The sequence below is a fragment of the Streptomyces sp. TLI_55 genome (assembly GCF_900206255.1).
In the GTDB taxonomy this organism is placed as follows: Bacteria; Actinomycetota; Actinomycetes; order Streptomycetales; family Streptomycetaceae; genus Streptomyces; species Streptomyces aquilus.
In genome coordinates this window covers 6,492,571-6,607,434 of sequence record NZ_OAOJ01000001.1, presented here as the reverse complement: position 1 = coordinate 6,607,434, position 114,864 = coordinate 6,492,571, and the positions used below count along the sequence as shown (strand labels likewise).

Sequence of the window (114,864 nt, the reverse complement as noted above, 5' to 3'; positions counted from 1 at the left end):
GCTTCTTCTGCACGTCCACCTGTGCTCGCCACTCTCTACAGCTGTGTTGGAGACGGACGGGACGACTGTAGCCCCATCAGTCCTTGCGCAGGCGCTCGTTGAGGGCCTCCAGGACGACCGGCGGCACCAGGTGGGCGATGTCGCCGCCCCAGGTGGCGACCTCCTTGACGAGCGAGGAGGACAGGAAGCTGTAGGTGGGGTTGGTGGGGACGAACAGGGTCTCCACGCCGGACAGCCCGTTGTTCATCTGGGCCATCTGGAGTTCGTAGTCGAAGTCGCTGACCGCGCGCAGGCCCTTGACGATCGCGGGGATGTCGCGCTGCTTGCAGTAGTCGACGAGGAGGCCGTGGAAGGACTCGACCTTCACGTTCCCGTACTCGGCGGTGACCTCGCGGATCAGCTCGATCCGCTCCTCGACCTCGAACAGGCCCTTCTTGGACTTGTTGATCATGACCGCGACATAGACCTCGTCGTACAGACGGGAGGCGCGGGAAATGATGTCGAGATGTCCGTTGGTGATGGGGTCGAACGACCCGGGACAGACGGCGCGGCGCACTTGAGATCCCTCGCTCTCCGGTCCGGTCATCGTGCGTCTTCGCACGTAGAGGCGGCGCGACCGTACCAAAACGTTCCCTCGCCGTAACGACGGGACCGGAGTGCTTCAAAACCCTCCGGCCACCCGAATTCACCGCCTCTGGTGCTGCGCTCCACGGTGACGAGCGCCTCCGCCGCGAGCCAGCCCCCCGAACGGAGTGTGAGGAGAATCTCCCGAAGATCGTGATCCGTGACTCGGTACGGCGGGTCCAGGAAGACGATGTCGTACGGCTCGGCCGGCGCCGGCTGCTGGATGATCTGCTCCGCCTTGCCCGCCCGGACCTCGGCGCCGGGGAGACCGAGGCTCTTGACGTTCTCGCGGATGGTGCGGGCGGCGCGGGCGTCGGCCTCGACGAGGAGGGTGTGGCTCGCGCCGCGGGAGAGGGCTTCGAGGCCGACGGCGCCTGAGCCGGCGTAGAGGTCGAGGACGCGCTCGCCGTCCAGAGGGCCGCCCAGGAGGGACTGCCAGGTGGAGAGGAGACCTTCGCGTGCGCGGTCGGAGGTGGGGCGGGTGCCGTTGCCTGGCGGCACGGCCAGTCGACGTCCGCCGGCTGCGCCGGCGATCACGCGGGTCATCTTCGGTCCTTGGTTGTGGGCGGCTTCAGGTTCAGTGTGGCTGGTCGCGCAGTTCCCCGCGCCCCTAGGGGGTCTTCCTCAGCCCTTTTCCAAGTACTGCTCTCTTTCCTCGTCCAGAAGGGCGTCGAGTGCTGTCCGCAGTCCAGGAAGCGCCGACAGGTCCGGATCCGCCTCCACCACCGCCACCGCCTCCTCCCGCGCCTCCGCGATGACCTCCTCGTCCTCGATGACGGCGAGGACCTTCAGGGAGGTGCGGGCGCCCGACTGGGCCTGGCCCAGGACGTCGCCCTCGCGGCGCTGCTCCAGGTCGATGCGGGAGAGCTCGAAGCCGTCCAGTGTCGACGCGACCGCGTTCAGCCGCTGGCGGGCGGCGCTGGCCTCCGGCATCTCCGTGACCAGGAGGCAGAGGCCCGCCGCGGAGCCTCGGCCCACCCGGCCGCGGAGCTGGTGGAGCTGGGAGACGCCGAACCGGTCGGCGTCCATGATCACCATCGCGGTGGCGTTGGGGACGTTGACACCGACCTCGATGACCGTGGTGGCGACCAGGACATGGGTCTCGCCGGCGGCGAAGCGGCGCATGACCGCGTCCTTGTCGTCGGGATGCATGCGGCCGTGCAGCACCTCGACCCGCAGGCCCTTCAGCGGGCCCTTGGTGAGCTGGTCGGCGACGTCCAGGACGGCCAGCGGCGGGCGCTTCTCGGCCTCGTCCTCGGCGGACTTGCGGGCCTTCTTCGCGTCAGCGGGTTCGTCGATGGCGTCCCCGATGCGGGGGCAGACGACGTACCCCTGATGGCCGTTCTCCACCTCCTCGCGCACGCGTTCCCAGGCGCGGGCCAGGAAGTGGGGCTTGTCGGCGGCCGGGACGACATGGCTGGCGATCGGGGAGCGGCCGGCCGGGAGCTGGTCGAGGACCGAGGTCTCCAGGTCGCCGAAGACCGTCATCGCGACCGTGCGCGGGATGGGCGTGGCCGTCATCACGAGGAGGTGCGGGGGCTGTTTGCCCTTGCCGCGCAGGGCGTCGCGCTGCTCGACGCCGAAGCGGTGCTGTTCGTCGACGACGACCAGGCCGAGGTCGTGGAACTGGACCTTGTCCTCGATCAGCGCGTGCGTGCCGATGACGATGCCGGCCTCGCCGGTGATGAGGTCGAGCAGGGCCTGTTTCCGGGCGGCCGCTCCCATGGAGCCGGTCAGCAGCACCACCTTGGTGGCGTGCTCGGCCCCGCCCAGCATCCCGCCCTCGGCGAGTTCGCCCATCATCTCGACGACCGAGCGGTGGTGCTGCTGGGCGAGGACCTCGGTGGGCGCGAGCATGGCGGCCTGACCGCCCGCGTCGACGGTGGCGAGCATGGCGCGCAGGGCCACCATGGTCTTCCCGCTGCCCACCTCTCCTTGCAGCAGCCGGTGCATCGGATGCTCCGTCGCCAGGTCGTCGAAGATCTCCTTCGAGACCTTCTGCTGGCCCTCCGTGAGGGTGAACGGGAGGCGGTCGTCGAAGGCCGACAGGAGGCCGTCCGGCTTGGGGCGGCGGGCCACCGCCGGGAGCTGGGCGTCGGCGTGGCGGCGGCGGGCGAGGGCGACCTGGAGGACGAAGGCCTCGTCCCACTTGAGGCGGGAGCGGGCGTCGTCGATGTCGGCCTTGGTGTGCGGGCGGTGGATCTTGAGGAGGGCCTCGGGGAGGGAGACCAGGCCGCGGCCTTCTCGCAGGGAGTCCGGGAGGGGGTCGACCGCCTCCTGGGCGCTGGGCAGGACCGTCTGGATGGCCTTGCCGATCTTCCAGGACTCCAGCTTGGCCGTGGCGGGGTAGATCGGGATGAGGGCGCCGGCCCAGGTCACGACGGCTTCTTCCGAGTCGCCGCGCAGCAACTCGTACGCCGGATGCGCCAGTTGGAGCCGGCGGTTGAAGACGGAGACCTTGCCCGCGAACAGCGCGCGGGTGCCCGGCAGGAGCTCCTTGTGGGGCTTGTGGACGCCGTTGCCGAAGAAGACCAGTTGGAGGCGGCCGTTGCCGTCCGTGATGGTCACTTCGAGGCGCTGGCCCTTGCCTCGCGGGGCCTTGGCGGAGGCGAAGGTGTGCAGGCGGGCGTCGGCGACCATCGCCACCACCGTGACGTGCTCGTCCATGGGGAGGTCGGCCAGGTGCGTGAGCTGGCCCCGCTCCTCGTATCTGCGCGGGTAGTGGTGCAGGAGGTCGCCGACGGTGTGCAGGCCGAGGTGCTCGGCCATCACCTTCGCGGTGGGTGGGCCGAGCACCTTTTTCAGTGGTTCCTCGAGTGCGGGCACGAGATCCATTGCACACCACGTCACTGACAATGCCGTATACGTCTTGCGAAACACCTGGTCAGGCGGGCTGTTCCGGCTTTAGGATGGCGCGCCTCCGGCCATCCCTTCCGCGGTCACCGCCCCACCGGGACCGCCCGACCCCGCGCCGTAGACCGTCCCCCGCCCACGGCGCCGTTGCGATGGACTCCCAGACCTCACCGTCATCCCAGGCTTCTCCGTCCCACACCTTCCAGGTCGACCTGCGTGGTCTGGTGGACCTGCTCTCCCATCACCTCTACTCCAGTCCGAAGGTCTATCTGCGCGAGCTGCTGCAGAACGCCGTGGACGCCGTCACCGCGCGCCGGGCCGAACAGCCGGGCGCCCCGGCGGAAGTGCGGCTGTACACGGCGGGCGGCACCCTGCGGGTCGAGGACTCCGGCGTGGGGCTCACCGAGACCGACGTGCACGAACTGCTGGCCACCATCGGCCGCAGCTCGAAGCGGGCCGAGGGCATCCAGGAGGCGCGGTCCGAGTTCCTCGGGCAGTTCGGCATCGGGCTGCTCGCCTGTTTCGTGGTGGCCGAGCGGATCCGGGTGGTCAGCCGCAGCGCCCGTACGCCGGACGCGGCGCCGGTGGAGTGGACGGCCAGTGATGACGGTTCGTACACCGTGCGGACGCTGGCGCCCGAGGCCCGGCCCGAGCCCGGCACCACCGTGCACCTGACGGCCCGGGCGGGGGCCGGGGAGTGGCTGGCGCCCGAGCGGGTGCTGGCGCTGGCGCGGGACTTCGGCGCGCTGCTGCCGTACGACGTGCGGGTGGACGGCGAGGCAGTCACCGAGCTGCCGGCGCCCTGGGACCGGTCGTACCCCTCCCCCACCGGCCGGAGGGCGGCCCTGGCGCGGCACTGCCATGACCTGTTCGGGTTCACCCCGCTGGACTCGATCGAGCTGAACGTGCCGCTGGCGGGTGTCCGCGGGGTGGCGTACGTCCTGCCCTCGGCCGTCAGTCCGGCGCAGCGGGCCACGCATCGCGTCCACCTGAAGGGGATGCTGCTGACCGAGCGGGCCGAACAGCTGCTGCCGGACTGGGCGTTCTTCGTGCGGTGCGTGCTCGACACGGACAGTCTGCGGCCCACCGCGTCGCGGGAGGCGCTGTACGAGGACGAGACGCTGGCCGCCGTACGGGAGGCGCTGGGGGAAAGAATTCGGTCCTGGCTGACGGGGCTCGCCGCGGGCGATCCGGAACGGCTGGCGGCGTTCTTGTCGGTGCACCACCTGGGCGTGAAGTCGCTGGCGCGGCACGACCCGGAGATGCTGCGCACGATGCTGCCGTGGCTGCCCTTCGAGACGACCGACGGGCAGCTGTCCCTGGAGGAGTTCGCGCGCCGGCACCGGGTCGTGCACTTCACGCGGACCGTCGAGGAGTTCCGGCAGGTCGCGCCGATCGCGTCCGCGCAGGGCATCGGGGTGGTCAACGGCGGTTACACGTACGACAGCGACCTGGTCCAGGCGCTGCCGTCGGTGCGGCCGGGGACGGTGGTGGCGGAGCTGGACGCGGACACCGTGACCGCGCATCTGGACGCCGTCGACCCGGCGGAGGAGCTGGCGCTGGCCGACTTCCTGGCCGCCGCGCGGGCCACGCTCGACCCGCTGGGCTGTGACGTCGTCCTGCGCGCCTTCCACCCGCTCACCGTGCCCGCCCTGCACCTGGACGACCGCGCCGCCCGCCATGAGCAGGCCCGCGCCGACGCCGAGGCGCAGGCGGACGACCTGTGGGCGGGCATCCTCGGCTCGCTGCGCGGCACCGCGCCCCGCGCGCGTCTGGTGCTCAACCACCTCAACCCGCTGATCCGGCGGATCAGTTCGCTGCGCGAGCCGGAACTGATCGGCACCGCCACGGAGTCCCTGTACGGGCAGGCGCTGCTGATGGCGCAGCGGCCGCTCAGGCCCGCGGACTCGGCGTTGCTGAACCGGGCCTTCATCGGACTGCTGGAGTGGGCGACGAACGGCGAGGAGGGGCACTGATGGGGGAGATCGCGGACTTCGACGCACTGCGCCGGGCGATGGCGGAGAACGGCGAGCAGCCGGAGGGCCCCGCCCGCAACGCGCGCGCGGAGCAGCTGCTGGCCGAGGCCGAGAGGCTGAACATCCCGCTCGCGGTGATCGAGGCGCTCGGACACCAGCTGAAGGTCTACAACTACAGCTCCGAGAAGGACAAGATGTTCGTCCCCTTCGCGCGTCTGCTGCGCATGTGGGACGAGCGGCCCGAGGACTTCGACGAGTACGAGACCCATTCACTGCACTGGGTCTTCAAATGGATGTCGTCCGGGATGCTCGACCAGCCGCACATCCCGCTCGCCTCCATAGAGAAGTGGCTCGGCGAGATGGAGCACCGCTACCGGCTCGCCGGGCACTCCGAACGGGCGGTGCGCAGCGTCGAGTTCACCGTGGCCGCGCATGTCGGGGACACCGCGCGCGCGGAGCGTGCGTTCACGGCGTGGCTGGCCGCCGACCGGGACGCCATGGCCGACTGCCACGCGTGCGAGCTGGACGCGCAGGGCTGGTGGCGGGCGGAGCAGGGCCGGGACGCGGAGGCGCTGCGGCTGTGGGCGCCGGTCCTGGAGGGCGAGTTCACCTGCGCGCACGAGCCGCACACGGTCCTCGCCTCCTCCCTGGTCCCGCTGCTGAGGCTGGGCCGCCTGGACGAGGCGCGGGCCAACCATCTGCGGGGCTTCCGGCTGGTGCGGGCCATGGAGAGCATGCGCTCCGCGTACGCCGACCATGTGGAGTTCTGCGCGCTGACCGGCAACGAGGCCCGCGGTCTGGAGCTGCTCGCGGAGCGCCCGGCGTACTTCACGGACACCGGGCATCCGCGCGGCAAGCTGGAGTTCCTGAGCGTGGTCACGCTGCTCATGGACCGGCTGACCGGCCTCGGCCTGGGCGACCGCCAGGTGCCGGGACCGGCCGGCCGGACGTGGACGGCCCGCGAACTCGCGGCACACGCGCGTGCGGAGGCCCTGGACCTGGCCGGCCAGTTCGACCGGCGCAACGGCACGACGTACGTCAGCGACCGGGCACGCGCGCGGATGGCGCAGGAACCGCTGGTCGAACGGCTGCCGTTGGGCGTGCGCGCCGCCCGCCAGGCCACCGCGCCGGCCGCTGCGCCTCCGCCCGCCACACCGGAAAACGACCTCACCGCCCTGATCGCCGAGGCGCGCCGCCTCTCCGACGGCCTCCAGCCGAACGCCGTGGAGGCGTGGGCGGCGGTCGCGCGGGCCGCGGAGGGCGTCGAGCTCGACCCACGCGACCAGGCGGAGGTCGTCGACCACCGGGCGATGGACCTGGGCCCCGCGGGCCTCGACCTGTTCGAGCAGGCCGCGGAGCTCTACGCGGCGGCGGGCGATCCAGGAGAGGCGCTGGCGGCACGCACGCGTGGGGCGTTCATGCGGGCCCTCGCCGGTGACGTGGAGGGCGCGCTGGCCGCGGTCGCGGGGCCGTACGACGAGGCCCTCGCCCTGTACGCCGAGGACGGCACCGGCGTACGGCAGACGGCGTCGGTGCTGATGGGGCGGGCGCGGATCCTGCTGCGGCGGGTGCAGGCGGCCGAGGAGGAGGGCGCCGTGCCGGCGTCGGTGCTGGCCGAGGCGGAGGCCGCCGTCCGGGAGGTGCTCGCGCTCGTCGACGGGCGGGCCGGCGAGGACGTCCGGCTCGGCGCGCGGGACGCCGAGGCGCGGGCCATGCTCGCGGAGCTGGCGGCGTACGCCGGGGACCTGCCGAGGGCCGCCGGGCTGTTCGCGCGGGCCGCGGAGGGGTTCGTGGCGGCGGGGCTGCCGTGGTTCGCGGTGGAGTACCAGGCCAGGCTGGCCGGGCTCGCGCACCATCTCGGCGACATCGGGCAGGCCGAGTGGGCGCTGCGGGCGGCCCTGACGCACGGCGAGCCGTATCTGGAGGCCACCGGACGGGCCCAGCTGCACCTCCAGCTCGCCGAGGTGCTCGGCGGCACCGGACAGCCGGAGGAGGCCGCCGAGCAGGCCCTGGAGGCGGCGCACTGGGCCGACGAGGCGGGTGCAGGACCCACGCTCGGCGCCTGGGCGCGGCATCTGCTCGGCGGGTTCCTGCTGCGGCAGGGCCGGTGGGCCGAGGCGGCGGCGGTGCTGGAGTCGGCGCTGCCCGACCTGAGCGTCGACACCCACGGCGACGCCGCGGTCGTCCAGGCGCAGTGGTGGCTCGGCGACTGTCTGAGCGAGCTCGGCGAGCACCGGGAGGCCGCCGAGCACCGCCTCCGGGCCGCCGAGCTGGCCCGGCAGTGGCCCGAACAGCAGGACCACGCGACGCTGGCCCACCTCGCCGGCGAGTCCCTCGGCGAGGCCGGGCTGCCCGACGAGGCCGACCGGGCGTACACACGCGCGGGCGAGCTGTGGCGCGAGGTCGGTGACGTGCACGGCCTGGTCCGCTCGCTGCGCGCCCGCGCGTGGCTGGCGCTGCGCGCGGAGGGCGGGCAGGACGAGGCCCGGGAGCTGATGGCGGAGGCGGTGCGGGAGTGCGGGGAGGCGCTGGGCGCGGACTCCGTGGCCGACGAGGCCCGCCAGCGGCTCGTCGCCGAACTCGGGCACACCCATCGGCAGTACGGCGACCTGCTCGCCCGTTCGGCCGCCGAGGACGCCGAGGACGAGACGATCCAGGCCGCCCTGGAGGACGCTCTCGCCCAGATGACCGAGGCCATCGTGGTGTTCGCGTCGCTCGGCGACGACGCCCTGCACAGCCGCACCGGCGCCGAGCTCGCCGCGGGCTGGCTGGAGGCCGACCTCAGCCGCCCCGACCGCGCGGCGGCACGCGCGCGTGCGGTGCTGGCGGCGTACGAGGACTACGAGCCGTACGAGGCCCGTGGGGCGTACGACGAGGGCGAGGACGACGAGACGGCGCAGGCGCGCTGCGCGGAGGCCCAGCAGATGCTCCAGGTGCTGGACGACTGACAGGTGCTGGACGACCAGGGCGTCCCCGAACAACCCCCGACACCCGCCGGCGACCCGCTACTCGACCCCGATGAGGAGCAGCGCCCCCTGTCGCCCGCCCCGGTACACCACCGTGTCGACGGCGAGGTACGCCTCACGCACGCGTGCTTCGAGGTGGTCGGCGATGGAGTCGGGGGCGTCGTCGCCGAGGACGAGGGTCACGAGTTCGCCGCCCGCCGACAGCATGCGGTCCAGGACGGTCTCGGCGGCGGAGGTGATGTCGGAGCCGATCACGGCCACGTCGCCGTCGATGAGGCCGAGGACGTCGCCCGCCTCACAGATGCCGGCCAGGGTCCAGGACTGGCGTTCGGCGACGGCGATCTCGGCGTAGCGGGTGGCGCCGGCGGCCGAGGTCATCGAGACGACGTCCTCGTCGAAGCGGCGGCCGGGTTCGTGCACGGCGAGCGCGGCGATGCCCTGGACCGCGGAGCGGGTCGGGATCAGGGCGACCCGGATGCCCTCGGTGCGGGCCTGCTCGGCCGCGGCGGCCGCGGTGTGGCGCAGGTCGGCGTCGTTGGGCAGCAGCACGACCTCGCGCGCGTGGGCCCGTCGTACGGCCTCGACGATCTCTCCGCTCGCGGGCGGCTCCCCGGGGCGCGCGAGCACGGTGGTGGCGCCCGCCTCCGTGTAGAGCCCGGCCAGCCCCTCGCCGGGCACGACGGCGACGACCGCCCGCTGCACCCGCTCCCGGGGCGGCCGCTCGCCCCCGCGCGTGTGGACGTCATCGAGCGCGAAGTGCGTGATCCGGATCCGGTACGGCCGCCCGGCCTCGACGCCCGCCTCCACGGCCGCGCCCGCGTCGTCGACATGCACATGGACGTTCCACAGCCCGTCGCCCCCGACGACGACGAGCGAGTCCCCCAGGGCGTCGAGGCGGGTCCGCAGCCGGTCCACGGCCGCGTCCTCGGCCTCCAGGAGGTAGATCACCTCGAACGCGGGTCCGCCGGCTTCCGCAGGCACGTCCGCGCACTCGTCCACGGCGACCATGGCCGCCGTGTCGGAAACGGCGTCCACGCGCGTGTGCCCGGCGGAAGCAGCCGCCACCATCCTGGGCGCCTCCCCGGTGAACGTCTCCACCAGCGCCCCGAGCACCGCCACCAGCCCCCGGCCACCCGCGTCGACCACCCCGGCCCGCTCCAGGACCGCCAGCTGCCCCGGGGTCGCCACGAGCGCCGCCCGAGCCCCTTCGTAGGCGGCCCGCGCGACCGCCCCGCAGTCGCCCTCGCTCCCCTCGGCGGCGTCGGCCGCGGCCGAGGCGACGGACAGGACCGTGCCTTCCACCGGGTGGGCCACGGCCTCGCGCGCGGAGTCGGCCGCGCGCCGCAGGGCGAGGCGGAGACCGGTCCCGTCGGTGTGAGACGCCTCACTGTCGTCGGCGAGGACCTGGGCCATGCCACGCAACAGCTGGGCGAGGATCGTCCCGGAGTTCCCGCGGGCCCCTATGAGGGCGCCGTGCGCCATCGCGCGGACCGCGTCGGCCAGCGAGGGCCGGCCGTTCTCGTCGTAGGCGGTGAAGACGGCCTCCACGGCCGCCGCCGCGGACTCCGCCGTCAGATACAGGTTGGTGCCGGTGTCGCCGTCGGCCACCGGGTAGACATTGATCGCGTCGATCTCCTCGCGCGCCCGCCCGAGCGCCTGCAGCGCGAGACCGCACCAGGTGCGCACCGCGAGAGCATCGAAGAATGTCTGCGGCACCTGCGCCACCTGCGCCTCCTTGGACTGCTGGACGTGGACGCAGCGTAGACCCCGGGGAGGTGTTCACCGGAAGAGGGCCGGGAGCAGGGCCCTGAGCAGCCATGGTAGTTTCGTTCTACTGGCGCAGTCGTTGTATGCTGCTCCGGTTGCCCGATCCGATCGGGCCATTCCCCTGGCAGCGCCACTCAGATCTCTGATCCTACGATCTCGATCCCGGCTTGCCGGGATCCAACCGTAAGTGCATCTGAAGTCTTTGGAGTGACCCGTGGCTGCCAACTGCGACGTCTGCGGCAAGGGGCCGGGCTTCGGCAACAACATCTCGCACTCGCACCGCCGTACGTCCCGTCGCTGGAACCCGAACATCCAGCGCGTCCGTACTGTGGTCGGCGGGACGCCGAAGCGCGTGAACGCTTGCACCTCGTGCATCAAGGCCGGCAAGGTCTCGCGCTGACGCACAGCTAAGCGCGCGGCCACTGCTGGTTCGCTGCACTGAGCCGGTCCACCGAGAGGTGGGCCGGCTTTTTGCCGTGCCCGCGCGCTATCGGAAGCGCCACCCATGGTCGACGGGGCCGATCCCGCCCCCCAGCGCGAACCCGCCCTTGATCGCCCCGGTGACGTACTCCTTGGCCGCCGCGACCGCCTCCGGCACGGACCGCCCCTTCGCCAGCTCCGACGCGATCGCCGAAGCCAGCGTGCAGCCCGTCCCGTGCGTGTGCCGGTTGTCGTGGCGCGGTGCCCGCAGCCAGTGCTCCTCGGCCCCGTCGGTCAGCAGATCGACGGCGTCCCCGGTCAGGTGACCGCCCTTGATGAGCACCCACTTCGGACCGTACGCCAGCACGGCCTCGGCGGCCCGCCGCAGGTCCCCCTCGGACTCGACCCGCACCCCGGTCAGCTGGGCCACCTCGTCGAGGTTCGGGGTCGCCACGGTCGCTGCCGGGAGCAGTCGGGTGCGCACCGACTCCAGCGCGGAGGCGGCCAGCAGCGAGTCGCCGTGCTTCGACACCCCGACCGGGTCGACGACCGCCGGGGCGTCCGTCCCGGCGAGCAACTCGGCCACCGCCTCGACGAGTTCGGCCGAGGCCAGCATGCCGGTCTTCACGGCCTGTACGCCGATGTCGTCGACGACACTGCGGTACTGGGCCCGCACGACGTCCACGGGCAGCGGCCAAGCCCCTTGCACACCCAGGGAGTTCTGCGCGGTGACGGCGGTGACGACGCTCATGCCGTGCACGCCGAGCGCGAGCATCGTCTTCAAGTCGGCCTGGATTCCGGCCCCTCCGCCGGAGTCGGAGCCCGCGACCGTCAGCACGCGGGGCGGCTTCACGACTCGATGTCCCCGAAGTGGTCCCAGCCGCCCTTGCTCGTCCACGGCGCCCCGTCGACCGTCACCTGGGGCAGCGCCGAGGGGTTGAGGACCTCGCCGATGACCTTCCAGCGGGCGGGCAGCTTCACGTCCGGCGGGAAGGTGGCCACGATCGCGTGGTCCTCTCCCCCGGTCAGCACCCACTGCATGGGGTCGACGCCGACGGCCTGACCGATGTCGTTCATCTGGGACGGGATGTCGATCGCGCCGGAACGGATGTCGATGCGGACCTTGCTGGCCTCGGCGATGTGGCCGAGGTCGGCGATCAGCCCGTCGCTGACGTCGCACATGGCGGTCGCGCCGAGGCCCGCCGCCGCCGGTCCCGCGTGATACGGCGGCTCGGGGCGCCGGTGCGCCTCCACGAAGGCCCGCGGCGAGCGGAAACCGCGCGACAGCACCGCGTACCCGGCCGCGGACCAGCCCAGCCAGCCCGTCACGGCCACGAGGTCGCCGGGCTGCGCGCCGGCCCGCGTGACGGGCTCCTGGTTGCGCAGATCGCCGAGCGCGGTGATCGACACCATGATCGAGTCGCCCCGTACGACATCTCCGCCGACCACCGAGGCGCCCGCGACCTGGCACTCGTCGCGCAGGCCGTCCATGAGCTCGCTCGGCCAGGTCACCGGGAGTTCTGCCGGGACGACCAGGCCGAGCAGCAGGGCCGTCGGCACGGCGCCCATGGCGGCGATGTCCGCGAGGTTCTGTGCGGCGGCCTTGCGGCCCACGTCGTAGGCCGTGGACCAGTCCCGGCGGAAGTGCCGCCCCTCCAGGAGGATGTCGGTGCTGGCCACGACCCGGCGGTCGGGAGCGGCCACCACCGCGGCGTCGTCGCCGGGGCCGACCCGGACCGCCGGGGTCGTGGTGAGACGGGAGGTGAGCTCCCTGATGAGCCCGAACTCCCCGAGCTCACCAACAGTGCCCTTCATTGCCCTTTCGCCCCTTCTGTGCCTTGCCGTGCCCGGTCGCGCGTGACCAGTGTCCTCGATACGGTCGAAGTGACCGTCAACTTCTGCCATGTCTGCACCCCGGCGCGGGCGTCCGCGCCCCCACAGGTCTCCCCGCGGCGAGCGGCGACGCGATACCGTGGCGTTCCTTTTCCCCACATGATCCTCGTGGCCGCCCTGGAGGTTCCGTGGTACAGGCGTACATCCTGATCCAGACGGAGGTCGGCAAAGCGTCGACCGTCGCCGAGACGATCAGCAAGATTCCTGGGGTGATCCAGGCCGAGGACGTGACAGGACCTTATGACGTGATCGTGCGGGCCCAAGCGGACACCGTCGACGACCTCGGCCGGATGGTGGTCGCGAAGGTCCAGCAAGTGGACGGCATCACGCGCACCCTGACCTGCCCGGTCGTCCATCTGTAGCCCCCGTCTACCCTTGGCCGGTGAACTCTCTCCGTCACCGGCTCATCGGCCTGCCCGCGCTCACCCTGTTGATCACCGCCGCGGGCTGCTCATCTGCAGACGACAGCGCGTCGGCGGCGGTTCCCTCGCCGGGCACGAAGGTCGCGAAGCTCTGCGAGGATCTGGACCGGGAGCTGCCGTCGAAGGTCGACGGCCAGGACCGCCGTGACCCCGAGCCCGCTTCCGAGCTGACGGCGGGCTGGGGCGACCCGGCGATCATACTGCGGTGCGGTGTCACCAAGCCCGCGAAGATGACCGATCCGGAGGCCGACGGGGCCGAGGTCAACGGGGTCGGGTGGCTGCTGGAGAAGCAGGGCGACGGGGCGTTCCGGTTCACCACGACGCTGCGCACGGCGTACGTCGAGGTGACGATCCCGAAGAACCGCACCGCCGACGGCGCCGCGGCCCTCGTGGACCTGGCCGCCCCCATCAAGAAGGCGATCCCCGAAGGGATCGCCGACTAGAGGAGCGCGAGCCGGGAGCTCAGCGCAGGCCCGTCGACCTGCGCAGGGCCGCCTGGATCAGCCGGTCCACCAGCTCCGGGTAGCCGATCCCGGTCGCCTGCCACATCTGCGGGTACATCGAGATCGGCGTGAAGCCCGGCATCGTGTTGATCTCGTTGATCACGAACTCGCCGTCCTCGGTGAGGAAGAAGTCCGCTCGGACCAGCCCCTCGCAGGAGGCCGCGTCGAAGGCGTCCACCGCGAGCCGCTGCACCTCGGCGGTCTCCTCCGGCGTCAGCGGCGCCGGTACGAGGCCCGGGGTGGAGTCGATGTACTTGGCCTCGAAGTCGTAGTACGCGTGCGCGTCCGGCGGCGGGATCTCCGCGGGCACCGAGGCACGCGGGCCGTCCTCGAACTCCAGGACGCCGCACTCGATCTCCCGGCCGCGCAGCGCCGCCTCGACGAGGATCTTCGGGTCGTGCCGCTGGGCCTCGGCGATCGCCTCGTCGAGCCCGGACAGGTCGTCGACCTTGGTGATGCCGATCGAGGAACCCGCGCGCGCGGGCTTCACGAACAGCGGCCAGCCGTGCTCGCCGGCGAAGTCGACGATCTTCTTGCGGGCGGCCGGCTCGTCCTGCTCCCACTCACGGGGCCGGATCACCACGTACGGACCGACGTTGAGCCCGAAGGAGGTGAACACCCGCTTCATGTACTCCTTGTCCTGGCCGACGGCCGAGGCGAGCACGCCCGAGCCGACGTACGGGACACCGGAGAGCTCCAGCAGACCCTGAAGGGTGCCGTCCTCGCCGTAGGGGCCGTGCAGGACGGGGAAGACGACGTCGACCTCACCGAGCGCCTTGGGCACCGATCCCGGTTCGCTGTACACGACTTCGCGGTTCGCGGGGTCGACGGGGAGCACCACGCCGCCCTCGTGCGACTCGGCCAGCTCGTCGACGTTGGGCGTACGGCGGTCGGAGATCGCCATGCGGTCCGGTTCGTCGGCGGTGAGCGCCCAACGGCCGTCCTGGGTGATGCCGATCGGCAGGACGTCGTACTTGGTCCGGTCGATGGCCTTCAGTACGGCGCCGGCGGTGACCACGGAGATCCCGTGTTCGGAGCTGCGCCCGCCGAACACGACGGCCACGCGCGGCTTGCGAGACGGCTGCTCAGGGCTCTGGGGGAGGTTCTCGGTGCTCATATCGCGTTGAGAGTACCCGTTGGTAGAGCCCCGATACAGCGTGGCCGGAGTGGCGTCGTGTCAGCGTCGCTCAGCGTCGTTCGGGCTTCGCGCTGCGCGACATCAGCTCCTTGACGGCGACCACCGGAGGCTTGCCCTCGTGCACGATGGCGACGACCGTCTCGGTGATCGGCATGTCGACGCCGTGCCTGCGGGCCAGATCCAGCACGGACTCACAGGACTTGACGCCCTCGGCGGTCTGCTTGGTGACCGCGATGGTCTCCTGGAGGGTCATGCCCTTGCCGAGGTTGGTGCCGAAGGTGTGGTTGCGCGAGAGCGGCGAGGAGCAGGTCGCCACCAGGTCGCCGAGACCGGCGAGCCCGGCGAAGGTGAGCGGGTCGGCGCCGAGCGCGACACCGAGCCGCGCGGTCTCCGCGAGGCCGCGCGTGATGAGCGAGCCCTTGGCGTTGTCGCCGAGCCCCATGCCGTCCGCGATGCCGACGGCGAGCCCGATGACGTTCTTCACCGCGCCGCCGAGCTCACAACCGACCACGTCCGTCTCGGTGTACGGCCTGAAGTAGGGCGTGTGGCAAGCGGACTGGAGTTTCTGCGCGACCGCCTCGTCGGTGCACGCGACCACCGCGGCGGCCGGCATCCGGGCGGCGATCTCGCGCGCCAGGTTGGGTCCGGTGACCACGGCGACGCGGTCCTGCCCCACCTTCGCGACGTCCTCGATCACCTCGCTCATCCGCATGGCGGAGCCGAGCTCGACGCCCTTCATCAGCGACACGAGGACGGTGTCCGGCGCGAGCACCGGCACCCACTCGGCGAGGTTGCCGCGCAACGTCTGCGAGGGGACGGCGAGAACGGTGAAGTCGGCATCGCGCGCGGCCTCGGCGGCGTCCGTCGTCGCCCGCAGGTTCACCGGGAGTTCGACGCCGGGAAGGTAGTCCGGGTTCGTACGCGTGGAGTTGACCGCTTCCGCGAGTTCGGCGCGGCGGCCCCACAGGGTGACCTCGCAGCCCGCGTCGGCGAGGACCATGCCGAAGGCGGTGCCCCACGATCCGGTACCGAAGACAGCCGCCTTGACGGTCGTGCTCACTTGGCGCTCTCCTCCTCGCGGCCGGCCTCGGCCTGACTCCGCCGGCGCTGCTCGATCCGCTCCTTGCGCGGGTCGTAGGGCGTGGCGGGCGCCTTCTCGCCGCGGATCTCCTCCAGCTGGCGGGTGACGGCGGCCATGATGACCTCGGTGGCGTCCTTCAGGAGGTCCGGGGTCATCTCCTTGTCGTAGAACGGCGTCAGGTCCACCGGCGGCCCCGCGAGGACCCGCGAGGTCTTGCGCGGAAGGAGGTTGAGCTTTTTGGCGTACGGGGGCAGCAGTTCGTTGGCGCCCCACTGCGCGACCGGGATCACCGGGCACTTGGTCTGCAGGGCCACCCGCGCGGCACCGGTCTTGCCGGTCATCGGCCACTGCGCGGGGTCCCGGGTGATGGTGCCCTCGGGATAGAACGCGACGCACTCACCGCGCTCCACGGCGTCGATCGCGGCGCGGAAGGCGCTCAGCGCGTCCGTGGTCTCGCGGTAGACGGGGATCTGTCCGGTGCCGCGCATGAAGGCACCGACGAATCCCTTCTTGAAAAGTCCGCTCTTCGCGAGGAATCGCGGAACGCGGCCGGTGTTGTACTGAAAGTGTGCGTACGCGAAGGGATCGATGTGCGAATTGTGGTTCACCGCGGTGATAAATCCGCCATCAGCCGGAATGTTCTCCATTCCACGCCAGTCCCGCTTGATCAGAACCACCAGCGGCGGTTTGGCGATCACCGCTGCCAAGCGGTACCAGAAGCCGATTCTGCGGCGGGGCACGCGGACACCTTCCTCTAGGGGCCTTCAGGGCCGGACAAGTGTCGCCCCAGGCCGCCGGTCTGTCGAGAACACCGTACGCCTCGCCGCGACGACCGCCAGATGGCCCAGGTGACGGCTGAGTGACAATGGCCGCGACAAGAGAGGGACGGAACGCTCGTGCAGTGGACCTTGGTCATACCCCTGAAGCCCCTGGAGCGCGCCAAGAGCAGGCTCTCGGACACCGCCGGGGACGGGCTGCGCCCGGGCCTCGCCCTCGCCTTCGCCCAGGACACGGTGGCAGCGGCGCTGGCCTCCCCGGCGGTCGGGGATGTGGCAGTAGTCACGGACGACCCGCTGGCCGGCCGCGAGCTGTCCGCTCTGGGCGCCCGAATCGTCCCCGACGAGCCCCGGGGCGGCCTGAACGCGGCGCTGGCGTACGGGGCGGGTGTCGTACGGGCCGCACAGCCCCGAAGTGCCGTAGCGGCCCTCAACGCCGATCTGCCGGCCCTGCGCCCCGTGGAATTGGCCCGGGTCCTGGACGCGGCGGCGGAATTCCCGCGCGCATTCCTCCCGGACGCGGCGGCAATAGGCACGACGCTCCTGGCGGTCCGCGAGGGCCAGGAATTGCGCCCGGCTTTCGGAACGGATTCCCGGGCCCGCCATCGCGCGTCGGGGGCGGTGGAGCTGACTCTCCCGGGCGTCGACTCGGTACGCCAGGACGTGGACACCGGCGAGGACCTGCGGGCGGCCCTGGCACTGGGAGTGGGGCCGCGGACGGCGGCCGTCTCGGCGGGCCTGCTGATTCCGGGTCTCTGAGGACTAGGCTGACGTCCATGCAGGCCACCGCTTACACGTACGACGCCGCATCCCGAACCGGCAGCGTGCTACTCGACGACGGCACCCCCGTCCCCTTCGACGCCCCGGCGTTCGACGCCGGCGGCCTGCGGCTGCTCCGCCCCGGCCAACGGGTCCGCATCGAACTGGACGGCGACAAGGTCACCCTCGTAACCCTCCAGACGTTCTGAACGCGCCGCGGGCCGGACTCCCACCACGGAGTCCGGCCCGGCGCGTGAGTACCGCTCGCCTTACCTCTTGCGGGCGGTGGCCTTCTTGGCGGTGGTCTTGCGGGCCGTCGACTTCGCGGCAGGGGCCTTCTTGGCGGTCGCCTTCTTCGCCGGGGCCTTCTTGGCCGTCGCCTTCTTGGCGGTGGTCTTCTTCGCGGCGGTGGTCTTGGCGGCGCCCGTGGTCTTCTTGGCCGTCGTCTTCTTCGCCGTGGTCTTCTTGGCGGCCGCCGTGGTCTTCTTGGCGGTCGTCTTCTTCGCCGTGGTCTTCTTCGCGGCGGCGGTCTTCGTGGTGGCCTTCTTCGCGGCCGCCTTCTTGACCGTGGCGGAAGCCCCACCGGTCAGGCTGCCCTTGGGGGCCTTCTTGACCGCGACGTCGTTCTTCGGGAGCTTCTTCGTGCCGCTCACCAGGTCCTTGAAGCCCTGGCCCGCACGGAAGCGGGGAACGGAGGTCTTCTTGACCCGAACCCGCTCGCCCGTCTGGGGGTTGCGGGCGTACCGGGCCGGGCGGTCGACCTTCTCGAACGAACCGAAGCCGGTGACCGAGACCCGGTCCCCCGCCACGGTCGCGCGGACGATGGCGTCCAGGACCGCGTCGACCGCGTCGGCGGCCTGCTGACGGCCACCGACCTTGTCGGCAATCGCTTCTACGAGCTGCGCCTTGTTCACGTCTTCCCCTTCGGAGACATCGCCCGAACGAAACTGTTCAGGCTTTTTCGCACGTTAGGCAGATATATACCGCAAATCAAACACGAAACGGGCTTATCACCCTTGTGCCGCAACGGGTTCGGCTGTCTCGGACTTGTTCAGCGTTCCTCTTCGGGGAATCGACCCGCGTCGAGGTCCGCCGTGAAGGCCTCCAGACGCCTTGCCGCATCGGCGAGATCGTGCTTGGCCGCGGCCGTAATGACCAGCAGCTTCCGGGTCAGCGCCATCCGTACGCCCTCCGGGACTTGCAGTGCGCGCACCCTTGTGTGCGCTTCCTTGAGTTGGTCCGCGACCGCCGCATAGAGCTCGAGTTGGCCGTCGTGTTCCATGCACAGATTGTGCCATCTGGGGCGAGTTGTCGCCCGCTCAGGGTGCAACTGCCGCCTCAAACGGCCTTCCGGGCGCGTGCCGAAGCCGCGGCCACAACAGTCGCGTACCCCTGCAACACCCCTTCTAACGTGGGAAGTTGAGAAGCGTTTCGGGCGGGCGCAGGGCCGTTCGGGTGCAGACACGGCTGTACCCCCGATCGGGCTGATCGGGGGTACAGCGGGGGGTGTTCGGTGGCCGAAACTCGACCTGTTCGGTTGTGCCGCGCGAGGGGCGCGGTTCGCGCCGCGAGAAGGGCGCGGTCAGACCTCGAGCGTCCGCGGCTTGAACGAGGGCCGCTTGGCCTCGTACGCGGCGATGTCGGGCTCGTTCTGGAGGGTGATGGAGATGTCGTCCAGCCCGTTCAGCAGCCGCCAGCGGGAGTTCTCGTCCAGCTCGAAGCTCGCCGTGATGCCCTCGGCGCGCACCTCGCGGGCCTCCAGGTCGACGGTGATCTCGGCCTCGGGGTCGTTCTCGCTCAGCTCCTGGAGCGACTCCACGATCTTCTGGTCCAGAACGACCGTGAGCAGGCCGTTCTTGAGCGAGTTGCCGCGGAAGATGTCGGCGAAGCGGGAGGAGATGACGGCCTTGAAGCCGTAGTTCTGCAGCGCCCACACGGCGTGCTCACGGGAGGAGCCCGTGCCGAAGTCGGGGCCGGCGACCAGGACGGTCGCGCCCTTGCGCTCGGGCTGGTTGAGGATGAACGTCTCGTCCTTGCGCCAGGCCTCGAACAGACCGTCCTCGAACCCGTCCCGGGTGACCTTCTTGAGCCAGTGAGCAGGGATGATCTGGTCGGTGTCGACGTTGCTGCGGCGCAGCGGGACGGCCCGGCCGGTGTGCGTGGTGAATGCTTCCATGACTGATCAGACTCCAGCGGCGACAGGGGCGTCGGACAGGTCGGCGGGCGAGGCCAGGTGGCCCAGCACGGCGGTCGCGGCGGCGACCTGCGGCGAGACCAGGTGCGTACGGCCGCCCTTGCCCTGCCGTCCCTCGAAGTTGCGGTTGGAGGTGGACGCGGAGCGCTCACCCGGGGCCAGCTGGTCGGGGTTCATGCCCAGACACATCGAGCAGCCCGCGTGCCGCCATTCGGCGCCGGCGTCCTTGAAGACGACGTCCAGGCCCTCGGAGACGGCCTGCAGACCGACCCGCGCGGAGCCGGGAACGACCAGCATCCGTACGCCGTCGGCGACTTTGCGGCCCTTGAGGAGCTCGGCGGCGGCGCGCAGGTCCTCGATGCGGCCGTTGGTGCAGGAACCTACGAAGACGGTGTCCACCTTGATGGAGCGCAGCGGCTGTCCGGCCTCCAACCCCATGTATTCCAGGGCCTTTTCGGCGGCGAGGCGCTCCGAAGCGTCTTCGTACGAAGCAGGATCGGGGACGTGAGCCGAAAGGGGCGCGCCCTGACCGGGGTTGGTGCCCCAGGTGACGAACGGCGACAGTTCGGCGGCCTCGATGACGACCTCGGCGTCGAACTCGGCGTCCTCGTCCGTCTTCAGGGTCTTCCAGTACGCGACGGCCGCGTCCCAGTCCTCGCCCTTGGGGGCGTGCGGGCGGCCCTCCAGGTAGTCGAACGTGGTCTGGTCGGGGGCGATCATGCCCGCGCGGGCACCGGCCTCGATCGACATGTTGCAGATGGTCATGCGGGCTTCCATCGACAGCTTCTCGATGGCGGAGCCGCGGTACTCCAGGACGTAGCCCTGGCCGCCGCCGGTGCCGATGCGGGCGATGATCGCGAGGATCAGGTCCTTGGCGGTGACGCCGTCGGGCAGTTCGCCGTTGACCGTGATGGCCATGGTCTTCGGGCGGACCAGCGGCAGCGTCTGGGTGGCCAGCACGTGCTCGACCTGGGAGGTGCCGATGCCGAACGCCAGACCGCCGAAGGCGCCGTGCGTGGAGGTGTGGGAGTCGCCGCAGACGACCGTCATGCCGGGCTGGGTCAGACCCAGCTGCGGGCCGACGACGTGCACGACGCCCTGCTCGACGTCGCCCAGCGGGTGCAGGCGCACACCGAACTCGGCGGCGTTCTTGCGCAGCGTCTCCAGCTGGACCCGGGAGACCGGGTCGGCGATGGGCTTGTCGATGTCGAGGGTCGGGGTGTTGTGGTCCTCGGTCGCGATGGTGAGGTCGAGGCGGCGCACCTGGCGACCGCTCTTGCGGAGGCCGTCGAAGGCCTGCGGGCTGGTCACCTCGTGCAGCAGATGCAGATCGATGAAGAGGAGGTCGGGCTCGCCCTCGGCGCGCCGGACGACGTGGTCGTCCCAGACCTTCTCCGCGAGTGTCCTACCCATCGCTTTCCCTCCGGCCGGCAAGAGGTGCGCCGGCCCAACTAGAGATCTTCCGGAAGCGGCGCCCGCACCCCTGGATTCCCGGGCAGCCGCCGCCAGGCCCGTTTGGTCCGCGGGCCGCTGTGCATCCAAGGGTTGCGCGTCTCACGAAAAAAGGAACTTGCGTTTCACAGAGTGAGACGTGAGTATCGTTGCATGGACAACAGTAGCGGCGTCGGCGTTCTGGACAAGGCAGCCCTTGTCCTCAGCGCCCTGGAGTCCGGTCCGGCCACCCTCGCAGGGCTTGTGGCGGCCACCGGACTGGCAAGACCCACGGCCCACCGGCTGGCCGTGGCGTTGGAACACCACCGTATGGTGGCGCGCGACATGCAGGGCCGTTTCATTCTCGGCCCGCGTCTCGCGGAACTGGCCGCGGCGGCCGGCGAGGACCGCCTCCTCGCCACGGCGGGCCCGGTCCTGACACATCTCCGTGACGTCACCGGCGAGAGTGCCCAGCTCTATCGCCGCCAGGGCGACATGCGCATCTGCGTCGCCGCGGCGGAGCGCCTGTCCGGTCTGCGGGACACCGTCCCGGTCGGCTCGACGCTCACGATGAAGGCCGGTTCCTCGGCCCAGATCCTGATGGCCTGGGAAGAGCCGGAGCGCCTGCACCGCGGCCTCCAGGGCGCCCGCTTCACGGCGACGGCCCTGTCGGGCGTCAGGCGCCGCGGCTGGGCCCAGTCGATCGGTGAGCGCGAGCCGGGCGTCGCGTCCGTCTCAGCGCCCGTACGCGGGCCTTCCAACCGGGTGGTGGCCGCCGTGTCCGTCTCCGGCCCCATCGAGCGTCTGACGCGCCACCCGGGCCGGATGCACGCCCAGGCGGTCATCGACGCCGCGGCCCGCCTCTCCGAGGCCCTGCGCCGCACCGGCTGACCCCCGGGACCGGGACATCGACGGAGGGGCCTGCCCCAACGCCGCGGCAGGCCCCTCCGTTCCCCCGATCCCCCGTGTCAGCCGGTCTTCCCGGCCGCCTTCGCCGACCGGTGCGCGAACCGGTCCTTGGCGTAGCGCCCCCGCCGCTCCAGCGGCACCTGCCCGTGCGCCGCGGCGAGCCCGAACGCGGGCATGTCCGCGTAGATCGCCTCGTACGACCCCTCGGGCACCACATAGGCCTCGTGCCAGATCCCCACGTGGCCCTTGACCTTGCCCTCCCGCTCCTTGCGGTTGAGGAGCGCCCAGACCGGGTGGTGGCGCATCTCCGGCGCGTGGGCGTAGGCGTAGAGCTTCTCCTTGGACTCCCAGTACTGGACGACGTAGTAGGTCCGCGGCGACGCCGTCAGCATCACCTTGCCCAGCAGCCCCCGGCCCGGGTCCTTGGCGAGTTCCGCCAGCATGCGGAACATCGACAGCATCACCAGCCCCCACTGGTGCACCGCCCAGAAGTGGTTGATGCGCATCCCGATGAGCAGGACCACCACGTCCCCCTCGGCTTCGGCGGTCGTCCGACCCGGCACCGGCTTCGCGAACACGGCTCCCCCACGGCTCCCTCGTCGGATAGCGGCACTATCCTTCTGGACGATGCTTGGATAGTGACACTCCCCAATGAAGGGCGCAAGACATGCGGCTGGCCGAACTGAGCGAGCGCAGTGGGGTGTCCACGGCGACGATCAAGTACTACCTGCGCGAAGGGCTGTTGACCCCGGGCCGCCAGATCAACACGACCACCGCCGAGTACGACGAGGAGCATCTGCGCCGGCTGCGGCTGATCCGCGCGATGATCCAGGTCGGCCGGGTGCCGGTGGCGACGGTCAAGGAGGTGCTGGGGCACGTCGACGACGACTCCCTGCCCCGCTCGATGCGCCTGGGCGCGGCGGTCTGGGCCCTGCCGCAGGTGCCGGAGCCGGACGCGGACGACGAGTTCGTGCAGGCCGCGCGGGTCGCGATGGAGGAGCTGCTCAGAACGCTGGGGTGGTCCAACGCCCAGGCCATGACGACGATCTCGCCGTCGTTCCGTTCCCTCGTGGTGGCGACGGCCGCGCTGCGCCGGCTCGGCTACGACTGGAGTCCCGCGACGCTCGTGCCGTACGCCCGGCTGATGCGCCAAGTCGCCGAGCTGGACATGGAGTTCATGGAGTCGCACGTCTCGGAGGCGGAGAAGGTGGAGGTCGCCGTGCTCGGCGCGGTGCTGGTCGAGCCGATGCTCCAGGCGCTGCACCGGCTGGCGCAGGAGGAGGAGTCGACGCGGCGGTACGGCTTCGAGTGAGACGGCCGGAACGGCGAAGGCCCCCCACCGAAGTGGAGGGCCTTCCTCTACGTACCCCCGACCGGATTCGAACCGGCGCTACCGCCTTGAGAGGGCGGCGTGCTAGGCCGCTACACAACGGGGGCGTGGAGCCTGTCGGCGTTGAGTACTTTCATCGCCGCAGGTCCGAGCTGGTCTACCTGGACTCGAACCAAGACTAACTGAACCAGAATCAGTCGTGCTGCCAATTACACCATAGACCAATATGGTTTAGACCAGTCAGTACCCCCGACCGGATTCGAACCGGCGCTACCGCCTTGAGAGGGCGGCGTGCTAGGCCGCTACACAACGGGGGCCCTAGCGATCCTGCATCGAGAGTGGTGGGAGCTACCCGAGCCACCTTCGCGGGAAGGATCTGTACCCCCGACCGGATTCGAACCGGCGCTACTGCCTTGAGAGGGCAGCGTGCTAGGCCGCTACACAACGGGGGCTTTGCAGATGAGCTCTGCGAGCTGGCCTACCTGGACTCGAACCAAGACTAACTGAACCAGAATCAGTCGTGCTGCCAATTACACCATAGGCCACTGGAACGCAAGCCCCGGAGGGGATCTTGTTCTAGTTTCGCGCTGTGGGTTTCCGGCCTCTCGGCCCGCTCCCCTCGGCGCAGGAAGAACATTACCTGAAGGTGGACGGGGCTCCAAAACGGGTATCCGCGCCGAGGAGCGCGGGGAGTTCGGCGAGGGTGGCGATGCGGTGCGGGCCGACAGGTGGGTCGACGTCGGCGTACCCGCCGTCGCGGTTGATCCACACCGACAGCAGCCCGGCGTCGGCCGCGCCCCGGCCGTCGATCTCCGGGTGGTCCCCGACGTACGCCACCTCGTGCGGGGCGAGGTCCAGGGCGTCGCAGGCGGCGAGGAAGGCGGCGGCCTCCGGCTTGGAGACGCCGAGTTCGGCGGCGCACAGGATCGCCTCGAAGCGGTCGTGGACGCCGAGGACGCGCAGCTTGTGGTCCTGGACGTGGATGCTGGAGTTGGAGAGCACGGCGTGCCGGTGGCTGGCGGCGAGGGCGTCCAGGGTCGGCAGGACGTCCGGGAACAGGGCCCACACGGTCTCGTAGTGAGCCAGATAACGCCGGAACCAGGCGTCGGCTTCGTCGTCGGTCAGCGGCTCGCCCAGGAACACCCGTACGCGGTCGCGGCGCTGGCCCTCGAAGGTCACCTCGCCGGCCGAGAAACGCGCCCACTGGGCGTCGGTGATCGTCCGCCAACGCACGAGGGCCTGCTCCGGAGTCTCGTCTCCGGTGAGCAGGCCCTCGGCCGTCAGATGCAGGCGCATGCCCTCGCGGTCCGCCGTGGTGTAGTCGAAGAGAGTGTCGTCCACATCCCAGATCACGGCGTGAATGCTCATGATCCGACGGTAACCCGGGCCGCGCGGGCGCGTCCGGCGATTGGGGTCACGCGATGGGGGTCACGCCGCGAGCTTCGCCAGGGCCGCGTCGATGCGGGCCAGCGTCGTCTCCTTGCCCAGGATCTCCAGGGACTCGAAGAGCGGCAGGCCGACGGTGCGGCCGGTGACGGCGACGCGGACGGGGGCCTGGGCCTTGCCGAGCTTGAGGCCGTGGGCCTCGCCGGCGGCCAGGACGGCCTCCTTCAGCGACTCCGCGGAGGTCCAGTCGGCCGCGTCGAGCTTCTCGCGGGCCGTGGCCAGGAGCGCGTCGCTGCCCTCCTTCATCGCCTTCGTCCAGGACGGCTCGTCGAAGACCGGCTCCGCCAGGAAGAGGAAGTCGACGTTGTCGGTGATCTCCGACAGGACCTTCAGACGGGTCTGCGCGTGCGGGGCGATCGCCTGCCACTTCGCCTCGTCGAACTGCTCCGGCGACCAGGGCGCGAAGGGCGCCTGGAGCCAGGGGGCGCAGCGCTCGGTGAAGTCCTTCACGTCCAGCAGGCGGATGTGGTCGGCGTTGATCGCCTCGCACTTCTTCAGGTCGAAGCGCGCCGGGTTGGGGTTCACGTCCGCGATGTCGAAGGCCGCGATCAGCTCGTCGGTGGTGAAGATGTCCTGGTCCGCCGAGAGCGACCAGCCCAGCAGGGACAGGTAGTTGAGCAGGCCCTCGGGGAGGAAGCCGCGCTCGCGGTAGAGGTTGAGCGAGGCCTGCGGGTCGCGCTTGGAGAGCTTCTTGTTGCCCTCGCCCATGACGTACGGCAGGTGGCCGAACTGCGGGATGCCCTTGGCGACGCCCAGCTCGATCAGCGCCTTGTAGAGGGCGATCTGGCGGGGGGTGGAGGAGAGCAGGTCCTCGCCGCGCAGGACGTGGGTGATCTCCATCAGGGCGTCGTCGACCGGGTTGACGAGGGTGTAGAGCGGGGCGCCGTTCGCGCGGACGATGCCGTAGTCCGGAACGTTCTCCGGGGTGAAGGTCAGCTCGCCGCGGACCAGGTCCGTGAAGGTGATCGTCTCGTCGGGCATGCGGAAGCGGACGATCGGCTCGCGGCCCTCGGCGCGGTAGGCCTCGACCTGCTCGGCGCTCAGGTCGCGGCAGTGGCCGTCGTAGCCGGAGGGCTTGCCGGCGGCGCGGGCGGCCTCGCGGCGCTCGTCCAGCTCGGCCTGGGAGCAGTAGCAGTGATAGGCGTGGCCGGCGTCCAGGAGCTTGGCGGCCACGTCCTTGTAGAGGTCCATGCGCTGCGACTGGCGGTAGGGCGCGTGCGGGCCGCCGATCTCGGGGCCCTCGTCCCAGTCGAAGCCCAGCCAGCGCATCGAGTCGAGCAGCTGGTTGTACGACTCCTCGGAGTCGCGGGCCGCGTCGGTGTCCTCGATGCGGAAGACCAGGGTGCCCTGGTGGTGCCGGGCGAAGGCCCAGTTGAACAGGGCGGTGCGGACCAGGCCCACGTGGGGGTTACCGGTGGGCGAGGGGCAGAAACGTACGCGGACGGGTGCGCTAGCCACGCTTGACAACCTTGTTGGTGAGAGTGCCGATGCCTTCGATGGTGACGGCGACCTCGTCGCCGACGGTGAGCGGTCCGACGCCTGCCGGGGTGCCCGTGAGGATCACGTCGCCGGGGAGCAGCGTCATGGCCTCGGTGATGTTGACGATCAGATCCTCGATCGAGTGGATCATCTCGCTGGTGCGGCCGAGCTGGCGCTGCTGGCCGTTGACCGTGAGCTGGATGGTGAGGTCGCTCGGGTCGAGGTCGGTCTCCACCCAGGGGCCGAGCGGGCAGGAGGTGTCGAAGCCCTTGGCCCTGGCCCACTGCTTCTCGCGCTTCTGCACGTCACGCGCGGTGACGTCGATCGCGCAGGTGTAGCCGAGGATGACGTCCTTGACGCGCTCGCGCGGGACCTCGCGGCACATGCGGCCGATGACCACGGCCAGCTCGGCCTCGTGGTGGAGCTCCTCGGAGAAGGACGGGTACTGGATCTCGTCGCCGGGGCCGATCACCGAGGTGGACGGCTTGAAGAAGGCGAACGGGACGTCCGGGACGTCGTTGCCGAGTTCGCGGGCGTGCTCCGCGTAGTTGCGGCCGTAGGCCACGACCTTGTTGGGGAGCACCGGCGGCAGCAGCCGGACCTTGCTCAGCGGGACCTTCGTGCCGGAGAGCTCGAAGTCGGCGAACGGGATGCCCTTGATGATGTCGAGGACGAGCTCGTCCGGCTTGTCGCCCTCGACCGCGCCGAAGGCGACGTTCCCGTCGATGGAGAATCTGGCGATGCGCACGGGATCCTTGCGCCCCTTAACTGAGCTGGCTGGAGTCTGACGCTCCAGGCTAACGCGGGGAGGGGCGGGTGCCGTGCGCATTACCGAGGGCGCCCCGCGGATGGAGCGTGGGCGCCCTGGTGGTCGTACGGCTGTGATCTACTCGGCGGCAGCGGGGACCGGGATCTCCATCAGGACCGTGCGGCGCGGGTTGGCCGTCTGGGTCGGGAGGTCGACGGGGTGCTCCGGGAGCTCCGGGGTCTGCAGGTCGTCGGCGTCCTCGAGATGCGCCAGCGTCGTGCGCCGCGGGTTGGCTATGTTGCGGAACATCATCGTCGTCTTCACGGTTGTAGTGGACCTTGTCGTCCTCGGGCGTCGGCGGAGTCCTGAAGGACCCTCGCACGGACGCGGGTTGTCAAAGTGTTACGTCATGTAAAGCGTCAGGCTAAACATGCAATTCCCCTCCGAACCGCGGAAGACCCCATGATCCGCGTGTGAGTTTGCTCACGACCCCCGGGGCAAAGCGGACAATTCCGAGCCACAACTCACCCCAACGAAACGGACATTGACCCCCTGAAGCCACCATTCCGCTCCTGATCATGGCGACTGGGACACCCCTGCCACGTCAACGATCCGTAGGGATACGTCCGTTATCGTCCGGATCGCTTTCTACGACCGGTAACTCCGCCCTCACGTGGTGTCACGTAGGTCACGGCCTGACCCACTGCCCTTGTTGGAGATCCGGCACTGTGCTGGAATCTCACGGACCGCCGCAGGATCGAGCCGGCGCACAGGGGGCGCATCGAGCGCCGAGCGGCGGCGAGAGGGGGAACCAGCGCCGGTCACTCACGACCATCGGGGGGCGTAATTCAGGACGCCCCTCAGTACGCCGACACCGTGCCGTCCGTTCACGCGGAGGGTGCCTGGTCCAGAGGTTGCGACGCTAGTGCAGGGACGTTTCAAGAGGGATGGCAGTGCTTCGGCCAAGCCGGAGCCGCAGGGCGGGACTGCCCCCAGCAATGGCAGCTCCTCGCCCCAGCACGCCCAGAACCCGGGCCAGGTGGCATCCGGCGACGGAGGCGCGCGCCACGGCGCGTCGCCCTCCGGGGCCCCGAACCCCACCGCTCCGACGGTCAAGCCGCCGAAGGGCCCGAGTGGCCCCGGCTCGCGAATAGCGCTGCGCAACTGGCGTATCTCCACGCGCCTGGTGTCACTGCTCGCGCTGCCCGTGGTCGCGGCCACCTCGCTGGGCGCCCTGCGCATCAGCGACAACGTCAACGACATCCAGCAGCTCGAGAACATGAAGCTGCTGACGGACATGACCAAGCAGGCCACGGCCCTGGCCGAGGCGCTGCAGAACGAGCGTGACCAGTCGGCCGGCCCGCTGGCGCACGGCTCCAGCGCGAGCGACTACACGATCAAGGGTCTGCGGGACAAGACCGACCGCGCCATCGAGGACTTCGTCGACTCCTCCGAGGAGATCGGCGACCAGGGCAGCGGCCTTCAGGGCGTCCGCGACAACGTGGTGCTCCTGGTCGGCAGCCTGCGCTCGATCGAGAAGGTCCGCAACAACGCCTACGAGGCCAAGGACAACTCCACGCAGACCGTGGAGGCATACCACCGCCTCATCACGCAGTTGCTGGACCTCTCGCAGGACATGGCGCAGGCCACCAGCAACCCGGACATGATCCAGCGGACGCGTTCCCTGGCGGCCTTCTCCGCCGCCAAGGAGTACGCCTCCATCCAGCGCGCCGTCCTCGCCGCGGCCCTGCCCGCGAACAAGACGTCCTTCGGCGACCTCTCGGAGAACGACCGGCTGTACGCCCAGTCGGCCCTCACGAGCGAGGAGTCCGAGCTCAAGAGCTTCCAGTCCATCTACGGCAAGACCAGCGCCGTGGAGCTGCTGGAGCCCATCGGCGACAACAACACGACGATCCAGTCCGCCGACACCTACGCCAGCCGCGCCCTGGACTCCACGAACGGCCTGGAGAACCTGGACAAGCGGTCGTACAAGGACTGGCTGGACGACAGCTCCACCAAGATCGACCAGATGGGCAAGATCGAGAGCACCCTGCTCGAGCAGATGGAGCAGAAGGCCCGCGAGCTGCGCAACGAGTCGGAGAGCGAAGCGATCGTCTCCGGTGCGCTGATCCTGCTCGTGCTCGGTATCTCGCTCGTCGGCGCCTTCGTCGTGGCCCGCTCCATGATCCGCTCGCTGCGCCGGCTGGAGGAGACCGCCACCAAGGTCGCCACCGACCGTCTGCCCGAGCTGGTCAAGCAGCTGTCCGAGTCCGACCCGCAGGACGTCGACACGTCCGTGGAGTCGGTCGGTGTGCACTCGCGCGACGAGATCGGCAAGGTGGCCGCGGCCTTCGACGACGTGCACCGCGAGGCGGTCCGCCTCGCCGCCGAGCAGGCCCTCCTGCGGGGCAACGTCAACGCGATGTTCACCAACCTCTCGCGCCGCTCCCAGGGTCTTATCCAGCGCCAGCTCTCGCTCATCTCCGAGCTGGAGTCGCGCGAGGCCGACCCCGATCAGCTGTCCTCGCTCTTCAAGCTCGACCACCTCGCGACCCGCATGCGCCGTAACGGTGAGAACCTGCTGGTCCTCGCGGGTGAAGAGCCCGGCCGCCGCTGGACCCGTCCGGTCCCGCTGGTCGACGTGCTCCGTGCCGCCGCCTCCGAGGTGGAGCAGTACGAGCGCATCGAACTGGCCGCCGTGCCGACCACCGAAGTGGCCGGCCGGGTCGTCAACGACCTCGTGCACCTGCTCGCCGAGCTGCTCGAGAACGCGACCTCCTTCTCCTCGCCGCAGACCAAGGTCAAGGTCACCGGTCACGCGCTGCCCGACGGCCGGGTGCTCATCGAGATCCACGACACCGGCATCGGCCTCTCCCCCGAGGACCTCGCCGCGATCAACGAGCGGCTCGCCTCGCCGCCCACCGTGGACGTCTCGGTCTCCCGCCGCATGGGTCTGTTCGTGGTCGGCCGGCTGTCCCAGCGCCACGGCATCCGCATCCAGCTCCGGCCGTCCGACTCCGGTGGTACGACCGCGCTGGTCATGCTGCCCGTCGACGTCGCCCAGGGCGGCAAGAAGCCGCAGCCCAAGCCCGGCCAGGGTGCCGGTGGCGGTGCCCCGTCCGCCGCGCAGGCTGCCGCCGGTGTGGCAGCCGCCCGCGGTGGCTCCGGCCGGCCGGGCGGCGGTTCGCTCGGCGCCGGTGCGCCCGGCGGCGGCGCCCTCGGCGCCGGTGCTCAGGGCGGTGGCCGGCTCGGTACCGGTCAGGGACCGCGCGCCGCGCTGCCGGGCACCGGAAACTCCGGTCGTCCCGGTGCGCCCGGTGGCGCGCGGGGGCCGCAGTCGCCGTCGGCTCCGTCGCAGGGCCGGCCCGCTCCGGCCGGTGCGGGCGCGGGCTTCGGCGGTCAGGCTCCGGGTGCTCCGCAGGGTCTGCAGGCCGCCGGTACCGGTGCGCCGCAGGACGCCTTCGGTGGCGGCCGGCCGCCGCAGCAGCCCGCCCCGTCGGCGGGCGAGCAGGGCGGTCGTCGCAGCCGTCTGCTGCCGGGTCGCGGTGGTCCGCGGGCCGAGCTGCCGGGCGGCAACACGCAGCAGTCGCGGCCCAGTTGGAGCGACGAGAACGCCCAGCCGCAGATCTCGCACGCCTCGCTCGACGCCCCGCGCGGCCATGACGAGCAGGACCCCTCGCAGACCTCGCGCATGCCGCGGATCGACGACCGGCAGGGCCCGGGCTCCACGTCCGAGTTCCCCCGCCCGGACTTCGACGCCCCGATGCCGGGGACCGGCCCGCAGCACACCGGCCAGTTCCCCCGGCCGAACGCGGTGCCCGGCCCCCAGGACTCCGGGCAGTTCGCGCCCGCGGACTTCGGCGGACCGCAGAGCACGGGTCAGTTCCCGCGGCCGGACTTCGACGCCCCGCAGAACACCGGGCAGTTCGCCCAGCCGGGCGCGGGCGCCCCGCAGGACGGCTCGGGTTCCTTCGTCCGCTCGGACGTCTTCGGCACCCCGGCCCCGAATGGCCCGTCCGCGACCGGCCAGTTCCCGGTCCCGCAGGGCTACGACAACGGCTCCACCGGCCAGTTCCCGGCGCCGAACCACGACAGCAGCTCCACCGGTCAGCACGCGCTGCCGGGCCGCCCGTCCCCCGCCGGACCGGTGAACCCGCAGCAGACCGGCCAGTTCGAGCGGCCGCAGCAGGGCGCCGGACGCGGCCCCGCCGACTTCGGCGCCCCGCAGCCCCCGGCCCCGCAGCGTCCGCAGCGGCCGGTACGTCAAGAGCCCGAGGCGCTGCCGCCGGCATCGAACCCCGGCGACGGACGTACCCCGCTGTACGACACCCTGGAAACCAACTGGTTCCACGGTACGCAGGGCGGTCAGGGCCAGAGCCAGAGCCAGGGTCAGCCGGCGAACGGCAACGGGGCGGCCCCGGCCGCTCCCCCGGCCCAGGCTCCTCAGCAGCCGCAGGCTCCGGCCGCTCCGCAGCGACCCGGTTCGGCCGCCTGGCGCAGCTCGCCGAACGACGACCTCGTCCGGCAGGCCGAGCGCGTCCGGCAGCCCGCCGCGGGCGGCGTCACCACCTCCGGTCTGCCGCGCCGGGTGCCCCGGGCGAACCTCGTCCCGGGCACGGCTCAGCAGCAACAGCACCAAGCCGGTCCGGCGGTCTCCCGTGCGCCTGATGACGTGCGCGGCCGTCTGACCAATCTCCGTCGGGGTATCGCACAAGGTCGTCAGGTCGGCGGTAACGGCCAGACGGGCAGCTTCCCGAACCCCACTCACCAGCAGGAGCGTTAGTTGAGCCCGATGAGCCAGGCGGCACAGAACCTCAACTGGTTGATCACCAACTTCGTGGACAACACCCCCGGGGTGTCCCACACCGTCGTCGTGTCCGCCGACGGCCTTCTGCTGGCGATGTCCGAGGGTTTCCCGCGTGACCGTGCCGACCAGCTGGCGGCCGTCGCGTCGGGTCTGACCTCGCTGACGGCCGGGGCCTCCCGGATCTTCGAGGGCGGCAACGTGGCACAGACGGTCGTCGAGATGGAACGGGGCTTCCTGTTCCTGATGTCCGTCTCTGACGGCTCGTCGCTGGCCGTGCTCGCACACCCCGAGTGCGACATCGGCCTCGTCGGCTACGAGATGGCGCTGCTCGTCGATCGCGCGGGCGCGGTGCTCACGCCCGATCTCCGCGCGGAACTACAAGGCAGTCTGCTTCACTGAACCGCCCCGATCCACCCGCCTCACGAAATCACCGTCGGCCGCCACAATCCCCCCACCGGCCTCACCAAGACGGCACGACTGACCGGAAGTTTGCTGTCCCGCCCGGAGGATCAATGACCCCGCCCACCGCCTCTCATGATCCGTACGCGGAGCCGTACGAGGATGAGGGCGACCAGCCGCTGGTACGTCCGTACGCGATGACCGGCGGCCGGACCCGGCCGCGCTACCAGCTCGCCATAGAGGCCCTGATCAGCACCACGGCCGACCCGGCAGCGCTCATGGGCCTGCTCCCGGAGCACCAGCGCATCTGTCATCTGTGCCGCGAGGTGAAGTCGGTCGCGGAGGTGTCGGCGCTCCTGGCCATGCCGCTCGGCGTGGCCCGCATCCTCGTCGCGGACCTCGCCGAGGCGGGTCTCGTCGCCATTCACCAGCCGGGCGGCGACGAGAGCACCGGCGCTCCGGACGTGACACTGCTCGAAAGGGTGCTCAGTGGACTTCGCAAGCTCTGACGGAGGCCGGGCGACCACCTCCGCGAAGATCGTGGTCGCCGGCGGCTTCGGCGTCGGCAAGACCACGTTCGTGGGCGCCGTCTCCGAGATCAACCCGCTGCGCACCGAGGCCGTCATGACGTCCGCGTCCGCGGGCATCGACGACCTCACCCACACCGGGGACAAGACCACCACCACGGTGGCCATGGACTTCGGCCGTATCACCCTGGACCAGGACCTGATCCTGTACCTGTTCGGTACGCCGGGCCAGGACCGCTTCTGGTTCATGTGGGACGACCTGGTGCGCGGCGCGATCGGCGCGGTGGTCCTGGTGGACACCCGTCGCCTGGCCGACTGCTTCCCCGCCGTCGACTACTTCGAGAACAGCGGTCTGCCGTTCGTCGTGGCCCTCAACGGCTTCGACGGACACCAGCCCTACGCACCCGAGGAGGTGCGCGAGGCACTCCAGATCGGTCCGGACACCCCGATCATCACGACGGACGCCCGGCACCGCTCGGATGCGAAGAGTGCCCTGATCACACTGGTCGAGCACGCCCTCATGGCACGTCTGCGATAACACTCAAATCGGCAACGCCCTACGGCAGTTGTCGTAGATGCCCCGGAGCCGGCTGTGTCCTTTGACACGGTCGGCCCCGGTGTTCATAACGTTTCGGCAGAGGAATCGGGTGGTATGGCCACGCGTCGCGGTCAACCGGTGTCGCTGCGCGCACGAAGGCCCCGTCTTTTGACGGGGCTCGCTCTTTATGACCGTTTTATCTAGGGCTTACATCACTCGGTATCCCCGCACTCCCATGTTTGGACGAGCGCAGGACCACGTGCTGGAATGCCTGAACTGCCCAATAGTCAAAGACGTACTCATCAGTCGAAGGCGAACTGGGCTCTGAGAGACTGCGGCACAACGTAGGTGCCGACCCCTCCGAGAGGTTGTTGGTCGAGTGAGGCGAAGCAAGAACGGTCCCGAGCCGTCGGCCCGGGGCAACTTCACCCCGCCGCCGCGCGGAGCGGCGCCCGCCCCTGTGCCCGGTTCCGAACCAACGGCTGCTCCGGCGCCGAGCGGTGGCCGGCTGTCCCCCCGCAACTGGCGGGTGCCGACCAGGCTGAACGCGATCCTGCTCATACCCGTGCTGGTCGGCCTCGTCATGGGCGGCTTCCAGGTGAAGAGCTCGATCGACACCTGGCAGCAGGCCGAGGACGCCGAGAAGACCGCGCGCCTGGTCCGTGCCGCCCTGACCTACGGCGACGCCCTCTACAACGAGCGCGACAACACCGCCCTCCCCCTCCTGGAGGGCAAGGGCAAGAACGACAAGACGGTCGTCGCCGCCCGCAAGGCCACCGACGACGCGGCCGACGCCTTCGACGAGGCCGCGCAGAACATGCCGAAGAAGGCCGGTCTCGAGCGCCGCCTCCAGCTGTTCCGCGAGGCTGAGGGCGACCTCACGAAGCTGCGCGCCGCCGCGTACACGGACGCCCTCCCCGGTGTGCAGACCGAAGAGGGCTACGTCCAGGTCGCGCACCCCCTGATGGAGTTCGCCAACGAGCTCGGTCTGGGCACCGGAAACATCACCAGCTACGGCCGTACCGTCTACGCCATCGCGCTGACCAAGGCCTCGCTGTCGCTGGAGCGCTCCATCGGCATGCACCTGCTGATCGCGCCGGGCCCCAAGCCCGAGAGCCTCGCCGCCCAGCGCACCGCGCTCACCTCGTACGCCTACCTCGAGGGCATCGCCGTCGAGGAGTACATCGGTGGTGGCACCGAGGCCGACGCCCAGAAGCTCGACACCCTGCAGAAGCAGGCGCAGGCGGACGGCAAGGCACTGGCCGAGCAGGCCGCGAAGAAGAACCCCAGGTACGTGCCGTCGCCGACCGACACGGCCACCTTCGTCAAGTACGTGGGCTCGCTGACCTCCACCGACAAGTCGGAGCGGGAGGCGCTCGCCACCAAGGGCGTCACCGTGGAGAACTGGTGGGCGTTCAACACCCTCAAGTACAAGACCTACCGGACCATCGAGTCCGACATGAGCGACACCGCGGTGAACGAGGCCGCGAGCATCGCCGACAACGCCAAGCGTGACGCCTTCATCACCGGTGCCGCCGTCGTGGTCGCCCTGCTCGCCGCGTTCATCCTGGCCGGCATGGTGGCCCGCCAGATGTCCCGCGCGATGCGCCAGCTGCGCAACGCCGCCTTCGGCATCGCCGAGCAGCGGCTGCCGATGCTGGTCGACCAGCTCTCCCGCACCGACCCGGGCCGCGTCGACACCCGCGTCCAGGCCATCCCGATCACCACGACGGACGAGATCGGCGAAGTCGCCCGCGCCTTCGACCAGGTCCACCGCGAGGCCGTCCGGCTCGCCGCCGAGCAGGCCCTCCTGCGGGGCAACATCAACGCGATCTTCACCAACCTGTCGCGCCGCAACCAGTCGCTGATCGAGGGCCAGCTGACCCTCATCACCGACCTGGAGAACAACGAGGCCGACCCGGACCAGCTGGAGAACCTCTTCCGCCTGGACCACCTCGCGACCCGTATGCGCCGCAACGGCGAGAACCTCCTGGTCCTCGCCGGCGAGGAGCCCGGCCGCCGCTGGGACCAGCCGGTCCCGCTGGTCGACGTGCTGCGCGCCGCCTCCTCCGAGGTGGAGCAGTACGAGCGCATCGAGCTCTCCGGCGTCCCGGAGGCCGAGATCCACGGCCGTGCCGTGACCGACCTCGTGCACCTGCTCGCCGAGCTGCTGGAGAACGCCACCACGTTCTCCTCCCCGCAGACCAAGGTCCGCGTCACCGCGACCCGGCTGCCCGACGGCCGCGTGATGATCGAGATCCACGACAAGGGCATCGGCCTCACCGCCGAGGACTTCGCGGACATCAACCACAAGCTGGCCAACCCGCCGACCGTGGACGCCGCGATCTCGCAGCGCATGGGCCTGTTCGTGGTCGGCCGGCTGTCCGACCGGCACGGCATCCGCGTCCAGCTCCGTCCCTCCGGCGAGCAGGCCGGCACCACCTCGCTGGTCATGCTGCCGGACGCGATCACCCACGGTGGCGGTGGCGAACAGCAGGCGCCGGTCGACGAGTTCACCGTCTCGCAGATCATCCCGGAGCAGCAGCAGTACCAGGGCGAGGACTTCAACAACGGTCTGCCGATGCGGACGGCCGCCGAGCTCGGCTTCGACGACAGCCGCTACAGCACCGAGGTCCCCGACGACATCCGTGAGCTGGACCCCGTGGGCCGCTCCCTGATGCGCGAGGAGCGCCGCGCGGCCCTGGAGGCCCAGGCGCACCCCCAGCAGCCCGGCCAGGAAGCGCCCGGGGCCCCGTCGTACGGCGACGAGTTCGACGCCCGCCCGGCCGGCTACGACAACGGCCAGGGCGGCTACCAGGAGCCCGCGTACGAGGAGCAGCAGGCGGCGTACACCGAGCCGCAGCACGCCACGTACGAGGAGCCCCGGCAGCCGTCGTACGACGAGCAGTACTACGCGCCGAACGGCCACCTGCCGCAGCACGACGCCTTCTCGTCGAACGGCGGCGGCTACCCCGAGCCCGCGTATGCGGAGCCGGCCCAGGAGGAGTCCGCGCCCGTCCAGGCCTCCGCCCCCGAGACCTTCCCGGCCTTCGAGGAGCGGCGCTACCAGGACGACTGGCCGCAGCAGGACACCTTCCAGAACGGCTACCAGGACCAGTACGCTCCCGAAGCGGAATCCGTGCAGGCCGCTGACGCGGGTGAGCGGGACCACGTAGGCTTCGACCGCCCGGGACCTGCACCGTCGTCCGTCCACGAGCTGACCGACGCCGGACTTCCCCGCCGCGGATCCACCGGTGGCGGAGCGAACGGTACGAGCAGCGCGAACGGCGCGAACGGCACGGGCAGCGGCTCGACCGACCTGTTCGGCGCGCGGCCCGTGCGCCAGGAGCCGGCGTCCTCCGCACCGGAGAGCACCGGCAACGGCGACTGGCGCTCGGCCAACGACGAGCGCTGGCAGCAGGCATCGGCGCTCCGTAAGCCCAAGGCGGGCGGGGTCACCTCCTCCGGTCTGCCGCGGCGGGTGCCCAAGGCCAACCTGGTCGAGGGTGCCGCCGAAACCACCCCCCAGGGGGGCCCACAGGTCTCCCGCGCTCCGGAGGACGTCCGGGGCAGGCTGAGCAACCTGCGTCGCGGTGTCCAGCGGGGTCGCAGCGCAGGCAGTGAAACGAACGGCCAGGCCACCAGGAATCAGCACGGTGGTCCTGACAGCACCTACAACCAGGAGCGTTAGTGTGAGCCCGATGAGCCAGGCGGCACAGAACCTGAACTGGTTGATCACCAACTTCGTGGACAACACCCCCGGGGTGTCTCACACGGTGGTGGTCTCCGCCGACGGACTCCTTCTGGCGATGTCCGAAGGGTTTCCGCGCGACCGCGCCGACCAGCTTGCGGCCGTCGCCTCCGGTCTGACCTCGCTGACCGCGGGTGCCTCGCGCATCTTCGAGGGCGGCAGCGTGAACCAGACGGTTGTGGAGATGGAGCGGGGATTCCTGTTCATCATGTCCATCTCCGACGGTTCCTCGCTCGCGGTGCTGGCCCACCCCGAAGCGGACATCGGCCTCATCGGGTACGAGATGGCCCTTCTGGTCGACCGTGCCGGCACGGTCCTGACGCCCGATCTGCGTGCGGAGCTCCAAGGGAGCCTGCTCAACTAGCTCAACTAACAGACAGACGGTGCGTTTTGGCGTCCCGGGGCCGTAAGGTTTCGGGACGCGGCTCCACAGTGATGCGGTGCCCGGCACAGTCGGAGGAGGAGAGAAAGTGGCAACACCCCCAGGCGGTTCATCGTCGGGCAATTGGTCGTACGGCCCCGGACAGGGCCAGAACGACGGTGCCCACAACCCGAACCGTTACAACTTCCCCTCCGCACCCAGCCAGCGGCAGCCGTACGCGCCCCAGAACCCCCAGGGTCCCGGGCCGTCCCCGTATGACCAGCCGCCCGCGCCGCGCATCCAGCCGGTGCAGCCGCAGCGACGCGCCCCTGAGCCGGCGCCCGCGGGGGCGTCGCACAACCCCTTGGTGCGCCCGTACGCCATGACCGGCGGCCGGACGCGCCCCCGCTACCAGCTCGCCATCGAGGCACTGGTGCACACCACCGCGCAGCCGCACCAGATGCAGGGCCAGTTGCCCGAGCATCAGCGGATCTGCAACCTCTGCCGGGAGATCAAGTCGGTCGCCGAGGTCTCGGCGTTGCTGACCATCCCTCTCGGCGTGGCCAGGATCCTCGTCGCCGACTTGGCGGAGGCGGGACTGGTCGCCATTCATCAGCCCGGCGGCGACGAGAACGCCGGCGGCCAGCCAGACGTGACACTGCTCGAAAGGGTGCTCAGTGGACTTCGCAAGCTCTAGCGGCGGTCCTTCCCGCTCCACCACCTCGGCGAAGATCGTGGTGGCGGGTGGCTTCGGCGTGGGCAAGACCACGTTCGTCGGGGCCGTTTCGGAGATCAACCCGCTGCGCACAGAGGCCGTGATGACATCCGCGTCGGCGGGCATCGACGACCTCACCCACACCGGAGACAAGACGACCACGACGGTCGCGATGGACTTCGGCCGTATCACGCTCGACCAGGACCTGATCCTGTACCTGTTCGGTACGCCGGGCCAGGACCGCTTCTGGTTCATGTGGGACGACCTGGTGCGCGGCGCGATCGGCGCGATCGTCCTCGTTGACACGAGGCGCCTTGCCGACTGTTTCCCCGCGGTCGACTACTTCGAGAACTCCGGGCTTCCTTTTGTGATCGCCCTGAACGGCTTCGACGGGAATCAGCCGTACAACCCGGACGAGGTCCGGGAGGCGCTCCAGATCGGTCCGGACACGCCGATCATCACGACGGACGCGCGGCATCGGGCCGATGCGAAGTCTGCTCTCATCACGCTGGTCGAGCACGCCCTGATGGCTCGCCTGCGGTAGTCGGACTTGGTCAGCGGCTACTGGGCTGCCTTGGACGGTTGTTCGCCGTCTGCGGCAGCCCAGTGGTTTCTCGCGCAGTTCCCCGCGCCCCTTTGGGGCGCGAGAAGGGCCCCTCTCCTTCGAGAGGGGCCCTTCTCCGTCCTACCGTGCTCAGTGCCAGCTGTGCGGGGCGCGGAAGCCGCCCTCGCGCTCCAGGCGGCGCCAGCCGGCCTTGGGGTGGCGGTGGGCCGGGGTCTCGGCGGGGCGGGCGGCCGCGCGGGCCAGGAGGAGGGCCGTGATGGCGGCGACTTCCTCGGGCTCGGCGTGGCCCTTCTCGACGCGGATGTCAGGGGTGCTCATAGGTCACAGTCTCCGTGAGAGAGGTTTCCGCAGCGGTACCCGTGGGTTACTGCGGGGGGTTGCCGTGCTTGCGGGAGGGCAGGTCGGCGTGCTTGGTCTGCAGCATCGCCAGGGACTTGATGAGGACCTCGCGGGTCTCCGCCGGGTCGATCACGTCGTCCACCAGGCCGCGCTCCGCCGCGTAATACGGGTGCATCAGCTCGGACTTGTACTCCTTGACCATCTTCTGCCGCATGGCCTCGGGGTCCTCGGCCTCGGCGATCTGCCGGCGGAAGATCACGTTGGCGGCACCTTCGGCGCCCATGACGGCGATCTCGTTCGTCGGCCACGCGTACGTGAGGTCAGCGCCAATGGACTGGCTGTCCATGACGATGTAGGCACCGCCGTACGCCTTGCGCAGGATCAGCGAGATCCGCGGGACGGTCGCGTTGCAGTAGGCGTAAAGGAGCTTCGCGCCGTGGCGGATGATGCCGCCGTGCTCCTGGTCGACGCCCGGGAGGAACCCGGGGACGTCCAGGAAGGTGACGATCGGGATGTTAAAAGCGTCACACATCTGCACAAAACGCGCAGCTTTTTCCGACGCCTCGATGTCCAGGACGCCCGCGAGGGACTGCGGCTGGTTGGCCACGATGCCGACGACCTGGCCGTCGAGCCGGGCGAGCGCGCAGATGATGTTGCGGGCCCAGCGCTCGTGGACCTCCAGGTAGTCGCCGTCGTCGACGATCTCCTCGATGACCTTGGCCATGTCGTACGGCCGGTTGCCGTCGGCCGGGACCAGGTCGAGCAGGACGTCGCCGCGGCGGTCCGGCGCGTCGGTGGACTCCACGCGCGGCGGGTTCTCGCGGTTGTTCTGCGGGAGGAGGGAGAGCAGGTAGCGGACCTCGGCGATGCAGGTCTCTTCGTCGTCGTAGGCGAAGTGCGCGACGCCGGAGGTCTCGGCGTGCACGTCGGCGCCGCCCAGGCCGTTCTGCGTGATCTCCTCGCCCGTCACGGCCTTGACCACGTCCGGGCCGGTGATGAACATCTGCGAGGTCTCGCGGACCATGAACACGAAGTCCGTGAGGGCGGGGCTGTAGGCGGCGCCGCCGGCGCAGGGGCCGAGCATGACGCTGATCTGCGGGATGACCCCGCTCGCCTTGGTGTTGCGCTGGAAGATGCCGCCGTAGCCGGCGAGCGCCGAGACGCCCTCCTGGATACGGGCACCGGCTCCGTCGTTCAACGACACCAGCGGGGCACCGGCCGCGATGGCCATGTCCATGATCTTGTGGATCTTGGTGGCGTGGGCCTCGCCCAGCGCGCCGCCGAAGATCCGGAAGTCGTGTGCGTAGACGAAGACCGTACGGCCCTCGACCGTGCCCCAGCCGGTGATGACACCGTCGGTGAACGGCTTCTTGGCCTCCAGGCCGAAGCCGACCGCGCGGTGCCGGCGCAGCTGCTCGACCTCCCGGAAGGACCCGGGGTCGAGAAGGAGTTCGATGCGCTCCCGGGCGGTCAGCTTGCCCTTGGCGTGCTGTGCCTCGGTCGCCTTCTCGCTCGGTCCGGCCAGTGCCTGGGCACGGATCTCGTGCAGCTCGGCCACTCGTCCGCGTGCGTCCGTCGGCTCACCCGGCGCGTCATCCAAAACGGTCATGTAGCGACCTTACGAAGCGCGGCAAGGAAAGCGGGCCGTCGACTCCGTACAGTCTCCAGCCCGTTTTCCTGGTACCCCTGAACAGAACTTGAGCGGCATGCAGCCTTTCCGACTGCTCAGGGGGCTCCGCGGTTGTAGGGGTCGTACAAAGTAGTCAGCCGAGAGCCACCTCACATTCGTGTGTGGCACATGCCCTCCCCGGGGTGACACGGAGGCGCAGACGGCGGCCCGTGCCGAGGATCTCGACCGGGTCGTCGGCCCGGAGGACGGCCCGTACGGGGTGGTCCCAGATGATCTCCAGCGGCTCACCGGTGCGCGGCGGCTCGCTGACGCAGAGGGTAGCGGTGTGACCCCTGCGACGGAGGAGCACGCCGGCGCCCGCTGAGGCGGTCAGCGGTCCGACCGTACCTGCCTGCCAGAAGTTGGCGGTGGTGAGGCCCAGGGAGGGGATGTGGACGCCCTGCCGGACGCCGTCGTTGGCGAGGACGGACAGCCAGTGCCGGTCGGCGGCCCGGGCGGCGGTCTCGTGGCGGTCGGCGCCGGGCAGGAGGACGTAGACGTAGGTGGCGTCGACCGGGTCGGTGCCGTGGTCGAGCCACAGGGTCTGCCAGCGCCGGGTGGCGCGTTCCGGCGTACTGGTGGTGTTGATGTCGGCCCAGGCTCCGGTGCGGTCCTCACGGAGGGCGCGGAGGGCGCCGTACGGCAGGACGTAGCCGCCGTGGCCTTCGAGGTGGGCCCAGCCGTGGCCGCGGACGAAGGGCTGGGTGCCGTGCTCGCCGAGGTTGCGGTTGTCGACGACCGTCTCGACCGGGACGCCGTCGGCGCAGGTGATGCCGGCGCCCAGGCAGACCACCGCGTCGTCGGCGCAGAACCACGACTTGCGGGCCTGGAGGGTGGAGCCGAGCCCTTTCAGGTGCTGGCCGATCACCGCGTACTCGCCGTCCGTCGCTCCTCCGACCCAGCGCACATCGGGCTTGGGCTCGCCCCACTCGCCGCCGGCCCGGTCGGGGAGGCGGCGGGTGGAGACCGTCGTACCGGGGAGGCGGTACCAGTCGACGGTCGGCCAGTACCAGTCGGTGAACTGGTCCCCGGTGCCCTCGGCCCACCACGCGAGCATTCCGGCGCCCGTGTGCCAGCCGCGCGGGTTCTCGCCGTTGCCGCACTCGTAGTGGGCGATGCGGTCGCTGGCCATGGCGATGCTCGCGACGAAGCGGGGGCGGCGGTGGACGGCGCGGTCCATGGCGGCGAAGAGGTGGTGGCCGGTGGGGGCCGGGGTGGCGGGGGCCGGTGAATCGGCCACCGCCTGGAGCCGGGCCAGGTCCGCGACGCCGAACTGACGCGCCGTCAAGATCGGTGTGACGGTGTCCCGTTCGATCCAGTCCTTGATACGGCCGTACCAGCGCTGTCGCTCCGCGGGGCTCGCGCCGTCCGCGAGGAGGGCGATCGCGGCGATGACGCCCTGGCCGTGGAAGTGGTCGCTGCGCAGGACGTGCCGGTCGTCGCTCTTGAGGTAACCCCGGCTGATGGCACGGCCGTTGACGCTGTCCATCATCAACCCGTCGTGGATCAGGGGCGCGTAGGCGTGCTCGACGCCGTCGAGGACGATCTGCCGGGCGGGGTCGGTGACCTCCCACTCCGATCCGGCGAGGAGCGCGAAGAGGCGTCCGAGGCCGTCGAGGAGGACCTGGCCGTACGTCCCCGAATAGGCGACCCAGGTGTGCTGCACGAAGGAGCCGTCGGCGTAGAGGCCGTCCCCCTGGGCGACGTAGGGGAAGACCGGCGAGAGGGCGTCGCGGGCGAGGGCGATGCGGTCGGGGGCGCGACCGAGGATGCCGCGCAGGGCGACGGAGCGGCACAGGTCGACGCGGTTGGCGCCGGTGGAGGTGCCGGAGTAGTCGGTGAGCAGCACGTCGGGGATGAAGTGGTCGACGGCGGCGCAGGCCGCCTGCCGCTGTGCGTCCGTGAGGTGGTCGTACAGGGCGGCCGTGAGGTCCATGAGGAGGCGGGGGCTGCCGATTTGCCATTCCCACCAGTTGCCGTAGCGGGTGGTGGTGGGGTTGTAGACCGTGGCGGAGAGGTGGTCGAGGCCGCGGATCACGTCCGTGAGGAGGGCGTCGTCGCCGGTGGAGCCGGTGCCGGGCTGGGCGTGGGCCTGGGCCATCGTCCACAGCCGGCTGTAGCTCTGGGTGATGCCGGAGGGCGGGTCGTAGGGGCGGTCGGGCCACAGGGAGCCTGCGGCGGGGGCCATGGCGGCCTGGAAGGCGCGGGCCAGTTCGCCGGTCTCGGCGAGGCGGGAGGCGTACGGCTCGGCGGTGGGGTCGTAGCCGGCGCCGAGGGCGATGTCGAGCCAGCGGTGGCGGAGGGCGGCGTAGGGGTCGTCGGGGTCGGCGGCGCGGCTCACGGAGGTGCTGGTGGCGACGAGGGTCGCCGCGAGTAAGAGGGCCCTGCGGGTGAGTCTCATGGGGTCACCGGGACGTGAGGTCATGCCCTGGGCATCTACCACCTCAGTGCCATCACGCCAACACATTGCGGATGACGTTGAAACCTGAATGGAATAGGTCTACGGTCGTCCGTGTTGGTTAGTTCAACGTTCAACTTACACACTCCGAAGGAGCACACCATGGCGAACACCGACCTGACCGCCCTGACCGGTGACTACACCATCGACGCCTCGCACTCCACCATCGGCTTCACCGTCCGGCACGCCATGGTCACCAACGTCAAGGGGAAGTTCGACGAGTTCAGCGGCTCGCTGCACCTCGACGGCGCCGACCCGTCCGCGTCGACGGCCTCCATCGACGTCAAGATGGAGAGCATCGACACCGGCTCCGCCGACCGTGACGGCCACCTCAAGAGCGCGGACTTCTTCAAGATCGACGAGTTCCCGACCATGACCTTCCGCTCCACCAAGGCGGAGGCGCTCGGCGACGAGGACTACCGGATCACCGGTGACCTGGAGATTCTCGGTACGACCCGGCCGATCACCATCGACCTGGAGTTCAACGGCGCGGCCAAGGACCCCTTCGGCAACGAGCGCGTCGGCTTCGAGGGCAAGGCGGAGATCAAGCGCTCCGACTGGGGCCTGACCTGGAACGCGGCCCTGGAGACGGGCGGCGTGCTGGTCTCCGACAAGATCAAGCTGCACTTCGACATCTCGGCGATCAAGAACGCCTGATGCCTCCGCGAGAGCGCCGGTGAGTCACCTGACTCGCCGGCGCTGAGTGCGGTGCTGGTGCGGGGGCTCCCTGCCGAGGCGGCAAGTACGGTCCCGTTCGACGGGGGCTACTCGCCCGCGTAGAGGCGCTCCAGGCTGACCAGGACCACCTCTCCTCTGTCCTCCGCAGCCCTCAGATCGGCGCTGAACCCCGCCCCGCTGAAGCAGACAAAGCGCACGGCTGACCCATCGATGCCCCGCGCAGCCAACAGTGTCGCCGCACCCCGTACGACCACGTCGATCTCGTGGCTGATCCGCGCGGCCTGGTCCGGAACGGTCCCGTACGAGACGTCGATCGGCGTGCCGCCGAAGGTCTTAGGCGCGGCGAAGTGGGCTACCCACTCGCGACAGATCTGCTCGAAGTGCGGCCCTACGACGCCAGAAAGGAAGCGAGCGCGGGAGCTCTGCCAGACCTGCTCCGCCAACCCACGGTCCAGCAGAGAGAGTTTGGGACGGGAGATGGCGTGGTCGAAGGCGATGAGCGACTCGCCCACCCGGTAGACACTGCGATTCTTGCGGAATGCGTCCACTTCCCTGCGCACGAGCCCGCAGGCCTGCAGAACGGTGAGGGGGTGCGTGATGTCGCTGGTGGGTCTTTCGAGGCACCCGGCGATGCGCCCGGCCGTGGCGTTGCCGGATGCGAGCGCGGCCAGGACGGAGTGGTACAGGGCACGGTCACGCAGGTCGGATTCGTCCGCCAGCAGATAGCGGGCCTCACGGTAGAGCGGTGAGCGGGGCGAAAGCACCGTGCGACAGACCCAGGCGTCGAAGTCGGCCAGATCGGACGGGACGTCGTCACGTACGAACTCTCTGCGGTATGCGGGTGTTCCGCCCACGACACTGTGCACGAGGAGGGCCAGCCGGGGATCCGTAAGGCCCCAGAAGGCTGCCGCCTGTCGGAAGTCCAGTGGCTGCACGACGAGTTCGAGACCCGCGCGGCCACGCAGAGGCGAAGTACCGCCGAGCAGCTTGCCCATGAAGGAAAGGGAACTGCCGCAGAGCAGAAGCCGTGTACGTGACTCCAGGCGCTCCGAGCGCCGCGGACCGTATGCGACCTGCAGGATGGAGGGCAGCGACGGTGTCGCTCTGGCAAGGTAGGGGAGCTCATCAATGACGACCGGGACGGGCTGCTCCCTCCCCAGGGCAAGCAGCGCATCCACCGCCTGCTCCCAGCGATCGAACCGCATAGGGGCGATGCTGCCGGTGTACTGGCCGAGTCCCTCCCCGAAGCGGCGGAGCGATTCGCTCTCCGTCGCCTCGTAGGCACAGAAGTAGAACCCACCTGCAGCCCTGGCGAGCGAGTCGAGGAGGAAGGACTTTCCCTGCCGACGCCAAGAGGATTAGGAAGTACATTTCCCGCAAGTGCACTTCCCTTAGCGAGTCGGGTGTCGTCCGGTCACGAGCCGTTCCAGACCCGTGCCGGGTGCCGACTGCCAATATGGCGTCATGACGATGCGGGGGCGCAGGCCGGCGGAATCGTACGGCGACCATGTCGACTTTCGTAAGGGCACGTTCCATGGCTCGGTCACCGGCAAGGTCGAGCATCACCACCACTACGGCCCAGCTCCGACCGCCACAGCGTCCTTGCCCGCCGCACCGGTGGTGTTCACGGGGCGCGGTAGGCAGGCCGCCCAACTGATGGACGTCCTGAAACCCGACGTCGACGGCACTGCTGATCCCGTGCTGATTTCAGCCCTGAGTGGGCTCGGCGGCATCGGCAAAACCGCGCTCGCCCTGCATGTCGCACATGCCGTTCGGACCCGATTCACTGGCGGCACTCTGTTCGTCAATATGCGGGGCTACGAAGACATCCCCGTCGCGCCCGAGCAGGCGGTGCTCTCGCTTCTTCGCGCCCTCGGCATCCGGGACGAGGATCTACCCCAGTCACCGGAGGAGCAGTACGCCCTCTACCGGTCCGAACTGAGCGGCCGTGGGCCTGTGTTGCTCCTTTTCGACAACGTCTCCACGTCGGCCCAGGTGACTCCGCTGCTGCCGGGCACAGACCGGCACCGCGTACTGGTCACGTCCCGGGACAGCCTCGCCTCACTGCCGGCACGCCTCATCACTCTCGATTCCCTGTCTCAGGGAGAAGCGGCCGTCCTCATCCGGCGTGCTCTGCACCTGGCGGACCCTGAAGACTCCCGTATCAACGAGGAGCCTGATGCCGTGCAGCAGCTCGTAGACCTGTGCGACGGCCTCCCCCTGGCACTCCAGATCGCCGCCGCGCAGCTACGCCGTCGCCGGCATCGTCCCGTGTCCGTGTTGGTCACTGAGCTCAAAGCCGCGGCCGATCGTGTCCGTCAGCTGCATGCGCCGGGAGTAGACCAATATGGCAGAGAACTGGCCCTGCGCCCGCTGTTCGATGTGACATATGCGCGGCTCGACTCGGACCAAGCCAGATGCTTCCGCTCCCTGGCGCAGGCGCCCGGCGCCAATTTCGGCGTGCCAACCGCAAGTGCTCTGTCGGGCTTGCCCGAAACAAAGGTCGAGGCAGCTCTCGACGACCTGGCAGCGGCATTCTTGATCAACCCCCGCGGGGACCGATGGGAGATGCACGACCTGTTGCGTGCGTACGCCCGAACGATAAGCAGTGGGGAGCCCGGACTGTACGCGGAAGCGGCCCATGCTCGAAAACGCCTATTGCACCACTTCCTGCCTCGAATGGTTTCGGCGGACCAACATCTGCACGGTCAGCTGCTGGAGGACGCGCCCGACCTCTTCACAAGCCGAGAGGCAGCACTGGACTGGCTGGATGTGGAGCGCGACTCACTGGTGGGAGCCGTGAGGTGGGCAGACAGTGCCGAGCACAGCCAATCCGCAATGGCCCTGGGCCTCGCCCTCGACAAGTACCTGCAACTGCGTCGGCAGTTCACGGATGCACAACTCGTAGCCGAGGTCATGCTTACCGCTGCGAAGCGAGACGCGGAACAGACCGTCGTGATGGCCTCCTTGACCATCATCGGCAACTCTCGTTACGGGCTGGGCCAATTCCGCGAGGCCGCCATCGCTCACACCGAAGCTCTGCGTCTCGCGTACACCGTGGGCGACCGCAACGGCCAGGCTTCGTCCTGGACCAATCTGGGCCGCTGCATGTTCGCACTGGAGCAGTTCGAAGTCGCCGTGCTGATGCACAAGCGCGCGCAGGGGATGTTCGCGGCCCTGGGCGACCAGCACAGAGAAGCTGCGGCATGGAACAACCTCGGCTTGCCTCTTCACTCGTTGCACCGCTTGGACGAGGCCGTGCAAGCGCACAGCAACGCCCAACGCATGTTCGCCGACGTACTGGATCGCCACGGGGAAGCAGGCGCCTGGCTCAGTCTGGGCACTGCTCTCGCCGAGTCGGATAAGTACGACGACGCTGTGAACGCCTATATGAACGCGACCGACATCTACGCCGAGCAGGACGACCCGCACGGAGCGGCCTGGGCATGGGAGCATCTCGGACAACTCCTTGCCCGCACGGGCGAACTCGAGATGGCGGTCAAGGTGTTGCAGCAGTGCGAAGCGGCCTATGCCGCGTTGGGTGACGGACGTGGAGCAGCTTCGATTCGCTCGACACTTGCGGAACTCAGGTCACGTAAGGCTGGCCGAATCCCGCCCCTTGCGTGAGTTCTCACAGCGTTCTCATAATCCACCGACAGATTTGACTTGCCCATGCCATCCAATGGGCGGTTCTTTGCTGTGCTGTTTGGCATGTGCGCGTCAGTTCTGTGATCCGAGTACTTCCACCCCCCACGGAAGGCATCACGTTGAAGAGACTCCTCACGGCCCTCAAGAGATGCGCGGCCCTCGGCGCCGCCGCCCTCGCGATCGCCAGTCTTCAGCCCGTCTCGGCCGCGCAGGCCGCTCCCGCGCCCGTCGTCGGCGGCACCCGGGCCGCGCAGGGCGAGTTCCCGTTCATGGTCCGGCTCTCCATGGGCTGCGGCGGGGCGCTGTACACCCAGCAGATCGTGCTGACCGCCGCGCACTGCGTGAGCGGTTCCGGGGCCAACACCGGCATCACCGCGACCGCCGGGGTCGTCGACCTCCAGTCCACCAGCGGGCGCGTCCAGGTCCGGTCCACCAGGGTGCTCCAGGCGCCCGGCTACAACGGCACCGGCAAGGACTGGGCACTCATCAAGCTCGCCCAGCCGATCAACCTGCCCACGCTGAAGATCGCCACGACCACGCAGTACAACACCGGTGACTTCACCGTCGCCGGCTGGGGTGCGGCGCGTGAGGGCGGGGCTCAGCAGCGGTATCTGCTCAAGGCGACCGTGCCGTTCGTCAGTGACGCCACCTGTAAGGCGTCCGGCGGGTCGTACAGCGATCTCGTCGCCAACGAGGAGATCTGTGCCGGGTTCGCGGCGGGCGGGGTCGACACCTGTCAGGGTGACTCCGGTGGGCCCATGTTCCGCAAGGACAACGCCGGGGCCTGGATCCAGGTCGGGATCGTCAGCTGGGGCGAGGGCTGCGCGCGGCCCAACGCGCCCGGCGTCTACACCGAGGTGTCCACGTTCGCCTCGGCGATAGCGTCGGCGGCGTCGACTCTCTGATCCGACGACGCCTGCTTCTCGTACGGCCTTCCGCGGGTCCGGCGCAGCCACGCGCCGGGCCCGTGTCGTTGCGGGAGGCCCGCACCCGCGTCGCTCAGAAACCTCCCCCGAAGTCCCCTCCCCCGCCGAAGTCCCCGCCGCCTCCGAAGTCCCCGCCCCCGAACCCTCCGCTGAAGTCGTCCGAGTCGAAGTCCGCGCCCGAGACGTCACCGCCCTCGTAGCCTCCGGGACCGCCGAAGTCCCCGTAGCCGCTGCCGTAGTCGGCGGCGTACGACGGGGTCGCCATCATGCTGCCCAGGACCGTGCCGACCAGCAGGCCGGGGAGGATGCCGCCGCCGAAGTAGCCGCCCGCCCAGGGGCCGTACGCCGGGCCCGCATCCCAGTAGGGGCGGCGGCCCGCGTCCGTGTCGACCTCGCGCATCACGGGATCGCGGCCGTCGGCGAGGCGGGTGGCGTCGGCGGCGCAGACCGGGACCTCGCGCGGGGCGCCGGACGGGGGTGTCCAGGTGGCGTCCGTGACGGAGGGGCCATGGCGGGGGTCGAAGAAGCAGGGGGCCCGGCGTTCCGGCAGGGGCCTGCCCTCGCGGCGGGCCGCCAGTTGGGCCAGGGAGAAGCGGCCCTCCTCCAGGGCCTGGGTGACCCCTCGTACCTCTTCCGGCTTGGTCACCGCCGCCATCAGGGCCTTCGCCTGCTCGTACGCGTCCAGCGCGCGCTCGTAGTCCGCACGCATCGCGTCGTCGGCGCCCTTCTCCGAGGGGTGGAAGTCGAGGCGGTCCAGTTCCTCGCCGAACGCGGTGATGTCCTCGTCCACGACCACCCGGAGCTTCTCCACTGCCGCCCGCTGCTCCTCCGCGTGGCGGCGGCGGTTGCGGCGGACCAGGGCGTAGGTGCCCGCGCCGCCTGCCACCAGCACCGCACCGACCGTGATCAGCGCGCCCGTCGGGACGCCGTTGCCGTCGGAGCCCGTGCCCCAGCTCGCCGGGGCCGAGCCGCCCATGTTCGTCAGCGCGCTGTTGGTGAAGTCGCTCAGCTGGGCCCGGGTGTCCTCGCCCGCGACGGTGGTGACGAGGTTGTGCACGGCCGCGCGCGGCAGGACCGAGGAATCGGCGCGGGCGTCGAACCGGTCGCCGAGGCGGATCGCGTACAGACCGGTCACGCCGGTCGCCGTGCGCAGCCTGGTGAAGAGGTCCTGGGTGGGGTAGCCGGCCGGCAGGACGGCGATGAAGAGCGGTTTGTCCGCGTTCTTGATCTGGTCGGCCAGGGTGGCGGCGTCCGAGGTGGACAGCTGGCCGGAGGCCGCCGGGTCCACGTAGACGGGGTTCTCGCGGAGCGCCGCGGCGATCGTCGAGACGCTCGTGGCGGCGGACGCGGGCGGCGCGAGGGACGGCCACAGCACGGTCAGGGCGGCGAGCGCCAAGGCCGCCAACAGCCGGAGGAGGCTTCGGGTCCGTAGGGCGGACTTCATACTCCGACGCTACCCGAAGCCTCCCAAACCGGGACATCGATCCTGGTCAGGTCGCCCGGTAGGCCGCCAGCAGGCTCTCCACCGCCTTTCCGTACCGTCCGGTGAGGAGCAGGTGGTCCGCCTCCGCGAAGGGCTTCGCCGAGGCCGCCGTCACCGGCCGCTGCTGGACGATCAGCCGCGCCTTCGTCACCAGGGCGCGCCCCACCTCGTCCGCCCCGGCCTTCTCGGCCGCGGCCGCCGCGACGGCGAGGGCCTTCAAGGTCGTCGCCCCGCCCTCCGGAATCCTGGTCAAGGTGGTCAGGCCCCAGCCGTACGGGAACTGCGGGTCGTACGTCGCGTCACCGACGTTGATCGGCAGCTGCGCCTCCGACTTGGGCCAGGTGACCGGGAGTCGGCCGGTGAAGGGCCGCCTGCCGTAGAGCACGTCGGCGACGCCTGCGCCCTCGGTGCCGGGCAGCCAGGAGGCCACCAGGGCGTCGATCGCGCCGAGCCGGTCGCCGATGAGCTGCGGGCGTCCGGACACGATCAGCACGGCGCACTTCATGGCCGCGCACACCTTGTCGACGGCCGCCTTGTCGGCCGCGGACAGCTCCAGGTCGTTGCCGTTGCCCACGTCACCGACGCCCTCGGCGTACGGGGTCTCCCCGACGACGACCACACCGACGTCGTAGCCGGTCGTGGGCGCGGAGGCGTCCTTGGAGTACGTGACGTCTCCCCCGGCGTCGCGCAGGCCCTCCAGGACCGTCGTCCCGGGGACGATGTCGCCGGACGCGCCCTGCCAGGTGACCGTCCAGCCTCCGGTCTGGTTGCCGATGTCGTCGGCGTTGGACCCGGCGACGTAGACCTTCTGGGACTTCTTCAGCGGCAGCACCCCGCCCGCGTTCTTCAGCAGCACCTGCGACTCGGCCGCCGCCTGCCGGGCCACCGCGCGGTGTTCGGCGGAACCGATCTTCGCCGCGCCGCTCGTGTCGGCGTACGGCTTCTCGAAGAGGCCGAGCCTGAACTTCTGCGTGAGGATGCGCGATACGGCGTCGTCGATCCGTGCCTCGCTCACCCGCCCGGCCTCGGTCTCGGCGACGAGGGCGGTACGGAAGTCCCGGTAGGCGTAGGGGGCCATGACCATGTCGACGCCGGCGTTGACCGAGGTGCGGACGTCGGAGGTGTAGTCGCCGGGGATCTGGTTGATGCCGTCCCAGTCGCTGATGACGAAGCCGTCGAAGCCCATCCGGCCCTTCAGCACGCCGTTGATCATGTCGCCGCGGGCGTGCATCTTGACCGGGCCGAGGCCGTCGCCGATGACGTCCAGGGAGGAGTACGAGGGCATGACCGTGCCGACGCCGCGGTCGACGGCCGTCTGGTACGGGGCGAGGTGGACCGCCTCCAGCTGCTGCCGGGTGACGGTGGTGACGCCCTGGTCGATGGTGTAGGTGCCGGTGGTGGAGGAGCCGTAGGCGGTGCCGCCGTCGCCGACGAAGTGCTTCGCGGTGGCGAGGACCTTGTCGCCGTCCTTCAAGTCCCTGCCGTTCGCGGCACCTTGGAGGCCCTGGATGATCGTCTCCATCGAGTCGACCAGCGCCGGGTCCTCACCGAAGGACTCGTAGGAGCGGCCCCAGCGTTCGTCGCGGGTGACGCAGAGGCAGGGCGCGAAGTCCCAGGGGACGCCGGTGGCGCGGACCTCGGCGGCGGTCACCGCACCGGTGCGCTGGGCGAGTCGGGGGTCGCGGGTGGCGCCGAGTCCGATGTTGTGGGGCATGACGGTGGCGCCGACCAGGTTGTTGTGGCCGTGGACGGCGTCGACGCCGTAGATCAGGGGGATCTGGAACCTGGTTGCCTGCGCCCGGAGTTGGAAGGCGTCGATCATCTTCGCCCAGGCCTCGGGGGTGTTGGGCGTGGGGGTGGAGCCGCCGCCGGAGAGGAGCGAGCCGAGGGCGTACGTGGCGATGTCGCCGCCGGCCCCGACGGCGCCCCGCTCCGCCTGGGTCATCTGCCCCGCCTTCTCGGCGAGGGACATCCGGGAGAGGAGGTCGGCGACGCGGGCCTTGATGGGCAACTTGGCGTTCAGATACGGCAGTCCGTGGGCGTCGATCACGATCTGCGGGGTCTCGTCGGGGGCCTTGGCGCCGGTGACGGTGAGTTTCAGCGGGATGGCCTCGGCGCTCTCCGCGGCCTGGTCCTTGAGGGTGCGGACCTGGATCGTCCGGGTGGTGCCGGAGGCCGTGCCGGCGGGGAAGGTGAGGGTGCCGGAGACGGGGACGTAGTCCTTGCCGGGGTCGGCGGGCGTCTCGTAGGCGACCGTCACGGGCTCGTCGACGGGGGCGGAGCCGGTGGTGGCCAGGGTCACCTTGACCGCGGCGGTGCCGCCTTCCCGCACCGGGTAGACCGGCGCGTCGGTGAGGACGGAGGCGCGCCGGGACTGGTCGGCCCTGCCGTACAACTCGACGCCGTCCATGGCGAACCGGCCGGGTGCGCCGACCGGGAGGGTGACCGCGTACCCCCAGGTCTCGGTCAGTCCGAGAATGTGGTCGATACCGCCGACGGGCTGGTAGTCGGTGCGGTACGCGAAGTCCGTGAAGGGGATCTCGATCTGTTTCCAGCCACTGAAGTCGTCGGTGAACGACGTCGTCCAGAGCTCGGAGGCCTCGCCGTTGGCGCCGCCGTCCTTGAGCTCGAAGGCGATCTTCTTGCCGTTGTTCTGCCCCTCCCACCAGAACCGGATGCCCTTGTGGGCGGACCAGTCGTGGGCGGGCTCGGCGAAGGCGAAGTCGTGGGTGAAGCCGCCGTAGCCGCTGATGTCGTAGGTACCGGAGAGGACCTTGTCGCCCTCGGGGGCGTCCGCGCGAGCGCTGAGCTGGAGTTTCGGCGGGTCGTCGGTGTCGCTGCCCCAGGTGAACAGGCCGCCCTCGGGCGGGTTCGCGAAGGGGACCTCGCCCTCGAAGCGGTCGACGGGGACCGGGGCGGGATCGTCGGCGGCCTGCGCGGCCAGCGTCGGCAACAGGGCCGCCAGCAGGGTGGCGGAGGTGAGCAGGGCGGTTCTTCGCATGGAGCTTCCCCCTCGGCTCGCGTGGCTCTCGTGGTCCACACATGACTTACCTCACGCCGTGAGTTAACTGGTGACCCGCACGCCCGTCAAGGCATCACGTCAGCCATTCGGGCTCCCGGGTCGCTCCCTCAACTCACGCCTCCACCAGGCATGTTGTACGACCGCAACGAGACCGGTGCCGAAGGGTGGTCGTGCCGCCCGGCGCCGCGGTGATGGGGTGGGCACCACGACGGAGGGGGCGGGGCGTGAGACGAGTGGGGGTCGCGGTGCTGGGCGCCGTGGCGGGGGCGCTGTTGTTGAGTGGGTGCACGGCGGTCGACCTGCCGTTGGCGGCGGTGCGGATCGGCGCGGACGGGCAGCCATGGGCACTGATCCGGCCGTGCGGTGACGACAGCTATCTGGAGCCGGACCTGGAGGGCCGGGCGGGCCGTACCGAGTCAGGGGCCGTCGCCTCGGGGTGGAGCACGGACGGCGAGGCCGAAGGGGACGCCGAATTCCCGCTGTTCACGCCGCCGCCCGCCTGGACGGCTCAGCCGGTCGGCGCCCAGCGGCTGCTGTCGGACCACACCTACGTCCTGGCCTTCGGCCACTACGTGACCGGAGACTCGTACAACGGCATCGTCACCTTCACCGCCGCCGACCTCGCCACTTTGGAGGCCGGCCAGGTCTGGGCCGACGGCCGCCCCATGAGCCTCGGCGAGTTCGAGGAGCTCGCCGAGGGCTCGTGCTGAGCGGGGTTACTCGGCGGGGGTGACTCCGGCGCGGAGGAGGCCGTAGGCGTACGCGTCTTCCAGGGCCTGCCAGGACGCGGCGATCACGTTCTCCGCGACCCCGACCGTCGACCACTCCCCCGCCCCGTCCGACGTGGAGATCAGCACCCGGGTCGTGGACTGGGTGCCGTGGACGCCCTCCAGGATGCGGACCTTGTAGTCGACCAGGTCGAGCTTGGCCAGCTGGGGGTAGATCTTCTCCAGGGCGACGCGCAGGGCGCGGTCGAGGGCGTTGACCGGGCCGTTGCCCTCCGCGGTGGCGACGATCCGCTCGCCCTTGGCGAAGAGCTTGACCGTGGCCTCGTTGGCGTGGCTGCCGTCGGGGCGGTCCTCGACGATCGCGCGCCAGGACTCGACGGCGAAGTACTTCAGCGGCCGGCCCTCGACCTCGGCGCGCAGGAGCAGTTCGAAGGACGCGTCCGCCGCCTCGTACGTGTAGCCCTTGAGCTCGCGCTCCTTGACCCGCTCCACGACCCGGCCGACCAGCTCGCGGTCGCCGCCGAGATCGACGCCGAGCTCCTTGCCCTTGAGCTCGACCGAGGCGCGGCCCGCCATGTCGGAGACCAGCATCCGCATGGTGTTGCCGACCTGCTCGGGGTCGATGTGCTGGTACAGGTCGGGGTCGACCTTGATCGCGGAGGCGTGCAGGCCGGCCTTGTGGGCGAAGGCCGAGACACCGACGTAGGGCTGGTGGGTGGAGGGGGTGAGGTTGACGACCTCGGCGATGGCGTGCGAGATCCGCGTCATCTCGCGCAGCTTGCCGTCGGGCAGCACCTTCTTGCCGTACTTCAGCTCCAGGGCCGCGACGACCGGGAAGAGGTTGGCGTTGCCGACCCGCTCGCCGTAGCCGTTGGCCGTGCACTGGACGTGGGTCGCGCCCGCGTCGACGGCGGCGAGGGTGTTGGCGACCGCGCAGCCGGTGTCGTCCTGGGCGTGGATGCCGAGGCGGGCGCCGGTGTCGGCGAGGACGGTCGAGACGACGGCCTGGACCTGGGCGGGCAGCATGCCGCCGTTGGTGTCGCAGAGGATGACGACGGAGGCGCCCGCCTCCGAGGCGGCCCGTACGACGGCCTTGGCGTACTCGGGGTTGGCGCGGTAGCCGTCGAAGAAGTGCTCGCAGTCGACGAAGACCCGGCGGCCCTGCGCGACCAGGTACGACACCGTGTCGCGGACCATCTCCAGGTTCTCGTCCAGCGTGGTGCGCAGGGCGAGCTCGACGTGCCGGTCGTGGGACTTGGCGACCAGCGTGATCACCGGAGCGCCCGACTCCAGCAGGGCCTTGACCTGGGGGTCCTCGGACGCCTTGGCGCCCGCCCGACGGGTCGCGCCGAAGGCGACCAGCTGCGCGTGCCTGAACTGGATCTCCGCCTGCGCGCGGGCGAAGAACTCGGTGTCCCGCGGGTTGGCGCCGGGCCAGCCGCCCTCGATGAAGCCCACGCCGAAGTCGTCCAGGTGCCGCGCGATGGCCAGCTTGTCCGCGACGGTGAGGTTGATGCCCTCCCGCTGGGCGCCGTCGCGCAGGGTGGTGTCGAAGACGTGGAACTGATCGTCGAGCTCGCTGGTTTCGGTCATGGTCTCAAGGCTCCTGAGGATTGGATCTCGGTCGTACCGGAATAACCGGCTCCACCGCCCCCACATACTCCCTCGCGCTCTCGCCTCCGGCTGCGGGTGGGCCAGAAAAGCGAAAAACCCCTCGCGGGTGCGAGAGGTCTGCGCGCGGGTCGAGGACGACGGTGTCCGTCCGTACCTGGTCGTACGAGACGGTCACTGCGGACCGGCGCGCCTGCTGCCAATAATCATGGCGAACGAGAGCACGGGGGCAGTCTGGCACAAGTCGCCCCCGCGCTCACCGTCCGTCTCAGAATGCGAACCCTCTGCTGGTCAGCGCAGGTGGCGGACGAAGCCGTCGGTGACCCCGTTGGTGTCGTCCGGCACGAGTTGCGTGGAACCGGAGGAGAGGCCGACCTCCTTGCCGCCGCGGGTCACGGAGTAGAGGGTGACGTACTCGTCCTCGACCGGTCCGCCGGTGACCGACGCGCTGACCAGGCGGACCTTGCCGGTGCGCAGGTCGCGGAGGTAGACGTTGTCGACGCCGAAGTAGCCCGTGGCGCGGTTGCGCGGGGTGGCCTCGTAGGCGACGTACCGGCCGTCGGGGCTGATCTCGGGGCTCTGGGTGCCGAAGGCCGTCTCCGCGTTGTGCGAGATCCGGCGGATCTCGCCGGTCTTCAGGTCGCGCACGAAGACGTCGGTCTCGGTGCCGTTGGTGTCGCCCGGGACCAGGTCGGGAGCGCTGGAGCTGAAGGCGACGTACCGGCCGTTCGCGGTGAGCGAGGCGTCGACGGCCGAGGCGGTGGTCGGGGTGCCGCCGGGGGTGACGTTCAGCTGCTGCTGGGTGCCCTTCTTGATGTCGTACGCCCACAGGGCCGAACCCGGGCCGCGGTACTGGAACTGGTCGTAGACGATGCGGCTGCCGTCGTCGCTGACGTCGTAGACGACCGACGTCCACTCGGGGCGGGTGCGCTCGCTGACGCGCTTCACCTTTCCGGTCCGGCGGTCGAGGAGGTAGAGCATCCGGTAGCCGTTGGGGTCGTCGGCCTCCATCCGGTTGGGGCGGGCGGTGAAGGCGACGTAGCGGGCGTCGGCCGACATTTCGGCTCCGCCGACGTCGACGGAGCGGCCGTTGATCCCGAAGCTGAGCCGTTCGGTCCTGCCGGTGCGGCGGTCGTGCAGATAGACGTCGTCGACCCATTCGTCGGCGGGCGGCGGGGTGTCCCAGTGGACGAGGTTGCGGGCCTGGGAGGTGAACAGGACGTACCGGCCGTCGCGGCTGATGTCGAACGCGGTGGACATGTCGTCGGCCTGTGCGCCCGCGGAGCTGACGTTGACCCGCTCGACGGTGCCCTTGCGCAGGTCGCGGACGAAGACGTCGCGTTGTCCGTTGGTGTCACCCGGCACCAGGTTGGTGGCATCCGAGGAGAAGACCGCGAAGCGGCCGTCTGCGCTGAACTCGGGGCCGTAGGTGTAGCTGTTGGCCTGCTCTCCCGTGGGTGAGGTGCCGAGGCGCTCGGTGCGCGGGGCGGGCGTCGGAGCCGCCGACGCCGTGGTGGCGGAGAGAGCGAGCAGGCCGGCGACGACGCCGGCGGCGAGTGCGGTGCGTGTGCTGGCGTACAAGAGCGGTTCCCCCATTGAAAATCCCCCGATTTTCCTTGCCTGCAAAGGAGTTCGGTACAGACGGCGGCCGTCCCCCGAACCCTCTACGAGGCAAGCGCATCACAAGGCCTGGGGCAATCCCCCGAATTGAGTACAACCCGGGCGTCGGCTCAGGCGTCCGCGAGGAGGGTGTCGTTCAGGAACTCCCTCACGTGGCCGAGAATCTGCGGTCGGTCGGTGCCGCGGAGGCCGATGGCGACATGGATGGAGAAGCCGTCGAGGAGTGCCCGCAGGCGGGCCGCGAAGCGGTCGGGGTCCACCGGCCGGAACTCCCCCCGCGAGATGCCTTCCGCCAGCAGCGCCACCAGGTCGCGGTGCCAGGCGCCCTCGATCGCGGCCTGGCGGTCGCGGGCCGCGTCGTCGGCGTTCTGCGAGCGGTTCCAGACCTCCAGCCACAGGGTCCAGTGCGGGTCGCGGTGGCCGTCGGGGACGTACAGGTCGACGTACGCATCGAGCCGTTCCCGCGCGGTGCCCGTACGGGCGAGGAGCCGGCCGCGCTCGGCGCCCAGCCGGCCCTCGCTCCACTCCAGGGTCTGGAGCAGCAGTTCGTCCTTGGAGCCGAAGTAGTAGAGGAGGTGACCGCTGCTCATGCCGAGCTCACGCCCGAGCGCGGCCATGGTCAGCTTCTCCAGGCCGCGGTCGGCGATCATCTCCATGGCGGCGGTGAGGATGCGCTCGCGGGGCGGGGCCGGGGTGCGGCGGGGCGTGGTCATACGGCGGTCACCCGGACCGCGTCGGGCAGGAATCTCGTCTCGTACGGGCTGGTGCAGTCGGCGAAGAGGGTCGCCACGACCGCGCCGCACGCGCCGCACACCTCATTGGGCCCCTCACGGCCGGGCGGCCCGCAGCAGCCGATCTCCTGGGACGCGGGGTTCTGCGCGAGATACCCGCGGGTGTCCCCTGGATGCACGACCAGGGTGCCGCGCGGCCCGGCGGAGACCAGGAACCCCGGACCGTCGGGGTCCCCCATCCAGGCGTTCCCCGGGTGGGCGGCGTCGGCCCACTCCGGGTCGGGGTGCGGGACGTACGGCGCCCCGCACGCCTCCGGGTCCACGGCGTACGTCCCGCGCGGCATCGTCGCCGGGGCGCGGCGCACGCCGTCGGCGCCCCGGCTGCCGTCGTACTCCGGGCGGGCCGGCACCTCGGGCAGCGGACGCAGTGGCTCGGTCAGCCGTGCGCCACAGGCGACGCAGTTCAGCACATTCACCCGTACGTTCTACCTGACGCCCGCCCTGGGCTGCTGCTGGGTGATGCAGTGGATGCCGCCCCCGCCCGCGAAGATCGCCCGGGCGTCGACGAGGGTGACCGTGCGGTCGGGGAAGAGGCGGCGGAAGATGCCGGCGGCGAGTTCGTCGTTCGGGTCGTCGAAGGCGCAGAGGACCACGCCGCCGTTGCAGAGGTAGTGGTTGATGTACGAGTAGTCGACCCAGTCGCCGTCCTCGTCCTTGAGGACGGTCGGCGCCGGGATCTCGACGACCTCCAGGCGGCGGCCCCGTGCGTCGGTCTCGCCGCGCAGGATCTCGACGTACTCCAGGGACCGGGCGTGGTCGGGGTGGGCCGGGTCGCGCTGGCTGTGGACGACCACCACGCCCGGCCGCGCGAACGCGGCGACGATGTCGACGTGGCCCTGGGTGCCGTACGTGCCGTAGTCGCCGGCCAGGCCGTGCGGGAGCCAGATCGCCTTGGTGGTGCCGAGCTTGGCGTGGATCTCCGCCTCGACCTGCTCCCGGCTCCAGCCGGGGTTGCGGCCCGCGCCGAGCTGCACGGTCTCGGTCAGCAGGACCGTGCCCTCGCCGTCCACGTGGATCGCGCCGCCCTCGTTGACGAGGGCGCTGCCCAGCACCGCCACTCCGGTCAGGTCGGCGACCTGCCCGGCGATCTTCGCGTCGTGCTCCCAGCGGGCCCACTCCTGCCCGCCCCAGCCGTTGAACGTCCAGTCCACGGCGGCGAGTCGACCCGCCCGGTCCTTCACGAAGGTCGGGCCGATGTCCCGCATCCACGCGTCGTCGAGCTCGCGCTCCACCAACTCCACGTCCGGACCGAGCAGTTCACGGGCCGACGCCTCCTGCCCCGGACCGTGCACCATGGTCACCGGCTCGAAGCGGCGCACCGCGCGGGCGACGGACGCCCAGGCGGCCCGGGCCTCGGCCAGCTCCTCGTCGTCGGTGAACGTCGGGTTGGGGCTGGGCCAGGCCATCCAGGTGCGCTCGTGCGGTTCCCACTCGGCGGGCATGCGGAAGGTCATGGAGGGTCCTAGAGGAAGTAGAGGCGGTTGAGGGCGACCGAATCGGCCGGTTCCGAGTGCAGCGGCTCGCCGTCCAACGTCACCAGTCCCGTGCGCTGGTCGACGTCGACCGCTCCGGTACGGGAGTTGAGGCGCAGGTCGGCCGGTCCGATGCCGCGGGTGCCGCGGACGGCGACCCTGCGGCGCCGGGTCGGCATCGAGTCGTTGCCCTGGTCGACGGCGGCCTGCGCGACGAAGGCCACCGAGAGGTCGGCGGGGGTGGCGCCGTACGACCCGAACTGCGGGCCCAGGACGAGGGGTTCGCAGGTGTCCGTCGCCGCGTTGGGGTCGCCGACCACCCCGTACGCCGGGAACCCGGACTTGAGCACCAGCTGCGGCTTGGCCCCGAAGTACTCCGGGCGCCACAGCACGATGTCGGCCAGCTTGCCGACCTCGATCGACCCGACCTCGTGCGCGAGCCCGTGGGCGATGGCCGGGTTGATGGTCAGCTTGGCCATGTAGCGCAGGACGCGCTCGTTGTCGTGGTCGTCGTTCTCGGCGCCGAACTCGGCCTTCATCTTCCCGGCCATCGCGAAGGTGCGGCGGACGGTCTCACCGGCGCGCCCCATGCCCTGCGCGTCGGAGGAGGTGATGCCGATCGCGCCCAGGTCGTGCAGCACGTCCTCGGCGCCCATGGTCCCGGCGCGGATGCGGTCGCGGGCCATGGCGGCGTCGCCGGGCAGGTCGGTCTTGAGGTCGTGGACGGAGACGATCATGCCGTAGTGCTCGGCGACCGCGTCCCGGCCGAAGGGCAGGGTGGGGTTGGTGGAGGAGCCGATGACGTTCGGCACGCCGGCCATCTTCAGCACGTTGGGGACGTGTCCGCCGCCGCAGCCCTCGATGTGGAAGGCGTGGATGGTGCGGCCTTCCAGCACTCGCAGGGTGTCCTCCACCGACAGGCATTCGTTCAACCCGTCACTGTGCAGGGCGACTTGGACGTCATGCTCCTCGGCGACGCGCAGTGCCGTGTCCAGCGCCCGGGTGTGGGCGCCCATGTCCTCGTGCACCTTGAAGCCGCTCGCGCCGCCCTCGGCCAGCGCCTCGATCAGAGGCGCCTCGTGGGACGACGAACCCCGGCCCAGGAAGCCGATGTTGACCGGCCAGGCGTCGAAGGCGTTGAACGCGTGCCGCAGCGCCCAGGGCGAGTTGACGCCGACGCCCCACACCGGGCCGAACTCCTGGCCGATGATCGTGGTCACCCCGGACGCCAGCGAGGCTTCCATGATGCGCGGCGACAGCAGGTGGACGTGGGTGTCGACGGCCCCGGCGGTGGCGATGAGCCCCTCGCCGGACACGATGGACGTACCGGTGCCGACCACGACGTCCACGCCGTCGAGGGTGTCGGGGTTGCCGGCCCGCCCGATGGCGCAGATCCGCCCCTCGCGGATGCCGATGGACACCTTGCGGATGCCGAGCACCGCGTCGATCACGACGACGTTGCTGATCACCACGTCACAGGTCTCACGGACGGCCGCGGCCTTGAGGTGCAGTCCGTCGCGGGCGGTCTTGCCGAACCCGGCGAGGAACTCGTCGCCGTACCGCTGCGCGTCGGCCTCGACCCGGATCGTCAGCCCGGAGTCACCGAGGCGGACGCGGTCGCCGGCGCGGGGGCCGTGGGTGGCGGCGTACTCGTGGGGGGTGAGGCGCCGGGCCTCGGCGGGGTGTCCTCCGGGGCGGCTCATCGGGCGACCTCCTCAGTGCGTATGCCCAGGTATCCGCAGGCGGCGGCCCTCCGCAGCGCCTCCTCCTTCGCCCCCGGCGCGTCCAGCGGCCCGTCCACCAGCCCGGCGAAGCCGATCGCGACCCGCGCCCCACCGATCGGCACCAGGCCGACCTCCAGGGACTCCCCCGGCCCGAACCGCACCGAGGACCCGGCGGGCACCGCGAGCCGCAGGCCGTAGGCGGCTCCCCGGTCGAAGTCGAGGCGCGGGTTGGCCTCGAAGAAGTGGAAGTGGGAGGTGACGGAGACCGGGACGGTCGCGGTGTTGGTGACGGTGAGCCGGACCACCGGGTCCGGGTCGGCGTGCTCGGGCCCCGGCAGCAGCGCGCCCGGCGCCTGCTCCGCGAGCCCGCCGCCCCCGATGGGGTCGGAGACCACCGCGAGCCGCGAGCCGTCGTCGAAGACGGCCTCGACATGCACCTCGGTGACGACGTCCGCGACGCCGGGCAGCACGTCGTCCGGGCCGAGGACGGCGCGGGCGCGCTCGATGGCCTCGGCGAGCCGGACGCCGTCCCGGGCGGCCTCGCACACGGTGTCCGCGATGAGCGCGGTGGCCTCCGGCACGTTGAGCCGGAGCCCGCGGGCCCTGCGGGCGCGGGCCAGCTCGGCGGCGCCGAAGAGCAGCAGGCGGTCGCGTTCGGTGGGGGTGAGCCGCATGTCGTTCCCTTCACTTTAGAGCAACACTCTAAACGGAGGTTCCCGGCGAACCAAGGGTTGACGTGAGACCAGGACCACGCTCACATTGAACGGCACTCAAACCCGAGGGAGACGCAGCATGCCGATGGAACAGCGCGGGGTCGACACCATCCCCGACGAGGAACGCACCAGCGGGCCACGCGACCTCCTCTCGATCCTGCTCGGCTCGAACCTGTGTCTGGGCGTGATCGTCTTCGGCTGGCTGCCGCCGTCCTTCGGTCTCGACTGGTGGGGCTCGGTGAGCTCGATCGTGGCCGGCACGGTGGTCGGCACCCTGCTGACGGCCCCGCTCGCCCTGATCTCGCTGCGCACCGCGACCAACCTCTCCACCTCCTCCGGCGCCCAGTTCGGCGTCCGCGGCCGGCTGGTCGGCTCGGTGGTGGGCCTGCTCCTCGCCCTCGGCTACACCGCGCTGACCGTGTGGATCGGCGGCGATGTGATGGTGGGCGTGCTGGGCCGGCTGGTCGGGCTGCCGGCGAGCGGATGGTCGTACGGCGTGATCTACGGGCTGCTCGCGGCGGCGACCGTGGCGGGCGCGGTGTACGGCTACCGGGTGCTGCTCACCATGTCGCGAGTGCTGGCGATCGGCATGACGGCCCTGCTGGCCCTCGGGATCGCGGCCTACGCCCCCGACTTCACCACGGACGCGCTGCCCGAGGCGGGCGGCTATCTGCTGGGCGGCTACTGGCCCACCTGGCTGCTGTCCGCGGTGGCCGCCGGCCTGTCCGGCCCGATCGCCTTCATCACCCTCCTCGGCGACTACACCCGCTACATCTCCCCGGCCCGCCACTCCGACCGCCGGGTCCTGCACGCCACATGGCTGGGCCTGCTGCTGGGTCTGCTGGTGCCGCAACTGTTCGGCACGTTCACGGCGTACGCGGCCCGCGCGGCGCTGGACTACGCCGGGCCCCTGGTCGACGCCTCGCCGTCCTGGTACCTGCTCCCCCTCCTCCTGGCCGCCTCCGCGGGCTCGGTGGGCAACGCGGGTCTGATGCTGTACTCCATGGGCCTCGACCTGGACGCGATCCTGCCGCGCGCCTCCCGCGCCCGGGCCACGTACACGGTCGCGGTGGTGGCGACGGCCTGCGTCTTCGTCGGCCACTACGCCTCGTCCGCGCAGGACGCGATGACGTCCTTCGTCCTCCTGCTGACGGCGATCGGCACGCCGTGGGCGGTCATCACCCTCATCGGCTTCGTGCGCGGCCGTGGCGTGTACGACGCGGACGCCCTCCAGGTCTTCAACCGCCGTGCGCGCGGCGGGATCTACTGGTTCCGGGGCGGCTGGAACATCCCGGCCACGGTGTCGTGGGCGCTGGGCGCGGCGGTCGGCCTGCTGGCGGTCTCGCTGCCGTCGTACGAGGGCCCCCTGCTGTCGCTGACGGGCGGGGTGGACTGCAGCTTCCTGCTGTCGGGGGTGGTGGGCGGGGTCGCCTACGCCCTGCTCTCACCTCGGCGGAACAGCGGCAGGGCCGCCACGGAGGTGACCTCCGGGGCGGCCCTGGCCAAGCACGAGGTCTAGCCCAGCTTGTGCATCCAGCCGTGCTTGTCCTCCGCGGTGCCGCGCTGGATGTCCAGCAGGGCCTGGCGGAGCTTCAGCGTCACCTCGCCCGGCTCGCCCGCGCCCTGGGTCCACTCCGCGCCGGTGCGCTTGACCGTGCCGACCGGGGTGATCACGGCGGCCGTGCCGCAGGCGAAGACCTCGGTCAGGGTGCCGTCGGCGGAGTCGGTCTGCCACTGGTCGACGGAGACGCGGCCTTCCTCGGCCTCGTAGCCGAGGTCGCGGGCGACCTGGAGGAGCGAGTCCCGGGTGACGCCCTCCAGGATGGAGCCGGTCAGCGTGGGCGTGATGATCTTGTTGCCGTACACGAAGTACAGGTTCATGCCGCCGAGTTCCTCGACCCACTTGCGCTCGACCGCGTCGAGGTAGCAGACCTGGGCGCAGCCCTGCTCGGCGGCCTCGGCCTGGGCGAGGAGGGAGGCGGCGTAGTTGCCGCCGGTCTTGGCGTCGCCCATGCCGCCGGGGACGGCGCGGACGTGGTCCTCGGAGACCCAGATCGACACCGGCTTGACGCCGCCGGGGAAGTAGGCGCCGGCGGGGGACGCGATGACCAGGAACAGGTACTCGTTGGCGGGCTTCACGCCCAGGCCGACCTCGGTCGCGATCATGAACGGGCGGAGGTAGAGGGACTCCTCGCCGCCGTGCGCCGGGACCCACGCCTCGTCCTGCTTCACCAGCGCGTCGCACGCCTCGATGAACGTCTCGACCGGCAGCTCCGGCATGCCGAGGCGGCGGGCGGAGGCCTGGAAGCGCTGGGCGTTCTTCTCCGGGCGGAAGGTCGCCACGGTGCCGTCGGGCTGGCGGTAGGCCTTCAGGCCCTCGAAGATCTCCTGCGCGTAGTGCAGGACCATCGTCGCCGGGTCGAGGGAGAGCGGCGCGTACGGCACGAGCTGGCCGTCGTGCCAGCCGCGGCCCTCGGTCCACTTGATGACGACCATGTGGTCGGTGAAGTGGCGGCCGAACCCGGGGCTGGCCAGGATCGCGGCGCGTTCCGCGTCGGAAAGTGGCGAGGCCGAGGGCTTGAGCTCGATCGTGGGCGTCGTCATGAGTGGTTGTCCTTCACCGGTTGTGTAGTGACACGGGCCGCCGCTCACGCCCTTTTACTGTCAGTGACCAGTGCTAGGACGTCCGAGCATTCCCTCAATCCGCGGCTCCGCGTTCGATTATCGCGCGCGGGGGTCCGTGGAAGAAAACGGCGTGAATGCGACCCAGGGGTTGATGGTGTCACCCGGCGGGGGACATACGGAAGCCGCCGGGTGCTGATGCGACCCGGCGGCTTCGAGGTGTTACTGGGCAGCCGCGGGTCAGCCGGCTACTCGTACGGCCAGCGCGTCGCCGATCTCCGAGGTGGAGCGGGCGGGCTTGCCGGCGCGCTCGCCGAGGTCGGCCGAGACGGCGTCCTCGATGCGGGCGGCCTCGGTCTCGTAGCCGAGGTGGCGCAGGAGCAGCGCGACGGACAGGACCGTGGCGGTGGGGTCGGCCTTGCCCTGGCCGGCGATGTCGGGCGCGGAGCCGTGGACCGGCTCGAACATCGACGGGAACTCGCGGGAGGGGTTGATGTTGCCGCTCGCCGCGACGCCGATGCCGCCGGAGACGGCCGCGGCGAGGTCGGTGATGATGTCGCCGAAGAGGTTGTCGGTGACGATCACGTCGAACCGGCCCGGGTCGGTGACCAGGTAGATGGTGGCCGCGTCGACGTGGATGTAGTCGGTGGTGACCTCGGGGAACTCCTCGGCCACCTGGTTGAAGACGTTGGTCCACAGGTGGCCCGCGAAGGACAGCACGTTGTTCTTGTGGACCAGCGTGAGCTTCTTGCGCGGACGGGCCTGGGCACGGGCGAAGGCGTCCCGGACGACGCGCTCGACACCGAAGGCCGTGTTCACGGAGACCTCGGTGGCGACCTCGTGCGGGGTGCCCTTGCGGATGGTGCCGCCGTTGCCGGTGTACGGGCCCTCGGTGCCCTCGCGGACGACGACGAAGTCGATCGCCGGCTCGCCCTTGAGGGGCGTCTCGACGCCCGGCAGGAGCTTCGACGGCCGCAGGTTGACGTGGTGGTCGAAGAGGAAGCGGAGCTTCAGCAGGAAGCCGCGCTCCAGGACACCGGACGGGACGGACGGGTCGCCGATGGCGCCGAGGAGGATCGCGTCGTGCTGCTTGAGCGCTTCCGCGTCGGCGTCGGTGAGGGTCTCACCGGTGGCGTGGTAGCGCCGGGCGCCGAAGTCGTACTCCTTCGTCTCCAGCTTCACATCCTGCGGAAGGACGGCGGAGAGGACCTTCAGACCTTCGGCCACGACCTCCTGGCCGATGCCGTCACCGGGAATCACTGCGAGATTGATGCTGCGAGACATGTACGGCACCCTACTCCCGCGTCCCATGGGATGACACGACATGTCCGCCATGCGGACACCTCGGACTCGTCTGGGCGTCAGCCCTTCGACCCGCGTTCACCCGTACGTAGGGCGGCTGTTGGCCGGCGCTGGGAACTTCACCGGCATGGACCTTCCCGACGTAGGCATCCCGCCGCAGCTCGCCCGCCGGATGAGCATGGCGGAACAGCACGAGTACCTGCGCACCAAGCTGACCCGGCGGCGCACGCTGGTGACGGCGGGCGCGGTGGCCGGCGGCCTGCTGACCGGTTGCTCGGCGGACGGAAACGGTTCACCGGCCCGTACGGCGGCCTCCGCCTCCGCGTCCGCCACCGGCAAGGCGCCCGGCTCCGCCGTCGTCCCCTTCGGCCGCCACCTCGCCTTCGGCGCCGACCCGCGCACGCAGATGCGGATCTCGTGGCAGGTCCCGGCGGCCGTCCGCAAGCCGTACGTCCGGATCGGCGCCCGCCCCGACGACCTCGGCCGGAAGATCGAGGCGGAGGTCCGCGACCTGCACACCCCCGGCGTCACCGGCGTCCGCCCCACCCTCGACCAGTACTACGTGCACGCGGCCCTGGACGACCTGCTCCCCGGCACGACGTACTACTACGGCGTCGGCCACGACGGCCTCGACCCGGCCGCCCCCGGGCACCGCTCGACGATCGCGTCCTTCCGCACCGCGCCCACCCGCCCGGAGAAGTTCGTGTTCACGGCCTTCGGCGACCAGGGCGTGAGCAAGGCCGCCGCCGCCAACGACGACATCCTGCTGAAGCAGAACCCGGCTTTCCATCTGCACGCGGGCGACATCTGCTACGCCGACGTCAACGGGCGGGGCGAGAAGGCGGACGGCTACGACCCGGCGTACTGGGACCTGTTCCTGAAGCAGAACGAGCAGATCGCGCGGTCGGTGCCGTGGATGGTGACGACCGGGAACCACGACATGGAGGCCTGGTACTCCCCCGAGGGCTACGGCGGCCAGCTCGCCCGCTGGTCCCTCCCGGACAGCGGCTTCGACGCCCGCACGGCCCCGGGCGTGTACTCCTTCGTGTACGGCAACGTCGGCTTCGTGGCGCTGGACGCCAACGACGTGTCGTACGAGATCCCCGCCAACCTCGGCCACACGGGCGGGAAGCAGACGGCGTGGCTGGACGAGAAGCTCGGAGAGCTGCGCAAGGCCGTGGACTTCGTCGTCGTCTTCTTCCACCACTGCGCGTACTCGACCTCGGCACACGCCTCGGACGGCGGGGTGCGCGAGGAGTGGCTGCCGCTGTTCGCGAAGCACCAGGTGGACCTGGTGATCAACGGGCACAACCACGTCTACGAGCGGACCGACGCGATCAAGGGCGGCGAGGTGGGCCGGCGGGTGCCGATCGGCGCGTCGACCGATCCGACGCGGGACGGGATCGTGTACGTCACCGCGGGCGGGGGCGGCAAGGACCTGTACGGCTTCCCCGAGGGCGCCAAGGAGAGCTACGAGGGCCGGGTGCGCGACGTCGACTCCGTCGACACCTTCCAGTGGACGAAGTCACGGGCCACGAAGGCGGAGACGGTGGAGTGGTCGCGGGTGCGCTACCGGGGGTTCTCGCTGCTCAAGGTGGAGGCGGAGAGCGGCAGCGCGCCGCGGCTCAGGGTGTCGGCGCTCGCGCAGAACGGGGAGCGGATCGACCACTTCGAGGTGCGGCGCGGGGGGTGAGGCCCGCGCCGCACCCCGGTGCGGGTGCGGCTCCCGGATCTGTGGCGGTGACGCTTGCGGTGGCAGGCCTCAGTGGCCGGTCGAGCCGCCGTTGTCACGGCGGTCGAGGGCGCGCTGGAGGGCGGCCGCGGCGTTCTTGCGGTCGGACTCGCTCGTGCGGGAGGTGTGACGGACTCGACGGCGGGCGGTCGTCTCGGCCATGAGAAATCGACTCCTTCGAATGCATGAATGCATGGAGGCAACAGGGGAGTTGCGAGACGCCGGAAGGGGCGGGGAGCGGTGGGCCGCAGGGGTTGCCTGCACGGGCCCGGCTCACGACCGCCATTCGCTTGATCGAGCGAGACGTTCGGCTTCTACAAAGCTAAGGGAGGAGGCCGTGTCTGTCTCCACAATTACTCGGACTTCCTACTATCTGAGACGGTGGATTGGGTCACACCGCTCTGAGCTGGGGTTTCGCGGTGATCGCGGCGGGATGGGCATGGGCCCGCAGCTCGCGGACGAGCGCCCGTACGGCGGCCGTGCCGGCCAGCTCGGGGGTGGTGACGTAGCCGACCTCGCGGGTGGGCCGGTCGGCTCCGAGATCGGTGATCTGTGTCGAGTGCGGCGCTCCGGTGAGGGAGAGCGCGGGCATGATCGCCATTCCGAGACCGCTGCTCACCATCGAAAGCACCGCTCCGTCGTCCTCGGCGCGGACGGTCGCGGTGGGGATCCAGTCCTGGGCGGCCCACCAGGCGCGGGTGTAGGAGGAGCAGTTCTCCAGCCAGTCGACCAGGGGCAATGAGCGCGGGTCGGGGTGACCGGCCGGGTGCACCAGGGAGTACGGCTCCTCCAGGAGTACGTCCCCCACGAGCTCCGGCGGGATCGGGGTGCTGGTGCCGAAGGTGGCGATGCCGAGGTCGGCCCGCCCTTCCGCCACCGCGCCGGCGGTCCCCGGGCCGACCTCGCGGACGACGGTGACGGTCGGCCGCAACGCCGGGTGCCGGGCGGTGAGGCGTTCGAGCACGGGCGGGAGCAGATGGAGGGCGGCGCTGCGGAAGGCGGCGATGCGGAGCGGGCCGGCGACCTCGCCGGACGAGCCGCTGCGGGTCTCGGCGACCAGCACGTCGAGCATCCGCAGCACGCGCCGCCCATGGGAGACGGCCCGCGTCCCCGCCGGGGTCGGCCGGGCCCCGAACCGCCCCCGCTCGAACAGCACGACGCCCAGCTTGCGTTCGATGCCGCGCACGGCGTGGGAGACGGCGGACTGGGTGGTGCCGAGCCGGATCGCGGCGGCGGAGAAACCTCCCTCCTCGGCGACGGCGACGAGGACGCGCAGCTCCTGCGGAGCCAGATCGACGGCCGACGTGCGATCGCTGGTCGACGCGAGATCGCTGGTGCTCACTTCCGGGCTCCCCACCTGCGGCTATGAGGGCGGCTCATGGTTCCGCCCGTTGCATGAGCCCAACCCTCTGCCCGGCCGGGGCATTCCTCCGTACGTTCCCGCTCATGACCGACATCGCGCTCACCGTCCAGCAGACCGCCCGCCCCACCGGCTTCCCGACCCCGGACCACTTCCGCTTCGCGGAGTCCCCGGTGCCCGACCCGTCCCCCGGCACGGCGCTGGTCGAGAACCTCTTCTGGTCGGTCGACCCCTATCACCGCGAAATGATGGACGGCGACTTCGAGTTGAACGCCCCACTGGAGGGCCGCACGCTCGGCCGCGTCATAGCGTCCCGCACGCCCGAGCTGCCGGAGGGCGCGATCGTCTTCCACCGCCAGGGCTGGCGCACCCACGCCGCGGTCGGCCCGGAGAACGCCAGACGCGTCCCCGAGTACCAAGGCGTCCCGCTGTCGGCGCACTTGAGCGTGCTCGGCGGCACGGGCCTGACTGCGTACGTGGGGCTGACCAGGATCGCCGGGCTGCGCGAGGGCGACGACGTCTTCGTCTCCGCGGCGGCCGGCGGCGTCGGTACGGCGACGGGCCGCTTCGCCCGCCTCCTGGGCGCGGGCCGTCTGATCGGCAGCGCCGGTTCGGCCGCCAAGGTCCGCCATCTGACGGAACAGGTGGGCTATGACACGGCGTTCGACTACCACGAGGGCCCGGTGCGGGACCTGTTGGCTAAGGCGGCCCCGGACGGCATCGACGTCTTCGTGGACAACGTGGGCGGGGACCATCTGGCCGCGGCGATCGGCGCGCTCCGGGAACGCGGCCGGGTGGTCCGGGTCGGCACGGTCGGCCAGTACAACTCCCCGGGCACCACCCAGGCCCACTTCAACCATGCCGACGTGGTCGAGAAGAGCCTGCGCATCGAGGGCTTCCTGGTGAGCAACTACCGGGACGTACAGCAGGAGTTGGAGGAGTTCGCCGTCCCGCACCTCCAGCGCGGCACGCTCGCCCTCGACGAGACGGTGGTCGACGGCTTCGAACGGATCGTGGAGGCGTTCCTGCTGATGCTGCGGGGCGGCAACACGGGGAAGATCCTGGTGCGGGCGACCTAACCACTCAAAGACGCTTGACCGGTGCGGTGACCCGTGATGGACTGACCTAACCATCAAAAATAAATTAAGAGGTTAGACGCCATGGCCACCGCCCACCGCACCACCACCGTCCGCGGCCTCGACATCCACTACCGCGAGGCCGGTCCCGCCGACGCCCCGGTCCTCCTCCTGCTCCACGGCTTCCCCACCAGCTCGCACATGTTCCGCGAGCTGATCCCCCGCCTCGCCGACAGGTACCGCCTCATCGCCCCCGACCACATCGGCTTCGGCCGCTCGGCGGCCCCGGACGCCGCCGACTTCCCGTACACCTTCGCCGAACTCGCCGCCATCACCGGCGAGTTCACCGAGCAGCTCGGCATCGAGCGGTACGCGCTCTACATCCAGGACTACGGCGCCCCGATCGGCCTGCGGCTCGCCCTCGCCCACCCCGAGCGCGTCACGGCGATCGTCACGCAGAACGGCAACGCCTACGAGGAGGGGCTGGGCAAGGAGGCCTGGGCGCCGGTGCTCGCGCTGATCGCGGAGCGGACGCCGGAGACGGAGGCGCCGGTGCGCGAGATCAGCTCACCGGAGGGCATCAAGTGGCAGTACCTGCACGGCGTACCGGAGGAGTACCGGGCGCTCGTCGCGCCGGAGGCGTACGAGCACGACGCGGCGCTGATGGCGCGCCCCGGCCAGCCGGAGATCCAGCTCGACCTGATCTCCGACTACGGCTCCAACTTCGCCCTCTACCCGGCCTTTCACGAGTACTTCCGCACCAGCCAGGTCCCGCTCCTCGCCACCTGGGGTGCCCACGACGAGATCTTCGTCCCCGCCGGGGCCCTGGCCTTCCAGCGCGATCTCCCCAAGGCCGAGATCCATCTGCTCCCCACGGGCCACTTCGCCCTGGAGACCCACGCCGCTCAGATCGCGGACCTCATGCGGGGCTTCCTGGACCGGCACCTGCTGCCCACAGGATGACCGAAGGGGCCGGACAACAGCCCGGCCCCTTCCGTCACCTGACGTGACGTCAGCCCATGTGCGGGTACGTGTAGTCGGTCGGCGGGACCAGCGTCTCCTTGATGGCGCGGGTCAGGGTCCAGCGCATCAGGTTCTGCGGGGCGCCCGCCTTGTCGTTGGTGCCGGAGGCGCGGCCGCCACCGAAGGGCTGCTGGCCGACGACGGCGCCAGTGGACTTGTCGTTGATGTAGAAGTTGCCGGCCGCGTAGCGGAGCTTCTCCATCGTGTACGCCGCCGCCGCGCGGTCGGACGAGATCACCGAGCCGGTCAGGGCGTAGTCGGACGCCGACTCCATCTGGGTCAGCATCTCGTCGTACTTGTCGTCCTCGTAGACGTACACCGCGAGGAACGGGCCGAAGTACTCGGTCGTGAAGACCTCGTTCTCCGGGTCGGAGCACTCGACGACGGTCGGGCGGACGAAGTAGCCGACCGAGTCGTCGTACGAACCGCCCGCGACGATCGTGCAGGTGGGGTCCGCCTTGGCGCGGTCGATGGCCGCCTTGTTCTTGGCGAACGCGCGCTCGTCGATGACCGCGCCGATGAAGTTCGACAGGTCGGTGACGTCACCCATGGTCAGGTAGTCGACCTCGGCCGCGAACTCCTCCTTGAAGCCGGAGTTCCAGATCGACGCCGGGATGTAGGCGCGGGAGGTGGCGCTGCACTTCTGGCCCTGGTACTCGAAGGCACCGCGGGTCAGGGCGGTCTTGAGGATCGCCTTGTCGGCGCTCGGGTGGGCGACGACGAAGTCCTTGCCGCCGGTCTCGCCGACCAGACGCGGGTAGGAGCGGTACTTCTCGATGTTGTTGCCGACCGTCTTCCACAGGTACTGGAAGGTCTTGGTGGAGCCGGTGAAGTGGATGCCCGCGAGGTCGCGGTGCTCCAGCGCGACCTTCGACACCTCGATGCCGTCACCCGTGACCAGGTTGATGACGCCCTTCGGCAGGCCCGCCTCCTCCAGGAGCTGCATCAGCAGCACGGCGGCGTGGGTCTGGGTCGGGGACGGCTTCCACACGACCACGTTGCCCATCAGCGCGGGCGCGGTGGGCAGGTTGCCCGCGATGGCCGTGAAGTTGAACGGCGTGATCGCGTAGACGAAGCCTTCGAGCGGGCGGTGGTCGAGACGGTTCCAGACGCCCGGGGAGTTCGCCGGGGGCTGCTCGGCGAGCAGATCGCGGGCGTACTTGACGTTGAAGCGCCAGAAGTCGACGAGCTCACAGGGGGTGTCGATCTCGGCCTGCTGGGCGGTCTTGGACTGGCCCAGCATGGTGGAGGCCGCGAGGGTCTCGCGCCACGGGCCGGCCAGCAGCTCGGCCGCGCGCAGGATGATCGCGGCACGGTCGTCGAAGGACATCGCGCGCCAGGCGGGCGCGGCGGCGAGGGCCGCGTCGATCGCGTCCTGGGCGTCCTGCTGGGTGGCGTTGGCGTACGTGCCGAGGCGGGCCTTGTGGTTGTGCGGCTGCACGACGTCGAAGCGCTCACCGCCGCCCATCCGCTTCTCGCCGCCGATGGTCATCGGCAGGTCGATCGGGTTGTCGGCCAGCTCCTTGAGCTTGGCCTCCAGGCGGGCACGCTCGGGCGAGCCGGGGGCGTAGCCGTGCACCGGCTCGTTGACGGGGGTGGGGACCTGGGTCACAGCGTCCATGAGATCCGTAACTCCTTGAACTTGAGCGGGTGTTCGAGCGGGGGTGCGGGCTCAGCCCTTGCTGACCATGCTGCGGACGAAGAAGCGCAGGTTCGCCGGCTTCTCCGCGAGCCGCCGCATGAAGTAGCCGTACCAGTCGGTGCCGTAGGCGGTGTAGACGCGCATGCGGTGGCCCTCGGCGGCGAGGCGCAGGTGCTCGTCGCCGCGGATGCCGTACAGCATCTGGAACTCGTACTCGTCGAGCTTGCGGCCGGCCTGGCGGGCGAGTTCCTGGGCGATGGAGATGAGGCGCGGGTCGTGGGAGCCGATCATCGGGTACCCCTCGCCCTCCATCAGAGTCTTGAGGATGCGGACGTACGCCTTGTCGATCTCGTGCTTCTGCTGGTAGGCGACCTCGGCGGGCTCCTTGTAGGCGCCCTTCACGAGCCGGACGCGGCTGCCGGCCTCGGCGAGGCGGCGGGCGTCGGCCTCGGTGCGGAAGAGGTAGGCCTGGATGACGCAGCCGGTCTGCGGGAAGTCCTTCCGCAGCTCCTCGTGGATGGCGAACATCGAGTCGAGGGTGGTGTGGTCCTCGGCGTCGAGGGTCACGGTCGTCCCGATGGCGGCGGCGGCCTCGACGACGGGACGGACGTTGGCGAGCGCGAGCTCGTGGCCGCCGTCCAGCGCCTGCCCGAACATCGACAGCTTGACGGACATCTCGACCCGCTCGCCGAGCCCGAGGTCGCGCAGCCGGTCGACCAGCGCGAGGTAGGCGTCACGGGCGGCGTAGGCCTGCTCGGGGGTGGTGATGTCCTCGCCGACGACGTCCATCGTCAGTTCGAGGCCCTGGTCGGTGAGGCTCTCGATGATCGGTACGACGTCGTCGACGGTCTCGCCGGGGATGAAGCGGTCGACGACCTGCTTGGTCACCGGCATCGCCGAAATCAGACGTCGCATCCTGTCGCTGCGCGACGCGGCGAGAATCACGGGACCCAGCACGGGGCACCTCCACAAACCAGCAGGAACATGCCGCTGTCCCACAACGCGGGTACGGCACGGAGAACCACCGTGAAACCTAAGGATCCCTCCGATCGTCGACCATCGACAGCTGTCACGCATCCGTGCCGCAGATCTCAGACAGATGTATGAAGGGGCTGCGATCGTGCGGGAGAATGCGGGGGTGACCGCGGATTACAAAGGTGACTATCAGGAGCTGGTCGACGAGATCTCGGAGCTCCTGGGCGTCCCGGCGACCCTGGAGAACCGCGACTTCGAGCTGATCGCCTTCGGGGCCTACGACAGTGAGGGCGACCTCGATCCCTCGGCCCTGGACCCGGTCCGCACCCGCTCGATCCTGACCCGGCGTTCGACGACCGCCGTCCGGACCTGGTTCGAGGGCTTCGGCATCACCCGCGCGACCGGCCCGGTCCGCATCCCGCCGACCCCGGAGGCGGGCGTCCTTCGCGGACGGATCTGTCTCCCCGTACGCCATCGGGGTGTCGTCCTCGGATACGTCTGGCTGCTGGAGTCCGACCCCGGGCCCACCGACGCCCAGCTGACCGCCGCCATGGAGGTGACCGTCCGCATCGGCGCGCTGCTCGCGGACGAGGCGCAGCACGGGGCGGATCTCAGCCGGGAGCTGCGGGCGGTGCTGACCGCCGAGCGCGGCTGGCAGGGCGACATGGCGGTGGCGGCGCTGCGTACGGCCCTCGGCCCGCGCGGCGACGGCCCGCACGCGGTGGTGTGCGTCGCCCCGTGGCCGTCCGCCGACCCCGACGACGCCCCGTCGGCCCGTACGGTCCCGCACACGACGGCGCTGTGCACGGTGCCGTGGGGCGCCACGGCCCAGAGCCTCGCGCTGCTGGTCCGACTCCGTTCACCGGAGGCACGGACTCCTGCGCTGACGGCGGCACAGCGGCTCCTAGGAGAAACCGATACCGGGGTCGCGCGCGCCGCCGGTGTCGGCGAACCCCGCACGAACCTGGCCGACCTGCCGGCGGCCTGGCAGGAGGCCTCGGCCTCGGCCCGCGCGGCCCTGGCGGAACCGGCGCTGGGCCCGATCGCGCACTGGTCCGCCATCGGCCCCTACCGCATGCTCACCGCGCTCCCCGCGGACACGGCCCACGACCCCGCCGTACGCCCCCTCCTCTCCCCCGCCCACCGCGACCTCGCCCGCACCGCCGAGACGTACCTCGACTGCGCGGGCCAGGCGGGCCGCACGGCGGCGGCCCTGGGCATCCACCGGCAGACCCTCTACTACCGCCTCTCCCGGGTCGAGCAGCTGACCGGCCTCGACCTGGACGACGGCGAGGACCGGCTGCTGCTGCACATGGCGTTGAAGGGGGCGCGGCTCTAGGCGAGCGACCGACGGGCGGATCAGCCCCGCTCGGCGCCCTGGATCACCTGGCGGAGCCCCTCCGTGAGCGCGTCGGCGTCGGGCGCGTTCTTGGGGTCGAAGATCCACTGGGTGATGAGGCCCGTCATCAGGGTCGTGTAGAACCTTCCGAGGGTGTCGCGCGTCCCGTCCTGGACGTCCTCCTCCGGCACGCCCATGAAGAGCGAGACGAGAGCCCGTTCGGCCTCCCGCTGCTGCTGCGCCAAATGGTCGCGCACGGCGGGCAGTTGATCCCCCATCGCCACGATCTCCACACTGAGGCGCCACATCGAACCGGGCCCCTGCATGGTGCCGATGATGTTCGACCACACCTCCCGGAACCGCTCGATCGAACCGGGCGGCGCCACGATCCCCGCCGCATCGCCGTCGAAGGCCTCGGAGAGGTCCCCCACCAGCGCCAGGTACGCCTCCGCGAGCAACGCGTCCTTCGAGCCGTAGTGGTAGCCGATCGAGGCCAGGTTGGTCCCCGACTCCTTGACGATGTCGCGCGCGGTGGTGCGCGCGAAGCCCTTGGCCAGCAGGCAGCGCTTGGCGCCTTCGAGCAGATCCTCACGGTGTCCCATGCGCCCAACTCTATCTAGACAAGCGATTTACACAAGCGTCATAGACAAGCGTTTAAGACGTGCGTATAGTCGCTGCCATGACGAACTCGACGAGCACCAACTCCCGCGCCGGACGCCGGGAATGGACCGCACTCGGCGTGCTGATGCTCCCGCTGCTGCTGGTCTCGATGGACGTCTCCGTCCTCTACTTCGCGATCCCGTCGATCAGCGCGGACCTGGAGCCGTCCGGCACCCAGCAGCTGTGGATCTTCGACATCTACGCGTTCGTGCTGGCCGGTCTGCTGATGACGATGGGCTCGCTGGGCGACCGCATCGGACACCGCCGGCTGCTCCTGATCGGCGCCACCGCGTTCGGCGCCGCCTCCCTGCTCGCGGCGTACGCGAACAGCGCCGAGACCCTGATCGCGGCCCGCGCGGTCCTCGGCATCGGCGGTGCGACCCTGATGCCCTCGACGATGGCGCTGCTGCGCACGATGTTCACCGACCCCGGCCAGCGCGCGAAGGCGATCGGCCTGTGGTCCGGCGTGATGACGGCCGGCATCGCGCTGGGCTCGGTGATGAGCGGGGTGCTCGTCGAGTACTTCTGGTGGGGCTCGGTCTTCCTGGTCAACCTGCCCGCGATGGCGCTGCTGCTGGTGCTCGGCCCGCTCCTGCTCCCGGAGTCCCGCAACCCGGCGACGGGCCGCTTCGACTGGCTGAGCGTCCCGCTGTCCATGGCGGCCGTGCTCCCCGTGATCTACGGCCTGAAGGAGATCCCCTCCGAGGGCTGGAACGTCCGCTACGTCGTCTCGATCACCGTCGGCCTGCTCTTCGCGGCCCTGTTCGTCCACCGCCAGCGCACCACGGCCTCCCCGATGATCGACCCGGCCCTGTTCCGCAACCGCGGCTTCGCCCCCTCCGTCGCGCTGAACCTCGTCTCGGCGTTCGGGATCATGGGGTCGGCCTACTTCACCACGCAGTATCTGCAGTCGGTGCTCGACAAGAGCGCCCTGGAGGCGGCGCTGTGGGCGCTGCTGCCGTCGGTGCCGATCGGGGCGGCGGCGCCGGTGGCGACGAGCCTGGTCCAGAAGGGTGTGGCCCGCGCCCGGGTCGTCACCGCGGGCTTCGTGATCGCCGCGGCCGGGTTCGTGGTGCTGGCCTTCGCCGGTACGGACTCGCTGTGGCTGGTGCTGACCGCGTGCGCGGTGCTGGCGGTCGGCGGGGTCGTGGTGATGTCCCAGATCATGGACCTGGCCATGGGCGCGGCCCCGGCCGACCGGGCGGGCACCGCGTCCTCCCTGATGGAGACCGGCTCGGAGTTCGGCGGCGCGCTGGGCATGGCACTGCTCGGCTCGATCGGTACGGCCGTCTACCGCCACGAGATGCCGGCTTCGGCCCCGGACGCGGCCCGCGAGACCCTGGGCGGAGCGCTGGCGGTGGCCGACCGGGTACCCGGCCTCGCGACGGTGGCCCGGGAGGCGTTCACCAGCGGGATGCAGGGGGCGGCGATCGGCGGGGCGGTGTTCCTGACGCTGGCCGCGGTGGTGGCGGCGTTCGCGCTGCGGGGAGTGGAGGAGCGGGAGCCGGTGCGGGAGCCGGAGAAGGCGTCTGTCTGACGGAACCAAAAAGGCGGGGCGCGCTGAGGATCGGTCCTCAGCGCGCCCCGCCTTGTGCTTGGTACGTCAGACCAGGTTCACCGCACGAGCCGACGTGGCGCCGATCTCCTCGGCCACCTCGGCGAGAACGCCCGCCGGGACCGTGTCGTCGACGGTCAGGACGGCCAGCGCCTCGCCGCCGGCGACGGCACGCGACACCTGCATGCCGGCGATGTTGATGCCCGCCTCGCCGAAGACGCGGCCCACGGTGCCGACGACGCCGGGACGGTCCTCGTACTTGAGGACGACCATGTGGTCGGCGAGCGCCAGGTCGACGTCGTAGTCGCCGACCGCCACGATCTTCTGGAGGTGCTTCGGACCGGCCAGCGTGCCGGAGACCGACACCTCCTCGCCGCTGCCGAGCGTGCCGCGCACGGTGACCACGTTGCGGTGGTCGGCCGACTCGGAGCTGGTCGTCAGCCGCACCTCGACGCCGCGCTCCTGGGCGAACAGCGGGGCGTTGACGTACGAGACGGTCTCGTCGACGACGTCCTCGAAGACACCCTTGAGGGCGGAGAGCTCCAGCACCTTCACGTCGTGCTGGGTGATCTCGCCGTACACCTCGACGTCCAGGCGGACCGCCACCTCGCCGGCGAGGGCGGTGAAGATCCGGCCGAGGCGCTCGGCGAGCGGGAGGCCCGGCTTGACGTCCTCGGCGATGACACCGCCCTGGACGTTGACCGCGTCCGGCACGAGCTCACCGGCAAGCGCGAGACGCACGGATCGCGCCACCGCGATACCGGCCTTCTCCTGGGCCTCGTCGGTGGAGGCACCGAGGTGCGGGGTGCAGACGACCTGGTCGAGCTCGAAGAGCGGGGAGTCCGTGCAGGGCTCCTTCGCGTACACGTCGAGACCGGCGCCGGCGACGCGGCCCTCCTTGAGGGCGGAGAACAGGGCGGCCTCATCGACGATGCCACCGCGCGCGGCGTTGACGATCCGGACGCTCGGCTTGACCTTGTGCAGGGCCTCGTCGCCGATGAGACCGAGGGTCTCGGGGGTCTTGGGGAGATGCACGGTGATGAAGTCGGAGACCTCGAGCAGCTCGTCCAGCGACAGCACCTTGACGCCCATCTGCGCGGCGCGCGCGGGCTGCACGTAGGGGTCGTAGGCGACGACCTTCATGCCGAAGGCGGACATGCGCTGGGCGACCAGCGCGCCGATGCGGCCCAGACCCACGACACCGAGGGTCTTCTCGGCGAGCTCGACGCCCGTGTACTTGCTGCGCTTCCACTCGCCGTTCTTCAGGGCGGTGTTGGCCTGCGGAATGTGGCGGGCCGTGGCGAGCAGCAGACCGCAGGCCAGCTCGGCGGCGGTCACGATGTTGGAGGTCGGGGCGTTGACGACCATCACGCCGGCCTTGGTGGCGGCGGAGACGTCCACGTTGTCCAGGCCGACGCCGGCTCGCGCGACGACCTTCAGCTTGCGCGCCGCGGCGATCGCCTCGGCGTCCACCTTGGTGGCGGAGCGGATCAGGATCGCGTCGACGTCGGCGATGGCGGGCAGCAGCTCGGCGCGGTCCGCGCCGTTGCACTGCCGGATCTCGAAGTCGGGGCCAAGCGCGTCGACGGTCGCGGGCGACAGCTCTTCAGCGATGAGTACGACAGGTTTCGAGCTCACGTGAGTCCTCACATGTCCAATGCGGACGGCCGTCCCGACGGCCGCAGGCGGTGGAGGGTTGCTAGCCGCGTGGAAGACGCACGACGCTGTGGGCCTGACGCGTATGTGTGCAGCAGTGTAGTGGCGCGAGTGATGGGCTTTTACGCCGCTGCGGAAGGATCACCCGTCCGTGGCCGGACAGGTTGGACAACGGGGCCGGAGCATGCCGCTCCGGCCCCGTCGGTCGAGGACTTACGCCTCCTCGTCGACCCAGCTCATCAGCTTGCGCAGCTGCTTGCCGGTGGTCTCCAGGAGGTGCTCGGAGTCCGCGGTCTTGTACTCGTTGTACTTCTTCAGACCGCCGTGGTACTCGGCCATCCACTCACGCGCGAAGGTGCCGTCCTGGATCTCGGCGAGGACCTTCTTCATCTCGGCCTTGGTGGCGTCGGTGATGATCCGCGGGCCGGTGACGTAGTCGCCCCACTCGGCGGTCTCGGAGACGGACCAGCGCATCTTCTCCAGGCCGCCCTCGTACATGAGGTCGACGATCAGCTTCAGCTCGTGCAGGCACTCGAAGTAGGCGATCTCCGGCTGGTAGCCCGCCTCGACGAGGGTCTCGAAGCCGGCCTTCACCAGGGCGGCGGTACCACCGCAGAGGACGGCCTGCTCACCGAACAGGTCGGTCTCGGTCTCCTCGGTGAAGGTCGTCTTGATGACGCCCGCGCGGGTGCCACCGATGCCCTTGGCGTACGACAGCGCCAGCGCGAAGCCGTTGCCGGTCGCGTCCTGCTCGACGGCCACGATGCAGGGGACGCCGCGACCCTCCTCGTACTGACGACGCACGAGGTGACCCGGGCCCTTGGGGGCGACCATGCACACGTCGACGCCGGCCGGGGGCTTGATGAAGTCGAAGCGGATGTTCAGGCCGTGGCCGAAGAACAGCGCGTCGCCGTCCTTCAGGTTCGGGGCGATGGACTCCTCGTAGACCTGGGCCTGGATCGGGTCCGGGACCAGGATCATGATGACGTCGGCCTCGGCGGCGGCCTCCGCCGGCGTCACCACGCGCAGGCCCTGCTCCTCGGCCTTGGCCTTGGACTTGGAGCCCTCGTGCAGACCGACTCGGACGTCGACGCCCGAGTCACGGAGCGACAGCGCGTGGGCGTGGCCCTGGCTGCCGTAACCGATGACCGCGACCTTGCGGCCCTGGATGATGGACAGGTCGGCGTCGGCGTCGTAGAACAGCTCGGCCACTTTGGGTTCTCTCCTTGAGTGCAGGTGTTGCGTCCCACCGTATGACGGCGGGATGAAGTGAAGTCTCGGGGTCTCGCTATACGGGCGGCCGGCCGGCCGCCCGTACGCAGCGTCAGGCGGATCGGTCGAGCGCGCGCAGCGACCGGTCGGTGATCGACCGCGCGCCGCGGCCGATCGCGATGGTGCCGGACTGGACGAGCTCCTTGATGCCGAACGGCTCCAGCATCTTCAGCATGGCCTCCAGCTTGTCGCTGCCGCCGGTGGCCTCGATGGTGACGGCCTCGGGGGAGACGTCGACGGTCTTGGCGCGGAACAGCTGGACGATCTCGACGATCTGCGAGCGCGTCTCGTTGTCGGCGCGCACCTTCACCAGAACGAGTTCACGCTGAACGGCGCTCGACGGCTCCAGCTCGACGATCTTGAGGACCTCGACGAGCTTGTTGAGCTGCTTGGTGACCTGCTCGAGGGGCAGCGCGTCGACGCTCACCACGATCGTGATGCGGGAGATGTCGGCGTGCTCGGTGACCCCGACCGCGAGCGAGTCGATGTTGAAGCCGCGGCGGGAGAACAGGGCCGCGATGCGGGCCAGGATGCCGGGCTTGTTCTCCACCAGGACGGAGAGCGTGTGCTTGGACATGATCTTTTACGTCTCTCTCGCTCAGTCGTCTTCGCTGTCGCCGAAGTCGGGGCGGACGTCCCGGGCGGCCATGATCTCGTCGTTGGAGGTGCCGGCGGCGACCATCGGCCACACCATGGCGTCCTCGTGGACGATGAAGTCGATGACGACCGGGCGGTCGTTGATGGAGTTCGCCTCTTCGATGACCTTGTCGAGGTCGGCGGGGTCCTCGCAGCGGATCGCGTAGCAGCCCATGGCCTCCGACAGCTTCACGAAGTCGGGGACGCGGGTGCCGCGGGCGTCCGGGTTGACGTCGTCGGGGCCGCTGTGGAGCACGGTGTTGGAGTACCGCTGGTTGTAGAAGAGGGTCTGCCACTGGCGGACCATCCCGAGGGCGCCGTTGTTGATGACGGCGACCTTGATCGGGATGTTGTTCAGGGCGCAGGTGGTGAGCTCCTGGTTGGTCATCTGGAAGCAGCCGTCGCCGTCGATCGCCCAGACCGTCCGGTCCGCTGCGCCGGCCTTGGCGCCCATCGCGGCCGGGACCGCGTAGCCCATGGTTCCGGCGCCGCCGGAGTTCAGCCAGGTCGCGGGCTTCTCGTACTGGATGTAGTGCGCGGCCCACATCTGGTGCTGGCCGACGCCCGCGGCGAAGATCGTGCCCTCCGGGGCGAGTTGACCGATGCGCTCGATGACCTGCTGCGGCGACAGCTGCCCGTTCTCGGGGTGCTCGTAGCCCAGCGGGTAGGTCTCGCGCCAGCGGTTGAGGTCCTTCCACCAGGCGGTGTAGTCGCCCTGGTGACCCTCGCTGTGCTCCTTCTGCACGGCCTGGACGAGGTCGGCGATGACCTCGCGGGCGTCACCGACGATCGGCACGTCCGCGGCGCGGTTCTTGCCGATCTCCGCGGGATCGATGTCGGCGTGGACGATCTTGGCGTACGGGGCGAAGCTGTCCAGCTTGCCGGTGACGCGGTCGTCGAAGCGGGCTCCGAGGGCGACGATCAGGTCGGCCTTCTGCAGCGCGGTGACGGCGGTGACCGCACCGTGCATGCCCGGCATTCCCACGTGCAGCGGGTGGCTGTCGGGGAATGCGCCGAGCGCCATCAGGGTGGTGGTGACGGGCGCTCCGGTGAGCTCGGCGAGAACCTTGAGCTCGGCGGTGGCCTGTGCCTTGATGACACCGCCACCGACGTAGAGGACGGGCCGCTTGGCGGCCGTGATGAGCTTGGCGGCCTCGCGGATCTGCTTGGCGTGCGGCTTGGTCACCGGGCGGTAGCCCGGGAGGTCCATGACCGGCGGCCAGGAGAACGTGGTCTGCGCCTGGAGGGCGTCCTTGGCGATGTCGACCAGGACCGGGCCGGGACGGCCGGTGGAGGCGATGTGGAACGCCTGCGCGATGGTGCGCGGGATGTCCTCGGCCTTGGTGACCAGGAAGTTGTGCTTGGTGATCGGCATCGTGATGCCGACGATGTCCGCCTCCTGGAAGGCGTCCGTGCCGATCGACTTGGAGGCCACCTGCCCGGTGATCGCCACGAGCGGCACCGAGTCCATGTGGGCGTCCGCGATCGGGGTGACCAGGTTGGTCGCGCCCGGGCCCGAGGTCGCCATGCAGACGCCGACCTTGCCGGTGGCCTGCGCGTAACCCGTGGCCGCGTGACCGGCGCCCTGCTCGTGGCGGACCAGGACGTGGCGCACGCGGGTGGAGTCCATCAGCGGGTCGTACGCCGGAAGGATCGCACCGCCGGGGATACCGAATACCGTCTCGGCGCCGACCTCCTCGAGAGAGCGGATGAGGGACTTCGCACCCGTGACGTGCTCGGGTGCGGACTGCTGTCCTCCGGATCGGGGCCGCGGCTGCGGATGGTGGGCCCCGGTGGCCTGCTCGGTCATCGTCAGTCTCTTCTCGATGCTGAGGGTTTTTGCGAGGTTCGTACGGTTTGAGCGGCTCTACGCTCGGTGCCTGTGCAACAAAAAACCCCTCGTGCCGTAAGGCAAGCGAGGGGAGCGCGCCGGGAGTGGTCGCTGAGCGGTCGAGGGCTCAGCTTCAGCCGACGCGCTTTCCAAGTACGAGAATTCGGGTGCGCATGGCACTGACCCTCCCCCCGGCGCACACCACGTGTCAAGTGGGTGGGACGGGAGTCTCATTATGTGAGCGAAGGGCACTTCCGCCTCCGAGGACAGCGGTACCGCCCCCGAGGACGGCCGTCACACCACTGGTGACCCCACTTGTGTACACCCCCGCGCCACCGCCCGCGAACGCCGGCTCGGCCGGTCCGTGCGGCACCGGGAAGTGGCCGGAAGTGAGCGCCCGGCGCAGCCGGTACTCGTCCAGTGGCCCGGAGAACGCCATCCCCTGGCCGTGTGTGCAGCCCATCGCCCGCAGCGCCACGACCTGCTCCGGCAGGTCCACCCCGTCGGCCACGGACTGCAGTCCCAGATCGCCGGCGATCCTGAGCAGCCCGCTGGTGATCTTGTGCAGCCGCGCGGACTCCACGACCCCGTCGACCAGGCTGCGGTCGAGCTTGAGCACGTCCACGGGGAGTCTGCGCAGGGCCGTGATGGCCGCGTAGCCGCTGCCGAACCCGTCGAGCGCGATCCGGACACCGAGCCTGCGCAGCGCCGCCAGGCGGCGCTCCAGCTCGTCCAGGGAGACTCGGGGGTCGGTCTCGGACAGCTCGATCATCAGCGATCCGGACGGCAGTCCGTGCCGGGTCAGCAGCCCCTCGATCGAGCCGGGCGGCAGCGAGCGGTCCAGAAGCCGGCGGGCGCTCATCCGGACCGTCACCGGCACGGACACCCCGGTCCCGGTCCGCTCGGCGGCCTGCGCCACCGCCTCTTCGAGCATCCAGCGGCCCAGCTCGGCGGCCCTGTCACCGTCCTCGGCGACCCGCAGGAACTCGGCGGGCGTGAACAGGACGCCCTGTGAGGAACGCCAGCGCGCCTGGGCGGCGACCGAGGTGATCCGGCCGTCCTCCAGACACACCACCGGCTGGTGCAGCAGCGCGAACTCGCCGTCGTGCAGCGCGGCCCGCAGCCGGGTGGCCAGTTCCGCCTTGCGTACGACGTCCTGCTGCATCTGGGGCGCGTACAGCTCGACGCGGCCCTTTCCGGCCGACTTGGCGCGGTACATCGCGAGGTCGGCGTTGCGCAGGATCTCGCCCGCGCCCAGGCCCGGCTCGGAGAAGGCGACGCCGATGGAGGCGGCGACCCGGACATCGTTGCCGTCGATGAGGTAGGGCTGGGAGAGCGTGATCCTGAGCCGGTCGGCGAGCTCCAGGATGTGGCGTTCGCGCGCGGAGCGGTCGCGGGTGCCGTCGCCGACGATCAGGGCCGCGAACTCGTCGCCGCCCAGCCGGGAGGCGGTGTCGCCGTAGCGGACCGCGTCCTGGAGTCTGCGGGCGGCCTGCACGAGCAGTTCGTCGCCGGCCTGATGCCCGATCGTGTCGTTGACGGCCTTGAAGCCGTCCAGGTCGATGAAGAGGACGGCGGTGCCGCGGTCGGAGGAGCGACGGCCGGAGAGTGCCTGCTGGACGCGCTTGGTGAACAGGGCGCGGTTGGGCAGGTCGGTGAGCGGGTCGTGCTCGGCGTTGTGCTGGAGCTGCGCCTGGAGGCGCACTCTTTCGGTCACGTCCCGGCTGTTGAAGATGAGGCCGCCGTGGTGGCGGTTGACGGTGGACTCGACGTTGAGCCAGCCTCCGTCGCCCGACTTGAAGCGGCACTCTATGCGGGTGGTGGGCTCCTCCAGCGGGCTGGCGGCGAGGAAGCGGCGCACCTCGTGCACCACGCAGCCCAGGTCCTCGGGGTGGATGAGATTGGCCAGTTCCGTACCCACGAGTTCCTCGGCGGGGCGTCCGTAGACCCCGGCGGCGGCCGGGGAGACGTACCGGAGGATGCCGTTGGGCGCGGCGATCATGATGACGTCGCTGGAGCCCTGCACCAGGGAGCGGAAGTGGCTCTCCTTCTGGGCCAGTTCCTGGGTGAGGGTGATGTTGTCGAGCAGCATGATGCCCTGGCGCACCACGAGGGCGAGGACGACGGTGCCGCAGGTGAGCAGGACGACGCGGTCGACGCTGCGGCCGTTGAGCACGTTGTAGAGGATGCCGAGGGTGCAGACGGCGGCGGCGAGGTAGGGCGTGAGGGCGGCCAGGGAGCCGGCGATGGGGCGGGCGGCCGGGTACCGGCTGTGATCGCCTCCCGGTGCCGGTGCCGGTGCGGGCGGGTGGTGGTGGATGCCGCCGCGCTGCCTCGGCAGGTGTTCGTGGACCACGCGCGTGTGCGGCCCGTCGTCCGGGTGTCCGTGCCGGGGCGTGGCCCAGGGGGCGTAGGCGAGGAGCAGCGAGCCGGCGAACCAGCCCGCGTCCAGCAGCTGGCCCGAGCGGTAGTCGTTGTGCAGCAGCGGCGAGGTGAACAGGGCGTCGCACATGACGGTCAGGGCGAGGGCGCCGATCGCGGTGTTGACCGCGGAGCGGTTCATCGCCGAGCGCCGGAAGTGCAGCGCGAGCACCATGCTGACCAGGGCGATGTCGAGGAGCGGGTACGCCAGCGAGAGCGCGGTGTGCGCGACGCTCGGCCCCTCGGACTTCGCCGCCTGGGCGAGCGCGAGGCTCCACGACAGCGTGAGCAGTGAGCCGCCGATCAGCCAGGCGTCGAGCGCGAGACAGACCCAACCGGCCTTCGTCACCGGCCGTTTGGCGAGGACCAGCAGGCCCACGATGGCGGGCGGCGCGAAGCACAGGAAGAAGCCGTCGGCGTAGCTCGGGCTCGGCACGGGCCGCTCCAGGACGACCTCGTACCACCCCCAGACGAGGTTGCCGAGGGAGGCCATGACCGAGGAGAGTGCGAACAGCATCCAGGCCGGTCGAAAGCGGATGCGGCGTCGACGGGCGTAGAGGAAACAGGACACGGCGGCGACGCCCGCCGCGGCGCTCAGCCCGAAGTCACCCATGATCAGGGCGAGTTCGTCCGAACCCCAGCCGAGCGCGGCACCGACGGCGTATCCCGCGCAGATCAGGGCCAGGACGAGTTGGCGGGCCAGGCTCGCCCCACCGCCGGCGGACGGCGGGCGGGACAGCAGCACCCCTGGCGCAGGCCGGTCCCGCAGCGCTCCGTTGAGGGTGGTCGTGGGGGGCGGCGGCGAGGTCACCGGACCCTCCAGGTCCGCTGTGCCCCGGGGTCCCGTGGCTCCCGAGTCGCTGGGTGCGCATGCCTTTTGCGGCCGCTGTGCCTGCGGTGGTGATGGCTGTGCCGGCCGTTGTGGCTGCCGTGGTGACCGCGTCTGCGCGCGGCCGTGTGCCAGGGTCGCCGCCGGCTGCCCTGCCGCGTCGGATCGTTCGTCCATAGGCCGTGCATCGCCCGTCGCCCCCCTCACAGTCTGAAATGTCCATCCCCGGCGCCGAACGGTGCGCGGCGCAGCCCCTGTCGGGACGATACACCAGTCTCGTCACTCAGGGACATAGTTCCTCTACGCTCCGTGACGACCAGCGGCGTTGCGACCACGGACCGCGTCCGTGAGGTTGCGGAGGGTACCGGAAGCGGATGACGCGCTTGTTGCCCGGAGCGCTCAGGCCCTTGTGGGGCCCGTCGTAAGGATCACGTTGCGCAGGGGCTCCTGGTTCACGAAACGCCCCAACTGGTCCACCAGCAACCGTTTTGCACGCGGCAGGAAGGCGGACGTCGGCCCGCCGACGTGCGGGCTGATGAGCACGCCGGGCGCCTGCCAGAGGGGGTGCCCCTTGGGCAGGGGCTCGGGGTCGACGACGTCCAGGGCGGCGGTGAGGCGACCGGTCTCCAGCTCGGCGAGGAGCGCCTCGGTGTCGACGACGCCTCCGCGCGCGACGTTCACGAGGAGGGCGCCGTCCTTCATCCGGGCCAGGAACCCGGCGTTCACCAGGCCACGGGTGGAGTCGTCGAGCGGTGTGGAGAGGATGACGACGTCCGCGTCGGGGAGCAGGGCGGGCAGGTCGGTGAGCGGGTGCACCGGCCCGCGCGCCGTGGTGCGCGCGGAGCGCGCGACGCGCGCCACCCGCGCGACCTCGAACGGCACGAGCCGGTCCTCGATCGCGGCGCCGATGGAGCCGTACCCGACGATGAGCACGTTCTTGTCGGCGAGGGCGGGGTGGAAGTCGCCCTGCCAGTGCTCCTGTTGCTGGGCCCGTACGAAGCCGGGGATGCCGCGCAGAGAGGCGAGGGTCAGGGTGAGGGCGAGCTCGGCGGTGCTGGCCTCGTGCACTCCGCGCGCGTTGCACAGCCGTACGCCGGGGGCGATGTCGGACAGCTGTGCCATGACGTCGTCGACGCCGGCGGTGAGCGTCTGGACGAGCTGGAGGTTCCGCATCTCCTTCAGCGGGCGGACCTTGACGGGCTGCCGCTTCATGTACGGCACGACGTAGACGACGCAGTCGGCCGGGTCGCCCGGGAACTCCTGCTCCCCTGTCTCACCCCCGTCCCAGAACAGGTAGTCGGGGCCCTCGGGGAGACCCGCGATCTCGTCCGGCGGGATGGGAAGCCACACGTCAGCGCTCATGGTCACGAGGCTATGTCAGGTGCGTGAGGGCGCAGAGGTTAGGTTGTGGGGTGCCGGAAGAGGAGGGTCACGAGCAGGTGGAGCGCAGGACGATCGGCGCGGGGGCACTCGCGGTGGGGGCCGTCGGACTCGGCTGTATGCCGATGAGCTGGGCGTACAGCGCGTCACGGCAGCGGGGCGAGGAGTCGCTGCGGGCCGTGCACACAGCGCTCGACGCGGGCACGACGCTCCTGGACACGGCCGACATGTACGGCCCGTTCACCAATGAGCTGCTGGTGGGGCGGGTGTTGAAGGAGCGGCGCGCGGACGCGTTCGTGTCGACCAAGGTCGGCCTGCTGGTGGGCGAGCAGCACATCGTGGCCAACGGCCGCCCTGGGTACGTGAAGCGGGCGTGCGACGCCTCGCTGCGGCGCCTGCAGACCGATGTCATCGACCTCTACCAGCTGCATCGCGCGGACCCCGAGGTCCCGGTCGAGGAGACCTGGGGCGCGATGGCGGAGCTGGTGCGGGCCGGGAAGGTGCGGGCGCTGGGCTTCTGCGCGATGGGAGCGCGCGGTGGCCGCCGCTCCGGGGCCCACCTGTACGACGCGACGGTCAGGCAGCTCCAGCGGGTGCAGCAGGTCTTCCCGGTGAGCGCGGTGGAGGCGGAGCTCTCGGTGTGGTCGCCGGAGGCGCTGGAGTCCCTGCTGCCGTGGTGCGAGGCCCGGGGCATCGGCTTCCTGGCGGCGATGCCGCTGGGCAACGGCTTCCTGACCGGCACGCTGACGCCCGGCGAGGGCTTCGAGCCGGACGACCTGCGTGCCCGGCACCCCCGTTTCACCGCGGAGATGATGGCCGCCAACCAGCCGATCATCGCGGGCCTGCGCCGCACGGCGGCTCGCCACGGCGAGCACGTCACGCCCGCCCAGGTGGCCCTGGCGTGGGTCCTGGCCCAGGGCCCCCACGTGATCCCGGTCCCGGGCACGAAACAGGAACGGTGGGCACGGGAGAACGCCGGGGCGGCGACACTGCGGCTGACGGCCCAGGACCTGACGGAGGTCCGGGAACTGCCGGGCGCGCTGGGGTCGTGGGACTGAGGCGCGTGGGGGCGCGGGGGCCGGCCTGAGAGGGCGGCGGACCCAGTGGCGGGGCAGGCCTGGCAGTCCGCCCGCGAGGGCGACGGCGCCCGGTGGCGGAGCAGGCCCGGCAGCCGACCGGAGCGTGGCCGCACCCGCTGCGCGGGGCACACCCGGCAGCCGACCGGGGAGGGCGCCGGGATCCGGCGCGCGCCGCACACCCCGCAACCGACCTAAGAGCACAGCCGGACCCGCTGCCTGGCGCGGCAGCCGACCCAAGAACGCAGCCGGACCCGCTGCCCGGCGCGGCAGCCGACCCGGGAGCGCGGCGGAACCCGCCGTCCGGCGTGCGAGGCCTGGAGCTGGGATTCTGGAGCTGTGGGGGGCCTTCGTGCATCGGCTCGTGGAGATCGGGAACCCGCGAGGCGCGAGCGGTGTATGAAAAGGAGAACCCGCCGCGTCGAAGGGACCAGATCGTGCAACGTCGAGTTGTGACCGCCGTGTTGGCCGCGACCACACTCCTGCTGACGGCCGGCTGCTCCTCGGACGACGGCGGCGAGGGCCCGGCCGGTGGCGGTCCGACGCCTGGGGGTACGACGTCGAAGTCCGCGTCCTCCCCCAGCCGACAGGCCGCCGAGGAGACACCGCCCGCGAAGGGCACCGTGAAGGTGCTGCGTACCGTCACCACCGGCCTGAACACCCCCTGGGGCCTGGCCCCGCTGCCCGACGGCGACCTCCTGGTCTCCTCCCGGGACCAGGGGACCATCACCCGGGTCGATGCGGAGAGCGGGAAGAAGACGGAGCTCGGCGAGGTCCCCGGGGTGTCCCCGGCGGGCGAGGGCGGTCTCCTGGGCCTGGCCCTCTCCCCCGACTACGCCTCGGACCACATGGTGTACGCGTACTTCACCTCGGCCTCCGACAACCGCATCGTTCGCATGCTGTACGAGGAGAAGAAGCCGTCCGGCGAGCAGCTCGGCGCACCGGACACGGTCTTCAAGGGCATCCCGAAGGGCGTCATCCACAACGGCGGCCGGATCGCCTTCGGCCCCGACAAGATGCTCTACGCGGGCACCGGCGAGAGCGGCAACACCGGTCTGGCCCAGGACAAGAAGTCCCTCGGCGGCAAGATCCTGCGCCTGACCCCGGAGGGTGAGCCCGCTCCGGGCAACCCGTTCCCCGATTCCCCGGTGTACTCCTACGGCCACCGCAATGTGCAGGGCCTCGCCTGGGACGCCGAACAGCGGCTCTTCGCCTCGGAGTTCGGCCAGGACACCTGGGACGAGCTGAACGCGATCAAGCCGGGCGACAACTACGGCTGGCCTGAGGCCGAGGGCAAGTCGGACGGCTCACGCTTCCACAACCCGATAGCCCAGTGGGCCACGGACGACGCCTCCCCCAGCGGCATCGCCTACGCCGAGGGCTCGATATGGATGGCGGGCCTCAAGGGACAGCGGCTGTGGCGCATCCCGTTGAAGGGCACGGAGGCCTCCGCCGACCCGCAGGCCTTCCTGAAGGGCGAGTACGGCCGGCTGCGCACGGTGGTGTCGGCGGGCGGCGACAAGCTGTGGCTCGTCACCAGCAACACGGACGGCCGGGGGAACCCGAAGAAGGGGGACGACCGGATTCTGGAGCTACAGGTGAGCTGAGCCGGCGGACGCCCTCAGTCGCCCTCCGGTACCTCCTCCGACGCCTCGGTCTCCCCCTCCTCGTCCGGTCGGCGTATGAGGACCTTCCCGGACGAGAGGTCTATCGGCCCGTGTCCTGGATCGCCGTCGCCGACATCGACCCGGGTCAGTTCCAGTCGGTTCTGTTCGTCGCGGGTGTGCTTTCGACCGGGTTGGAACAGTTCCTCGAAGGGGTTGAACACGGGACCTCCCTAGGCCAGCGTCACTTACAGCGTAAGACGTCACCCCGCCGACCGACTCGGGAGCCGCTCGGCGTGGAACAGCCCCAGCCGATGGGCCACCGCGGCCGCCTCGCCGCGTCCCGAGACACCGAGCTTGGCCAGGATGTTCGACACATGGACGCTGGCCGTCTTCGGGGAGATGAAGAGCTCCTCGGCTATCTGCCGGTTGGTGCGGCCGGCGGAGACCAGGCGCAGGACGTCGCGTTCCCGGCCGGTGAGGCCGAGGGCCTCGGCCTGGTCGGCGGGGGCCGGGGTCTGCTTCGGGGCGTGGGTCAGGCCCAGGCGGGCGCGCTGGGCGAGCCGGGCGACGGCGTCGGCCAGCGGGCGGGCGCCGAGGTGCTCGGCGACGGCATGGGCGAGGCGCAGCAGTTCCGTGGCACGGTCGCGTTCGTCCTCGCCACCGACGGCGAGAAGGGACTCGGCGAGGCGGTGGCGGACGCGGGCGAGGTCGTAGGGGCGGTCCAGGGTTTCGAAGGCGGCGGTGACCGCGGCCCAGTCGTCGGGGTCGCTGTGGCCCTCGGCGCGCCGCAGTTCGGCGCGGACCCAGTGCTCGTGGGCGTGCCAGACGGGCACATTGGCGGCCAGGGTCGTGGCGGCCTTGCGGATGTCCTGGAGGATCTCGGCCCGGCCGGTCTCGGTGGCGGGCAGACCGAGCGCGTCGGCCTCCGCGATGGCGGCGGTCAGCAGCAGCGGCCAGGCGTAGCGGTGGGTGTCGGGCGGGAAGCCCTGGTCCAGGGCGCGCCGGAGTTCGGCGCGGGCGTCGAGGAGGCGTCCTTCGCCCGCGGCGGCGCCGAGGGTGATGCGGACGAGGGGCAGTTCGTGCTGGGGCGAGCGGTCATGGGTGCCGAAATGGCCGCGGGCCGCTGCGAGTTGGGCGGCGCAGTCGGCGAGGTCGCCACGGGCGAGGGCGAGTTGGGCGCGCAAGGTGGCGTGGAAGCCGCGGGGTATCGCGCTCTGGCCGACGCGTTCCGACGTGCCGGCGGCGGTGGCGGCCTCGTCCCACCGGCCGAGGTTGAAGAGGGATTCGGCGAGGTTGCCCCAGACCCAGGCCTCGCTGTCGACGAGGCCGAACTTCCGGGTGTGGGCGACGCCTTCCTCCAGGACGGGCACGGCTTCGGCGGAGCGGCCGACGGCTTCGAGGGCGTCGGGGAGGTTGACGTAGACGCGGGCGGCGATGGCGGTCATGCCGTTCTCGATGGTCTGGCGCCGGACCTCGTACATCTCCTTGAGGCCTGCTTCGAGGTCGCCGGAGTGGACGGTGAGGCTGCCGAGGGTGAGCCGGGCGCTCATCTCGATCTCGCGGGCGCCGACCATGCGCGCGTACTCCACGGCCCGTTCGGCGGCGGTGAAGGCCTCGGGGCCGGGGACGTGCACCATGGACCAGTTGGCGACCTGGGCGAGGACGTCGGCGTGCACTTCCGAGGGCGGCAGGCCGCGGACCAGGTCCTGGGCGGTGGCCAGTTCCTGCCAGCCGTTGCCGCGCGCGAGCGCCTGCACCAGCCGGGAGCGCATCACCCAGAACCAGGCGGCGCGCACCGGGTCGCCCTCCTCCTCCAGCAGGTGCAGGGCCCGTTTGGTGATCTTCAGGGCGCGTTCCCGCTCCCCGGCGAGCCGGCCGGCGACGGCGGCCTCGGCCATCAGGTCGAGATAGCGCAGCGGGGTGGTGTCGGGGTCACAGCCGCAGGGCGGGAAGGCCTCGGTGTAGTCGACGGGGCGCAGGGCGGCCCGGACGTCCTCGGGGGCGGTGTCCCACAGCTCCATCGCGCGTTCCAGGAGCCGGAGTTGTTCGGAGAAGGCGTGCCGGCGGCGGGCGATGACGGAGGCGTCCAGGACGGCGGGCAGGGCCTTGGCGGCGTCATGGGCGTGGTACCAGTAGCTGGCGAGCCGCATGGCCCGGGCGTCGGACGCGACGAGGGTCGGGTCGGCCTCCAGGGCCTCGGCGTAGCGGCGGTTGAGGCGGGAGCGTTCGCCGGGCAGCAGGTCGTCGCTGACGGCCTCGCGGACCAGGGAGTGCCGGAAGCGGTAGCCGTCGCCGTCCGGGGCGGCGCTGAGGATGCTGGCGTTGACGGCGGCGCGCAGCGCCTCGATGAGGTCGTCCTCGGCGAGCCGGGCGACGGCGGCGATCAGCCGGTACTCGACGGTGGAGCCGCCTTCGGCGACGATCCGGGCGACCCGCTGGGCGCTCTCCGGCAGCCCTTCGACCCGTACGAGGAGCAGGTCGCGCAGGGAGTCGGTGAGGCCGGTGCAGCAGCCCTCGCAGGAGGCGACGGCGAGTTCCTCGACGAAGAAGGCGTTGCCGTCGGAGCGTTCGAAGATCTCGTCGACCTGGGCCGGGTCGGGTTCGGCGGCGAGGATGCCGGCGATCTGGCGGCCGACCTCGGTGCGGTTGAAGCGGCCGAGTTCGAGGCGGCGGACCGTGCGCAGCCGGTCGAGTTCGGCGAGCAGGGGGCGCAGCGGGTGGCGGCGGTGGATGTCGTCGGCGCGGTAGGTGGCGACGACGACGAGGCGGCCGGTGCGCAGGGTGCGGAAGAGGTAGGCGAGGAGGTGCCGGGTGGAGGCGTCGGCCCAGTGGAGGTCCTCCAGCGCGACGACGACGGTGCGGTCGGCGGCGACGCGTTCCAGGAGGCGGGCGATGAGTTCGAAGAGGCGGGCCGTGCTCTGCTCGTCATGGCGTCCGGCGGGGGCCTCGCCCAGTTCGGGCAGGAGCCGGGCCAGTTCCCCCTCCTGGCCGGCCGCCGCGGCGGTGAGCTCGTCGGGCAGTGCGCGGCGCAGGGCGCGCAGCGCGGTGGAGAAGGGGGCGAAGGGCAGTCCGTCGGCGCCGATCTCGACACAGCCGCCGAGCGCGACGACCGCGCCCCGGCCGCAGGCGGTGGTGGCGAACTCCTCGACGAGGCGCGTCTTGCCGACCCCGGCCTCACCGCCGATCAGCAGTGCCTGGGGCTCTCCGGCGGCGGCGCGGGCGAGCGCGTCGTTGAGGGTGTCGAGTTCGTCTGCGCGGCCGACGAACACGGGACTGACGGACCTGGTCTCCACGGGCCCGAGCATCGCACGCGGGTCCGACGGCACGGCACCGGTTTTCGCCGAGGGCGCGATCTTGGTGTCCCCCACGGGGGCGCCAACGCCCTCCGACGCCGCCCCGGCATACGGGACGGCGTCGGACTTCAGTGATGCGTCAGTTTTCAGGAGGACGGCCGCGTCCGGTGTCCGTGTGCGGCCGTCCTCCCTCCCCCCGGCGCTCATGCGGTGCGCAGGAACCGGTGCCGGCGGGAGCCCCCGGTATGCACCTCGCTCTCCGCTTCGCGGCGGGCTGCCTCACGGCGGGCGGCGCGGCGGCCCTGGACGGCCTCGCGGACGAGACGGTCGTGCTGGGCCTGGCGGATCAGTTCGTCGGAACGGAGCTGGGAGAGCTCGTACTCGTACATGGTGTGTCCCTTGTGAGATTCGGTTTCGTGCTTCGCTTTCTGCGATGCCTCTACCTTCGTCTCCAAGGCGGGTGCGCCACATCGGGAGAGTTCCGCATCTTCGGCGGCCGCTGGGACCTTAGACGTGCGTGAGGGGCCTCAGACACTGCCTAAGGTGCTTACGGCAGTACTAAGACCCCTCGGGACCTGCGGCGAGTCAGCTCGTGGACGGCAGTCCGAGCAGGATGTCGGTGTACTTGAGGACGGCCAGGAGCAGGCCGATGACGCCGAGCGAGACGCCCGCCCAGGCGACCGACTTGATCCACACGGCCTGCGGCTTGCCGGGCACCCCGAAGGCGGGCCGGGCCAGCACGAAGACGCCGACGAGCAGCGCGGCCAGCGCGAAGAGGCCGCCCCACAGCGCGGTGGCGTGCCAGGCGTCGCCGTAGACCTCCTTGACCTGCTTGGCGACGCTCGCGGTGGACGAGGTCTGGAGCTGGCCGACGAGGGTCTCGCGGGCGGAGGCGACGGTGGCGATCCAGCCGCCGGTGAGCGAGACGAGCCCGAGCCCGGCCGAGACGACGGCGGCGGCACCCTGGCCGACGCCGGTCGGGCCCTCCGGCTCGGTGTCGGCGAGACCCTCGGGCTCGTCGACGTCATCGGTGTCGTCGGTCTCGACCTCGGCACCGGCCTCGGTCGTCTCGTCGGCCTTGCTGACGTCCACCTTCTCGTCGTCGGTCTTCGCCTCGGGGCCGGTTGCGACCCCGGTCTCGTCAACAGTCTTGGTTCCCATGCCTCGCACCGTACGGACGCAGTCTGAGAGGTTTCTTAATGATCGTTGTGAGCGGCACTCGCGCGTGCCTCGCGCCACTCGGGTGCCAGCACCGACCAGACCTCCAGATCGTGCCGTACCCCGTGGTGGAGGTGGCTCTCGCGCTGCACCCCGTCCCGGGTCAGCCCCAGCCGCCGGGCCACGTTGAGGCTGGCGGTGTTGCCGGCGGCGGCGACCCATTCGACGCGGTGGATGCCGCGTTCCTCGATCACGTGGTCGATGAGCAGCCGCATCGCGCGGGTGATCAGCCCGCGTCCGGTGGCGGCGGGCTCCAGCCAGCAGCCGACCTCGGCGTTGCCCTGAGCGGCGTCGAAGTTGAGCGTGAGGACGCCGCCGACGAGCTTTCCGTCCAGCCAGATGCCGTGGTAGCCGCCGGTGTCGTCGGCGCGCATCTGGGCGTAGCGCTGGAGTGTCGCCCGGGCGGAGTCGACGTCGACGGCCTGGGAGCCGAAGGCGATGAACTGGCCGATGAACTCCCGGCCGCGCTCCAGGTTCGCCAGGAACTCCTCGGCGTGCCAGGGCTCCAGCGGCCGCAGTTCCGCCCCGTCACCCAGCGATATCGCGTACATCCTCGTCCCGCTCCTTCTCGATGTCCCCCACAACGGCGTCCACCCTTTCATGGGCGGCGCGGCACTCGGGCGGTTCGATGCTGATGCGGGGCATCCTGCGGTCCAGCCAGCGCGGCAGCCACCAGTTGGCGCCGCCGAGCAGATGCATCAGGGCGGGGACGAGGAGCGTACGAAGGACGAAGGCGTCCAGGGCGACCGCTGCGGCCAGCGCGATGCCGAACATGGCGATCACGCGGTCACCGCTGAGGACGAAGGCGAGGAAGACCGAGATCATGATGACCGCGGCGGAGTTGATCACCCGGCTGGTCTCGGCGAGCCCGACCCGGACGGCCCGCCGGTTGTCACCGGTCTCCAGCCACTCCTCGTACATCCGGCTGACCAGGAACACCTGGTAGTCCATGGAGAGCCCGAACAGCACGGACACCATGATCACGGGCAGGAAGGGCTCGATCGGCCCGGCCCGGCCCAGGCCCAGCAGCTCGCTCCCCCAGCCCCACTGGAAGATCGCGACGACCACGCCGAACGCCGCGGCCACGGCGGCGACGTTCATCGCGGCGGCCTTCAGCGGGATCCCGACGGACCGGAAGGCGAGCAGGAGCAGCAGACACCCGAGCCCGATGACGACGCCGACGAACAGCGGCAGCTTGCCGACGATCACCTCGGCGAAGTCGTCGTAGGACGCCGTGACCCCGCCGACCTGGATGTCGAGGGCCGAGCCGGTCTCGGCGCGGGGCAGCACCTCGGTGCGCAGCCGGTCCACGAGGTCGCTGGTCTGCTGGGACTGCGGGGACGAGGTCGGGACGATGGTGAAGTACCCGGTGTCGCCGCCCGCGTTGTAGGTGACCGGGGTCACAGAGGCGACGCCCTCGGTGGTGCGGATGGTGGCGTCGAGGTTGTCGAGGAGCAGTTTGTCCTCGGCGCTGTCGACATGGGTGACCAGGGTGAGCGGGCCGTTGACGCCGGGTCCGAAACCGTCGGCGAGCAGGTCGTAGGCCTGCCGCGTGGTGGCGGAGGTCGGGTTGTTGCCCTGGTCGGAGGTGCCGAGCCGGAGTCCCAGGGTGGGCAGGGCCAGGACGGTGATGACCACGAGCGCGATGGCGCCGAGCAGCTTGGGGTGCCGTTCGACGAACGCCGACCAGCGGGCGGCGAGCCCGGTGGGCAGCTCGGGCTGGGGCCCGTGCTCGGTCAGGTGCCGCCGTTCGCGCCTGCTCAGGGCGCGCAGGCCGATGAGGGACAGCAGGGCGGGCAGCAGGGTGACGGAGGCGGCGACGGTCAGGACGACGGTCAGCGAGGCGGCGATCGCGACGCCGTTGAGGAAGCTCAGCCGGAGGATCAGCATCCCGAGCAGGGCGATGCAAACGGTGGCACCCGCGAAGACGACGGCCCGTCCGGTGGTCGCGACGGCGTTCTGGATGGACTCGGTGACGTCCAGCCCGCGTTTCAGCCCGCGCCGGTGCCGGGTGACGATGAACAGGGCGTAGTCGATGCCGACGCCGAGCCCGATCAGCATGCCGAGCATGGGGGCGAAGTCGGCGACGGTCATGGCGTGCCCGAGCAGCACGATCCCGGCGTAGGCGGTGCCGACGCTGACCAGGGCGGTCGCGATGGGCAGCAGCGAGGCGGCGAGCGAGCCGAAGGCGAGGAACAGCACGAGCGCGGCGACGACCACCCCGACGATCTCGGCGACATGCCCGCCCGAGGACTCGGTGAGCGCGATGGCGCTGCCGCCCAGCTCCACCTGGACGCCGTCGGACCGGGCGCCCTCGGCCGCCTTCACGACGGCCTCCACCTCGCCCTTGTCGAGGTTCTCGGTCCGCTGGTCGAAGGTGACGGTCGCGTACGCCGTACGGCCGTCGGAGCTGATCTGCGCGCTGCCCTGGGTGTCGTACGGGCCGCCGACGGACGCCACTCCGGGCAGGTCGGCGATCTTGTCGAGGGTCTGGGTCATGGTCTGCTCGACGGCGGCGGCGCGTACGCCGCCGGCGCCGGACGTGGTGTGCCAGACGACGGTGTCGCTGTCCCCGCCGAGCCGCGGGAACCCCTCCTGGAGCAGCTGGGTGGCGCGGCCCGACTCGGTGCCCGGGACCTCGTAGTCGTTCGAGTACGCGGACCCGGTGAGCGCGGCGGCCGTACTGACCCCGCCGAGGGCGAGGAGCCACAGGAGGACGACGACCAGACGGCGTCGGACACACCAGCGCGCGAGGGCTGCCACGTTGCTGCTCCCAGGGGTGAATTGTGGATCTTTGACCGGGAACAGTCGCTCAAATGGTGAACAGCCCGCAAAGAACGCATGAGCAATGCGAAGACCACTCTCGCAGGCAGAAATGATCGTTTATGCCATTCGTGGGTTTATTCACAGGAGTGGGAGGCAGATCACAGGACAGTAACGACCGCTCTGTCACCCTCGGTCGAACTGGTCGCCCCAAGCCATCACCATCACGCCGGCGATCAGCAGCCACAGCGCCCGCCGGGTCCTTCCCCGGGAGCCGAGGACCGCCGCGAGCGCGCACACGACGGCACCGAACGCGTAGGCGGCCGGCACCAGCGCGGGCGCGGTGCCGCTCAGCCGGAGGGCCGCCGCCGCGAGGCCCGCGAGGGCCAGCAGCGCTCCGGTCCCGGACGCCGTCCAGCGGGCCCGCCGGGCGTCAAGGATCTGGTCGTCGTACTCCTCCTGTATGTCGGAGTCGGAATCCGGATGCGCGTTCATGGCGGGCGAGCGTAGCGTGTCCGGCTGAGAATCCCCGGGCTGTCCGCCCCTGGCCGAAGCAGGTGCATTGTTTGAGCGTCCGACCGAGCTCCGACGTATCCCCTTCCGTCTTTCCGGACTCAAGGAGCCCGTTCACCGATGCCAGACATCACCCCGACGACGAGGCCCTCGGATGAGGACCTCGCGCGGCTGCTGACCCACCCCCGCTACCCGCGCAGCAACCACTACGACGTCCGCTGGGTCATCGAGAACCAGATGGGCCCGAACGCGCTGTGGCTGCTGGAGTGGCTCGCGCCCGCGCTCGGCCTGGACACCCTGCGCCCCTGCGCCCGCGTCCTCGACCTCGGCTGCGGCCGGGCGATGACGTCGGTGTTCCTGGCCAGGGAGTACCACGCCCAGGTCACCGCGGCCGACCTGTGGGTCAAGCCGGACGAGAACGCGGCACGGATCGCCGAGGCCGGTTTCGCCGACCGGGTGCTGCCCGTGCACACCGAGGCGCACGACCTGCCGTTCGCCGAGGGCAGCTTCGACGCGATCGTGAGCATCGACGCGTACCAGTACTTCGGCACGAACGACCTGTATCTGCCCACCCTGACCCGGCTGTTGAAGCCGGGCGGGCGGATCGGGATCGTCGTACCGGCACTGCGTGAGGAGATCGACGGCGTGGAGCCGCCGGAGCACCTCGCGCAGTGGTGGGAGCCGGACTTCTGGTGCTTCCACACCGCCGACTGGTGGCGCCGCCACTGGACCCGCAGCGGAGCCGTCGAGGTCGAGACGGCCGACTGGCTCGACGACGGCTGGAAGGACTGGCTGTTGTGGGTCGACGTGGTCGCCGAGGAGAGCCCTCAGGAGTTCCACCGCACGATGGCCCGCTGGGTCCGCGACATGGTGCGCGCCGACGAGGGTCGGACGTTTGGATTCGTACGACTCGTGGGGCGCCGTAAGTAGCGATACGGCTCGTAGGGCGTTGTGAGCAGCGATACGACTCGCAGGGCGCTGTGAGCAGCAAGCAGAAGGCCCCGGAGGCAGTGCCTCCGGGGCCTTTCGCGCCTTGCGGGGTCAGCCCTCGCTGACGCCCAGCTTCTCCAGGATCAGCTCCTTGACGCGGGCCGCGTCGGCCTGACCGCGGGTCGCCTTCATGACCGCGCCGACCAGGGCGCCGGCCGCGGCGACCTTTCCGGAGCGGATCTTGTCGGCGATGCCCGGGTTGCCGGCGATGGCCTCGTCGACGGCGGTGCCGAGGGCACCCTCGTCGGAGACGACCTTCAGACCGCGCTTCTCGACGACCTCGTCCGGGGTGCCTTCGCCCGCGAGGACGCCCTCGATGACCTGACGGGCCAGCTTGTCGTTCAGGTCGCCCTTCGAGACCAGCTCGGAGACGCGGGCCACCTGTACCGGCGTGATGGCCAGCTCGTCCAGCGACGTGCCGGACTCGTTGGCGCTGCGCGCCAGTTCGCCCATCCACCACTTGCGGGCGGACGCCGCGTCGGCACCGGCGTCGATCGTGGCGACGATCGGGTCCAGCGCACCGGCGTTGAGGATCGCCTGCATGTCGGTGGCGGAGATGCCCCACTCGGCGAGCAGCCGGTTGCGGCGGGCCAGCGGCAGCTCGGGCAGCCCGGCGCGGATCTCCTCGACCCACTCACGGGACGGGGCGACCGGCACGAGGTCCGGCTCCGGGAAGTACCGGTAGTCCTCGGCCTCTTCCTTCACGCGGCCCGAGGTCGTGGACCCCGTGTCCTCGTGGAAGTGCCGGGTCTCCTGGATGATCGTGCCGCCGGACGAGAGCACGGCCGCGTGCCGCTGGATCTCGAACCGGGCCGCACGCTCCACGGAACGCAGCGAGTTGACGTTCTTGGTCTCCGAACGGGTGCCGAACTTCTCGGTGCCGTGCGGGCGCAGCGACAGGTTCACGTCGCAGCGCATCTGGCCCATCTCCATGCGGGCCTCGGAGACGCCGAGCGCCCGGATGACCTCGCGCAGCTCACGGACGTACGCCTTGGCGACCTCGGGAGCGCGCTCGCCGGCGCCCTCGATCGGCTTGGTGACGATCTCGATGAGCGGGATGCCGGCGCGGTTGTAGTCCAGCAGGGAGTGCGAGGCGCCGTGGATACGGCCCGTCGCGCCGCCCACGTGGGTCGACTTGCCGGTGTCCTCCTCCATGTGGGCGCGCTCGATCTCCACGCGGAAGGTCTCGCCGTCCTCCAGCTGCACGTCGAGGTAGCCGTTGAAGGCGATCGGCTCGTCGTACTGGGAGGTCTGGAAGTTCTTCGGCATGTCCGGATAGAAGTAGTTCTTCCGGGCGAAGCGGCACCACTCGGCGATCTCGCAGTTCAGCGCGAGACCGATCTTGATCGCCGACTCCACTCCGGTCGCGTTGACGACCGGGAGCGCGCCGGGCAGGCCGAGGCAGGTGGGACAGGTCTGCGTGTTGGCGTCCTGACCGAGCTCGGTCGAACAGCCGCAGAACATCTTGGTCTTGGTGCCGAGTTCGACATGGACCTCAAGGCCCATGACGGGGTCGTACGACGCGAGTGCGTCCTCGTACGACACCAGGTCGGTCGTGGTGGTCACGGTGAAACTTCCCTCTCAGCCCAGCAGGACGTCGTCGTCGCCCAGCCGCTTCAGCTCGCGGTACAGGATGGCGAGGCCGGTGACGATCGCGACCGCGGAGACGGTGGCGTCGATCAGCCGGAGCGTGTCCTGCTCGGTGCGGGCCTTCTTGATCTGCTTGGCGACACCGAACGCGCCGAACGCGGTGGTGGCCATCGACAGGTACGTACCGGACTTGGACTTCTTGAAGTCCTTGGCCTTGGTCAGCTTGCTCACAGCGACGGTGCCTCCTCGAGAAGCGGGTGCCCCCACTTTTCCACGAAGGCGGCCTCGACGGCGGCGCCGACCTTGTACAGCCGGTCGTCCTTCAGCGCCGGGGCGATGATCTGGAGGCCCACCGGGAGGTTGTCCTCGGGCGCCAGACCGCACGGCAGCGACATCGCCGCGTTGCCCGCGAGGTTCGTCGGGATGGTGCACAGGTCGGCCAGGTACATCGCCATCGGGTCGTCGGCACGCTCGCCGATCGGGAAGGCGGTGGTGGGCGTCGTCGGCGAGACGATGACGTCGACCTGCTCGAAGGCCTTCTCGAAGTCGCGCGTGATGAGCGTGCGCACCTTCTGGGCGGAGCCGTAGTAGGCGTCGTAGTAGCCGCTGCTCAGCGCGTACGTGCCGAGCATGATCCGGCGCTTGACCTCGGGGCCGAAGCCCGCCTCACGGGTGAGGGAGGTGACCTCCTCGGCCGAGTGGCTGCCGTCGTCGCCGGTACGGAGGCCGTAGCGGAGCCCGTCGAAGCGGGCGAGGTTGCTCGAACACTCGCTCGGCGCGATCAGGTAGTACGCCGACAGGGCCAGGTCGAAGGACGGGCAGTCCAGCTCGACGATCTCGGCGCCCAGCTCCTTGAGGAGGGCGACGGACTCGTCGAAGCGCTGGATGACACCGGCCTGGTAGCCCTCGCCGCGGAACTGCTTGACGACGCCGACGCGCATGCCCTGGACGCTGCCGTTGCGGGCGGCCTCGACGACCGGCGGGACGGGCACGTCGATGGACGTGGAGTCGAGCGGGTCGTGGCCGGCGATGACCTCGTGCAGAAGCGCCGCGTCCAGGACGGTACGGGCACAGGGCCCGCCCTGGTCCAGGGAGCTGGAGAAGGCGACCATGCCGTAGCGGGAGACCGCGCCGTACGTCGGCTTCACACCGACCGTGCCGGTGACGGCGGCCGGCTGGCGGATCGAACCGCCGGTGTCGGTGCCGATGGCGAGGGGCGCCATGTGCGCGGCGAGCGCGGCGGAGGAACCGCCACCGGAGCCGCCGGGGATGCGGGTGAGGTCCCACGGGTTGCCGGTCGGGCCGTACGCGCTGTTCTCCGTCGACGACCCCATGGCGAACTCGTCCATGTTGGTCTTGCCGAGGATGACGACGTCGGCGGCCTTCAGACGCTTGGTGAGCGTGGCGTCGTACGGCGGGATCCAGCCCTCGAGGATCTTGGAGCCGACGGTCGTCGGGATGCCCTCGGTGGTGAAGATGTCCTTCAGCGCGAGGGGCACACCAGCGAGCGGCCCGAGCTTCTCGCCCCGCTCGCGCTTCTCGTCGACGGCACGCGCCTGGGCGAGAGCACCCTCGCGGTCGACGTGCAAGAAGGCGTGCACCTTCTCGTCGACGGCCTCGATCCGGGCGAGGTGGGCCTCGGTGACCTGGACGGCCGTGAGCTCGCCGGAGGCGATCTTCGCGGCGGTCTCGGCGGCGGTCAGCTTGATGATGTTGACGTTGTCCGTCATGGCGATTAGTCCTCCCCCAGGATCTGCGGCACCTTGAAACGCTGCTGCTCCTGGGCCGGGGCGCCGGAGAGCGCCTGCTCGGGGGTGAGCGACGGACGGACCTCGTCCGCCCGCATGACGTTCGTCAGCGGGAGCGGGTGCGAGGTCGGCGGTACGTCTTGGTCGGCGACCTCACTGACGCGTGCGACCGCGCCGATGATGTCGTCCAGCTGTCCCGCGAAGTGCTCGAGCTCTTCGGGCTTCAGCTCCAGACGCGCCAGCCGGGCGAGGTGGGCGACCTCCTCGCGCGTGATGCCAGGCATGCAGCGATCCTCTGGGGTGAGTGCGTGTGGTTTGGGGCCAATCCTATGGGGCGAGTGCCTCTGGCCGTTAAACGGATTCGGAGGGGGTGCCTGGACAGGTTGCTCGGCGACCACCGGTCCGTCGTGGCTTGTCGCGCCGTTCCCCGCGCCCCTGGCGCCCCTACGGGGCGGTCACTCGGCCGCCGGCAGAGCTGCCCGCGGCCGCTGCCAGCCTCGCGACCCTCGCGCCCGCAGCCACGCCGTCGTCTCCTCCGGCGGCATCGCCGCCGCGACCAGCCAGCCCTGTACGGCGTCACAGCCCAGGTCGCGCAGGCGTTCCCAGGTCTCGTCGTCCTCGACGCCCTCGGCGACGACCAGCAGGCCGAGGGAATGGGCGAGGTCGAGCGTGCAGCGGACGATCTCGGCGTCCTCGGCGTCGACGGCGAGGCGGGCCACGAACGAGCGGTCGATCTTCAGTTCGCTGACGGGGAGGCTGCGCAGGTGCACCAGGGACGAGTAGCCGGTGCCGAAGTCGTCCAGGGACATCTTCACGCCGTGGCCGGTCAGCCCGGCGAGAGTGTCGGCGGCGCGCTGTGGGTCCTCCAGCAGCACGTGTTCCGTTATCTCCAGCTGGAGGGAGCCCGCGGGGACGCCGTGCCGGGCGAGGCGGGCGGCGACGGAGCCCGCGAAGCCGGGGGTGTGGACGTCACGCGGCGAGACGTTCACCGCGACCGGGACGTACAGTCCCTGGGCCCGCCACTCGGCGACCTGGGCGAGCGCGGTGTCGAGGACGTACTCGGTGAGGTGGGGCATCAGCCCGGAGGACTCGGCGATGGCGATGAACTCGTCCGGCGGCACCTTCCCGCGCTCCGGGTGCACCCAGCGGACCAGGGCCTCCAGGCCCGCCACCTGTCCGTCGAAGCGGACCTTGGGCTGGTAGTGCAGCTCGACCTCGTGCGCGTCGAGGGCGCGGCGCAGGTCGCCCAGCAGGCCGAGCCGGTCCGGGGTGTTCGAGTCCCGTTTGGATTCGTAGACCTCGACGCCGGTACGGTCCCGCTTCGCCTGGTACATCGCTACGTCCGCCCGGCGCAGCAGCCCCTCGGCGTCGAGGGCGTGGTCGGGGAAGACGGCGACTCCGGCGCTGGCCTCCAGGACGAGGGTGAGCCCGTCGAGGTCGAGCGGGGAGCTGAGGGCCGAGACGAGATTGCGGGCGACGCGGGTCGCGGACGTCGTGGAGTCGGCGACCGGGAGTAACACGGCGAACTCGTCGCCGCCGAGCCGCGCGGCCTCCGCCCCGCGCGGCAGGGCCTGCTGCAGCCGGTCGGCTATCTGCAGGAGCAGGCGGTCACCGGCGAGATGACCGAGCGTGTCGTTGACCGACCGGAAGCGGTCGAGGTCGATGAGCATCAGGGCCGAGCGGGCGCCGATGCGTTCGGCGTCGTCCAGGGCGGTCCAGATGCGTTCGAGGAGCCACTGGCGGTTGGGCAGCCCGGTCAGCGGGTCGCGCAGCTGCTCCTCGGCCCGGGCCCGGGCCATCCACAGGGTGGAGTCGAGGGCTATGAGCGGGATGGCGAAGAGCGGCAGCAGCAACGGCTTGGCCGCGGCGACGACGCAGACCAGCGGGGCGATGCCGAGCAGCGCGACCGCGACCAGGCCCTGTCTGACCAGGGCGGTGCGGGCGACCGTGGGCAGTCCACCGGTGCGCGGGGCGTGCAGGTACCACAGCAGGGTGCGGGTGACCGCGAGATAGGCCGCCGCGACGAGGACGATCTCGGGGACCGTGTAGAGGGTCCAGGTGTCGGGGTCCCAGGGGGCCTCGACGCTCGGTACGCGGCCGAAGGCGGCCAGGATCAGCGCGCCGCCGGCGATGCCGAGTATGTCCACCGCGCCGTGCAGGACGCCCTGCCGCCAGCGGTGGCGCCTGGCTATGCCGACCAGGACGACGACGGTGAGGCTGACCATGCCGGCCGGCACCCAGCCGTACAGCATCAGGACGGCGAGGGTGAGGGCGGCGCCGGAGCCGGTGCCGCCCCACCAGCGGGCGCGGCCGAGGGCGACGAGGTGGCCGACGATGACGCCGGTCAGCACGGCGAGGGCCCAGCCGACGGTGCCGGACGGGAAGAGGGCGTGGCCTTCGGTGAACGCCCGGTAGAAGCCCGCCCCCAGCACGAACCCGGCCGCCGCGACGACCGCCGCGGGCAGTGCGGGCCAGGACAGATGCCGCTCGTGCTCGGCCCCGGGCAGCCCGGAGGTGTGGCCGGCGCCGCGCTGGACGGCGGTGCGGTCGTCCACGGCGGTGTACGGTCCGGCCGGCAGGGTGGGGCCGGTGACCCGCGCCTCGTCCCGCGGACGCTCCGCGGTGCCCGGCGCCCGACGGCTCCCCGTCCAAGCGCCGGCCAGCCGGCGCAGCCGTGAGTACGGGGCGGCGCTCTCGGTCGGTTCCATTCCCGTCCCTCTCACAGCCGGCGGTGCCCACGCCACGCGGCCCGTTGCCCGACAAACCCTCTACGGCGCCGCGTTGGAAAACCCTTTCCCGTCCTCCTGAGGAGCACGGGGTTGCCCCAACCGCAGCTGGGCACGGCAGGCGCACATCTCAACAGTAGGCCGCAGAAGGCTTCCACGGGCAGCGGTCGTCGACGGTTGCCCGAATGCGCCCCGGCCACCCGTATGCATCTGGTATGCGCCGATCGGGTGGCCTTCAACCGCTGCTCCGCCCTACTCCTCGATGGGAAGTGCGACTTCGGCGGCTGCTTCCGGACCCTGTTCGAGCAGGACGTTGAAGCCGTCCTCGTTCAGAACGGGCACCTTGAGCTGCATCGCCTTGTCGTACTTCGAACCAGGATTGTCACCCACAACCACGAAAGACGTCTTCTTCGAAACAGAACCGGTCACTTTCGCTCCGCGCGACTGAAGGGCGTCCTTGGCGCCGTCGCGGGTGAAGTGCTCCAGGGTGCCGGTGACGACGACGGTGAGGCCTTCGAGGGGGCGGGGGCCTTCGTCCTCGCCGGAGTTCTCCTCCTCCATACGGACGCCGGCGGCCCGCCATTTGCGGAGGATCTCCTGGTGCCAGTCCTCGGCGAACCACTCCTTGAGGGACTTGGCGATGATGGCGCCGACCCCGTCGGTGTTCGCCAGCTCCTCCTCCGTGGCCTGCTCGATGCGCTCGATCGAACGGAACTCACGGGCCAGGGCCTCCGCCGCGACGGGGCCGACGTGCCGGATCGACAGCCCGGTCAGGACGCGGGCCAGCGGGCGCTGCTTGGCCGCCTCGATGTTCTCCAGCATGGCGAGGGCGTTCTTGCGGGCGCCGCCCTCCTTGTTGGCGAAGATCAGGGCGGTCTTCTCCTCGCCGGTCTCCGGGTCCCGCTTGGGCAGACCGCTGTCCTGGTCGAGGACGTACGCCTTGATGGGCAGCAACTGCTCGATGGTGAGGTCGAACAGGTCGCCCTCGTCGGTGAGCGGCGGCTCGGCGGGCTCCAGCGGCTTGGTGAGGGCCGCGGCGGCGACGTACCCGAAGTGCTCGATGTCCAGGGACTTGCGGCCCGCGAGATAGAAGAGGCGCTCGCGCAACTGGGCCGGGCAGCTCTGCCCGTTGGGGCAGCGCAGGTCGACGTCGCCCTCCTTCATGGGCCGCAGCGGCGTGCCGCACTCGGGGCACTCGCTCGGCATCACGAACTCCCGCTCGCTGCCGTCCCGCAGGTCGACCACCGGTCCGAGGATCTCGGGGATGACGTCCCCGGCCTTGCGCAGCACCACCGTGTCCCCGATGAGGACGCCCTTCGCCTTGACGACGTCCTGGTTGTGCAGGGTGGCGAACTCGACCTCGGAGCCGGCCACGGTCACCGGCTCGACCTGGGCGTACGGGGTGACGCGGCCTGTACGGCCCACTCCCACCCGGATGTTGATGAGCTTGGTGTTGACCTCTTCCGGGGCGTATTTGTACGCGATCGCCCAGCGCGGCGCGCGGGAGGTGGAGCCGAGGCGGCCCTGGAGCGGGATCTCGTCGAGCTTGACGACCACACCATCGATCTCGTGCGCCACGGAGTGCCGGTTCTCGCCGTAGTACGCGATGAACTCCCGTACGCCGTCGAGGTCGTCGACCACCTTGTTGTGCGTGGAGGTGGGCAGGCCCCAGGTCTTGAGCAGGTCGTAGGCCTCGGAGAGGCGGGTCATGCCGTCGAAGCCCTCCAGAGCGCCGATGCCGTGGACGACCATGTGGAGGGGCAGGGTCGCCGTGACCTTGGGGTCCTTCTGACGCAGCGAACCGGAGGCGGAGTTGCGTGGGTTGGCATAGGGCTTCTCGCCCGCCTCCACGCGGCGCGCGTTGAGGTCCTCGAAGGCGTCCATCGGGAAGTAGACCTCGCCGCGGATCTCGACGAGCCGCGGAACCTTGTCGCCCTTGAGCCGGTGCGGGATCTCTTTGATCGTCATGACATTGGGTGTGATGTCCTCACCGATCCGCCCGGTGCCTCGGGTGGCCGCACGAGTGAGGCGGCCGTTCTCGTAGGTCAGGTTCACAGCGAGACCGTCGACCTTGAGCTCGCACAGCAAGTGGTAGTCGGACGTGCCCACATCGTTCGCGACCCGCTCGGCCCAGGCGGCGAGCCCGGCGTCGTCGAAGACGTTGTCGAGCGAGAGCATGCGCTCCCGGTGCTCTACCTTCGCGAAGTCCGTCTCGAACTCCACCGAGACCTTCTGCGTCGGCGAATCCGGCGTGCGCAGCTCCGGGTACTCGTCCTCCATCGCCTCCAGGGAACGCAGCAGCTCGTCGAACTCCGCGTCGCTGATGACCGGGGCGTCCTCCGCGTAGTACCGGGTGCGATGCTCCGTGATCTGCTCAGCGAGCTGCGCGTGCTTCTCCCGTGCCTCCGTGGGCACCGTCGTCTCCGCTTGCTTGTCGCCGGCCACCGTGTTGTCCTCCCGTTACTCTGGGTTGTCCGCGAGCGATCTCGCCGCCTGGACGCAGTGGGCGAGAGCCCTGCGCGCGTACTCCGGGGAGGCCCCCGCGAGACCGCACGCCGGAGTGACCGTCACCGCCTCCGCGAGAAGTCCCGGATGCAGCCCCAGCCTGCGCCACAGCGTCCTGACACCCATGACGCTACCGGCAGGGTCTGACAATGCCGCGTCCGTGCCCGGCACGACACCGGCGAAGAGCCGGGTACCCCCTTCCACCGCCTCGCCGATCGCGTCGTCGTCACGCTCGGTGAGGAGCGAGAAGTCGAAGGAGACCGCGTCGGCGCCCGCCCGGCGCAGCAGGGCGAACGGGACGTCCGGTGCGCACGAGTGGACCACGACGGGGCCGTCGGCGTGAACCCCGACGACATCGCGGAGCGCGGACTCGACGACCTGCCGGTCGACGGCGCGGTGGGTGCGGTAGCCGCTGGCGGTCTTGACGTGCCCGCGGAGCACGGCGACGAGGGAGGGCTCGTCGAGCTGGAGGACGAGCTGGGCGCCCGGGATGCGGCGGCGGACCTCGGCGAGATGCTCTCGCAGTCCCTCGGCGAGGGAGCCGGCGAGGTCGCGGCAGGCGCCCGCGTCGGAGAGGGAGGACTCGCCGTTGCGCAGCTCCAGGGCGGCGGCGAGGGTCCAGGGGCCGACGGCCTGCACCTTCAGCTGTCCCTCGTAGCCCTGGGTGAACTCCTCCAGCGCGTCGAGGTCTTCGCCGAGCCAGGACCTGGCCCGTTTGGTGTCCCGGCCCGGCCGGTCCCCGAGCCGCCAGCCGCTGGGCTCCACGCGCGCGAACAGCTCGACGAGCATCCCCGCGGTACGGCCGATCATGTCGGCGCCGGGTCCGCGGGCGGGGAGCTCGGGCAGGAACGGGAAGTCCTCGAAGGAGCCCGTCGCCGTCCTGGCGGCTTCCCGGGCGTCCCCGCCGGGCAGGGAGCCGACGCCGGTGGCGGGGGCGAAGGTGAACTGGCTGTTGGCACTCACCTGGACAGCGTATGCAACCCCGCCGGCCGTTCCGTCAGCGTCCCGGCCGAACGGTCAGGTCGTTGACCTCCGCGTCCCTGGGCAGGTCGAGTGCCATCAGGATGGTCGTCGCCACCGACTCGGGGTCGATCCACTTCGAGGCGTCGTACTCCTTGCCCTCCTGCTGGTGGACCTTGGCCTGCATCGGGCTCGCGGTGCGGCCGGGGTACACCGAGGTGACCCGGACGCCGTTGCCGTGCTCCTCGTGGCGCAGTGAGTCGGCCAGGGCCTTGAGGCCGTGCTTGGAGGCGGCGTACGCGGACCAATCGGCGTGCGCGTTGAGGCCCGCGCCCGAGTTCACGAAGACCACGTGGCCGCGGGCGGCGCGGAGTTGGGGCAGGAAGTGGCGGGTCAGCTCGGCCGGGGAGATCAGGTTGACGTTCAGCTGGTGGCGCCAGGACTTCGGGGTGAGGTCGCCGACCGGGCCGAGGTCGACGACGCCGGCGATGTGCAGCAGGGAGTCGACCCGGTCCGGCAGGCTCTGGTGGGAGAAGGCCCAGCTCAGCTTGTCGGGGTCGGCGAGGTCGCCGACGAGCGTCTTCGCGCCGGGGAACTCAGCCGCCAGTTCCTTCGCGCGGCCCGCGTCGCGCGCGTGCAGGACGAGGTCGTCCCCGCGCGCGTGGAGGCGGCGGGCGACGGCCGCGCCGATGCCGGAGCCCGCCCCGGTGATCACATGAGTAGCCATGGTCGTCATCGTCGCACTACGCGACGCCCTGTCCTTCCTCCAGGTACGCGAGCGCCCCGACCGGCTCCTCCGCGAAGAACACCAGGTCGGTGAGGGGCAGCGGCAGGAAGCCCTCGTCCTCCATGCGCCGGAACTGTTCCTTCAAGCCGTCGTAGAAACCGGCGGTGTTGAGCAGGACCACCGGCTTGTCGGTGTGGCCGTGCTTCTTCAGCTCCAGGATCTCGGTGGCCTCGTCGAGCGTGCCGGTGCCGCCCACCATGATGACGACCGCGTCGGCCTTCTCCAGGAGCAGCCGCTTGCGCTCGGCGAGGTCCTTGGCGATGACCATCTCGTCGACGCCCGGGCGGACCTTGGCGGCGAGGAACTCCACCGACACCCCGACGAGTTTCCCGCCCGCCTCCTGCACGCCGTCGGCGACGACCTTCATCAGGCCGACGTCCGAGCCGCCCCACACGAGCGTGTGACCGCCCTTGCCCAGCAGTTTCGCGAACTCGCGCGCGGGGCGCGTGTAACGGTCGTCGAGGTCGGCGGCGGAGAGGAAGACGCAGATACGCATGGGGCCACCGTACGCGGGAAGAATCGCGGGCCCGCGCGCGCTGTTCCTCGCATGGCCTCAGGACACACGATCACCATCGAGCAAGGCGACCTGCACGTGCGCGTGGTGCACGGCGACCAGGTGCTGGCGGAGAGCGAACGGCCGCTGATCCTGAAGGAGACGGGCTCTCCGGTGCGGTACTACCTGCCCGCCGAGGACGTCCGCCTCGAGCTCCTGACCCCCTCCGACACCCACACCTACTGCCCCTTCAAGGGCACGGCGTCCTATTGGTCGCTGCCCGACGCGGCGGACCTGGTGTGGTCCTATCCCGACCCCAAGCCGGACGTCGCGCAGATCAAGGACCACCTCTGCTTCTACGAGGTGGAAATCACCGATTAGCGCCCCGCGCGTCCCCGATTAGTTCCGTGCCCCGTGGAAGTCTCCACAGGCATGGACAAGAAGACTCTTTCCGGCGACGGCACCCCCATCGCCTACGAAAGCACCGGCCAAGGCCCCGCCGTGATCCTGGTGAGCGGCGCGATGTCGACGGGCGGCACGATGGTGCCGCTCGCCACGCTCCTCGCCGACCGGTTCACGGTCCTCGTGTACGACCGGCGGGGCCGCGGCGCGAGCGGCGACACGGCCCCGTACGTGGTCGAGCGCGAGGTCGAGGACCTCGCCGCGCTGATCGACGTGGCGGGCGGTGAGGCGTGTCTGTGCGGCGTCTCCTCGGGTGGGGCGCTGGTGCTGGAGGCGGCGGCGAGCGGGCTGCCGGTCCGCAAGGCCGCCGTGTACGAGACGCCGTTCGCCGACTTCTCCGAGCAGGGGGCGAAGGAGCGGGCCGCCTACACGGAGAACCTGACGGCGGCGCTCGCGGAGGGCAGGCGCGGGGACGCGGTGGAGCTGTTCCTCACGCTGACCGGCATGGCGCCCGAGATGATCCAGGGCGCTCGCAACTCCCCCATGTGGCCCGGCATGGAGGCGGCGGCGCCAAGTCTGGCCTACGACAACAGCGTCATGGGCGACGGCCTGGTGCCGCGTGAGCGGCTGGCCTCGGTCTCCGTGCCCGTGCTGGCCGTCGCGGGCGGCGCGAGCCCCGAGTGGCTGCGCGAGGCCACGCGCGCGGTGGCGCAGGCGGTGCCGCAGGGGTCGTACCGGAGCCTGGAGGGTCAGACCCACATGGTGGATCCGAACGCCCTGGCCCCGGTGCTCGCCGACTACTTCACGCCGTAGCGACGGCCGGCGCGCGCGTGGTCGAGGCGATCGTCGCCGAGCCCACCACGCGCGTGCCGTCGTACAGCACGATCGCCTGGCCGGGGGCGACGCCCCGGACCGGCTCGGTGAACGACACCCGCAGCTCGCCGTCGACCAGCTCCGCGGTCACCTCGGTCTCGCCGCCGTGGGCGCGGAGCTGGGCGGTGTAGGTGCCGGGGCCCTCGGGGGCCGTGCCGCACCAGCGGGGCTTGATGGCCGTCAGGGCGCTGACGTCGAGGGAGGCGGCCGGGCCGACCGTCACCGTGTTGTTCACCGGGGAGATGTCCAGGACGTAGCGCGGCTTGCCGTCGGCGGCCGGGGTGCCGATCCGCAGGCCCTTGCGCTGGCCGATGGTGAAGCCGTGCGCGCCCTCGTGGGTGCCGACCTTGGCGCCGGACTCGTCGACGATGTCGCCCTCGGCCTTGCCGAGCCGGTTCGCGAGGAAGCCCTGGGTGTCGCCGTCGGCGATGAAGCAGATGTCGTGCGAGTCGGGCTTCTTCGCCACCGCCAGGCCCCTGCGCTCGGCCTCCGCGCGGATCTCGTCCTTCGTCGTGACCGTGTCGCCCAGCGGGAACAGCGCGTGGGCGAGCTGCTTCTCGTCCAGGACGCCGAGGACGTACGACTGGTCCTTCGCCATGTCGGAGGCGCGGTGCAGCTCGCGGGTGCCGTCCTCGCGGACGATCACCTGGGCGTAGTGGCCGGTGCAGACGGCGTCGAAGCCGAGGGCGAGCGCCTTGTCGAGGAGCGCGGCGAACTTGATCTTCTCGTTGCAGCGCAGGCACGGGTTGGGGGTGCGGCCGGCCTCGTACTCGGCGACGAAGTCCTCGACGACGTCCTCGCGGAAGCGGTCGGCGAGGTCCCAGACGTAGAACGGGATGCCGATGACGTCGGCGGCGCGGCGGGCGTCGCGGGAGTCCTCGATGGTGCAACAGCCACGCGCGCCCGTGCGGAACGATTGCGGGTTCGCCGAGAGGGCGAGGTGGACACCGGTCACGTCATGGCCGGCTTCCGCGGCACGGGCGGCGGCGACGGCGGAGTCCACGCCGCCGGACATGGCGGCGAGGACGCGGAGGGGGCGCTGCGTGGAGTGAGTCATAACCCCTCCAGGGTACGGGGGCGCGGGAACCGGAGCCCACGAGTATCCGTTCACGATCACATGGGGGCGGCAGAGGCATCCAAGGACGGCGACCGGCGCATCGGCCGGCGCGCCCTGCTGATCGGCGGCGCGGCGGCCGCCGTCGGCACGGGCGTGCTGGCCCGGGACGAGCTGGCGCGGCTGTGGTGGCGTACGCCCGGGGTGGAGAAGCCGCGCAAGGAGGGCGAGGTCGACTTCGCGGGCGCGCGCTGGGTGGCGGCGTCGGAGGCGAACTGGCGGCGCGCGGACCGGCCCGACGACTACGGCATCGACATGGTGATCATCCATGTCACCCAGGGCAGCCTCGCCAGCGCGGTGAAGGCCTTCCAGGACCCAGGGCACCAGGCGGCGGCGCACTACATAGTCGGCCAGAACGGCCGCGTCACCCAGATGATCCGCGAGCTGGACGTGGCGTACCACGCGGGCAACCGCGACTACAACGAACGCAGTGTCGGCATCGAGCACGAGGGCTTCGTGGACCGGCCCGAGGACTTCACCGCCGCGATGTACGCGTCCTCGGCCCGGCTGACGGCGAGGATCTGCGCGCGCTACGACATACCCGTCGACCGCGAGCACATCATCGGCCATGTGGAGGTGCCGGGGACGGACCACACCGACCCGGGCGAACACTGGGACTGGGACCGGTACATGAAGCTGGTGCGAAGGGCGCGTACGGCGACGGCGTGAGCCCAGCTCCCTACGTCAGCCCCTCGCCCTCTACGTCAGCCCACCGCCCGCTACGTCAGCCCCGCCGCCCGTGCCCGTTCCACCGCCGGGCCGATCGCCTTGGCCACCGCCTCCACGTCGGCCTCGGTGGAGGTGTGGCCGAAGGAGAAGCGGAGGGTGCCGCGGGCCAGGTCCGGGTCGGTGCCGGTGGCGAGGAGGACATGGCTGGGCTGGGCGACGCCGGCGGTGCAGGCGGAGCCGGTGGAGCACTCGATGCCCTGGGCGTCGAGGAGCAGGAGGAGCGAGTCGCCCTCGCAGCCGGGGAACGTGAAGTGCGCGTTGGCCGGCAGCCGGTCCACCGGGTCGCCGCCGAGGATCGCGTCCGGCACCGCGGTACGCACGGCCTCGACCAGGGAGTCGCGCAGGGCGCCGATCTCGCGGGCGAACCATTCGCGCTGCTCGGCGGCGAGCCGGCCGGCGACGGCGAAGGAGGCGATGGCGGGCACGTCGAGGGTGCCGGAGCGGACGTGGCGCTCCTGGCCGCCGCCGTGCAGGACGGGGACGGGGGTGTACTCGCGGCCCAGCAGCAGGGCGCCGATGCCGTAGGGACCGCCGACCTTGTGGCCGGAGACGGTCATCGCGGCGAGCCCGGAGGCGGCGAAGTCGACGGGGACCTGGCCGTAGGCCTGGACGGCGTCGGCGTGCAGCGGGACGTCGAACTCGGCGCAGACGTCCGCCAGTTCGCGGACCGGCAGGATGGTGCCGATCTCGTTGTTGGCCCACATGACGGTGGCGAGGGCCACGTCGTCGGGGTCGCGGGCGATGGCCTCGCGCAGGGCGTCGGGGTGGACGCGGCCGTACGTGTCGACGGGGAGGTACTCGACGGTGGCGCCCTCGTGTTCGCCGAGCCAGTGGACGGCGTCCAGGACGGCGTGGTGCTCCACGGGGCTGGCGAGCACCCGGGTGCGGGCCGGGTCGGCGTCGCGGCGGGACCAGTACAGGCCCTTCACGGCGAGGTTGTCGGCCTCGGTGCCACCGGAGGTGAAGACGACCTCGCTGGGGCGGGCGCCGAGGGATTCGGCGAGCGCCTCACGGGACTCCTCGACGGTGCGCCGCGCGCGGCGGCCGGCCGCGTGGAGGGCGGAGGCGTTGCCGGTGACGGCCAGCTGGGCGGTGAGCGCCTCGACTGCCTCGGGAAGCATCGGGGTGGTCGCGGCGTGGTCGAGGTAAGCCATGGTGCGTCGATTCTACGGGGCCGCGTTCGGAAGCCTCATGGCAAGGCTCCCCGGCGCCGGGGGCCTCAGAAGCTCCAGGACACCGTGTTGTCCATCTGCATGACCGTCACCAGGACCAGGAGGTCGGCGACGCCCAGGCCCATGCCCAGGAAGGCACGGCCGCGGCGGGCGGTGCCGCGCCACAGGGCGACGGCGGCCAGGGCGATGGCGACCGGGCCCAGGAAGACGTTCAGGACGAGCAGGCCCAGGAGGCCGAGGATGAAGGACGCCACGGCCATGCCGTCGGCGTCGCGGGTCCCGGTGCGGCGGCTGCTGGTGGTGGTGGTGGTGCTGTTGGCCGGTGCGGTGAGCTGCATGGTGATCAATCCCCCAGGATCAGTTGGGTGGGGCGGGCTCAGTGAGCGGACGAGTTGCGGCGGGCGTGGCGCTCGCGGAGCGCGAAGATGCCCAGCCAGGCGGCGATGACGGCCGCGGCGACGGCGGTGAAGGCGAACGGCGCGTGGGCGACGGTGCCCAGGACGGCGCCGAAGAGCAGCAGTGCGGCGACGAGGAACAGCATGGGATGCAACCCCCTCCGAGACGCCCCTCGTGGGCGTCTCTCGTTACGTTTCGGTGAACAGTTGTAGTAACAGTTGTTCACTGACTCTAGAGTCTACCGCGTACGACGACTTCTCAATTCCAGAGAACAGTTGTTTACTGCATGGCATGAGTCACACCCTCGGCATCCGACAGGCCCAGAAGCAGAAGACCCGACAGGCGCTCCTGGACGCGGCGTTGGGGCTGTTGGAGGAGCAGAGCCTGAGCAGCCTGGGTCTGCGCGAGGTCACGCGCGCGGTCGGCGTCGCCCCGACCGCCTTCTACCGCCACTTCCGCTCCACCGCGGATCTCGGCGTGGCGCTGGTCGAGGACACGCTGGGCAGCCTGCACCCCATGATCCGGACGACGGTGTCCACGGCGGACGACAGCGAGCAGCGCATAGCGCGCGCCGTCGAGCTGATCGCCCGTCACGTGGACGCGTACCCCGCCCACATCCGTTTCATCGCCCGGGAACGGCACGGCGGGGTCCAGCCGGTGCGGGACGCCATCCGGGAGCAACTGGCCCGGTTCGGCCAGGAGGTGAAGGACGAGCTGGCCAAGGACCCCGAGTCGGCCGACTGGAGCGACGACGACCTCCTCATGCTCGCCAACCTGTACGTCGACCAGATGCTGATCACCGCCTCGCTGTTCCTGGAGGCCCAGGAGGCCGCCCCTGAGGAGCGGGACCGGGTGATCCAGGTGGCGACCCGCCAGATGCGGCTGATCAGCATCGGCCGCCATCACTGGCTGGACTGAGCCCCCGTCGCCTGCGGGCTGGGCGCACCGCTGGGCATCCCGCCGCCACCGCCCGGGCCACCACAACCGCCGCCCTCGCCACCGCCGGGGCCACCCTGGCCGCCGCCCGGCCCGCCGCCCGGCATGCCCGAGGGCGCGCCGGACGGCCGGGCGGTGCCGCCCGCCGTGGGAGCGCCCGAGGGTGCGCCGCTGGGCCTCCCCGAGGGGTTGCCGCTGGGCGCGCCGGAGGGCGCCTGGCACGACTGCTGCCCGGAGTCGCCGTTGTTCGAGGAGGACGACGAGCCTCCCGAGCCGCAGGCCACCAGGGCGAGGGGCGCAAGTGCCAGCAGGGCCATCGCGGGGACGAGACGCACGCGCTTCATGAGAAACAACTCCAAGAGGAGTGAGGGGAGTCTTGAGGCGGGCACTCAACCAACGCGC

At 70.7% G+C, this 114,864-nt stretch carries 100 protein-coding genes and 5 tRNA genes (1 of these 105 only partly in view); 34 read left to right on the top strand and 71 right to left on the bottom strand.

Features of this window, described 5'->3' with window-relative positions; all coding sequences use genetic code 11:
• The 4 genes from CRP56_RS30575 to recG all read right to left on the bottom strand — a co-directional run.
• Positions 1-19, bottom strand: partial view of a DivIVA domain-containing protein gene (locus tag CRP56_RS30575; RefSeq protein WP_097269409.1) — the 5' portion only. Its footprint begins 1,040 nt before the window's first position; the window shows 19 of its 1,059 coding nt (coding positions 1-19); its start codon is at positions 17-19; its stop codon lies beyond the left edge, outside the window.
• A 57-nt stretch (positions 20-76) separates the two neighbouring features.
• Positions 77-556, bottom strand: a complete 480-nt coding sequence (coaD, locus tag CRP56_RS30570; protein WP_179851341.1) for a pantetheine-phosphate adenylyltransferase — start codon at positions 554-556, stop codon at positions 77-79.
• A gap of 26 nt (positions 557-582) precedes the next feature.
• A complete protein-coding gene (gene rsmD / locus CRP56_RS30565) occupies positions 583-1,170 on the bottom strand; it encodes a 16S rRNA (guanine(966)-N(2))-methyltransferase RsmD (protein WP_097269405.1) in 588 nt (195 codons plus the stop codon).
• 78 nt (positions 1,171-1,248) lie between these two features.
• The gene (gene recG, locus CRP56_RS30560; protein WP_097269404.1) at positions 1,249-3,459 is read right to left on the bottom strand and encodes an ATP-dependent DNA helicase RecG; all 2,211 of its coding nucleotides are present in this window, start codon (positions 3,457-3,459) and stop codon (positions 1,249-1,251) included.
• A gap of 170 nt (positions 3,460-3,629) precedes the next feature.
• On the opposite strand from recG, the gene CRP56_RS30555 reads away from it, so the two are divergent.
• Together CRP56_RS30555 and CRP56_RS30550 are read left to right on the top strand one after the other, a co-directional pair.
• Positions 3,630-5,453, top strand: a complete 1,824-nt coding sequence (locus CRP56_RS30555) for an HSP90 family protein (protein ID WP_097269402.1) — start codon at positions 3,630-3,632, stop codon at positions 5,451-5,453.
• Complete coding sequence (locus tag CRP56_RS30550; RefSeq protein ID WP_097269400.1) at positions 5,453-8,401, top strand: hypothetical protein; 2,949 nt, start codon at positions 5,453-5,455, stop codon at positions 8,399-8,401. Before CRP56_RS30555 ends, CRP56_RS30550 begins: the two co-directional genes overlap by 1 nt.
• A gap of 57 nt (positions 8,402-8,458) precedes the next feature.
• On the opposite strand, the gene CRP56_RS30545 is transcribed toward CRP56_RS30550, so the two are convergent.
• Complete coding sequence (locus tag CRP56_RS30545) at positions 8,459-10,144, bottom strand: DAK2 domain-containing protein (protein ID WP_097269398.1); 1,686 nt, start codon at positions 10,142-10,144, stop codon at positions 8,459-8,461.
• Positions 10,145-10,400: 256 nt separating this feature from the next.
• On the opposite strand from CRP56_RS30545, the gene rpmB reads away from it, so the two are divergent.
• Positions 10,401-10,586 carry a 50S ribosomal protein L28 gene (rpmB, locus tag CRP56_RS30540; protein ID WP_003993230.1) on the top strand — a complete coding sequence of 62 codons (186 nt, stop codon included), beginning with the start codon at positions 10,401-10,403 and terminating at the stop codon, positions 10,584-10,586.
• An 87-nt stretch (positions 10,587-10,673) separates the two neighbouring features.
• On the opposite strand, the gene thiD is transcribed toward rpmB, so the two are convergent.
• Together thiD and CRP56_RS30530 are read right to left on the bottom strand one after the other, a co-directional pair.
• Entirely contained in the window at positions 10,674-11,459 is a 786-nt protein-coding gene (gene thiD / locus CRP56_RS30535; RefSeq protein ID WP_257041243.1) for a bifunctional hydroxymethylpyrimidine kinase/phosphomethylpyrimidine kinase, read from the bottom strand.
• On the bottom strand, positions 11,456-12,421 hold the full coding sequence (locus CRP56_RS30530) for a thiamine-phosphate kinase (protein ID WP_059198065.1): 966 nt from the start codon (positions 12,419-12,421) through the stop codon (positions 11,456-11,458). Before CRP56_RS30530 ends, thiD begins: the two co-directional genes overlap by 4 nt.
• A gap of 206 nt (positions 12,422-12,627) precedes the next feature.
• On the opposite strand from CRP56_RS30530, the gene CRP56_RS30525 reads away from it, so the two are divergent.
• Both CRP56_RS30525 and CRP56_RS30520 read left to right on the top strand, forming a co-directional pair.
• Positions 12,628-12,861, top strand: coding sequence for an Lrp/AsnC family transcriptional regulator (locus CRP56_RS30525; RefSeq protein ID WP_003997603.1), 234 nt, complete (start codon positions 12,628-12,630; stop codon positions 12,859-12,861).
• A gap of 20 nt (positions 12,862-12,881) precedes the next feature.
• Complete coding sequence (locus CRP56_RS30520; protein ID WP_097269396.1) at positions 12,882-13,364, top strand: DUF3515 domain-containing protein; 483 nt, start codon at positions 12,882-12,884, stop codon at positions 13,362-13,364.
• Between the two features lie 19 nt (positions 13,365-13,383).
• Here the strand turns inward: CRP56_RS30520 and CRP56_RS30515 are convergent, their stop codons facing one another.
• The 3 genes from CRP56_RS30515 to CRP56_RS30505 form a co-directional block, all read right to left on the bottom strand.
• The gene (locus CRP56_RS30515; protein WP_097269394.1) at positions 13,384-14,541 is read right to left on the bottom strand and encodes a D-alanine--D-alanine ligase family protein; all 1,158 of its coding nucleotides are present in this window, start codon (positions 14,539-14,541) and stop codon (positions 13,384-13,386) included.
• Between the two features lie 70 nt (positions 14,542-14,611).
• Positions 14,612-15,622 carry an NAD(P)H-dependent glycerol-3-phosphate dehydrogenase gene (locus CRP56_RS30510; protein WP_079310411.1) on the bottom strand — a complete coding sequence of 337 codons (1,011 nt, stop codon included), beginning with the start codon at positions 15,620-15,622 and terminating at the stop codon, positions 14,612-14,614.
• Positions 15,619-16,383: a lysophospholipid acyltransferase family protein gene (locus CRP56_RS30505; RefSeq protein ID WP_097269392.1), complete on the bottom strand. Its 765-nt coding sequence runs from the start codon at positions 16,381-16,383 to the stop codon at positions 15,619-15,621. Before CRP56_RS30505 ends, CRP56_RS30510 begins: the two co-directional genes overlap by 4 nt.
• A 156-nt stretch (positions 16,384-16,539) precedes the next feature.
• Here CRP56_RS30505 and cofC point away from each other — a divergent pair, with 156 nt between their 5' ends.
• Positions 16,540-17,178 (top strand): 2-phospho-L-lactate guanylyltransferase, encoded by a 639-nt coding sequence (cofC, locus tag CRP56_RS30500; protein ID WP_257041240.1) that lies wholly within the window; start codon positions 16,540-16,542, stop codon positions 17,176-17,178.
• A gap of 17 nt (positions 17,179-17,195) precedes the next feature.
• On the top strand, positions 17,196-17,387 hold the full coding sequence (locus CRP56_RS48550; RefSeq protein WP_257041239.1) for a hypothetical protein: 192 nt from the start codon (positions 17,196-17,198) through the stop codon (positions 17,385-17,387).
• 60 nt (positions 17,388-17,447) lie between these two features.
• On the opposite strand, the gene CRP56_RS30495 is transcribed toward CRP56_RS48550, so the two are convergent.
• From CRP56_RS30495 to leuC, 4 genes are all read right to left on the bottom strand, one after another.
• Positions 17,448-18,092, bottom strand: coding sequence for an HU family DNA-binding protein (locus CRP56_RS30495; RefSeq protein WP_097269390.1), 645 nt, complete (start codon positions 18,090-18,092; stop codon positions 17,448-17,450).
• A 137-nt stretch (positions 18,093-18,229) separates the two neighbouring features.
• Positions 18,230-18,460 (bottom strand): hypothetical protein, encoded by a 231-nt coding sequence (locus CRP56_RS30490; protein WP_079310414.1) that lies wholly within the window; start codon positions 18,458-18,460, stop codon positions 18,230-18,232.
• A gap of 300 nt (positions 18,461-18,760) precedes the next feature.
• Positions 18,761-19,354, bottom strand: coding sequence for a 3-isopropylmalate dehydratase small subunit (gene leuD, locus CRP56_RS30485; RefSeq protein ID WP_097269388.1), 594 nt, complete (start codon positions 19,352-19,354; stop codon positions 18,761-18,763).
• A gap of 6 nt (positions 19,355-19,360) precedes the next feature.
• On the bottom strand, positions 19,361-20,785 hold the full coding sequence (gene leuC / locus CRP56_RS30480; RefSeq protein ID WP_097269386.1) for a 3-isopropylmalate dehydratase large subunit: 1,425 nt from the start codon (positions 20,783-20,785) through the stop codon (positions 19,361-19,363).
• A 192-nt stretch (positions 20,786-20,977) separates the two neighbouring features.
• Between leuC and ndgR the strand changes: the two genes are divergently transcribed.
• Entirely contained in the window at positions 20,978-21,694 is a 717-nt protein-coding gene (ndgR, locus tag CRP56_RS30475) for an IclR family transcriptional regulator NdgR (protein WP_015036427.1), read from the top strand.
• A gap of 77 nt (positions 21,695-21,771) precedes the next feature.
• Here the strand turns inward: ndgR and CRP56_RS30470 are convergent, their stop codons facing one another.
• Complete coding sequence (locus CRP56_RS30470) at positions 21,772-22,290, bottom strand: DUF4188 domain-containing protein (RefSeq protein WP_097269384.1); 519 nt, start codon at positions 22,288-22,290, stop codon at positions 21,772-21,774.
• Positions 22,291-22,379: 89 nt separating this feature from the next.
• Between CRP56_RS30470 and CRP56_RS30465 the strand changes: the two genes are divergently transcribed.
• On the top strand, positions 22,380-23,024 hold the full coding sequence (locus tag CRP56_RS30465; protein WP_097269382.1) for a MerR family transcriptional regulator: 645 nt from the start codon (positions 22,380-22,382) through the stop codon (positions 23,022-23,024).
• Positions 23,025-23,076: 52 nt separating this feature from the next.
• Here the strand turns inward: CRP56_RS30465 and CRP56_RS30460 are convergent.
• The 9 genes from CRP56_RS30460 to CRP56_RS30420 all read right to left on the bottom strand — a co-directional run bounded on the left by CRP56_RS30460 (position 23,077) and on the right by CRP56_RS30420 (position 27,039).
• A tRNA-Glu gene (locus tag CRP56_RS30460) sits at positions 23,077-23,149 on the bottom strand.
• Positions 23,150-23,194: 45 nt separating this feature from the next.
• A tRNA-Gln gene (locus CRP56_RS30455) sits at positions 23,195-23,266 on the bottom strand.
• Between the two features lie 20 nt (positions 23,267-23,286).
• Positions 23,287-23,359 (bottom strand) — tRNA-Glu (locus tag CRP56_RS30450).
• Positions 23,360-23,421: 62 nt separating this feature from the next.
• Positions 23,422-23,494 (bottom strand) — tRNA-Glu (locus CRP56_RS30445).
• A 21-nt stretch (positions 23,495-23,515) separates the two neighbouring features.
• Positions 23,516-23,587 (bottom strand) — tRNA-Gln (locus CRP56_RS30440).
• A 91-nt stretch (positions 23,588-23,678) separates the two neighbouring features.
• Positions 23,679-24,410, bottom strand: a complete 732-nt coding sequence (locus tag CRP56_RS30435) for an HAD family hydrolase (protein ID WP_097269380.1) — start codon at positions 24,408-24,410, stop codon at positions 23,679-23,681.
• 60 nt (positions 24,411-24,470) lie between these two features.
• Entirely contained in the window at positions 24,471-25,955 is a 1,485-nt protein-coding gene (gltX, locus tag CRP56_RS30430; RefSeq protein ID WP_097269378.1) for a glutamate--tRNA ligase, read from the bottom strand.
• Positions 25,939-26,715, bottom strand: a complete 777-nt coding sequence (locus CRP56_RS30425; RefSeq protein WP_097269376.1) for a fumarylacetoacetate hydrolase family protein — start codon at positions 26,713-26,715, stop codon at positions 25,939-25,941. The genes gltX and CRP56_RS30425 overlap by 17 nt, the downstream gene beginning before the upstream one ends.
• A 138-nt stretch (positions 26,716-26,853) precedes the next feature.
• Positions 26,854-27,039, bottom strand: coding sequence for a hypothetical protein (locus CRP56_RS30420; RefSeq protein ID WP_097269375.1), 186 nt, complete (start codon positions 27,037-27,039; stop codon positions 26,854-26,856).
• Between the two features lie 601 nt (positions 27,040-27,640).
• Between CRP56_RS30420 and CRP56_RS30415 the strand changes: the two genes are divergently transcribed.
• The 8 genes from CRP56_RS30415 to CRP56_RS30380 all read left to right on the top strand — a co-directional run bounded on the left by CRP56_RS30415 (position 27,641) and on the right by CRP56_RS30380 (position 38,357).
• The gene (locus tag CRP56_RS30415; protein ID WP_097269373.1) at positions 27,641-31,498 is read left to right on the top strand and encodes a sensor histidine kinase; all 3,858 of its coding nucleotides are present in this window, start codon (positions 27,641-27,643) and stop codon (positions 31,496-31,498) included.
• Positions 31,499-31,507: 9 nt separating this feature from the next.
• Complete coding sequence (locus CRP56_RS30410) at positions 31,508-31,921, top strand: roadblock/LC7 domain-containing protein (RefSeq protein WP_003973453.1); 414 nt, start codon at positions 31,508-31,510, stop codon at positions 31,919-31,921.
• A gap of 113 nt (positions 31,922-32,034) precedes the next feature.
• Positions 32,035-32,430 carry a DUF742 domain-containing protein gene (locus tag CRP56_RS30405; protein ID WP_030611532.1) on the top strand — a complete coding sequence of 132 codons (396 nt, stop codon included), beginning with the start codon at positions 32,035-32,037 and terminating at the stop codon, positions 32,428-32,430.
• Positions 32,411-32,986, top strand: coding sequence for a GTP-binding protein (locus tag CRP56_RS30400; RefSeq protein WP_015657619.1), 576 nt, complete (start codon positions 32,411-32,413; stop codon positions 32,984-32,986). The genes CRP56_RS30405 and CRP56_RS30400 overlap by 20 nt, the downstream gene beginning before the upstream one ends.
• 379 nt (positions 32,987-33,365) lie before the next feature.
• Positions 33,366-36,677 (top strand): nitrate- and nitrite sensing domain-containing protein, encoded by a 3,312-nt coding sequence (locus tag CRP56_RS30395; RefSeq protein ID WP_097269371.1) that lies wholly within the window; start codon positions 33,366-33,368, stop codon positions 36,675-36,677.
• Between the two features lie 10 nt (positions 36,678-36,687).
• Positions 36,688-37,101, top strand: coding sequence for a roadblock/LC7 domain-containing protein (locus CRP56_RS30390; RefSeq protein ID WP_004983065.1), 414 nt, complete (start codon positions 36,688-36,690; stop codon positions 37,099-37,101).
• A gap of 106 nt (positions 37,102-37,207) precedes the next feature.
• A complete protein-coding gene (locus CRP56_RS30385) occupies positions 37,208-37,795 on the top strand; it encodes a DUF742 domain-containing protein (protein WP_097269369.1) in 588 nt (195 codons plus the stop codon).
• Positions 37,776-38,357, top strand: a complete 582-nt coding sequence (locus CRP56_RS30380) for a GTP-binding protein (RefSeq protein ID WP_026248371.1) — start codon at positions 37,776-37,778, stop codon at positions 38,355-38,357. The genes CRP56_RS30385 and CRP56_RS30380 overlap by 20 nt, the downstream gene beginning before the upstream one ends.
• Positions 38,358-38,507: 150 nt before the next feature.
• On the opposite strand, the gene CRP56_RS30375 is transcribed toward CRP56_RS30380, so the two are convergent.
• The 3 genes from CRP56_RS30375 to CRP56_RS30365 all read right to left on the bottom strand — a co-directional run bounded on the left by CRP56_RS30375 (position 38,508) and on the right by CRP56_RS30365 (position 42,787).
• Positions 38,508-38,696: an acyl-CoA carboxylase epsilon subunit gene (locus tag CRP56_RS30375; protein ID WP_097269367.1), complete on the bottom strand. Its 189-nt coding sequence runs from the start codon at positions 38,694-38,696 to the stop codon at positions 38,508-38,510.
• A gap of 46 nt (positions 38,697-38,742) precedes the next feature.
• On the bottom strand, positions 38,743-40,326 hold the full coding sequence (locus CRP56_RS30370; RefSeq protein ID WP_097269365.1) for an acyl-CoA carboxylase subunit beta: 1,584 nt from the start codon (positions 40,324-40,326) through the stop codon (positions 38,743-38,745).
• Positions 40,327-40,480: 154 nt separating this feature from the next.
• Positions 40,481-42,787: a polysaccharide lyase 8 family protein gene (locus CRP56_RS30365; protein ID WP_097269363.1), complete on the bottom strand. Its 2,307-nt coding sequence runs from the start codon at positions 42,785-42,787 to the stop codon at positions 40,481-40,483.
• A 159-nt stretch (positions 42,788-42,946) separates the two neighbouring features.
• Here CRP56_RS30365 and CRP56_RS30360 point away from each other — a divergent pair, with 159 nt between their 5' ends.
• Positions 42,947-43,501, top strand: coding sequence for a YceI family protein (locus CRP56_RS30360; RefSeq protein ID WP_097269361.1), 555 nt, complete (start codon positions 42,947-42,949; stop codon positions 43,499-43,501).
• A gap of 107 nt (positions 43,502-43,608) precedes the next feature.
• Here CRP56_RS30360 and CRP56_RS30355 read toward each other — a convergent pair whose 3' ends face one another.
• The gene (locus tag CRP56_RS30355; protein ID WP_257041234.1) at positions 43,609-44,727 is read right to left on the bottom strand and encodes an AAA family ATPase; all 1,119 of its coding nucleotides are present in this window, start codon (positions 44,725-44,727) and stop codon (positions 43,609-43,611) included.
• A gap of 259 nt (positions 44,728-44,986) precedes the next feature.
• Here CRP56_RS30355 and CRP56_RS30350 point away from each other — a divergent pair, with 259 nt between their 5' ends.
• Entirely contained in the window at positions 44,987-47,149 is a 2,163-nt protein-coding gene (locus tag CRP56_RS30350; RefSeq protein WP_143664957.1) for an ATP-binding protein, read from the top strand.
• 140 nt (positions 47,150-47,289) lie between these two features.
• A complete protein-coding gene (locus CRP56_RS30345; protein ID WP_079310817.1) occupies positions 47,290-48,075 on the top strand; it encodes a S1 family peptidase in 786 nt (261 codons plus the stop codon).
• Positions 48,076-48,169: 94 nt separating this feature from the next.
• On the opposite strand, the gene CRP56_RS30340 is transcribed toward CRP56_RS30345, so the two are convergent.
• Positions 48,170-49,540, bottom strand: coding sequence for a hypothetical protein (locus tag CRP56_RS30340; RefSeq protein WP_097269357.1), 1,371 nt, complete (start codon positions 49,538-49,540; stop codon positions 48,170-48,172).
• A 46-nt stretch (positions 49,541-49,586) separates the two neighbouring features.
• Positions 49,587-52,580, bottom strand: coding sequence for a glycoside hydrolase family 3 protein (locus CRP56_RS30335; protein WP_097269356.1), 2,994 nt, complete (start codon positions 52,578-52,580; stop codon positions 49,587-49,589).
• A 245-nt stretch (positions 52,581-52,825) separates the two neighbouring features.
• Between CRP56_RS30335 and CRP56_RS30330 the strand changes: the two genes are divergently transcribed.
• Entirely contained in the window at positions 52,826-53,311 is a 486-nt protein-coding gene (locus tag CRP56_RS30330; protein WP_257041233.1) for a hypothetical protein, read from the top strand.
• A gap of 6 nt (positions 53,312-53,317) precedes the next feature.
• Here the strand turns inward: CRP56_RS30330 and cimA are convergent, their stop codons facing one another.
• From cimA to ureA, 7 genes are all read right to left on the bottom strand, one after another.
• Entirely contained in the window at positions 53,318-54,922 is a 1,605-nt protein-coding gene (gene cimA / locus CRP56_RS30325) for a citramalate synthase (protein ID WP_097269354.1), read from the bottom strand.
• 309 nt (positions 54,923-55,231) lie between these two features.
• A complete protein-coding gene (locus tag CRP56_RS30315) occupies positions 55,232-56,521 on the bottom strand; it encodes a TolB family protein (RefSeq protein WP_179851167.1) in 1,290 nt (429 codons plus the stop codon).
• A 149-nt stretch (positions 56,522-56,670) separates the two neighbouring features.
• On the bottom strand, positions 56,671-57,273 hold the full coding sequence (locus tag CRP56_RS30310) for a TetR/AcrR family transcriptional regulator (RefSeq protein ID WP_097269350.1): 603 nt from the start codon (positions 57,271-57,273) through the stop codon (positions 56,671-56,673).
• On the bottom strand, positions 57,270-57,767 hold the full coding sequence (locus tag CRP56_RS30305; RefSeq protein WP_097269348.1) for a hypothetical protein: 498 nt from the start codon (positions 57,765-57,767) through the stop codon (positions 57,270-57,272). The genes CRP56_RS30310 and CRP56_RS30305 overlap by 4 nt, the downstream gene beginning before the upstream one ends.
• 9 nt (positions 57,768-57,776) lie before the next feature.
• Positions 57,777-58,805 (bottom strand): agmatine deiminase family protein, encoded by a 1,029-nt coding sequence (locus CRP56_RS30300; protein ID WP_097269346.1) that lies wholly within the window; start codon positions 58,803-58,805, stop codon positions 57,777-57,779.
• Positions 58,806-58,813: 8 nt separating this feature from the next.
• On the bottom strand, positions 58,814-60,526 hold the full coding sequence (locus tag CRP56_RS30295) for an urease subunit alpha (RefSeq protein ID WP_097269344.1): 1,713 nt from the start codon (positions 60,524-60,526) through the stop codon (positions 58,814-58,816).
• Positions 60,523-61,221, bottom strand: a complete 699-nt coding sequence (ureA, locus tag CRP56_RS30290) for an urease subunit gamma (protein ID WP_097269342.1) — start codon at positions 61,219-61,221, stop codon at positions 60,523-60,525. The genes CRP56_RS30295 and ureA overlap by 4 nt, the downstream gene beginning before the upstream one ends.
• A 118-nt stretch (positions 61,222-61,339) precedes the next feature.
• On the opposite strand from ureA, the gene CRP56_RS30285 reads away from it, so the two are divergent.
• Positions 61,340-62,779, top strand: coding sequence for a cytosine permease (locus CRP56_RS30285; protein WP_097269340.1), 1,440 nt, complete (start codon positions 61,340-61,342; stop codon positions 62,777-62,779).
• Here CRP56_RS30285 and CRP56_RS30280 read toward each other — a convergent pair.
• On the bottom strand, positions 62,776-63,864 hold the full coding sequence (locus CRP56_RS30280; RefSeq protein WP_097269339.1) for a branched-chain amino acid aminotransferase: 1,089 nt from the start codon (positions 63,862-63,864) through the stop codon (positions 62,776-62,778). The two genes, CRP56_RS30285 and CRP56_RS30280, sit on opposite strands and share 4 nt — an antisense overlap.
• Positions 63,865-64,122: 258 nt before the next feature.
• Complete coding sequence (locus tag CRP56_RS30275; protein ID WP_097274607.1) at positions 64,123-65,166, bottom strand: 3-isopropylmalate dehydrogenase; 1,044 nt, start codon at positions 65,164-65,166, stop codon at positions 64,123-64,125.
• A 145-nt stretch (positions 65,167-65,311) separates the two neighbouring features.
• On the opposite strand from CRP56_RS30275, the gene CRP56_RS30270 reads away from it, so the two are divergent.
• Positions 65,312-66,877, top strand: a complete 1,566-nt coding sequence (locus CRP56_RS30270) for a purple acid phosphatase family protein (RefSeq protein WP_097269337.1) — start codon at positions 65,312-65,314, stop codon at positions 66,875-66,877.
• 69 nt (positions 66,878-66,946) lie between these two features.
• On the opposite strand, the gene CRP56_RS48545 is transcribed toward CRP56_RS30270, so the two are convergent.
• Positions 66,947-67,078 carry a hypothetical protein gene (locus CRP56_RS48545; RefSeq protein WP_020121043.1) on the bottom strand — a complete coding sequence of 44 codons (132 nt, stop codon included), beginning with the start codon at positions 67,076-67,078 and terminating at the stop codon, positions 66,947-66,949.
• 229 nt (positions 67,079-67,307) lie between these two features.
• Entirely contained in the window at positions 67,308-68,258 is a 951-nt protein-coding gene (locus CRP56_RS30260; protein WP_097269335.1) for a LysR family transcriptional regulator, read from the bottom strand.
• A 104-nt stretch (positions 68,259-68,362) separates the two neighbouring features.
• Here CRP56_RS30260 and CRP56_RS30255 point away from each other — a divergent pair, with 104 nt between their 5' ends.
• Positions 68,363-69,355, top strand: coding sequence for an NADP-dependent oxidoreductase (locus tag CRP56_RS30255; RefSeq protein WP_097269333.1), 993 nt, complete (start codon positions 68,363-68,365; stop codon positions 69,353-69,355).
• A gap of 81 nt (positions 69,356-69,436) precedes the next feature.
• The gene (locus CRP56_RS30250; RefSeq protein WP_097269331.1) at positions 69,437-70,315 is read left to right on the top strand and encodes an alpha/beta fold hydrolase; all 879 of its coding nucleotides are present in this window, start codon (positions 69,437-69,439) and stop codon (positions 70,313-70,315) included.
• Positions 70,316-70,364: 49 nt separating this feature from the next.
• Here the strand turns inward: CRP56_RS30250 and pruA are convergent, their stop codons facing one another.
• Both pruA and CRP56_RS30240 read right to left on the bottom strand, forming a co-directional pair.
• A complete protein-coding gene (pruA, locus tag CRP56_RS30245) occupies positions 70,365-71,996 on the bottom strand; it encodes an L-glutamate gamma-semialdehyde dehydrogenase (RefSeq protein ID WP_097269329.1) in 1,632 nt (543 codons plus the stop codon).
• Positions 71,997-72,047: 51 nt separating this feature from the next.
• Positions 72,048-72,974: a proline dehydrogenase family protein gene (locus tag CRP56_RS30240; RefSeq protein ID WP_097269327.1), complete on the bottom strand. Its 927-nt coding sequence runs from the start codon at positions 72,972-72,974 to the stop codon at positions 72,048-72,050.
• Between the two features lie 142 nt (positions 72,975-73,116).
• Between CRP56_RS30240 and CRP56_RS30235 the strand changes: the two genes are divergently transcribed.
• Positions 73,117-74,331, top strand: a complete 1,215-nt coding sequence (locus CRP56_RS30235; RefSeq protein WP_179851166.1) for a PucR family transcriptional regulator — start codon at positions 73,117-73,119, stop codon at positions 74,329-74,331.
• A gap of 20 nt (positions 74,332-74,351) precedes the next feature.
• On the opposite strand, the gene CRP56_RS30230 is transcribed toward CRP56_RS30235, so the two are convergent.
• Positions 74,352-74,933: a TetR/AcrR family transcriptional regulator gene (locus tag CRP56_RS30230; protein ID WP_097269324.1), complete on the bottom strand. Its 582-nt coding sequence runs from the start codon at positions 74,931-74,933 to the stop codon at positions 74,352-74,354.
• Between the two features lie 77 nt (positions 74,934-75,010).
• On the opposite strand from CRP56_RS30230, the gene CRP56_RS30225 reads away from it, so the two are divergent.
• Positions 75,011-76,528, top strand: a complete 1,518-nt coding sequence (locus CRP56_RS30225) for an MFS transporter (protein ID WP_179851165.1) — start codon at positions 75,011-75,013, stop codon at positions 76,526-76,528.
• Between the two features lie 66 nt (positions 76,529-76,594).
• Here CRP56_RS30225 and serA read toward each other — a convergent pair whose 3' ends face one another.
• The 6 genes from serA to CRP56_RS30195 form a co-directional block, all read right to left on the bottom strand.
• Complete coding sequence (serA, locus tag CRP56_RS30220; RefSeq protein ID WP_097269321.1) at positions 76,595-78,184, bottom strand: phosphoglycerate dehydrogenase; 1,590 nt, start codon at positions 78,182-78,184, stop codon at positions 76,595-76,597.
• Between the two features lie 231 nt (positions 78,185-78,415).
• Positions 78,416-79,414, bottom strand: a complete 999-nt coding sequence (ilvC, locus tag CRP56_RS30215) for a ketol-acid reductoisomerase (RefSeq protein WP_097269320.1) — start codon at positions 79,412-79,414, stop codon at positions 78,416-78,418.
• 112 nt (positions 79,415-79,526) lie between these two features.
• Positions 79,527-80,051 carry an acetolactate synthase small subunit gene (gene ilvN, locus CRP56_RS30210; protein ID WP_097269318.1) on the bottom strand — a complete coding sequence of 175 codons (525 nt, stop codon included), beginning with the start codon at positions 80,049-80,051 and terminating at the stop codon, positions 79,527-79,529.
• Positions 80,052-80,072: 21 nt separating this feature from the next.
• Complete coding sequence (locus tag CRP56_RS30205; RefSeq protein WP_097269317.1) at positions 80,073-81,920, bottom strand: acetolactate synthase large subunit; 1,848 nt, start codon at positions 81,918-81,920, stop codon at positions 80,073-80,075.
• Positions 81,921-82,149: 229 nt separating this feature from the next.
• The gene (locus CRP56_RS30200) at positions 82,150-85,173 is read right to left on the bottom strand and encodes a putative bifunctional diguanylate cyclase/phosphodiesterase (protein WP_179851164.1); all 3,024 of its coding nucleotides are present in this window, start codon (positions 85,171-85,173) and stop codon (positions 82,150-82,152) included.
• Positions 85,174-85,590: 417 nt separating this feature from the next.
• A complete protein-coding gene (locus CRP56_RS30195; RefSeq protein ID WP_179851163.1) occupies positions 85,591-86,553 on the bottom strand; it encodes a 2-hydroxyacid dehydrogenase in 963 nt (320 codons plus the stop codon).
• Positions 86,554-86,630: 77 nt separating this feature from the next.
• Here CRP56_RS30195 and CRP56_RS30190 point away from each other — a divergent pair, with 77 nt between their 5' ends.
• Both CRP56_RS30190 and CRP56_RS30185 read left to right on the top strand, forming a co-directional pair.
• Positions 86,631-87,629: an aldo/keto reductase gene (locus tag CRP56_RS30190; protein WP_097269311.1), complete on the top strand. Its 999-nt coding sequence runs from the start codon at positions 86,631-86,633 to the stop codon at positions 87,627-87,629.
• Positions 87,630-88,099: 470 nt separating this feature from the next.
• Entirely contained in the window at positions 88,100-89,254 is a 1,155-nt protein-coding gene (locus CRP56_RS30185; RefSeq protein WP_097269309.1) for a PQQ-dependent sugar dehydrogenase, read from the top strand.
• Positions 89,255-89,268: 14 nt separating this feature from the next.
• Here CRP56_RS30185 and CRP56_RS30180 read toward each other — a convergent pair whose 3' ends face one another.
• The 7 genes from CRP56_RS30180 to CRP56_RS30150 all read right to left on the bottom strand — a co-directional run bounded on the left by CRP56_RS30180 (position 89,269) and on the right by CRP56_RS30150 (position 97,023).
• A complete protein-coding gene (locus CRP56_RS30180) occupies positions 89,269-89,475 on the bottom strand; it encodes a DUF6191 domain-containing protein (protein WP_097269307.1) in 207 nt (68 codons plus the stop codon).
• Positions 89,476-89,514: 39 nt separating this feature from the next.
• Positions 89,515-92,559 carry a helix-turn-helix transcriptional regulator gene (locus CRP56_RS30175; protein WP_097274605.1) on the bottom strand — a complete coding sequence of 1,015 codons (3,045 nt, stop codon included), beginning with the start codon at positions 92,557-92,559 and terminating at the stop codon, positions 89,515-89,517.
• Between the two features lie 191 nt (positions 92,560-92,750).
• Positions 92,751-92,936, bottom strand: a complete 186-nt coding sequence (locus tag CRP56_RS30170) for a hypothetical protein (RefSeq protein WP_097269305.1) — start codon at positions 92,934-92,936, stop codon at positions 92,751-92,753.
• A gap of 196 nt (positions 92,937-93,132) precedes the next feature.
• Positions 93,133-93,708: a hypothetical protein gene (locus CRP56_RS30165; RefSeq protein WP_097269303.1), complete on the bottom strand. Its 576-nt coding sequence runs from the start codon at positions 93,706-93,708 to the stop codon at positions 93,133-93,135.
• A gap of 35 nt (positions 93,709-93,743) precedes the next feature.
• Entirely contained in the window at positions 93,744-94,316 is a 573-nt protein-coding gene (locus CRP56_RS30160; protein ID WP_097269300.1) for a GNAT family N-acetyltransferase, read from the bottom strand.
• Positions 94,294-96,528: an MMPL family transporter gene (locus CRP56_RS30155; RefSeq protein ID WP_097269298.1), complete on the bottom strand. Its 2,235-nt coding sequence runs from the start codon at positions 96,526-96,528 to the stop codon at positions 94,294-94,296. The genes CRP56_RS30160 and CRP56_RS30155 overlap by 23 nt, the downstream gene beginning before the upstream one ends.
• A gap of 186 nt (positions 96,529-96,714) precedes the next feature.
• On the bottom strand, positions 96,715-97,023 hold the full coding sequence (locus CRP56_RS30150) for a hypothetical protein (RefSeq protein ID WP_097269296.1): 309 nt from the start codon (positions 97,021-97,023) through the stop codon (positions 96,715-96,717).
• Positions 97,024-97,161: 138 nt separating this feature from the next.
• Here CRP56_RS30150 and CRP56_RS30145 point away from each other — a divergent pair, with 138 nt between their 5' ends.
• Positions 97,162-97,971 (top strand): SAM-dependent methyltransferase, encoded by an 810-nt coding sequence (locus tag CRP56_RS30145; protein ID WP_097269294.1) that lies wholly within the window; start codon positions 97,162-97,164, stop codon positions 97,969-97,971.
• 111 nt (positions 97,972-98,082) lie between these two features.
• Here CRP56_RS30145 and gatB read toward each other — a convergent pair whose 3' ends face one another.
• The 9 genes from gatB to CRP56_RS30100 form a co-directional block, all read right to left on the bottom strand.
• Positions 98,083-99,597 carry an Asp-tRNA(Asn)/Glu-tRNA(Gln) amidotransferase subunit GatB gene (gatB, locus tag CRP56_RS30140; protein WP_079310763.1) on the bottom strand — a complete coding sequence of 505 codons (1,515 nt, stop codon included), beginning with the start codon at positions 99,595-99,597 and terminating at the stop codon, positions 98,083-98,085.
• 15 nt (positions 99,598-99,612) lie between these two features.
• Positions 99,613-99,852, bottom strand: a complete 240-nt coding sequence (locus CRP56_RS30135) for a hypothetical protein (protein WP_097269292.1) — start codon at positions 99,850-99,852, stop codon at positions 99,613-99,615.
• Positions 99,849-101,351 (bottom strand): Asp-tRNA(Asn)/Glu-tRNA(Gln) amidotransferase subunit GatA, encoded by a 1,503-nt coding sequence (gene gatA / locus CRP56_RS30130; RefSeq protein WP_097269290.1) that lies wholly within the window; start codon positions 101,349-101,351, stop codon positions 99,849-99,851. The genes CRP56_RS30135 and gatA overlap by 4 nt, the downstream gene beginning before the upstream one ends.
• Before the next feature lie 5 nt (positions 101,352-101,356).
• Complete coding sequence (gene gatC / locus CRP56_RS30125; RefSeq protein WP_007384860.1) at positions 101,357-101,653, bottom strand: Asp-tRNA(Asn)/Glu-tRNA(Gln) amidotransferase subunit GatC; 297 nt, start codon at positions 101,651-101,653, stop codon at positions 101,357-101,359.
• Positions 101,654-101,824: 171 nt separating this feature from the next.
• Positions 101,825-104,077: a putative bifunctional diguanylate cyclase/phosphodiesterase gene (locus CRP56_RS30120; protein WP_097269288.1), complete on the bottom strand. Its 2,253-nt coding sequence runs from the start codon at positions 104,075-104,077 to the stop codon at positions 101,825-101,827.
• A 270-nt stretch (positions 104,078-104,347) separates the two neighbouring features.
• The gene (ligA, locus tag CRP56_RS30115) at positions 104,348-106,540 is read right to left on the bottom strand and encodes an NAD-dependent DNA ligase LigA (RefSeq protein ID WP_097269286.1); all 2,193 of its coding nucleotides are present in this window, start codon (positions 106,538-106,540) and stop codon (positions 104,348-104,350) included.
• 15 nt (positions 106,541-106,555) lie between these two features.
• Entirely contained in the window at positions 106,556-107,563 is a 1,008-nt protein-coding gene (locus tag CRP56_RS30110; protein ID WP_097269284.1) for a methionine synthase, read from the bottom strand.
• A gap of 34 nt (positions 107,564-107,597) precedes the next feature.
• Positions 107,598-108,296, bottom strand: a complete 699-nt coding sequence (locus tag CRP56_RS30105; protein WP_097269280.1) for an SDR family oxidoreductase — start codon at positions 108,294-108,296, stop codon at positions 107,598-107,600.
• Positions 108,297-108,303: 7 nt separating this feature from the next.
• The gene (locus tag CRP56_RS30100; protein ID WP_097269275.1) at positions 108,304-108,843 is read right to left on the bottom strand and encodes a TIGR00730 family Rossman fold protein; all 540 of its coding nucleotides are present in this window, start codon (positions 108,841-108,843) and stop codon (positions 108,304-108,306) included.
• Positions 108,844-108,894: 51 nt separating this feature from the next.
• On the opposite strand from CRP56_RS30100, the gene CRP56_RS30095 reads away from it, so the two are divergent.
• Both CRP56_RS30095 and CRP56_RS30090 read left to right on the top strand, forming a co-directional pair.
• Positions 108,895-109,221, top strand: a complete 327-nt coding sequence (locus tag CRP56_RS30095) for a DUF427 domain-containing protein (RefSeq protein ID WP_097269273.1) — start codon at positions 108,895-108,897, stop codon at positions 109,219-109,221.
• 51 nt (positions 109,222-109,272) lie between these two features.
• Positions 109,273-110,055 (top strand): alpha/beta fold hydrolase, encoded by a 783-nt coding sequence (locus CRP56_RS30090; protein WP_097269271.1) that lies wholly within the window; start codon positions 109,273-109,275, stop codon positions 110,053-110,055.
• Here the strand turns inward: CRP56_RS30090 and mnmA are convergent.
• Positions 110,045-111,172: a tRNA 2-thiouridine(34) synthase MnmA gene (gene mnmA, locus CRP56_RS30085; protein ID WP_097269269.1), complete on the bottom strand. Its 1,128-nt coding sequence runs from the start codon at positions 111,170-111,172 to the stop codon at positions 110,045-110,047. The two genes, CRP56_RS30090 and mnmA, sit on opposite strands and share 11 nt — an antisense overlap.
• 60 nt (positions 111,173-111,232) lie before the next feature.
• Here mnmA and CRP56_RS30080 point away from each other — a divergent pair, with 60 nt between their 5' ends.
• Positions 111,233-111,898, top strand: coding sequence for an N-acetylmuramoyl-L-alanine amidase (locus CRP56_RS30080; protein ID WP_097269267.1), 666 nt, complete (start codon positions 111,233-111,235; stop codon positions 111,896-111,898).
• Between the two features lie 50 nt (positions 111,899-111,948).
• Here CRP56_RS30080 and CRP56_RS30075 read toward each other — a convergent pair whose 3' ends face one another.
• From CRP56_RS30075 to CRP56_RS47745, 3 genes are all read right to left on the bottom strand, one after another.
• Positions 111,949-113,112 (bottom strand): cysteine desulfurase family protein, encoded by a 1,164-nt coding sequence (locus tag CRP56_RS30075; protein ID WP_097269265.1) that lies wholly within the window; start codon positions 113,110-113,112, stop codon positions 111,949-111,951.
• Positions 113,113-113,177: 65 nt separating this feature from the next.
• The gene (locus tag CRP56_RS30070) at positions 113,178-113,468 is read right to left on the bottom strand and encodes a DUF4190 domain-containing protein (protein ID WP_097274603.1); all 291 of its coding nucleotides are present in this window, start codon (positions 113,466-113,468) and stop codon (positions 113,178-113,180) included.
• Between the two features lie 38 nt (positions 113,469-113,506).
• Positions 113,507-113,671 (bottom strand): hypothetical protein, encoded by a 165-nt coding sequence (locus tag CRP56_RS47745; RefSeq protein ID WP_097269263.1) that lies wholly within the window; start codon positions 113,669-113,671, stop codon positions 113,507-113,509.
• 146 nt (positions 113,672-113,817) lie between these two features.
• On the opposite strand from CRP56_RS47745, the gene CRP56_RS30060 reads away from it, so the two are divergent.
• A complete protein-coding gene (locus tag CRP56_RS30060; RefSeq protein WP_097269261.1) occupies positions 113,818-114,444 on the top strand; it encodes a TetR family transcriptional regulator in 627 nt (208 codons plus the stop codon).
• Here CRP56_RS30060 and CRP56_RS30055 read toward each other — a convergent pair.
• Positions 114,429-114,806 (bottom strand): hypothetical protein, encoded by a 378-nt coding sequence (locus CRP56_RS30055; RefSeq protein WP_097274601.1) that lies wholly within the window; start codon positions 114,804-114,806, stop codon positions 114,429-114,431. The two genes, CRP56_RS30060 and CRP56_RS30055, sit on opposite strands and share 16 nt — an antisense overlap.
• Between the last annotated feature and the right edge of the window lie 58 nt (positions 114,807-114,864).

Bases quoted from the DNA above. Each gene is read 5' to 3' on its own strand.
- CRP56_RS30350 (WP_143664957.1), top strand. From the start codon at position 44,987: ATGACGATGCGGGGGCGCAGGCCGGCGGAATCGTACGGCGACCATGTC.
- rsmD (WP_097269405.1), bottom strand. From the start codon at position 1,170: ATGACCCGCGTGATCGCCGGCGCAGCCGGCGGACGTCGACTGGCCGTG.
- CRP56_RS30080 (WP_097269267.1), top strand. From the start codon at position 111,233: ATGGGGGCGGCAGAGGCATCCAAGGACGGCGACCGGCGCATCGGCCGG.
- CRP56_RS48545 (WP_020121043.1), bottom strand. From the start codon at position 67,078: ATGGCCGAGACGACCGCCCGCCGTCGAGTCCGTCACACCTCCCGCACG.
- CRP56_RS30205 (WP_097269317.1), bottom strand. From the start codon at position 81,920: ATGACCGAGCAGGCCACCGGGGCCCACCATCCGCAGCCGCGGCCCCGA.
- CRP56_RS30295 (WP_097269344.1), bottom strand. From the start codon at position 60,526: ATGAGCCGCCCCGGAGGACACCCCGCCGAGGCCCGGCGCCTCACCCCC.
- CRP56_RS30235 (WP_179851166.1), top strand. From the start codon at position 73,117: ATGTATGAAGGGGCTGCGATCGTGCGGGAGAATGCGGGGGTGACCGCG.
- CRP56_RS30365 (WP_097269363.1), bottom strand. From the start codon at position 42,787: ATGAGACTCACCCGCAGGGCCCTCTTACTCGCGGCGACCCTCGTCGCC.
- pruA (WP_097269329.1), bottom strand. From the start codon at position 71,996: ATGGACGCTGTGACCCAGGTCCCCACCCCCGTCAACGAGCCGGTGCAC.
- CRP56_RS47745 (WP_097269263.1), bottom strand. From the start codon at position 113,671: ATGCTGTTCCTCGTCGCCGCACTGCTGCTCTTCGGCGCCGTCCTGGGC.
- CRP56_RS30435 (WP_097269380.1), bottom strand. From the start codon at position 24,410: ATGAGCATTCACGCCGTGATCTGGGATGTGGACGACACTCTCTTCGAC.
- CRP56_RS30555 (WP_097269402.1), top strand. From the start codon at position 3,630: ATGGACTCCCAGACCTCACCGTCATCCCAGGCTTCTCCGTCCCACACC.
- CRP56_RS30390 (WP_004983065.1), top strand. From the start codon at position 36,688: ATGAGCCAGGCGGCACAGAACCTGAACTGGTTGATCACCAACTTCGTG.
- CRP56_RS30490 (WP_079310414.1), bottom strand. From the start codon at position 18,460: ATGGAACACGACGGCCAACTCGAGCTCTATGCGGCGGTCGCGGACCAA.
- CRP56_RS30170 (WP_097269305.1), bottom strand. From the start codon at position 92,936: ATGTACGAGTACGAGCTCTCCCAGCTCCGTTCCGACGAACTGATCCGC.
- CRP56_RS48550 (WP_257041239.1), top strand. From the start codon at position 17,196: ATGCAGGCCACCGCTTACACGTACGACGCCGCATCCCGAACCGGCAGC.
- mnmA (WP_097269269.1), bottom strand. From the start codon at position 111,172: ATGACTCACTCCACGCAGCGCCCCCTCCGCGTCCTCGCCGCCATGTCC.
- CRP56_RS30060 (WP_097269261.1), top strand. From the start codon at position 113,818: ATGAGTCACACCCTCGGCATCCGACAGGCCCAGAAGCAGAAGACCCGA.
- CRP56_RS30150 (WP_097269296.1), bottom strand. From the start codon at position 97,023: ATGAACGCGCATCCGGATTCCGACTCCGACATACAGGAGGAGTACGAC.
- CRP56_RS30100 (WP_097269275.1), bottom strand. From the start codon at position 108,843: ATGCGTATCTGCGTCTTCCTCTCCGCCGCCGACCTCGACGACCGTTAC.
- CRP56_RS30070 (WP_097274603.1), bottom strand. From the start codon at position 113,468: ATGCAGCTCACCGCACCGGCCAACAGCACCACCACCACCACCAGCAGC.
- CRP56_RS30360 (WP_097269361.1), top strand. From the start codon at position 42,947: ATGGCGAACACCGACCTGACCGCCCTGACCGGTGACTACACCATCGAC.
- CRP56_RS30310 (WP_097269350.1), bottom strand. From the start codon at position 57,273: ATGACCACGCCCCGCCGCACCCCGGCCCCGCCCCGCGAGCGCATCCTC.
- CRP56_RS30300 (WP_097269346.1), bottom strand. From the start codon at position 58,805: ATGACCTTCCGCATGCCCGCCGAGTGGGAACCGCACGAGCGCACCTGG.
- CRP56_RS30285 (WP_097269340.1), top strand. From the start codon at position 61,340: ATGCCGATGGAACAGCGCGGGGTCGACACCATCCCCGACGAGGAACGC.
- CRP56_RS30145 (WP_097269294.1), top strand. From the start codon at position 97,162: ATGCCAGACATCACCCCGACGACGAGGCCCTCGGATGAGGACCTCGCG.
- leuC (WP_097269386.1), bottom strand. From the start codon at position 20,785: ATGGGTAGGACACTCGCGGAGAAGGTCTGGGACGACCACGTCGTCCGG.
- CRP56_RS30465 (WP_097269382.1), top strand. From the start codon at position 22,380: ATGCGGCTGGCCGAACTGAGCGAGCGCAGTGGGGTGTCCACGGCGACG.
- CRP56_RS30370 (WP_097269365.1), bottom strand. From the start codon at position 40,326: ATGACCGTTTTGGATGACGCGCCGGGTGAGCCGACGGACGCACGCGGA.
- CRP56_RS30530 (WP_059198065.1), bottom strand. From the start codon at position 12,421: ATGAAGGGCACTGTTGGTGAGCTCGGGGAGTTCGGGCTCATCAGGGAG.
- CRP56_RS30160 (WP_097269300.1), bottom strand. From the start codon at position 94,316: ATGTACGCGATATCGCTGGGTGACGGGGCGGAACTGCGGCCGCTGGAG.
- CRP56_RS30410 (WP_003973453.1), top strand. From the start codon at position 31,508: ATGAGCCAGGCGGCACAGAACCTCAACTGGTTGATCACCAACTTCGTG.
- CRP56_RS30270 (WP_097269337.1), top strand. From the start codon at position 65,312: ATGGACCTTCCCGACGTAGGCATCCCGCCGCAGCTCGCCCGCCGGATG.
- CRP56_RS30550 (WP_097269400.1), top strand. From the start codon at position 5,453: ATGGGGGAGATCGCGGACTTCGACGCACTGCGCCGGGCGATGGCGGAG.
- CRP56_RS30515 (WP_097269394.1), bottom strand. From the start codon at position 14,541: ATGAGCACCGAGAACCTCCCCCAGAGCCCTGAGCAGCCGTCTCGCAAG.
- CRP56_RS30165 (WP_097269303.1), bottom strand. From the start codon at position 93,708: ATGGGAACCAAGACTGTTGACGAGACCGGGGTCGCAACCGGCCCCGAG.
- CRP56_RS30340 (WP_097269357.1), bottom strand. From the start codon at position 49,540: ATGAAGTCCGCCCTACGGACCCGAAGCCTCCTCCGGCTGTTGGCGGCC.
- CRP56_RS30250 (WP_097269331.1), top strand. From the start codon at position 69,437: ATGGCCACCGCCCACCGCACCACCACCGTCCGCGGCCTCGACATCCAC.
- CRP56_RS30090 (WP_097269271.1), top strand. From the start codon at position 109,273: ATGGACAAGAAGACTCTTTCCGGCGACGGCACCCCCATCGCCTACGAA.
- gatA (WP_097269290.1), bottom strand. From the start codon at position 101,351: ATGACGGACAACGTCAACATCATCAAGCTGACCGCCGCCGAGACCGCC.
- ureA (WP_097269342.1), bottom strand. From the start codon at position 61,221: ATGCGGCTCACCCCCACCGAACGCGACCGCCTGCTGCTCTTCGGCGCC.
- CRP56_RS30055 (WP_097274601.1), bottom strand. From the start codon at position 114,806: ATGAAGCGCGTGCGTCTCGTCCCCGCGATGGCCCTGCTGGCACTTGCG.
- CRP56_RS30105 (WP_097269280.1), bottom strand. From the start codon at position 108,296: ATGACGACCATGGCTACTCATGTGATCACCGGGGCGGGCTCCGGCATC.
- cimA (WP_097269354.1), bottom strand. From the start codon at position 54,922: ATGACCGAAACCAGCGAGCTCGACGATCAGTTCCACGTCTTCGACACC.
- CRP56_RS30075 (WP_097269265.1), bottom strand. From the start codon at position 113,112: ATGGCTTACCTCGACCACGCCGCGACCACCCCGATGCTTCCCGAGGCA.
- CRP56_RS30375 (WP_097269367.1), bottom strand. From the start codon at position 38,696: ATGAGCACCCCTGACATCCGCGTCGAGAAGGGCCACGCCGAGCCCGAG.
- CRP56_RS30335 (WP_097269356.1), bottom strand. From the start codon at position 52,580: ATGCGAAGAACCGCCCTGCTCACCTCCGCCACCCTGCTGGCGGCCCTG.
- CRP56_RS30195 (WP_179851163.1), bottom strand. From the start codon at position 86,553: ATGAGCGCTGACGTGTGGCTTCCCATCCCGCCGGACGAGATCGCGGGT.
- gatC (WP_007384860.1), bottom strand. From the start codon at position 101,653: ATGCCTGGCATCACGCGCGAGGAGGTCGCCCACCTCGCCCGGCTGGCG.
- CRP56_RS30225 (WP_179851165.1), top strand. From the start codon at position 75,011: ATGACGAACTCGACGAGCACCAACTCCCGCGCCGGACGCCGGGAATGG.
- CRP56_RS30255 (WP_097269333.1), top strand. From the start codon at position 68,363: ATGACCGACATCGCGCTCACCGTCCAGCAGACCGCCCGCCCCACCGGC.
- leuD (WP_097269388.1), bottom strand. From the start codon at position 19,354: ATGGAAGCATTCACCACGCACACCGGCCGGGCCGTCCCGCTGCGCCGC.
- recG (WP_097269404.1), bottom strand. From the start codon at position 3,459: ATGGATCTCGTGCCCGCACTCGAGGAACCACTGAAAAAGGTGCTCGGC.
- CRP56_RS30405 (WP_030611532.1), top strand. From the start codon at position 32,035: ATGACCCCGCCCACCGCCTCTCATGATCCGTACGCGGAGCCGTACGAG.
- CRP56_RS30120 (WP_097269288.1), bottom strand. From the start codon at position 104,077: ATGGAACCGACCGAGAGCGCCGCCCCGTACTCACGGCTGCGCCGGCTG.
- CRP56_RS30355 (WP_257041234.1), bottom strand. From the start codon at position 44,727: ATGCGGTTCGATCGCTGGGAGCAGGCGGTGGATGCGCTGCTTGCCCTG.
- CRP56_RS30275 (WP_097274607.1), bottom strand. From the start codon at position 65,166: ATGTCTCGCAGCATCAATCTCGCAGTGATTCCCGGTGACGGCATCGGC.
- ndgR (WP_015036427.1), top strand. From the start codon at position 20,978: ATGGACAACAGTAGCGGCGTCGGCGTTCTGGACAAGGCAGCCCTTGTC.
- CRP56_RS30230 (WP_097269324.1), bottom strand. From the start codon at position 74,933: ATGGGACACCGTGAGGATCTGCTCGAAGGCGCCAAGCGCTGCCTGCTG.
- CRP56_RS30280 (WP_097269339.1), bottom strand. From the start codon at position 63,864: ATGACGACGCCCACGATCGAGCTCAAGCCCTCGGCCTCGCCACTTTCC.
- CRP56_RS30095 (WP_097269273.1), top strand. From the start codon at position 108,895: ATGGCCTCAGGACACACGATCACCATCGAGCAAGGCGACCTGCACGTG.
- CRP56_RS30175 (WP_097274605.1), bottom strand. From the start codon at position 92,559: ATGCTCGGGCCCGTGGAGACCAGGTCCGTCAGTCCCGTGTTCGTCGGC.
- ilvN (WP_097269318.1), bottom strand. From the start codon at position 80,051: ATGTCCAAGCACACGCTCTCCGTCCTGGTGGAGAACAAGCCCGGCATC.